The sequence below is a fragment of the Vibrio breoganii genome, from assembly GCF_001677275.1.
Lineage (GTDB): Bacteria > Pseudomonadota > Gammaproteobacteria > Enterobacterales > Vibrionaceae > Vibrio > Vibrio breoganii.
The window spans coordinates 57672-173014 of record NZ_CP016178.1 but is presented as its reverse complement, the minus strand read 5'-3'; the positions used below and the strand labels follow the sequence as shown (position 1 = coordinate 173014).

109 protein-coding genes, 1 pseudogene and 1 riboswitch (2 of these 111 cut by a window edge) are annotated in these 115343 nt (G+C 45.9%); of the genes and pseudogenes, 50 read left to right on the top strand and 60 right to left on the bottom strand.

Annotation, left to right across the window (positions count from 1 at the left end):
• The 5 genes from A6E01_RS13810 to A6E01_RS13790 form a co-directional block, all read left to right on the top strand.
• Positions 1-86: the 3' end of a c-type cytochrome gene (locus tag A6E01_RS13810; protein WP_017028590.1), read on the top strand. It extends 238 nt beyond the left edge of the window; 86 of the gene's 324 nt are visible here — the last part of the coding sequence; its start codon lies off the left edge, out of view; it ends in the stop codon at positions 84-86.
• An 11-nt stretch (positions 87-97) separates the two neighbouring features.
• Entirely contained in the window at positions 98-1510 is a 1413-nt protein-coding gene (ccoN, locus tag A6E01_RS13805; protein WP_065210472.1) for a cytochrome-c oxidase, cbb3-type subunit I, read from the top strand.
• Positions 1510-2121: a cbb3-type cytochrome c oxidase subunit II gene (locus A6E01_RS13800; protein WP_065210471.1), complete on the top strand. Its 612-nt coding sequence runs from the start codon at positions 1510-1512 to the stop codon at positions 2119-2121. The genes ccoN and A6E01_RS13800 overlap by 1 nt, the downstream gene beginning before the upstream one ends.
• Entirely contained in the window at positions 2118-4274 is a 2157-nt protein-coding gene (locus A6E01_RS13795; RefSeq protein WP_065210470.1) for a c-type cytochrome, read from the top strand. Before A6E01_RS13800 ends, A6E01_RS13795 begins: the two co-directional genes overlap by 4 nt.
• A gap of 129 nt (positions 4275-4403) precedes the next feature.
• A complete protein-coding gene (locus A6E01_RS13790) occupies positions 4404-5588 on the top strand; it encodes an MFS transporter (RefSeq protein ID WP_065210469.1) in 1185 nt (394 codons plus the stop codon).
• Positions 5589-5644: 56 nt separating this feature from the next.
• On the opposite strand, the gene A6E01_RS13785 is transcribed toward A6E01_RS13790, so the two are convergent.
• The 8 genes from A6E01_RS13785 to A6E01_RS13750 all read right to left on the bottom strand — a co-directional run bounded on the left by A6E01_RS13785 (position 5645) and on the right by A6E01_RS13750 (position 12392).
• Positions 5645-6271, bottom strand: coding sequence for a heme-binding beta-barrel domain-containing protein (locus tag A6E01_RS13785; RefSeq protein ID WP_065210468.1), 627 nt, complete (start codon positions 6269-6271; stop codon positions 5645-5647).
• A gap of 146 nt (positions 6272-6417) precedes the next feature.
• Positions 6418-6897 carry a hypothetical protein gene (locus A6E01_RS13780; protein WP_065210467.1) on the bottom strand — a complete coding sequence of 160 codons (480 nt, stop codon included), beginning with the start codon at positions 6895-6897 and terminating at the stop codon, positions 6418-6420.
• A gap of 13 nt (positions 6898-6910) precedes the next feature.
• Positions 6911-7576 (bottom strand): hypothetical protein, encoded by a 666-nt coding sequence (locus A6E01_RS13775; protein WP_237334539.1) that lies wholly within the window; start codon positions 7574-7576, stop codon positions 6911-6913.
• 252 nt (positions 7577-7828) lie between these two features.
• A complete protein-coding gene (locus A6E01_RS13770; RefSeq protein WP_065210466.1) occupies positions 7829-8275 on the bottom strand; it encodes a GNAT family N-acetyltransferase in 447 nt (148 codons plus the stop codon).
• A gap of 60 nt (positions 8276-8335) precedes the next feature.
• Positions 8336-8650, bottom strand: coding sequence for a hypothetical protein (locus A6E01_RS13765; RefSeq protein ID WP_017031873.1), 315 nt, complete (start codon positions 8648-8650; stop codon positions 8336-8338).
• Between the two features lie 520 nt (positions 8651-9170).
• Positions 9171-10448, bottom strand: a complete 1278-nt coding sequence (locus A6E01_RS13760) for a cytosine deaminase (protein WP_065210465.1) — start codon at positions 10446-10448, stop codon at positions 9171-9173.
• 9 nt (positions 10449-10457) lie between these two features.
• Positions 10458-11696 (bottom strand): cytosine permease, encoded by a 1239-nt coding sequence (gene codB / locus A6E01_RS13755; RefSeq protein WP_065210464.1) that lies wholly within the window; start codon positions 11694-11696, stop codon positions 10458-10460.
• A gap of 219 nt (positions 11697-11915) precedes the next feature.
• Positions 11916-12392 carry a hypothetical protein gene (locus tag A6E01_RS13750; protein ID WP_017028578.1) on the bottom strand — a complete coding sequence of 159 codons (477 nt, stop codon included), beginning with the start codon at positions 12390-12392 and terminating at the stop codon, positions 11916-11918.
• A gap of 181 nt (positions 12393-12573) precedes the next feature.
• On the opposite strand from A6E01_RS13750, the gene A6E01_RS13745 reads away from it, so the two are divergent.
• Positions 12574-13101, top strand: coding sequence for a pilus assembly FimT family protein (locus tag A6E01_RS13745; RefSeq protein ID WP_065210463.1), 528 nt, complete (start codon positions 12574-12576; stop codon positions 13099-13101).
• On the opposite strand, the gene A6E01_RS13740 is transcribed toward A6E01_RS13745, so the two are convergent.
• Positions 13085-13966, bottom strand: coding sequence for a LysR family transcriptional regulator (locus A6E01_RS13740; RefSeq protein ID WP_065210462.1), 882 nt, complete (start codon positions 13964-13966; stop codon positions 13085-13087). The two genes, A6E01_RS13745 and A6E01_RS13740, sit on opposite strands and share 17 nt — an antisense overlap.
• Positions 13967-14082: 116 nt before the next feature.
• Between A6E01_RS13740 and A6E01_RS13735 the strand changes: the two genes are divergently transcribed.
• The 3 genes from A6E01_RS13735 (at position 14083) to A6E01_RS13725 (ending at position 15931) form a co-directional block, all read left to right on the top strand.
• Positions 14083-15060, top strand: coding sequence for an aldo/keto reductase (locus A6E01_RS13735; RefSeq protein ID WP_017028575.1), 978 nt, complete (start codon positions 14083-14085; stop codon positions 15058-15060).
• 12 nt (positions 15061-15072) lie between these two features.
• Complete coding sequence (locus A6E01_RS13730; protein ID WP_065210461.1) at positions 15073-15477, top strand: GlcG/HbpS family heme-binding protein; 405 nt, start codon at positions 15073-15075, stop codon at positions 15475-15477.
• 73 nt (positions 15478-15550) lie between these two features.
• On the top strand, positions 15551-15931 hold the full coding sequence (locus A6E01_RS13725; protein ID WP_017028573.1) for a VOC family protein: 381 nt from the start codon (positions 15551-15553) through the stop codon (positions 15929-15931).
• A gap of 359 nt (positions 15932-16290) precedes the next feature.
• On the opposite strand, the gene A6E01_RS13720 is transcribed toward A6E01_RS13725, so the two are convergent.
• Complete coding sequence (locus tag A6E01_RS13720) at positions 16291-16659, bottom strand: hypothetical protein (protein WP_017031865.1); 369 nt, start codon at positions 16657-16659, stop codon at positions 16291-16293.
• Between the two features lie 358 nt (positions 16660-17017).
• Here A6E01_RS13720 and A6E01_RS13715 point away from each other — a divergent pair, with 358 nt between their 5' ends.
• Positions 17018-17266: a hypothetical protein gene (locus A6E01_RS13715; RefSeq protein ID WP_065210460.1), complete on the top strand. Its 249-nt coding sequence runs from the start codon at positions 17018-17020 to the stop codon at positions 17264-17266.
• 72 nt (positions 17267-17338) lie between these two features.
• Here the strand turns inward: A6E01_RS13715 and gabT are convergent, their stop codons facing one another.
• From gabT to A6E01_RS13675, 8 genes are read right to left on the bottom strand one after another with little or no spacing between them, the layout of a single operon-like run.
• Positions 17339-18616 (bottom strand): 4-aminobutyrate--2-oxoglutarate transaminase, encoded by a 1278-nt coding sequence (gene gabT, locus A6E01_RS13710; protein WP_065210459.1) that lies wholly within the window; start codon positions 18614-18616, stop codon positions 17339-17341.
• 15 nt (positions 18617-18631) lie between these two features.
• Entirely contained in the window at positions 18632-20059 is a 1428-nt protein-coding gene (locus A6E01_RS13705; RefSeq protein WP_017031862.1) for an NAD-dependent succinate-semialdehyde dehydrogenase, read from the bottom strand.
• A 45-nt stretch (positions 20060-20104) separates the two neighbouring features.
• Positions 20105-21187: an agmatine deiminase gene (aguA, locus tag A6E01_RS13700; protein WP_065210458.1), complete on the bottom strand. Its 1083-nt coding sequence runs from the start codon at positions 21185-21187 to the stop codon at positions 20105-20107.
• A 10-nt stretch (positions 21188-21197) separates the two neighbouring features.
• On the bottom strand, positions 21198-22064 hold the full coding sequence (gene aguB / locus A6E01_RS13695; protein ID WP_065210457.1) for an N-carbamoylputrescine amidase: 867 nt from the start codon (positions 22062-22064) through the stop codon (positions 21198-21200).
• Between the two features lie 16 nt (positions 22065-22080).
• A complete protein-coding gene (locus A6E01_RS13690; protein ID WP_065210456.1) occupies positions 22081-23358 on the bottom strand; it encodes an NAD(P)/FAD-dependent oxidoreductase in 1278 nt (425 codons plus the stop codon).
• A gap of 45 nt (positions 23359-23403) precedes the next feature.
• Positions 23404-24888 carry an aldehyde dehydrogenase gene (locus A6E01_RS13685; RefSeq protein WP_065210455.1) on the bottom strand — a complete coding sequence of 495 codons (1485 nt, stop codon included), beginning with the start codon at positions 24886-24888 and terminating at the stop codon, positions 23404-23406.
• Positions 24889-24923: 35 nt separating this feature from the next.
• Positions 24924-25481 carry an HTH-type transcriptional regulator PuuR gene (gene puuR / locus A6E01_RS13680; protein ID WP_017031857.1) on the bottom strand — a complete coding sequence of 186 codons (558 nt, stop codon included), beginning with the start codon at positions 25479-25481 and terminating at the stop codon, positions 24924-24926.
• Between the two features lie 13 nt (positions 25482-25494).
• Complete coding sequence (locus tag A6E01_RS13675) at positions 25495-26244, bottom strand: gamma-glutamyl-gamma-aminobutyrate hydrolase family protein (protein ID WP_065210454.1); 750 nt, start codon at positions 26242-26244, stop codon at positions 25495-25497.
• 333 nt (positions 26245-26577) lie between these two features.
• On the opposite strand from A6E01_RS13675, the gene A6E01_RS13670 reads away from it, so the two are divergent.
• Positions 26578-27921 carry a glutamine synthetase family protein gene (locus A6E01_RS13670; protein WP_065210453.1) on the top strand — a complete coding sequence of 448 codons (1344 nt, stop codon included), beginning with the start codon at positions 26578-26580 and terminating at the stop codon, positions 27919-27921.
• 15 nt (positions 27922-27936) lie between these two features.
• Positions 27937-29412 carry a Na+/H+ antiporter NhaC family protein gene (locus A6E01_RS13665; protein ID WP_065210452.1) on the top strand — a complete coding sequence of 492 codons (1476 nt, stop codon included), beginning with the start codon at positions 27937-27939 and terminating at the stop codon, positions 29410-29412.
• Positions 29413-29457: 45 nt separating this feature from the next.
• On the opposite strand, the gene A6E01_RS13660 is transcribed toward A6E01_RS13665, so the two are convergent.
• Entirely contained in the window at positions 29458-30039 is a 582-nt protein-coding gene (locus A6E01_RS13660; RefSeq protein ID WP_065210451.1) for a GNAT family N-acetyltransferase, read from the bottom strand.
• A 278-nt stretch (positions 30040-30317) separates the two neighbouring features.
• On the opposite strand from A6E01_RS13660, the gene A6E01_RS13655 reads away from it, so the two are divergent.
• The 6 genes from A6E01_RS13655 to A6E01_RS13630 are packed head-to-tail and all read left to right on the top strand — an operon-like array spanning position 30318 to position 37243.
• Positions 30318-31274, top strand: coding sequence for an AAA family ATPase (locus A6E01_RS13655; protein WP_017031852.1), 957 nt, complete (start codon positions 30318-30320; stop codon positions 31272-31274).
• A gap of 11 nt (positions 31275-31285) precedes the next feature.
• Complete coding sequence (locus tag A6E01_RS13650) at positions 31286-32287, top strand: DUF58 domain-containing protein (RefSeq protein WP_065210450.1); 1002 nt, start codon at positions 31286-31288, stop codon at positions 32285-32287.
• Positions 32288-32297: 10 nt separating this feature from the next.
• Positions 32298-32792, top strand: coding sequence for a DUF4381 domain-containing protein (locus tag A6E01_RS13645; protein ID WP_065210449.1), 495 nt, complete (start codon positions 32298-32300; stop codon positions 32790-32792).
• The gene (locus tag A6E01_RS13640) at positions 32789-33757 is read left to right on the top strand and encodes a vWA domain-containing protein (RefSeq protein ID WP_065210448.1); all 969 of its coding nucleotides are present in this window, start codon (positions 32789-32791) and stop codon (positions 33755-33757) included. Before A6E01_RS13645 ends, A6E01_RS13640 begins: the two co-directional genes overlap by 4 nt.
• On the top strand, positions 33747-35624 hold the full coding sequence (locus A6E01_RS13635) for a vWA domain-containing protein (RefSeq protein ID WP_237334538.1): 1878 nt from the start codon (positions 33747-33749) through the stop codon (positions 35622-35624). The genes A6E01_RS13640 and A6E01_RS13635 overlap by 11 nt, the downstream gene beginning before the upstream one ends.
• Before the next feature lie 5 nt (positions 35625-35629).
• Positions 35630-37243: a BatD family protein gene (locus tag A6E01_RS13630; RefSeq protein WP_065210446.1), complete on the top strand. Its 1614-nt coding sequence runs from the start codon at positions 35630-35632 to the stop codon at positions 37241-37243.
• Positions 37244-37360: 117 nt separating this feature from the next.
• On the opposite strand, the gene atzF is transcribed toward A6E01_RS13630, so the two are convergent.
• The 7 genes from atzF to A6E01_RS13595 all read right to left on the bottom strand — a co-directional run bounded on the left by atzF (position 37361) and on the right by A6E01_RS13595 (position 47008).
• Positions 37361-39175 (bottom strand): allophanate hydrolase, encoded by a 1815-nt coding sequence (gene atzF, locus A6E01_RS13625; protein WP_065210445.1) that lies wholly within the window; start codon positions 39173-39175, stop codon positions 37361-37363.
• A gap of 11 nt (positions 39176-39186) precedes the next feature.
• Positions 39187-42783, bottom strand: coding sequence for an urea carboxylase (uca, locus tag A6E01_RS13620; RefSeq protein WP_065210444.1), 3597 nt, complete (start codon positions 42781-42783; stop codon positions 39187-39189).
• Between the two features lie 92 nt (positions 42784-42875).
• Complete coding sequence (locus A6E01_RS13615) at positions 42876-43514, bottom strand: urea amidolyase associated protein UAAP2 (RefSeq protein ID WP_065210443.1); 639 nt, start codon at positions 43512-43514, stop codon at positions 42876-42878.
• 10 nt (positions 43515-43524) lie between these two features.
• Positions 43525-44265: an urea amidolyase associated protein UAAP1 gene (locus A6E01_RS13610; RefSeq protein ID WP_065210442.1), complete on the bottom strand. Its 741-nt coding sequence runs from the start codon at positions 44263-44265 to the stop codon at positions 43525-43527.
• Positions 44266-44274: 9 nt separating this feature from the next.
• Positions 44275-45078: an ABC transporter ATP-binding protein gene (locus tag A6E01_RS13605; RefSeq protein WP_065210441.1), complete on the bottom strand. Its 804-nt coding sequence runs from the start codon at positions 45076-45078 to the stop codon at positions 44275-44277.
• Positions 45071-45901, bottom strand: a complete 831-nt coding sequence (locus tag A6E01_RS13600; protein ID WP_065210440.1) for an ABC transporter permease — start codon at positions 45899-45901, stop codon at positions 45071-45073. Before A6E01_RS13600 ends, A6E01_RS13605 begins: the two co-directional genes overlap by 8 nt.
• A 33-nt stretch (positions 45902-45934) precedes the next feature.
• Positions 45935-47008: a putative urea ABC transporter substrate-binding protein gene (locus tag A6E01_RS13595; RefSeq protein WP_065210439.1), complete on the bottom strand. Its 1074-nt coding sequence runs from the start codon at positions 47006-47008 to the stop codon at positions 45935-45937.
• Positions 47009-47074: 66 nt separating this feature from the next.
• Positions 47075-47172, bottom strand: a riboswitch (guanidine-I (ykkC/yxkD leader).
• A 415-nt stretch (positions 47173-47587) separates the two neighbouring features.
• On the opposite strand from A6E01_RS13595, the gene A6E01_RS13590 reads away from it, so the two are divergent.
• The 6 genes from A6E01_RS13590 (at position 47588) to A6E01_RS21635 (ending at position 51833) form a co-directional block, all read left to right on the top strand.
• Positions 47588-48625 (top strand): acyltransferase, encoded by a 1038-nt coding sequence (locus tag A6E01_RS13590; RefSeq protein WP_065210438.1) that lies wholly within the window; start codon positions 47588-47590, stop codon positions 48623-48625.
• Positions 48626-48663: 38 nt separating this feature from the next.
• Complete coding sequence (locus A6E01_RS13585) at positions 48664-49629, top strand: phosphotransferase (RefSeq protein ID WP_065210437.1); 966 nt, start codon at positions 48664-48666, stop codon at positions 49627-49629.
• A 75-nt stretch (positions 49630-49704) separates the two neighbouring features.
• The gene (locus A6E01_RS13580; RefSeq protein ID WP_065210436.1) at positions 49705-50682 is read left to right on the top strand and encodes a permease; all 978 of its coding nucleotides are present in this window, start codon (positions 49705-49707) and stop codon (positions 50680-50682) included.
• Between the two features lie 15 nt (positions 50683-50697).
• Positions 50698-50931, top strand: coding sequence for a thioredoxin family protein (locus A6E01_RS13575; protein WP_017028550.1), 234 nt, complete (start codon positions 50698-50700; stop codon positions 50929-50931).
• 87 nt (positions 50932-51018) lie between these two features.
• On the top strand, positions 51019-51528 hold the full coding sequence (locus A6E01_RS13570; protein ID WP_371948676.1) for a sigma-70 family RNA polymerase sigma factor: 510 nt from the start codon (positions 51019-51021) through the stop codon (positions 51526-51528).
• 170 nt (positions 51529-51698) lie between these two features.
• Entirely contained in the window at positions 51699-51833 is a 135-nt protein-coding gene (locus A6E01_RS21635; RefSeq protein ID WP_257744375.1) for a hypothetical protein, read from the top strand.
• A gap of 20 nt (positions 51834-51853) precedes the next feature.
• Here A6E01_RS21635 and A6E01_RS13565 read toward each other — a convergent pair whose 3' ends face one another.
• Positions 51854-52741, bottom strand: a complete 888-nt coding sequence (locus A6E01_RS13565) for an AraC family transcriptional regulator (RefSeq protein ID WP_065210434.1) — start codon at positions 52739-52741, stop codon at positions 51854-51856.
• Positions 52742-52830: 89 nt separating this feature from the next.
• On the opposite strand from A6E01_RS13565, the gene A6E01_RS13560 reads away from it, so the two are divergent.
• On the top strand, positions 52831-55032 hold the full coding sequence (locus tag A6E01_RS13560) for a glycoside hydrolase family 3 N-terminal domain-containing protein (protein ID WP_017028546.1): 2202 nt from the start codon (positions 52831-52833) through the stop codon (positions 55030-55032).
• Between the two features lie 52 nt (positions 55033-55084).
• Here the strand turns inward: A6E01_RS13560 and A6E01_RS13555 are convergent, their stop codons facing one another.
• Positions 55085-55975, bottom strand: coding sequence for a PA4780 family RIO1-like protein kinase (locus A6E01_RS13555; RefSeq protein WP_026012820.1), 891 nt, complete (start codon positions 55973-55975; stop codon positions 55085-55087).
• Between the two features lie 499 nt (positions 55976-56474).
• Here A6E01_RS13555 and A6E01_RS13550 point away from each other — a divergent pair, with 499 nt between their 5' ends.
• Positions 56475-56780: a hypothetical protein gene (locus tag A6E01_RS13550; protein ID WP_065210433.1), complete on the top strand. Its 306-nt coding sequence runs from the start codon at positions 56475-56477 to the stop codon at positions 56778-56780.
• Between the two features lie 138 nt (positions 56781-56918).
• Complete coding sequence (locus tag A6E01_RS13545; protein WP_065210432.1) at positions 56919-58706, top strand: exodeoxyribonuclease VII large subunit; 1788 nt, start codon at positions 56919-56921, stop codon at positions 58704-58706.
• A 316-nt stretch (positions 58707-59022) separates the two neighbouring features.
• On the opposite strand, the gene A6E01_RS13540 is transcribed toward A6E01_RS13545, so the two are convergent.
• The 4 genes from A6E01_RS13540 to A6E01_RS13520 form a co-directional block, all read right to left on the bottom strand.
• Positions 59023-59328 (bottom strand): hypothetical protein, encoded by a 306-nt coding sequence (locus tag A6E01_RS13540; RefSeq protein ID WP_156744622.1) that lies wholly within the window; start codon positions 59326-59328, stop codon positions 59023-59025.
• Between the two features lie 189 nt (positions 59329-59517).
• Positions 59518-59703: a hypothetical protein gene (locus tag A6E01_RS13535; RefSeq protein WP_065210430.1), complete on the bottom strand. Its 186-nt coding sequence runs from the start codon at positions 59701-59703 to the stop codon at positions 59518-59520.
• Between the two features lie 15 nt (positions 59704-59718).
• Positions 59719-59922, bottom strand: a complete 204-nt coding sequence (locus A6E01_RS13530) for a hypothetical protein (RefSeq protein WP_065210429.1) — start codon at positions 59920-59922, stop codon at positions 59719-59721.
• A gap of 814 nt (positions 59923-60736) precedes the next feature.
• Positions 60737-62107: a serine hydrolase domain-containing protein gene (locus A6E01_RS13520; RefSeq protein ID WP_017026965.1), complete on the bottom strand. Its 1371-nt coding sequence runs from the start codon at positions 62105-62107 to the stop codon at positions 60737-60739.
• Between the two features lie 88 nt (positions 62108-62195).
• On the opposite strand from A6E01_RS13520, the gene A6E01_RS13515 reads away from it, so the two are divergent.
• A complete protein-coding gene (locus A6E01_RS13515; protein ID WP_065210427.1) occupies positions 62196-63167 on the top strand; it encodes a helix-turn-helix domain-containing protein in 972 nt (323 codons plus the stop codon).
• 22 nt (positions 63168-63189) lie between these two features.
• Here A6E01_RS13515 and A6E01_RS13510 read toward each other — a convergent pair whose 3' ends face one another.
• A complete protein-coding gene (locus A6E01_RS13510) occupies positions 63190-64071 on the bottom strand; it encodes a LysR substrate-binding domain-containing protein (RefSeq protein ID WP_065210426.1) in 882 nt (293 codons plus the stop codon).
• A gap of 153 nt (positions 64072-64224) precedes the next feature.
• Between A6E01_RS13510 and hisC the strand changes: the two genes are divergently transcribed.
• The 6 genes from hisC to A6E01_RS13480 all read left to right on the top strand — a co-directional run bounded on the left by hisC (position 64225) and on the right by A6E01_RS13480 (position 69378).
• Positions 64225-65301, top strand: coding sequence for a histidinol-phosphate transaminase (gene hisC / locus A6E01_RS13505; protein WP_017026968.1), 1077 nt, complete (start codon positions 64225-64227; stop codon positions 65299-65301).
• Between the two features lie 13 nt (positions 65302-65314).
• Entirely contained in the window at positions 65315-66091 is a 777-nt protein-coding gene (locus A6E01_RS13500) for an ABC transporter substrate-binding protein (protein ID WP_065210425.1), read from the top strand.
• Between the two features lie 176 nt (positions 66092-66267).
• Positions 66268-66738 carry an ASCH domain-containing protein gene (locus A6E01_RS13495; RefSeq protein WP_065210424.1) on the top strand — a complete coding sequence of 157 codons (471 nt, stop codon included), beginning with the start codon at positions 66268-66270 and terminating at the stop codon, positions 66736-66738.
• Positions 66739-66748: 10 nt separating this feature from the next.
• Complete coding sequence (locus A6E01_RS13490) at positions 66749-67384, top strand: HD domain-containing protein (protein WP_017026971.1); 636 nt, start codon at positions 66749-66751, stop codon at positions 67382-67384.
• A 183-nt stretch (positions 67385-67567) separates the two neighbouring features.
• Entirely contained in the window at positions 67568-68731 is a 1164-nt protein-coding gene (locus tag A6E01_RS13485) for a glycosyltransferase family 2 protein (RefSeq protein WP_017026972.1), read from the top strand.
• The gene (locus tag A6E01_RS13480) at positions 68728-69378 is read left to right on the top strand and encodes an START domain-containing protein (protein WP_017026973.1); all 651 of its coding nucleotides are present in this window, start codon (positions 68728-68730) and stop codon (positions 69376-69378) included. Before A6E01_RS13485 ends, A6E01_RS13480 begins: the two co-directional genes overlap by 4 nt.
• 39 nt (positions 69379-69417) lie before the next feature.
• Here the strand turns inward: A6E01_RS13480 and A6E01_RS13475 are convergent, their stop codons facing one another.
• From A6E01_RS13475 to A6E01_RS13465, 3 genes are all read right to left on the bottom strand, one after another.
• Positions 69418-69720 carry a DUF1330 domain-containing protein gene (locus A6E01_RS13475; protein ID WP_082961377.1) on the bottom strand — a complete coding sequence of 101 codons (303 nt, stop codon included), beginning with the start codon at positions 69718-69720 and terminating at the stop codon, positions 69418-69420.
• 97 nt (positions 69721-69817) lie between these two features.
• The gene (locus tag A6E01_RS21550; protein WP_065210423.1) at positions 69818-70090 is read right to left on the bottom strand and encodes a hypothetical protein; all 273 of its coding nucleotides are present in this window, start codon (positions 70088-70090) and stop codon (positions 69818-69820) included.
• Positions 70087-70980 carry a homocysteine S-methyltransferase family protein gene (locus tag A6E01_RS13465; protein WP_065210422.1) on the bottom strand — a complete coding sequence of 298 codons (894 nt, stop codon included), beginning with the start codon at positions 70978-70980 and terminating at the stop codon, positions 70087-70089. The genes A6E01_RS21550 and A6E01_RS13465 overlap by 4 nt, the downstream gene beginning before the upstream one ends.
• Before the next feature lie 182 nt (positions 70981-71162).
• On the opposite strand from A6E01_RS13465, the gene A6E01_RS13460 reads away from it, so the two are divergent.
• Positions 71163-72704 carry a glutamate synthase-related protein gene (locus A6E01_RS13460; RefSeq protein WP_065210421.1) on the top strand — a complete coding sequence of 514 codons (1542 nt, stop codon included), beginning with the start codon at positions 71163-71165 and terminating at the stop codon, positions 72702-72704.
• A gap of 1180 nt (positions 72705-73884) precedes the next feature.
• On the opposite strand, the gene A6E01_RS13455 is transcribed toward A6E01_RS13460, so the two are convergent.
• The 3 genes from A6E01_RS13455 to A6E01_RS13445 form a co-directional block, all read right to left on the bottom strand.
• Positions 73885-74112, bottom strand: a complete 228-nt coding sequence (locus A6E01_RS13455; protein ID WP_065210420.1) for a hypothetical protein — start codon at positions 74110-74112, stop codon at positions 73885-73887.
• On the bottom strand, positions 74109-75014 hold the full coding sequence (locus A6E01_RS13450; protein ID WP_065210419.1) for a LysR family transcriptional regulator: 906 nt from the start codon (positions 75012-75014) through the stop codon (positions 74109-74111). The genes A6E01_RS13455 and A6E01_RS13450 overlap by 4 nt, the downstream gene beginning before the upstream one ends.
• Before the next feature lie 128 nt (positions 75015-75142).
• Complete coding sequence (locus tag A6E01_RS13445; protein WP_065210418.1) at positions 75143-76132, bottom strand: zinc-dependent alcohol dehydrogenase family protein; 990 nt, start codon at positions 76130-76132, stop codon at positions 75143-75145.
• 560 nt (positions 76133-76692) lie between these two features.
• On the opposite strand from A6E01_RS13445, the gene A6E01_RS13440 reads away from it, so the two are divergent.
• The 5 genes from A6E01_RS13440 (at position 76693) to A6E01_RS13420 (ending at position 82368) form a co-directional block, all read left to right on the top strand.
• Entirely contained in the window at positions 76693-77538 is an 846-nt protein-coding gene (locus tag A6E01_RS13440; protein WP_017031813.1) for an enoyl-CoA hydratase/isomerase family protein, read from the top strand.
• A 178-nt stretch (positions 77539-77716) separates the two neighbouring features.
• Positions 77717-78592: a radical SAM protein gene (locus tag A6E01_RS13435; protein WP_065210417.1), complete on the top strand. Its 876-nt coding sequence runs from the start codon at positions 77717-77719 to the stop codon at positions 78590-78592.
• Positions 78593-78786: 194 nt separating this feature from the next.
• Positions 78787-80238, top strand: a complete 1452-nt coding sequence (locus A6E01_RS13430) for a catalase (protein WP_065210416.1) — start codon at positions 78787-78789, stop codon at positions 80236-80238.
• A gap of 217 nt (positions 80239-80455) precedes the next feature.
• Complete coding sequence (locus tag A6E01_RS13425; protein WP_065210415.1) at positions 80456-81772, top strand: ABC1 kinase family protein; 1317 nt, start codon at positions 80456-80458, stop codon at positions 81770-81772.
• A 62-nt stretch (positions 81773-81834) separates the two neighbouring features.
• A complete protein-coding gene (locus tag A6E01_RS13420; protein ID WP_065210414.1) occupies positions 81835-82368 on the top strand; it encodes a dihydrofolate reductase family protein in 534 nt (177 codons plus the stop codon).
• Positions 82369-82375: 7 nt separating this feature from the next.
• On the opposite strand, the gene A6E01_RS21665 is transcribed toward A6E01_RS13420, so the two are convergent.
• Entirely contained in the window at positions 82376-83386 is a 1011-nt protein-coding gene (locus tag A6E01_RS21665; protein WP_335673598.1) for a GNAT family N-acetyltransferase, read from the bottom strand.
• A gap of 177 nt (positions 83387-83563) precedes the next feature.
• Here A6E01_RS21665 and A6E01_RS13410 point away from each other — a divergent pair, with 177 nt between their 5' ends.
• Complete coding sequence (locus A6E01_RS13410; RefSeq protein ID WP_198589707.1) at positions 83564-83914, top strand: DUF4156 domain-containing protein; 351 nt, start codon at positions 83564-83566, stop codon at positions 83912-83914.
• Here the strand turns inward: A6E01_RS13410 and soxR are convergent.
• From soxR to A6E01_RS13395, 3 genes are all read right to left on the bottom strand, one after another.
• Positions 83905-84375, bottom strand: coding sequence for a redox-sensitive transcriptional activator SoxR (gene soxR, locus A6E01_RS13405; RefSeq protein ID WP_017028049.1), 471 nt, complete (start codon positions 84373-84375; stop codon positions 83905-83907). The two genes, A6E01_RS13410 and soxR, sit on opposite strands and share 10 nt — an antisense overlap.
• A gap of 69 nt (positions 84376-84444) precedes the next feature.
• Positions 84445-84675 (bottom strand): hypothetical protein, encoded by a 231-nt coding sequence (locus tag A6E01_RS13400; RefSeq protein ID WP_017028048.1) that lies wholly within the window; start codon positions 84673-84675, stop codon positions 84445-84447.
• Positions 84665-85867: an iron-containing alcohol dehydrogenase gene (locus tag A6E01_RS13395; protein ID WP_065210412.1), complete on the bottom strand. Its 1203-nt coding sequence runs from the start codon at positions 85865-85867 to the stop codon at positions 84665-84667. Before A6E01_RS13395 ends, A6E01_RS13400 begins: the two co-directional genes overlap by 11 nt.
• A gap of 214 nt (positions 85868-86081) precedes the next feature.
• Here A6E01_RS13395 and A6E01_RS13390 point away from each other — a divergent pair, with 214 nt between their 5' ends.
• Positions 86082-87110, top strand: coding sequence for an NADP-dependent oxidoreductase (locus A6E01_RS13390; RefSeq protein WP_065210411.1), 1029 nt, complete (start codon positions 86082-86084; stop codon positions 87108-87110).
• Between the two features lie 82 nt (positions 87111-87192).
• Here A6E01_RS13390 and A6E01_RS13385 read toward each other — a convergent pair whose 3' ends face one another.
• The 8 genes from A6E01_RS13385 to A6E01_RS13350 form a co-directional block, all read right to left on the bottom strand.
• The gene (locus tag A6E01_RS13385; protein ID WP_017028045.1) at positions 87193-87828 is read right to left on the bottom strand and encodes an RpiB/LacA/LacB family sugar-phosphate isomerase; all 636 of its coding nucleotides are present in this window, start codon (positions 87826-87828) and stop codon (positions 87193-87195) included.
• 142 nt (positions 87829-87970) lie between these two features.
• Entirely contained in the window at positions 87971-88732 is a 762-nt protein-coding gene (gene kduD / locus A6E01_RS13380) for a 2-dehydro-3-deoxy-D-gluconate 5-dehydrogenase KduD (RefSeq protein ID WP_017028044.1), read from the bottom strand.
• Positions 88733-89050: 318 nt separating this feature from the next.
• Entirely contained in the window at positions 89051-90511 is a 1461-nt protein-coding gene (locus A6E01_RS13375) for an alkaline phosphatase family protein (protein WP_065210410.1), read from the bottom strand.
• Between the two features lie 205 nt (positions 90512-90716).
• Positions 90717-91094 carry a VOC family protein gene (locus tag A6E01_RS13370; protein WP_017028041.1) on the bottom strand — a complete coding sequence of 126 codons (378 nt, stop codon included), beginning with the start codon at positions 91092-91094 and terminating at the stop codon, positions 90717-90719.
• A gap of 555 nt (positions 91095-91649) precedes the next feature.
• Complete coding sequence (cyoE, locus tag A6E01_RS13365; RefSeq protein WP_017028040.1) at positions 91650-92546, bottom strand: heme o synthase; 897 nt, start codon at positions 92544-92546, stop codon at positions 91650-91652.
• The gene (locus A6E01_RS13360; protein WP_017028039.1) at positions 92543-93592 is read right to left on the bottom strand and encodes a COX15/CtaA family protein; all 1050 of its coding nucleotides are present in this window, start codon (positions 93590-93592) and stop codon (positions 92543-92545) included. Before A6E01_RS13360 ends, cyoE begins: the two co-directional genes overlap by 4 nt.
• 24 nt (positions 93593-93616) lie before the next feature.
• The gene (locus A6E01_RS13355; protein WP_017028038.1) at positions 93617-94177 is read right to left on the bottom strand and encodes a hypothetical protein; all 561 of its coding nucleotides are present in this window, start codon (positions 94175-94177) and stop codon (positions 93617-93619) included.
• Between the two features lie 2 nt (positions 94178-94179).
• Positions 94180-94854 carry an SURF1 family protein gene (locus A6E01_RS13350; protein WP_237334537.1) on the bottom strand — a complete coding sequence of 225 codons (675 nt, stop codon included), beginning with the start codon at positions 94852-94854 and terminating at the stop codon, positions 94180-94182.
• Between the two features lie 67 nt (positions 94855-94921).
• Between A6E01_RS13350 and A6E01_RS13345 the strand changes: the two genes are divergently transcribed.
• Positions 94922-95143, top strand: a complete 222-nt coding sequence (locus A6E01_RS13345; RefSeq protein WP_017031797.1) for a DUF2909 domain-containing protein — start codon at positions 94922-94924, stop codon at positions 95141-95143.
• A gap of 100 nt (positions 95144-95243) precedes the next feature.
• On the opposite strand, the gene A6E01_RS13340 is transcribed toward A6E01_RS13345, so the two are convergent.
• From A6E01_RS13340 to coxB, 4 genes and pseudogenes are all read right to left on the bottom strand, one after another.
• Positions 95244-96119 carry a cytochrome c oxidase subunit 3 gene (locus A6E01_RS13340; protein WP_017031796.1) on the bottom strand — a complete coding sequence of 292 codons (876 nt, stop codon included), beginning with the start codon at positions 96117-96119 and terminating at the stop codon, positions 95244-95246.
• Complete coding sequence (locus A6E01_RS13335) at positions 96116-96736, bottom strand: cytochrome c oxidase assembly protein (RefSeq protein WP_017028034.1); 621 nt, start codon at positions 96734-96736, stop codon at positions 96116-96118. The genes A6E01_RS13340 and A6E01_RS13335 overlap by 4 nt, the downstream gene beginning before the upstream one ends.
• Before the next feature lie 17 nt (positions 96737-96753).
• Positions 96754-98310 (bottom strand): annotated as a pseudogene (ctaD, locus tag A6E01_RS13330) (cytochrome c oxidase subunit I); the annotation flags it as partial.
• 71 nt (positions 98311-98381) lie between these two features.
• The gene (coxB, locus tag A6E01_RS13325; RefSeq protein ID WP_418368975.1) at positions 98382-99560 is read right to left on the bottom strand and encodes a cytochrome c oxidase subunit II; all 1179 of its coding nucleotides are present in this window, start codon (positions 99558-99560) and stop codon (positions 98382-98384) included.
• A 353-nt stretch (positions 99561-99913) separates the two neighbouring features.
• On the opposite strand from coxB, the gene A6E01_RS13320 reads away from it, so the two are divergent.
• From A6E01_RS13320 to A6E01_RS13305, 4 genes are all read left to right on the top strand, one after another.
• Positions 99914-101515 (top strand): mechanosensitive ion channel family protein, encoded by a 1602-nt coding sequence (locus tag A6E01_RS13320; RefSeq protein ID WP_017031794.1) that lies wholly within the window; start codon positions 99914-99916, stop codon positions 101513-101515.
• A 516-nt stretch (positions 101516-102031) separates the two neighbouring features.
• On the top strand, positions 102032-103066 hold the full coding sequence (locus tag A6E01_RS13315) for an IS110 family RNA-guided transposase (RefSeq protein ID WP_065210145.1): 1035 nt from the start codon (positions 102032-102034) through the stop codon (positions 103064-103066).
• A gap of 1020 nt (positions 103067-104086) precedes the next feature.
• Positions 104087-104485: a GFA family protein gene (locus A6E01_RS13310; RefSeq protein ID WP_065210406.1), complete on the top strand. Its 399-nt coding sequence runs from the start codon at positions 104087-104089 to the stop codon at positions 104483-104485.
• Between the two features lie 220 nt (positions 104486-104705).
• On the top strand, positions 104706-106091 hold the full coding sequence (locus A6E01_RS13305) for a YjiH family protein (RefSeq protein WP_017028029.1): 1386 nt from the start codon (positions 104706-104708) through the stop codon (positions 106089-106091).
• A 76-nt stretch (positions 106092-106167) separates the two neighbouring features.
• Here the strand turns inward: A6E01_RS13305 and A6E01_RS13300 are convergent, their stop codons facing one another.
• Both A6E01_RS13300 and A6E01_RS13295 read right to left on the bottom strand, forming a co-directional pair.
• Positions 106168-106992, bottom strand: coding sequence for a methylated-DNA--[protein]-cysteine S-methyltransferase (locus A6E01_RS13300; protein ID WP_065210405.1), 825 nt, complete (start codon positions 106990-106992; stop codon positions 106168-106170).
• Positions 106982-107866 (bottom strand): DMT family transporter, encoded by an 885-nt coding sequence (locus tag A6E01_RS13295; RefSeq protein ID WP_065210404.1) that lies wholly within the window; start codon positions 107864-107866, stop codon positions 106982-106984. The genes A6E01_RS13300 and A6E01_RS13295 overlap by 11 nt, the downstream gene beginning before the upstream one ends.
• 330 nt (positions 107867-108196) lie before the next feature.
• On the opposite strand from A6E01_RS13295, the gene A6E01_RS13290 reads away from it, so the two are divergent.
• From A6E01_RS13290 to A6E01_RS13280, 3 genes are all read left to right on the top strand, one after another.
• A complete protein-coding gene (locus tag A6E01_RS13290) occupies positions 108197-108754 on the top strand; it encodes an outer membrane beta-barrel protein (protein ID WP_017028026.1) in 558 nt (185 codons plus the stop codon).
• A gap of 73 nt (positions 108755-108827) precedes the next feature.
• On the top strand, positions 108828-109742 hold the full coding sequence (locus tag A6E01_RS13285; RefSeq protein ID WP_065210403.1) for a hypothetical protein: 915 nt from the start codon (positions 108828-108830) through the stop codon (positions 109740-109742).
• 84 nt (positions 109743-109826) lie between these two features.
• Complete coding sequence (locus A6E01_RS13280) at positions 109827-111893, top strand: YjbH domain-containing protein (protein ID WP_065210402.1); 2067 nt, start codon at positions 109827-109829, stop codon at positions 111891-111893.
• 4 nt (positions 111894-111897) lie between these two features.
• On the opposite strand, the gene A6E01_RS13275 is transcribed toward A6E01_RS13280, so the two are convergent.
• The 3 genes in view from A6E01_RS13275 to A6E01_RS13265 are tightly spaced (at most 17 nt apart) and all read right to left on the bottom strand, a layout consistent with a single transcriptional unit that may run on beyond the window.
• Entirely contained in the window at positions 111898-114081 is a 2184-nt protein-coding gene (locus tag A6E01_RS13275; protein WP_065210401.1) for a YjbH domain-containing protein, read from the bottom strand.
• Entirely contained in the window at positions 114078-114857 is a 780-nt protein-coding gene (locus A6E01_RS13270) for a capsule biosynthesis GfcC family protein (protein WP_065210400.1), read from the bottom strand. Before A6E01_RS13270 ends, A6E01_RS13275 begins: the two co-directional genes overlap by 4 nt.
• 17 nt (positions 114858-114874) lie before the next feature.
• Positions 114875-115343, bottom strand: partial view of a YjbF family lipoprotein gene (locus A6E01_RS13265; RefSeq protein ID WP_017028021.1) — the 3' portion only. Its footprint extends 182 nt past the window's final position; only the last 469 of its 651 coding nucleotides appear in the window; the start codon falls outside the window, past its right edge — the gene reads right to left on this strand; its stop codon occupies positions 114875-114877.

Genomic DNA, 115343 nt, shown 5'->3' with positions numbered 1-115343 from the left:
AGCAACAAGCAGATTCCCTCACCGATCAAGATATTGAAGATATCTCTTACTACTTCTCCCAACTTGGTCAAGACACTCAGCAGTAAAGGACTCTCTGATGGAAAACGAAACCACGGTGTACAGCACCAAGGTCGTCAAATACTTCGTTGTGGCGTCCGTAATTTGGTCAGTAGTAGGCATGTTTATCGGCGTAGTACTCGCCGCTCAACTGTATTGGCCCATCCTTAATTTTGATTCGGAATACTTCCAATTTGGTCGACTGCGTCCACTGCACACCTCCGGCGTTATTTACGGCTTTGTCGTCAACGTATTAATGGGTGCATCTTTATATATCGCCCAGCGCACCGGACAATGTGGCTTATTCAATAAAAGCCTCGCATGGATGGTGTTTTGGGGATGGCAATTGGTGTTGTTGCTCGCGCTTTTATCGCTGCCTCTGGGTTACACCACATCAAAAGAGTATGCCGAATTAGAGTGGCCAATTGACCTACTTATCGTATTGGTTTGGGTCCTCTACGCCATCCTCTTCTTTGGCACGTTAGCGAAACGAAAGGTCAATCACATCTTCGTGGCCAACTGGTTCTTTGCCGCGTTTATTATTGTTATCGCCCTGATTTTTGTGGTCAATAATTTAGCGCTCCCTGCTTCAATGATGAAGTCTTATTCTGTCTTTGCGGGCGCTCAAGATGCCATAGTTCAGTGGTGGTGGGGTCATAATGCGGTGGGCTTCCTGCTGACTGCTGGTGTCATAGGCATGAACTACTACTTCATCCCAAAAGTAGCCGAGCGACCTATCTATTCTTACCGTCTTTCTGTCATTCACTTTTGGGGACTGGTTGGCTTCTATACCTGGGCAGGGACTCACCACCTTATCTACTCTTCTGTCCCAATATGGGTGCAAAACATCGGCATCGTGATGTCGCTGATCCTTTGGCTACCCTCTTGGGGTGGTGCATTCAACAGTGCTATGACACTGCTGCAAAACAAAGAGAAGCTGAAAAATGACTACATTATGCTGTTCTTCTTTTCGGCCATTCTTTACTACTGCTTAGCCACATTTGAAGGCCCATTGCTGGCGATTCGTTGGTTCAACATGCTTGCACACAACACTGAGTGGATTATCGGTCACGTACACTCTGGTGCACTTGGTTGGGTGGGAATGTCCGGTATTGCGGTTTTCTACTACTTCATTCCGAAGTTGTGGGGCAAAGATAAACTGTACTCTACACGACTGATTAAGTGGCACTTTTGGCTGGCACATGCCGGTGTCGCTATTTATGCCATCGCACTATGGGTGGCAGGTATCGGTGAAGGCTATATGTGGCTCGCACAAAGTGAAAATGGCGAACTGGTTTACAGCTTCGTTGAAGCCATGGACTTCAAAGCGCCTTGGTTATTCTTACGATTCTTTGGTGGGGCACTGTTTGTACTTGGCCTGCTACTGATGGTGTACAACCTGTATAAGACAGTCAAAATGCCCAAGCTAGTGCTTAAAAGGGAGGCGGCATAATGAGTAAAGACTTCACTCAATCGGTCGTTATTCTCATCATTGCGACCATAGTTGTCGCGTCCTTCTCAATATTGGTGCTGATTGTGCCAAATATTGTCCGAGGACCAGAGCTGGCAGCCAATAGCATGGCAAAACCACTCACTGCCGTAGAAGTTGCTGGCAGGGATATCTATATCAGTGAAGGCTGTCATGTGTGTCATACACAAATGGTACGCCCTTTAGAGCCTGAGGTTAAACGCAACGGCAGGGCCAACCAAGAGCCGGATGATATCTACGAATTTCCAAACCTTTGGGGTTCCAAGCGTACTGGTCCAGATCTCACTAACTTAGGAAGAAAATACTCGGATCAGTGGCACGTACTGCATCTAGTTAATCCAAGAGATGTGATACCTACCTCTATCATGCCGTCATATCCGTGGCTGTTTGAACAAAAACTCTCGGGCGATGACATCACTGACAAAATGCTCACCCTACGTACATTAGGTGTGCCATACAGTGAAGATGATATCGCAAATGCTCGCCTACAGGTGCGCGGAAAAACCAAGGGCGAGGTATTAATACGTTACCTTCAAAGCCTAGGGGTTGATACGGCAGAAGGAGTAACTCAATGAGTAATTTCTGGAATTTATGGGCCGTTATCTGCACAGTCGTTTTCTTTGTGTTAATGGTGGGGATTGTCGTCAAATATTGGCGCAAAAACCACGAAGCAGATGCAAACAAGTCTCTAGCGACCTTTGATGGCATCGATGAAAATGATGCACCGCCACCTAAACTACTGTTTATCAGCTACTTTATCGCCTTTTCTGTTTCCGTTGGTTATCTGGTTCTTTACCCAGGGCTTGGCAATTGGCAAGGTTTGGTAGACTGGGAGCAAAGTGACGACAAGCTAAGCGCGCCTAGCACAACATTAGACGAGCAATTCGCCACGGTCACCGACACCTCATTAATAAGCCTTGCTCAAAACGAGGCCATTACCACCTCAGGACGAATGCTGTTTCAAACCCATTGCGCGGCTTGTCACAGGGACAATGCTCAAGGTCAAAAGCACTTCCCTAACCTTATCGATAACGACTGGATGTACGGCGGAAGCGACGAGGCCATCATTCACTCCATTGAGAAAGGTCGCAATGGTGCGATGGCGGGCTATAACGAGGTTCTCAACGAAGACGAGATTGCCAAGCTCTCGTACTACTTGGCCTCTCTAAATCAGCGCCATTCCAATGTGCCAGCGGTTAAAGTCGAGCTGGGTAAACAGCTCTTCACTCAATACTGCTCTGCCTGTCATGGCGATGGATCAATCAGCAATCAAGAGCTGGGCGTACCCATCCTATCTGATGACACTTGGCTTCATGGCGGAAGTATCGAAGAGATCCAACATACCATTCGTTTTGGTCTCAATAACGTCATGCCAGCCTTTGAGGGGCAATTGTCGCGTAACCAAATCCTAGCGATCGGCGCCATGATGACCAAGTCGCGTTTAGATTGGGATGCGAAGATCGCAAACTTGGACGCTGATGCTATTGAACGTGGTGAATATCTGGCTCACGCGGGTGACTGTGTAGCTTGTCATAGTGCTGAGGGTGGTGAACCCTTTGCCGGTGGCCTACCCTTCGTGACCCCTTTTGGTACCGTCTACTCTACCAATATCACGCCTCATGCAAGCGAGGGTATAGGAGAGTACGACTTTGAAGACTTCAAGGCGGCTCTGGTTGATGGTAAAGGTCGTCATGGCTATCTCTACCCTGCTATGCCCTACACCTCGTATCAATACGTCACAGACCAGGACATGCTCGACATGTGGGAATACCTACAATCGATCACTGCAGTGCCAAGGCGTAACGATGACAACAGCATGATCTTCCCTTCGAATATTCGACTGGGACTGCTTAGCTGGAACATTGTGTTTATGGATACCAATCCACTCTCCTATGAAGTCCCAGCAGAAATCAAAGAAAGCGTGGACGATGTGGAAAAATGGCAGAAGGGTAAGTATTGGGTCGCAGGCCTTGGACACTGTTCAGAATGCCATTCTCCGCGAAACATTGCTCAGGCCATCATTGCTGACCGTATATTCCAAGGTAACCTCATCGATGGGTGGAATGCTCCGGATATTACCTCTAATGAGCTATACACCGACGGTTGGGATGTCGAGGTATTGACTGATTTTCTACATACCGGACATTCAGCGAAAGGTACGGCCTTTGCCGGAATGGCGGATGTAGTGAAAAACAGCCTCAGTCTGATGACCCGAGAAGACGTGGAATCTATGTCTTACTACCTCATAAAAGGGGATACGGATAACTTCATTAGCCCTGATGCAGTTGTGTTAAAGCCTAAAGGGTTTGATGACAGTGCCTACAACTCTGACATCTATCCTATTTATCAACAAACCTGTGGTGCTTGCCACGGCGAAGACGGTAAAGGGCGAGATCCAATAGCGCCGGCACTGCTAGATAACGGCATCATCATGCACCGTGACCCATTCAATACCATAGCGGTTACCGTGCGTGGCTTAGAGCCCACCTATTTGGTCGAAGACAAGAACTTCATGCCTATGGCAAGCTTTGAGGACGTGCTATCAGATCAGCAATTAGCGGAACTGATTACCTTCGTACGCTATCACTTAGGAGCAAGAGACGTGGTAGTCACCGCTGAGGATGTGAAAGACGTGCGAGAAACCCTTGAGAAAGCAGGTTATGCAGGTGGGGTGCACACCACGCCAGATATGTACGACCAGCGTGATAGAAACATCAACATCAAATAGGTTTCAAGGCAGCGAACAAGAGGTCTCGGCAATGTGTCGGGACCTCTTTTTTATAGTCAGTCCAACCCGCCCTTATTTCTCAACAATCTCTTCTATACTGAAAAGTCGCCCTCAAGAGTTGCCAAGTTAATGAATGCTCTGCAAAAAACGTGTTTTTATTCCGTCTTTGCACTCACCCTCACTCTCGGGTTTGCAGTGGATATCATGGTGCCTTCGCTGCCTGCGATTACTCAGTACTTTGGCGAGAGTGCCCATTCCGGTAGCCTAATCGTCTCTTCATATTTGATGGCCTATGCGGTCACTCAAATACTGTCTGGTTATATCTCTGACGTGCTTGGTCGAAAGTGGCTTTGCTCTGTTAGTGCCATTTTATTTAGTGTCTCGCTGTTTTTATGTGCGCATGCTTCTAGCCTGAATGAAATTATTATTCTTAGGGTCATACAAGGGTTCTGTGCGGGGTTTTTTGGCGTTATAGGGCGAGCAGTGTTTGCTGATGTATTTGAAGGAGAAGAACTAAGCAAACACTTTGCAACACTTGGCTTAGTCTGGGCTATGGGGCCTATTGTTGCGCCTTTTATAGGAGGGCACCTGCAGTCATGGTTTGGCTGGCAGTCAGTCTTTTATTTCTTGGCGGCTATGAGCGGTATTATCTCAATTTTTGTCACCATCGTGCTCACAGAAACTATCAAGAAACGCATTAGCTTTAACCTCAGCACCCTTATCGACAGCTACTCATATGTGTTGACCAAAGATCAATTTATCAGGCTGACCATAGCGGCAGGTATGGTGTATGCCATCATCTCATCCTTCAATGTCTTTGCTACTTATATCTTTCAAGAAGGCTTTAACAAGTCCGCAGATTTCTACGGTCAGGTGAGCTTACTTATGGGCCTTTTTTGGCTTGGCGGTCAGTTGTTCTACCGATGGTTGTTGGCAAAAGAACGATGGAATAAACGCTGGTTGATGCGGATTTATGCCCTAGGAATTGGCAGTGGAGTAGCGCTTGGGATTTGCTATCTCATCTTAGGTGCAAAGAGTTGGATGTTTATTGCCTTTCCTGCAGTCTGCTTCTTTACCGCCTCGATCATCTATATCCACACCTTTGTGTATGCCTTCTCTCTGGTGTCGAAAAAAGCCGGGACGGCCAGTTCAATGGTGGGGTGCATCTCAGCCTTTGTGGCAGGCGCAACACCGGCAATTACCGCCAAGCTACCTTTCGAACCCACCCAGATTCTAATCGCATCGATTGTAGTTCTGTTTATCGGCAACCTAGTTTTGAATTTGACGTCTATTAAGCAGCGCTATCCAAATTAAGTAACAACAAGGGCAGCAACGCTACTGCCCTTGAACACACTAAGACAAATCGATGACTACTTCACTCTCTCTAGTACCGATGAATCTGTATGAGCAAATGACTTATTGTAGATATCAAGAGCCGTTGTTTGCGAGTACGTCAAAGTATCGCCATCGACCTTAATGTTCATAGAGAAGTCCGTGGTAGAGGCATTGTTCAACATATAGTTTGATTCAGCGATGCCACGATCAGAGACCTTAAGCGTCATTTCATTGCCAGCTACACCCTCTGCCGTTACGCAGGTCGTTCTTGGCACACAGAAAGAGTTGTATACGATTTGGTTGTCCTTATCGTAAATAAAGTAGCCACGTTGGTCATGGAATTTTGAATCGTCAGCCTTTCTAAAGACTTCTTGCTTGTAGTACAAAGCAACCAAGGTTTGCTCACTGGCATTCACCGCATCTGCCGCAACTTCAAAGGTCATCACTTCATAAAAAGGCGTAATAGCAGGAGCCCCTTCACCTTGTGGAGTACCAGTTTGCGCAGGAGAGATATCTACCCCACCACTTTCAACCGATTTCCAAGTGCCCACTAGTTGAGCTAAAGGACCGAAGTCTAGCCCATCGATAATGGTGTGCTCATGATCTGCCATAACCCCAAAAGACGCCAAACATGAGAGTGCGACAATCGACTTAAATTTCATACTGCTTTCGTTCCTTGATTAATTAACACTCAAATCAGGTTACGGTAGCAAGCCTCTAATAAAGTTAATCCTTATCAACTCCCTGAACGATAATCACTATAATTTGCAACAAATAATTAATGAAAACAAATGGTTAGCTCACTAAGCTAATGGGTGGTTACACTATTAGGGAGCAAAGTATCTATTGCGATATATTCTTGCCAATTAAACAGCAGAAATCCAAAATAGCTAATACCGCTACACAGTAATATCGAAAGAAAAAGCAGTAGGAAAGTCGTTGCGAAGCGCTGTTTTAACTTGCGGGAAACCAAAGTAAATAGTGGAATACCAATGAGAATGGGGGCTAACAAAGCCATACTGACTTGCCCGTAGTTATTCCATGCCCTGAGGAACTTACGAAGTTTTGGGCGAAAACGAACCTGTTTGCGAAAGGGCAAAGGAAGATGCAATACCGTACCGAAGTACCAACCAAACCCACCAGCAACCATTGCAGGAAGCACATTAAACATGAACATCTCTGGATAGCTTAACGAGAGAAAGCCGGCCAATGCAGGGCCAGTATAGGTTTTCCACACACTCAGCCCAGCCATAGCAAGAGCAATCAACCAATAAGATTCTGCACCCACAATGTTATCTTCCCTATTTTGAGCAAAGCCTGATTAAGGCACTCTGAAAATGCAGAACCTTGTCTTCTACATTGGACTGAAACATGTTGTTGACCCATCCAGGAATGCCACTACTCACTCGATTGCTTGCACTAACATCCACCAGCATACTGCTTGCTGTGGTTGGCGAAAGCACAAAACTAAACCTCGCCTCTTCAACGAACATATTGTAGTTGTATAGACGCTGTTTAACAGAGAAATAAGCCGGTGTTTGTGTCAAAGAATCGGACTCTTCAATATCAGTATCAAAGGTGATGGTTAACAGTCCTGCAGGGCGCTCTCCTCTGAGTTGCCCATCTTCTTCGATAAATTTCGTTTTGCGGTTTATTTGATCAAGAACCTGTGGCGAAGAAAAATCAATTTTGGACAAGCAAGTGGTGCTCATCTGGGTAACAAAGCGGGCGCGATATAAGGTTTCTTTTCGCTCAGCGTCCTTGCTAGTGTATAGCCAAACTGTATTACCGCTAGGTATAGCATCTGTCTCCAACACCGATTTTTCTACATGCTTTACTACACTGTCATCACTAAAAACGGCCATAGGGTACGTTAGGATGCAGAGTAAAACGAATCGACTAATTAGACTGCTTTTCAAGCTCATTGGACTGACACACAACAACGCGAACAGTGCTTTCCTTAGCATGGCGTACCCTTTCATTCGAGGACAGATATTGGTCTCTCTTTAGACTAGAGTGGAGACTAAGTAATGTCACTGCTTATATGGTTAAAACTTCATGAATTACAGAAAGTTAGGAAACTGGCATTTAATGTAAAGCAGGCCACTTTGCGCAACACTAGTGCCACTATAAGCGGAGGGTGAACGGGTGCTATGTTTGAGCGAAAGCGAGTCGGCACGCGTTTACGAATCAGACTTTAGTTTTGTTAGCTTACTATCTCAACGCGTAATGTTTAATTCCATAGACACACAGTCTATGCCTTTCCCAAATCCATTTTTAACGACTTTGGTTTGCGTAAAGCCACGCTTTAAATAAAAACCCTGTGTATGCTGCGAAGTTTCTATCAGTACGACATTGATCTGTCCGATTTCTCGAATTTTGGATAGTCGAAAATCAGTGAGTTTAGTACCAAACCCACTACCATGGTGATTCCTGCGAACCATTCCCCAAGTTAAGCCCGCTTTGTCTGAGCTTTCGCTAAGTCCACCACAAGAAACAACTAAACCATCATGAATACCAATAAAATAAGAAGAATCCTTATTTAAAGAATCTAAATAGTCACTAAATTCCTGACGTTCTGATGCATCAAAGAAAACTCCCAAATTACTATCGAAAAGATCCAAACACATAGACTTAAATTCAGGATTATATTGTCGATGTTCCATATTTCCCCTTGTAAGCTAACGTCGCAATAACACGTGCTGACAACCAACTTTCCAAACCAATTATTTGGAATATTCCATTAATTCAACTGGAGCGCCGTTTACCTCAATAAAGGCGACAATTAAGCCTTCGCTTGGTGAATTAGGTTCAATTATGACTTTTTTACCTTTAATCTCATCCATCAAATTATCAACTTCAAAAGCGGCATGAGGAACTGTTTTTACCAACTCTGGATATGGAGCATCAGTCCAAAAACGCTGCCACTGGATCCCATAGGGATTATTTTGATGGTCAGACACTGTCATTTTTAAATGAGGTAAATCTATTTCACCATCGAACCGTTCTGTTGTTGGTATACCTAAATGATTGAACTTCATTGAATGTCCTTATTATTTCCACTTCAAGCACATAACATTTGAATATCGTGCCAGCACGAATTCATATATTCAGCATATCCCAAACATTTCACCTAACCAACTGAAACATAGCCATATCATATAGTATGGATCTAGTTTTTTAGTTGAAAGTCATGCAATTACACATTGCCTTCGATTCAAGGCACACTATGAATCAAAGCATTTCTTTTATTTCTTTATTATTCAATAGCTTAGAAATTTCGCACAACAGATTCGTGCGTAACCGTGATTGAAAGTCAGTCTTTTAAACCTTTGTTTCTCTCAATAATCTGTTTTTACACTGGCTTTAAGGGAGCAGATGACCAGCAAATTAGTTGTTATGCGTTTGCCATTACTTCAAGTACTTCAAAAACAGCATTCTTAAATATTAGAAAGGGTCGTGCTGGCTCATTTAGGGGGATAAAAGAAGTAAACTACAGTGGAATGTAAAAATCCCTCGATAAATCGAGGGATCTGGCTTTTAACTCAAGAGGTTTAGGGATTAACGCTTAAACGTTACCGCTTCTTCTTCGTCTAAGTGAATTGACGTTTGTGCAGGCTGTGTCTCGGCAATCACTTGGCCATGGCGCACTGAGTAACGTACGGGTACCTGACGGCGAACCGCGTCGAAGCCATTTTCAGCAGGTAAGATAAGAAGACTGCCTGGTTTGCCTTCTTCGATACCGTAGTGTTCTTGAATGTTTAGCGCTTTCGCTGAGTTAGTGCTGATCAAGTCCAGAGAGTGATTGATCTGGTCGTAACCCATTACCTGCGTAACATGCAGTCCCATATGCAGCACTTGAAGCATATTCGCAGTGCCTAGTGGGTACCATGGATCAAACACATCATCGTGACCGAAACAAACATTGATGTTCGCTTCAAGCATCTCTTTCACACGAGTCACACCGCGACGCTTTGGATAGTCGTCGAAGCGGCCTTGCAAGTGAGTGTTCACTAGCGGGTTAGCCACAAAGCTAATGCCTGACATCTTCAATAAACGGAACAAACGAGACGCATACGCGCCGTTGTACGAACCCATTGCAGTGGTATGGCTAGCGGTAACTTTATCGCCCATCTCATATTTATGAGCAAGCGCTGCCAGAGTTTCTACAAAGCGTGACTGCTCATCATCAATTTCATCACAATGCACATCAATCAAACAGTCATATTTGCGAGCCAACTCAAAGATGTAGTGCAGAGATTCAACCCCATATTCACGGGTAAACTCAAAGTGCGGGATAGCGCCAATGACATCTGCACCAAGCTGCACCGCTTCTTCAAGCAACTCTTTGCCGTTTGGATAAGAAAGGATGCCCTCTTGTGGGAAAGCCACAATCTGGATATCCACCCACTGTTTCATCTCTTCACGCACTTCTACCAGCGCGCGCAGAGCGAGCAGTGTCGGGTCTGAAACATCAACGTGAGTACGTACGTGTTGAATACCGTTGGCTATCTGCCATTTTAAGGTCTGCTTAGCACGAGACTTCACATCTTCCATGGTCAGGGTTTGCTTACGCTCTGCCCAACGCTCGATACCTTCAAACAAGGTACCCGAGATATTCCAGCTTGGTTCACCCGCCGTTTGAGTTGCATCTAAATGGATATGGGGCTCACAAAAAGGAGCAACCGCAATACCACCCTCGGCATCCAGAGTCTTGCCTTCAAAATCAACGATTGAAGTAGCGTTCACAATACGTGCGAATTTGCCATCTTCAATCAGGATTTGTTGCAGGCCTACTTTTCCTGGAAGTCGTGCATTATTGATTAATAATGAGCTCATAAATTACCTTTAAGCCGTTTGTTCCGTGAGGGATTTTTTATTAAGCAACGGGTTAAGAATCAAGTAACAAATCGCACCGCCCAATACCGCATTCAATGGCACGATACCTGGGATGAATTTGCCTGATGCAACACCGACTACCATAGCAATAATTGCTGCCCAGTTTACCGCAACAAACTCTACTTTAGCGAAGTCTTTATAACGTTTTTTGTTCATCATGAAGTCAGCAATGATAACGCCACCGATTGGTGGGATTGCTAGCGACAAGAAAGTCAGCCAGCCAACAAAGTTGTTGTACAGCCACAGCGCAAAGATAGTACCAACCAAGCCATTGATAATTGATAGCATGGTGCTTGAACGACCGGTAATGTTTGAGAAACCAAGACCTGATGCATACAGCGCATTTTCGTTGGTGGTCCAGATATTCAAGCCCAACACGATAATCGCAGGAAGCAATAAGCCTTGCGCCATCATCACATCAGAGATATCCGCTTGACCCGTTGCCGCAGCCCCCGCAGCACCAAAGATAAACATTAGCGAGTTGCCGATGAAGAATGCAACCATGGTAATAACAACCGCACCCGATGCTTTCTTGCCAAAACGGACAAAATCAGCAGTTAAGGTACCAGCACTAATAAACGAACCAACAACCATAGCCAAAGCAACTGAGAAATCGATAGGGGTTTCTGGTTGGATAAGTTGCAGCTGGTCAAGACCGCCAACACTGTCCACAGCGGTTAATACTGAATAACCGCCTAGCACCGCAATCGCAGGAACCGCAATGGCAGAGAGCACCATTAGCGCTTTGATACCGAAGTAAACTGTACCTGTCATCAGTAGACCAGATATGACGATAAGAACGTTGGTATCAATGCCTGTCGCTTTTTGCACTGGGATAGCAAACATTGCAACACCAACACCAAACCAACCTACTTGAGTACCGCCCAGCAGTGCTGACGGAAGCCAAGAGCCTTTAGTACCAAAAGAGAAACGCGCTAATAAGTGAGTAGATAGTCCGGTGGAAGCACCGATGTAGCCAAGAAAAGAAGTGTAGATACCGAGGATAAGGTTGCCGATGAGAACAGCGAGGAAGAAGTCGTTGAAGTTAAGCCCAGTGCCCAGTGAACCACCAGTCCACATACTCGCCGAGAAGAAAGTCAGTCCTAACATCACCATGGTTAATGATGCCATACCTTTTCTTGCCTCGGCTGGAACCGGCCCAAGACTATAGTTATTGTCGCCCGCCATTTTACTCTCCGTACTACACATTCAAAAAAATTATGTGTGCGCAATTTTCACGCAAACGGGCGGTATTATGTTGATATAAACCACAGAGTCAATGAGTTTTTAACTAGCTAAACGTTTGCTCAGAAATTATATATCACAAAAACATTAAGAAACAGCAAGTTACATATCTCGAAAACTTATTTTTAGTTTTGAGCGTAGAAGCGTTCGTGGCACTAAAAACTACGCTGATACCTCTGCATCAAACAATAGTCGCATAACGGACTTACCCATAACCAAATCAATCATCTCATGAGCGTCTTCATCCGGAAGGTGCTCTGAAATAATCTCGATGAGCTTCAAAACGCCTCTTTGGGTTGAAGGGTTAGACTCTGTTTTGGCTGCATTCGCCACAAACATTCTGATCACCATGGAGAACTGAGTTTCGGTTAGCCCCTTCTCCCAAGATTGAATGAATGCTTCTCGCGATGAGAAATCAAGACAGGACATGATGATAGGTAGAATCTTGCCTTGCAATGCCATCGAAAACTCACGATTTGAAGGATAGTAACCCTGCAAGGTACTCTTTCTTAGGCCCGTCTCTTTTGCTAGTCGGTCATAGGTAACGCTTTCCCAACCTTCTGCAAGGAAGACCTTAACAATCAGCGCGTTATATTTAGCTAGGTTTTCTTCTTTTTGTTTCTGGGTAATTCTCGCCATAATAATCCCGTCTAATACCTATCAAGTATGATGCTCAAGACTCTATCATATATTCGTACCCTACACGAATTACTGTTATCAAGATTTCGCAGAACATTTACACTGTAAATATATATGGGATGACATACGTATTGAGCGGTAGTATTCTACAATCGTTGGTAAGCGAGTCGTAGTAAACAGCATGAAATCATTATCTTTTAGGCACAAAGGTTTTACTTTAATTGAACTGGTAATCGTTTTGGTATTGCTTGCTATCCTTGGGCTCATCGCCTCTGCAAAATATTCTGATTATCGCGTCGACACTAAAATCGCCAGCCTACGAGAAGTAGCAGCAGCAATGACCAGTGCTATCGAGATAGTTCATACCAAAGCTGTACTCGCAGGGACTGACCAAGGAGAAAGCCAAATAACACTCAATGGCGTTAACGTCCTCTTGTTCGAAGGCTACCCTACCATTGACTCTACGGTGAGTTTTCCTGATCTCAACAAGCAAGTACAGGCCTGGCTAGACATTGACTCAGTGGATAGAGATACCGCAAGCAAAAATAGAAATGCAGCACCGCTATTCATTGATAAACGCAGCTCTTTAAAAGAGATAAATATCTTCTTTAGCCATGACTATGACCAAAAGAGTGCCACCTTTGGTTGTCAGGTGCAGTATAGGAATAGTGCGCCCCCAACTATCACCGTCCTCACTGACGAGTGCTGACGTTAAGTTTTACAAACTCAACAAAAGCCTTCAACTTAGCCGATGGATAAATCAGCTGCGGATACACCATATATAAAGAGTTGAACGCATCAGAGGTTTCTTCTGCCAGTACCTGTTCGAGTACCCCATTTTTCACATCGTTTTCAACAAAATAGCTGGCGATACGCACAATGCCCTCATCTTTTAATGCAAACTCTCGAAGCATACGATTGTCATTACTTGCCATCCAACCGCTCACTTCTACCTCTGTCGTTTTCAACGGCCAAGTTCGCTGATGTAACGTCGTTAAGCATTGGTGCTTATCAAGATCTTCAATTCGTTCAACAGCGCCAAAGCTTTGCAAATACTTAGGCGATGCCACCAGCCAGTGCTGATAATCAAACAGTCGATAGGCCACCATATCCTCAGGTGGAGATTGAGTGGCGCGAAACGCTAGATCGATATCCGTTTGGTTGAGATTAAATGACTGATAGCTGGAGTTGATTTCAAATGTTATCTCGGGATGCCGCTGTTTGAACGCTCGACAAAGTCCCATCAAGATGGATTCCGCAAACATTTTCGGCGCAGTAAGACGTAGCAGTCCTGAAATCTCACTGTGTTCGCTATTAAGGTTTCTCTCCAGATCAAGCACAGCGCTACGAATGCTCAACCCTTGCTGATACGCCCGCTCTCCTTCCGGAGTTAAACGTACGCTGCGTGTTGTCCTTATTACTAATGGCGCCTGAAGCTCACTCTCTAGCTTCTTTATTTGCTCCGAAAGATAACTTCTTGAAATACCAAGGGCTTCCGCTGCTCGAGAGAAGTTAAGCTGTTTACCTAGCTCAACAAAGAGCATCAAACGCTCTATTCGCTTATGTTCGTTCATTCGCCCTCCACCTATCACTTTATTCATTATAGCGAACAATGAGTTCGTAGATAGGCTCTTATCATTTTCGTTGCGAACAATAGAATGTATCCATCTAACGACTAAAAGAGCCAACAATGAACAATACAGCCCTGCCACTTGCTACCTATCTCCCTAACGTCAGTCAGCTATCTTATGGCTGTATGGGTTTGGGTGGTGGATGGAACGATGCACCAGTAAGCTCAAGCGATGTGACTCAAACTCGCACCATCATTGATACTGCCCTTGAAAGTGGCATTAACTTATTCGACCACGCTGATATCTATACCTTTGGTAAAGCAGAGCAAGCCTTTGGCGAGGCACTCAAACAAGACCCTAGTCTGCGTGACTCTCTCTATCTCCAATCAAAGTGTGGCATTCGATTTGCAGACCAAGATGCAGCCAAGCGCTATGACTTCTCATCACAATGGATCTTGGAATCGGTAGAGAATATCCTGCGCCGCCTTAACACTGAATACCTGGATACCTTGCTCCTTCACCGCCCAGATCCATTAATGGAAACCGACGAAGTAGCTCAAGCCTTTGCTCACCTGCATCAATCAGGCAAAGTGAAGCTCTTTGGCGTGTCTAACATGAACCAGCATCAAATGCTCTATCTTCAATCCGCGCTAGATCAGCCCTTGGTGATCAACCAACTGGAAATGAGCCTCGCAAAACTGGATTTTGTACAAGGTGGCATCATGGCTCAGAACCACCAAGGTCAGCATGCTGATTTTGACACTGGCACCATTGAATACTGCCAAGCCAATGGTGTTCAGTTGCAATCTTGGGGCTCTCTAGCTCAAGGGAAATTCAGCCAACGAGGTCTTAATGATGAGTGTGCAGTTGTGCGCAGTACCGCCCAATATGTTGCCCAACTTGCCGAAGAGTACGGTGTCAGCAGTGAAGCGATTGTTCTTTCGTTTCTAACGCGCCACCCAGCTAACATTCAACCTGTAATCGGCACAACGAACTTAGATAGAATCAAGGCGTGTGCACAGGTCAATCAAGTGAAGCTAACTCATGGCCAATGGTTCACCTTGCTTGAAAAGAGCTTAGGTAATGAGATCCCATAGAAGGAGCAACACATGTTAAGCCACAAGATAGCCCATCAACTGCTCAACAAGGCTGAGCAAATCGCCACACAGAAAGAGGTCACCATTGCTGTCAGTGTCTGCGACACCCATGGGGAGCTCGTGGCATTTTCACGCATGGATGGCGTTAGCGTACAAGCGGGCTTACTTGCTCAAAACAAGGCCTATACCTCAGCACGAGATAGACAGCCAAGTGGCAACCTAGGAGCATGGGCTCGAGAAACGGGTAAACAACTCAGCTACTGGACAGATCCTAAGATCACGGGCTTCATGGGCGGCCAGCCAATAGAACAAGACGGAGCGGTTATTGGTGGCATTGGCATCAGTGGGCTTTCTGAGGGTGACGATGAAGCCCTTGCAAAGCAAGTACTGAGCCAATTTTTGCTGACATCCGATTAAACCCGTTCAATACTGACAATCTCCCAACTTATGCATAAGCTTAATCGCAAACACAGTTATAGGAGATGGAGTCATGGTTAAAAATCCCGTTGCTTGGTTCGAAATCTATGTTGATGATATGCCGAGAGCTATCGCTTTTTACCAAAGCGTATTTAACGTTCAGTTAGAAAAAATGGATAACCCTGCTGCCAATGAAATCGAAATGTGGGGCTTTCCATCTAACATGGAGCAATACGGCGTCACAGGTGCGCTGGCTAAGATGAACGGCGTATCAGCCGGTGCTGGCGGAACCTTGGTATATTTCTCTTGTGAAGACTGTGCCATAGAGGAAGCGAGGGTTGTCAGTTCTGGTGGTAGCATCCAACAGTCAAAAATGGCCATTGGTGAATACGGCTTTATGACGCTAGCCACAGATACCGAAGGCAATATGTTTGGCTTACACTCCATGCACTAGCTACCAGCTACCAGCTACCAGCTACCAGCTACCAGCTACCAGAATACACAAAAAGCGTCGTCATCCTGATGAAAATCAGGATCTTGGAGAATACCTTAGTCAATAATGTGCGCCCCAAGATTCAGGATGAATACTTCGTATTCTCCAGAATGACGCCATTATTATGTTTCTAGTATGACTTACCAACAGCAAAAAAAGGTACCGTCATCCTGATGAAAATCAGGATCTTAGAGGATGCCTTAGTCAATTATGTGTACCCTAAGGTTCTGCCGGGCCGGTATACTGGACCACAACTCCGTATTCTCAAATATGACGTCAATTATCGGCTCCGGCGGAACCTTGCGTCATCCTGATGAAAATCAGGACCTTGGAGACTGCTTAAACTTTATTGCAACAGCTGTAGCTTTACCCTTTGTATACCCCGTACTGTTATCACCCACAAAGCCCCATGTGCTCTCATCAACCGATCGCACTATGATGGCATCTGCACCCATTTTATAAGCCTTTTCTTGTAGCTTAATCAACATGCCTTCATTGCTTCTGTCATGAAAAATGGTTTGTCCTGTTTGGGTTGAAACCAGCCCTAACTCTTCATATTGCTGCTGACTTGGCACCGTATACAGCACTTGTACCTTTGACGCTTGATCGCTGGTTACCACAGTGGTTTTGGCGCATCCCGTGAATACGAGCGTAAGCAAAAGCGACGCTAACATTGCCTTTAATTTCATAGAAAATACCTAAGATGTTTGTATGTCGCAGAGCGTTCAACTTATGAATCGCTCTAATTTCACTCAGACTACCCCATCTCTTCTACCGCTAATGAATACGTTTTGTAGGACTAAACCATGCAAAGCCGAGTTATATCAGATATTAATCTAAGTCATTATCTTGTGGCGGTAATTGCCATTAGGCTCAGTGCTTTTAAAAGCGTCGTAAAGCCAACCTCTAGATTTTTTGTGAGCGCAATCCGCAGATAGAGCGATGAAAATAAAAACGCAACACTAGTGCAATCAATGCCTCATAACATGCCTCACACACAATAAGAACGATAAGTTTCACCTTCTAATAACTTGATTCAATAACCCTATGATTAAGAAAAAACACCCATTAGATACGCAAATTATTCAACTACTTCAGCAGCAAGGTTTGATCAAAAGCGAAGCCAATGCGCGCCTTAAACAAGAGGTGTATCAGCTGAAATCGGAAGAGATAAGTAAGATCCACAACTATGCGAACCACTTTGGTATGAAGGCTAAAAGCACCATGATTGAAGAGATCTTAGAGGTACGCAGAGAGGCGATGATTTCGTCAATATCGAACTGCTCTGAAGTATAGGTAATAAAAAGCCCAGTGATGAACTGGGCTCTAATCAATAGTTTTATGCTACCGCTTTAAGCAAGAAACAATCTAAGACTGAGTCACTTCTAAGATAATATTCTCTAGCTTTTGTAGACCTTCAACCAACACTTCTGACTCTATGGTCAACGGTGGCAACAAGCGCACAACGTTTGCCTTCACGCCGCAAGATAGCAAGATAACGCCATTTTCTTGAGCCTTGCCAATGACCGCTTTGGTCACTTCTGGAAGAGGGGCGCCGGTTTGAGGGTCTGTAAACTCAACGGCCATCATCGCGCCAATAGTACGAACCTCACCGATAGAAGGAACTTGCTGCTGAAGCTTGGTCATATGAGCATTCACTATCTCACCAATACCCTTCGCCTTGTTGCACAAGTCTTCTTCTTCAATGATTTTCAGAACTTCTAAGCCAGCGACACACGCCAACGGTGAACCTGCATACGTGCCGCCTAAACCGCCTGGTTGCGCCGCGTCCATGATTTCAGACTTACCTACAACAGCAGAGATAGGGAAACCGCCTGCAATGCCCTTAGCTAAGGTCATCATATCCGGTTCAATGCCCAAGTGCTCTGTTGCGAACATCTTACCTGTACGCGCAAAGCCCGTTTGAATTTCATCGGCAATCAGTGCAATGCCGTGTTTGTCACATAGCTGACGCAGTGCCTGTGCAAACTCGGCCGGCGCTTTGTAAAAACCACCCTCGCCTTGCACTGGCTCAAAAATAATCGCAGCAACACGTGAAGGCTCGATATCGCAGCTAAACAAATCTTCCAGTGCCTGCATGCTTTGCTCAACGGTAATACCATGGAATGCATTAGGGTAAGGCGCATGGAAGATCTCACCAGGGAATGGACCAAAGCCTGCTTTGTAAGGTGCAATCTTACCTGTGAGTCCCATCGTCAGATTGGTTCTGCCGTGAAAGCCACCCTTGAATGCAATAACACCACTACGTCCAGTTTTTGCGCGAGCAATCTTCACCGCGTTCTCAACAGCCTCAGCACCTGTGGTTAAGAAGATCGCTTTCTTCTCAGAGTCGCCTGGAACCAATTGAGTCAGTTTTTCAGCAAGTTCAATAAAGGGAGCGTAAGGGGTCACCATTGCACAAGTATGAGAGAAATTGTCCAACTGATTTTTTACAGCTTCAGTAATTCGAGGGTGAGAGTGCCCTGTATTGGTTACTGCAATGCCAGCGGCAAAATCAATGTATTTATTTCCTTCTACATCCCACACATGTGCATTCTCAGCACGCTCTACATAGAGTGGGTATACAGCGCCCATGCCTTGGGCGATAACTTGGCTTCTTCTTTGGTGTAGCTGTTGATTGGTCATTGTTCTATCCCTTTATTAATTGCCGCCGAAACATAGGTATTTGATGTCCATGTATTCATCAATGCCTTGCTTAGCACCTTCACGTCCAATACCAGATTGTTTGACCCCGCCAAAAGGCGCGACCTCTGTAGAAATTATTCCATCGTTAATGCCGACCATGCCGTATTGCAGCGCTTCGGCTACTTTCCAAACACGGTGCACGTTTTGGCTATAGAAATAGGAAGCTAGGCCGTAGATCGTATCGTTGGCCATCTCGATAAGTTCTTCATCCGTATCAAAACTGATCACTGGAGCAATAGGCCCGAAGATCTCTTGAGAGACGATATCCATGTTGTGCTTAACATTTTTCAGCACCACAGGCTGTAGATATAAACCCGAAAGATCTTGTACAGGTGACGTTGGCTCTGCACCTTGTTCAATAGCCTTGTTTAATAGCGATTGAATGTTGTTTTTTGCTGCCTGATTAATGACAGGCCCAATATTGATGCCGTCTTCCAAACCATTGCCGACTTTGAGGCCGCGAACGGCTTCATCGAGCTTTTCAACAAACGCATCATAAACCTTGCTATGTACATAGAATCGGTTGGCACACACACAGGTTTGTCCCGCGTTTCTGAATTTAGACACCATAGCTCCAGCTACTGCGCTATCGATATCAGCATCGTCAAACACAATAAAAGGGGCATTACCGCCAAGTTCCATAGAAGTGCGCTTCACATCCTGAGCACTTTGCTGCATCAAGAGTCGACCAACACGGGTAGAGCCGGTAAAGGAAAGCTTGCGTATTGTTGGGTGAGTTGTGAAGATATCCCCTACTTCTGCCGCTTGTTTACCTAGCACTATGATGAGTAGATCTCTTGGTACGCCAGCCTCATAAGCGAGCTCTGCAATAGCAAACGCAGACAGTGGCGTATCCTCAGCAGGCTTGATCAACATGCTACATCCCGCAGCTAAAGCTGGGGCCGCTTTGCGCGTAATCATCGCAATAGGGAAGTTCCATGGCGTAATCGCCGTGGTTACACCTACGGGTTGTCGAATGGTAAGAAGGCGTTTGTCTCCACTTGGCGCAGGGATAGTCTCGCCATAGGTGCGTTTGGCTTCTTCAGCAAACCACTGGATAAAGCTAGCACCGTACATAACCTCACCCTTAGCCTCAGCTAACGGCTTACCCTGTTCAAGGGTCATTAGACGAGCAAGGTCATCTTGATTGTCGAGAAGCAATTGATACCACTGCTGCAGCACAGCAGAACGCGCTTTTGCTGATTGTTGAGCCCAAGACTGCTGAGCCAACTTAGAACGCTCAATAGCATCAAGGATCTCAGCTTTTGACGTGATTGGCGCATAACCAATGCACTCACCGGTCGCAGGGTTGTTAACGGCAATGCTATTGTCTGACTCTGAAACCATAAAAGAGAGCAGTTTTTTATTGTTAATAAGGTGCATAGAACTAACCTCTAAATCCTTTGTGTTTGCGCATTGAATCCATCGTTACGCGGGTATTTGCTGAGTAATACAGTGAATATTGCCACCGCCCAGTAGCACCTCTCTTGAGGGAATACCGACGATTCGATAATTTGGCAATGCACGCTGCAGAATGTCGATTGCTATCTCGTCTGTCGACTCATCAAGCAGTGGCAGAAAGATATGTTCATTTACCATCAGGAAGTTGGCGTACGAAGCACTCAGCCTCTCACCCGCTTCTCGAGTCATTCCTTCACTGGCTTCAATGCCAGACGCCTCTTCCTCTTTGTAGAACAAAGGGCCCGGTGTAGGAAGGCGAATGATTTCAATCTCTCTTCCCTTAGCGTCACGCTGAGAATGAAGACTTTTCTCTGCCTCACGGGATAAAGCATACTGCGGATCTTGCGGATCATCAGTCCAACTCAGTACAACCTTACCTGGTGCAATCACATGTAGCAGATTATCTACATGACCATCTGTCTCATCGTTGAACAAGCCATTTGGCACCCAGATCACTTTCTCAATGCTAAGGTACTGCTGTAGCTTGTCCTCGATTTGTTGGCGACTCAGTTCAGGATTGCGCCCTGGGCTAAGCAGGCACTCTTCAGTGGTATAGAGCGTACCTTCGCCATCGGTATGGATTGCGCCACCCTCTAAAACAAACGGCGCATTGTAATGATCGAGGCCAATAGCCTCACACACACTAGAAGCGACCAGATCGTCATGACTCCAGTCATCATATAAGCCGTTATACTCACCACCCCATGCATTAAATTTCCAGCTAATACCTCGGCGTTCTCCCTCAGCGTTAACAACGATTGTTGGACCAATATCTCGCATCCAAGCGTCATTGAATGGAATATCAAACAGCTTGATCTCTGGCTTAAGCAATTCACGAGCTTGTTGAAGCTGAGCCTGATTGACCGCCATTTTTACCGGTACGACCTCGGATATTGCATTAGCTATACGCGCAAAGGTCTTCTGCGCTGGCAAGGCATTATCACGCCAATTATCTCGACGATCTGGCCAAGCCAGCCATACTTCGCCAATGGCCTCAAATTCCGCCGGGAAGTAGTACCCATCATTACTAGGTGTGGTGGTGAGTTTCATTGTTACTCTCCTACACAGATAGTTTAGCGATGTCTGTGTATAGATCTGGGCGACGGTCTCGGAATAATCCCCATGCATGACGAGCTTGAGTGGCTTCTTGCAAATCAATCTCGGCATAAATAATGGCTTCGCTTTCACGTGGCGCTTCAGCTAACTTTCCACCCGTGTGGTCAGTGATGAATGAAGACCCATAAAAGGTGGTCTCGATGCCGTCGTCCAGTTCAACACCTACGCGGTTAGACGCAATTACAGGTACCAAGTTAGCCGCAGAATGCCCCTGCATTGTACGTTGCCAATGATCGCGAGAATCCAGAGTTGGGTCTTGAGGTTCACTGCCGATTGCTGTTGGATAGAAGATCGCTTCAGCACCTTTTAGTGCGAGGCTTCGTGCGAGTTCTGGGAACCATTGGTCCCAACAGATACCTGCGCCAAAACGACCAAACTGTGTATCCCATACCTTCATACCTGTATCACCAGGGCTAAAGTAATATTTCTCGCTGTAGCCTGGGCCATCAGGAATGTGTGATTTGCGGTAGTTCTCTAACACAGTACCGTCGGCATCAATCATCACTAGCGAATTAAAGAAGCAATTACCTGCTTTTTCAAAGTAGCTAACCGGGATAACAACACCGAGTTCTTTAGCAAGCTTGCTCATCTCTGCAATCAAAGGTGATTTGTCCGTTTCTTCAGCCAACTCAAAGTACTTCGCGGCTTGCACTTTACAGAAGTAAGGTGCGGCAAATAGCTCCTGAGGCACAATAACATTTGCGCCATTTTCAGCGGCTTCACGAATAGCGGCTTTTGCTTTCTCAAGGTTTGCCTCAAGATCCCAGCTTTTAGTCAATTGCAGTGCTGCAAACTTAACGATTCTGCTCATGTAATGTCCTTATTTCTTAGATAGCTAATTTGTCACGAAGGTTGTAATACGCTGCACCAACTGCAGTAAATGGGATCTGGAAGTGGCGCCCGCCAGGGAATGATGGGTGTCTTAAGGCAGCAAAAGCATCAAAACGCTCAGCGTGTCCGGTTAAAGCCTCTGCCAGTAACTTGCCCGCTAGGTGAGTACAGGTCACTCCATGGCCGCTATAGCCTTGAAGGTAAAAAACATTGTCGGCAAACGAGCCAAATTGTGGCATGCGTGAGTAGGTCAGTAGAAAGTTGCCCGTCCATTGATAGTCAATGCCAATACCCTTAAGTTGCGGGAAGATTGACTCCATTTTAGGACGTAGTAATGGTTCAATGTCTTTAGGATCTCTCGCGCCATACACAACACCACCACCGAACAACAGGCGCTTGTCAGCGCTCAAACGGAAGTAATCAAGCAGGTAGTTACAATCTTCTACACAGTAATCACTTGGCAGGATGGTTTTCAGTTGCTCATCCGTTAGCTGCTCTGTTGCAACGACCTGAGTACCACAAGGAATCGCTTTGTTGCTGATGTTAGGAGCAAGACCGCCAAGGTATGCATTACCCGCTAGAACTAGGTACTTAGACTTAACGCTACCTGTTGCTGTGCGAGCGATAGGGTTTGCACCCTTTTCAATGGAGGTTACTGCTGACTGTTCAAAGATTTGTCCGCCTAGGGAGACAAATGCAGCTGCTTCACCCAGTGCCAGCTTAAGCGGATGAATGTGACCACCGCGCATATCAAGCAAGCCACCTACGTAGGCATCGGTACCCACTGCAGACTCGACTTCTGAAGCATCTAGAATTGAAAGCTGGTCATTACCATAGCGTTCCCAGTTTTTCTTGTGATGCTCAAGGCCTTTGAACTGCTTTGCGTTCAGTGCCGTAAATAGTCCGCCCTGTTTCAGGTCGCAGTTAATTTGATATTTGTCCACAAGACCTCGGATGATATCGCCACCCTCAAAGATCATGTCGCACAATTGTTTCGCTTGCTTCTCACCGTAACGACTTTCGATGACGTCTACATCACGACTGTAGCTATTTACGATCTGGCCGCCATTGCGGCCCGTTGCGCCAAAGCCTACTTTGGCACTTTCTAAAACCACTACCTTGAAGCCTTTCTCTGCTAGGTGCAGTGCTGAAGATAAACCTGAGAAACCCGCGCCCACTACACACACATCGCATTCGATGTTGTCTTGCAGCTGAGGGTATTCAACGATGTTATCTATCGAATTAGCGTAAAACGAATCGGTATGTTTGTTCATTACAATATTCCTTATCTAATCAGTTACGACCCTACTCTTATGAGCTTAAGGTTGTAGACGAATCCATGTCGTTTTGGTTTCGGTGAATTTCTCCATTGCGTGTAGCGATTTATCTCGCCCATTACCACTCATCTTGAAGCCACCAAACGGAACCGTCATGTCCCCTTCGTTGTAGTTATTCACCCAAACTGAACCAGCCTGAAGCTTTTTCGCCACGCGATGAACGCGATTGATACTGTCACTCCAAAGCGCAGCGCCTAGGCCATATTGAGAGTCATTAGCTATCTCGATGGCTTCTTGCTCTGTGCTAAATGGAATGACGCACAGTACAGGGCCGAAGATCTCTTCCTGTGCCACTCGCATCTTGTTGTGGACGTTATCCAAGATCACAGGCTCAACAAATGCACCTTGGCCTTCAACATCACCACCGCAACGCAAGGTTGCGCCGGCTTCTTTGCCTAGCTCAACGTAACTCAACACCTTGGCTTTGTGCTCTTGGTCTATCAACGCTCCCATCGAAGAAGAAGGATCGAGAGGATCTTTTGGCTGGAAGCTTTTCGCTGCAGCAATGACTTTTTCTACAAACTCGTCTTTGATGCTTTCATGGACCAGCAAGCGAGTTGCGGCTACGCACACTTCACCTTGGTTATAGAAACATCCGCCTGCCGTTTCTGCAGCGGCTCGGTCTAAGTCGCCACAATCTTCAAAAACGATGTTGGCATTCTTGCCACCCGCTTCAGCCCAAACGCGTTTTAGGTTTGTTTCACCAGAAGCAATCATCAGTTGACCTGCAACTCTCGTAGAGCCTGTAAAGGTGATGCAATCGATGTCTGAATGGCGAGAAAGCGCGTCTCCCACTTCGTGGCCAAAGCCAGTCAACACTTGGAAAACACCATTAGGCAAGCCCGCTTCAGAGGCTAATTTGCCAAGGAAGATAGCGGTTAAAGATGATTTTTCTGAAGGTTTAAGAATGACGCTATTACCCGCTGCCAGTGCAGGGCCTAGCTTCCAGCACGCAATCCATAGAGGGAAGTTCCAAGGAACGACTGCCGCCACCACACCAATGGCTTGATGAGAAATAAAGGCGTGCACGTCTTTTTCGGTTGGGGCGACTTCCCCGTAGACCTTGTCAATGGCCTCTGCGTACCAACGCAGCGCATTGGCTGCACCTGGAATATCAGTAGAGGAGCTGTGGGCAATAGGTTTGCCCGTATCTAGGGTTTCAAGAAGGGCCAGTTCATCGTTGTGAGCGTCGATGAGATCCGCAAATTTGTTCAGAACCGCTTTTCTGTGGGAAGGAGCACTGTCGCTCCACTCTCCTTGTTTGAATGCGCGACGAGCACATCCTACTGCGAGTTCTACGTCGTCAGATTGACAGCGAGCGATGTCTGTAATGATATCATCTGTTGCTGGGTTGACTACCGCTAAACGTTCACCACAGATGGCTTCGGTAAACTCGCCATTAATGTAGGCTCGGCCTTCGATGTTTAGGCTTTGTTGCAGTTCAAGCCAATCAGATTTAAGTTTCATACACTCTCCTTGTTTATCACAACAAGGAAAGCCCACTAGAATGTGGTTGGCGTATGCGCACTTATCATTCTGCAAGCCTTGCCTGTGTGATTTATAAATTTATGAGGCACAGTGGTGTCTATGACGTAAGACTCACCGGCCTTGATGATGTAAGAGCTGCCTTGATACTCCAGCGTAATTTCGCCTTCTAGTATCGTGCCAACCTCTTCACCTTCATGTTTAATTTCATCCGTTCCTGTGGTGCTTTGCGGGGCATATTCTTCTATCAGAAAACCGATCACCTGTTTCTTCGAGCCGTTGGTGACAAGCTTCATTGATACTGTATCGCTGCCCATTTCAACCAGTTCATCTGGCTTAAATACCACTTTTTCTTCCGTTTTCCCTGCTTGGTCAAACGTAAAAAACTCTGATAAAGACAGTGAAAATACATTCACTATTTTTTGTAAAGAACTCACAGAAGGACTGACTTTGGCATTCTCGATGGATGAGATTGCGCTGTGTGTGATCCCTGCTTTTTCTGCTAATTCCCTTTGTGACAATCCATGCTGTTTTCGCAACTGAACAATATTTTGACCAATCAGTTGGTTGTCCATTGATAAAGCTCCTTTAAGAGTTAGAAGCCTCCATCATAAATTCTTTGAACAAGATCTTAGAGAATTGATTACTTGTTGCTTGCCATTCAGGGTGCCATTGCACCCCTACAAAGAACCTTTGATCTGGGAGGCTGAAGGCTTCGATGAGGCCGTCTGGGGCTGTCGCCTCTACCATTAAGGTAGGTGCCAACGTTTTGACCCCTTGATTATGAAGAGTATTCACATCGAAGCTTTGCGTATTTTGCCAATTGTATTGAGATAACCAGCGTTCAAACTTACTGTTTTCTTGCACCAATACAGGATGAGAAGGTGCGTATTTTTCAGAAAAATCATCAGTTTGGCTTTCTCTATGATCATTATAACCAGATTCATGTACCGCAGGGGTTAAAGTTCCACCAAGTGCAACATTCATTTCCTGAAATCCGCGGCATATGCCAAGACAAGGAATATCTCTATCTATCGCATGACGAAGTAAAGAGATTGAAATCTCATCTCTCGCTTCATCTGTTTTAAGTTCAACGTGCTCAGCACCATAGCGGTGTGGAGCGACGTTTGAATGACTGCCAGGAAACAGAAAACCATCACACACATCCAACATCACCTTAAGGTCATCCAAGGTGCTTCTTGGAGAAATTACGATAGGTAACCCGCCAAAATCAGTGACTGCATCTAAGTAGAACTCATTCACAGCTTGTATTTGATAGCCTCCAAGAGACTTGCTGCAACTGACAACACCGATGATTGGTTTACGAGAATCTGACATAGCCATTCCGTGTACAATTTATTTAACAAACACACTACATTTGCACACTCCAACCATCAACCTGTTTGCCCGATATATTTAACAAAATGTGATTAGTGTCGATTTTTTCTACCTAAAAGCATGTAATTCCGGTCGATATATTGAGCAAAATGCATTCAGGTGTTAAAAATAAGTTAATCAAAACAAACATCGATTTTCGATAAAACTGCTTTAATATGCATTTAAGTGACTGTTTTAAAACGCTTTATGCAAACAAGCAATTGCTGGGTGTGTTTTTAATTAACAATTTTAATATTTCACACACACAGCGAAACAAAACCTTGGAGAGTTCAAATGGAATGGTTTCGACAGGAAGTTAAAAATTTTCGACAAAATTGGCCAACAATAGAGTTTATTGACCTCATTTTTACCGACATCAACGGTACGCCAAGAGGAAAACGTATCCCTGCAGAAGCTTTGGATAAGGTAGGAAAAGGAATCGCACTGCCTCTATCTACTATTACGCTGGATACTAAAGGCAATGTGGTGGAATCAGCAGGGTTGGGTGAAGAGCTTGGTGAACCAGATAATATCTGTTTTCCTGTTCCAGCTTCTTTAACACCCACAGCAAGAGAGAATGTTGGGCAAGTTTTGCTCACCATGATGGACGATTCAGCTACTCAGCCTAGCCCACTCTTTATCCGCAACATCCTTGAAAGCCAACTTGAACAGCTTAAAGACAATAGCCAATACCCATGCATGGCGTTTGAGCTTGAATTCTACTTGATCGATAAACAGCGAACCCCATCAGGTGGGTTACTTAAGGCCATGAATCCGGCCAAGAATATCCGAGAAAAGAACACCGAAGTTTATGATGTCGATGGTCTAGATGACTATGACGGGTTTCTAACCGACCTAAATACCCTGGCTCAAGCACAAGGACTAAATACCTCAGGTGCACTATCCGAATCTGCACCAGGCCAATTTGAAATCAACTTCAACCACTCTCAAGATGTGCTTCGTTCATGTGATGAAATCATCATTGCCAAGCGCTTGATTCGCCAAGTCGCTAGTCAGCACAACTTCGATGCCACCTTTATGGCTAAACCCTTCGCGGATGAAGCAGGCAGCGGCATGCATGCACACATCAGCCTTCTTGATTCAGACAATAACAACCTGTTTAGTCAAGACAACGGCGAAGCAAGCCCACTTTTCTATCAAACAATGACGGCAATGCTGGCTCAATCTGCTGGTTCTATCGGTTTGATTTGCCCTAACGTAAATTCATACCGCCGTTTCGTACCCGGTGCCTATGTTCCAACTAAGGCAGACTGGGGAACAAATCACAGAGGCGTGTCTTTCCGCGTGCCACTGAGTGACCCTAAAAATCGTCGAATAGAGCACCGCATCGCTGGTGCTGACGTTAACCCTTATATCCTTGCTGCAGTAGTGCTGTCTTCAGTATTAGCGAGTGACCAATACACGCAAGAGCAATGTCCACCCGCTCTTAATGAAGAGGCTCCTGAACTGCCAAGACGTATGTTCGAAGCCTTGAATTTACTTGAAGTCAGTGAACTCTCTCAGTTTATTTCGAAAGAGTTCATCGGTTTGTATCTAGCCTGCAAGCATAGCGAGTTGGCCGAATTTGAGAGTGCTATTACCACGACCGAAATCGACTGGATGCTACATACGGCTTAATAAAGGAACTATTACATGAATACACAGACCAAGACGATGCCTGCATCGTTTAAAATCACCAGCAAACACACACTCATTACCGTCTTTTCGATAGCCGTGTTCCTACTGTTCACTTCTATCGGATTAAACCATGCTGAAGGCGAAGCCTACGGATGGATGGGCTTATTGCCGACCGGACTAGTGCTGTTATTTGCACTGACTACGCACCGTACTGTTGAAGCATTGTTTACCGGTGCTATCGCGGGTGTCCTATTGCTAAACCCTACCCAAGCGGTGGAAGAAATTGTTAGCATCTCAATGGATGTAATGATGGATGAAACCATTGCATGGATCATCCTTGTCTGTGGCTTGATGGGCGGATTAATCGCCATTCTTGAAAAGGGCGGCAGCATCCTGAGCTTCTCAGATATGCTGGTCACTAAGGTGAAAAGTCGTAAGCAATCAATGCTGATGACATTCGGTCTAGGTATCTTGATCTTCATCGATGACTATCTCAATGCGATTGCTATCTCTTCTTCGATGAAGAAAGTAACCGATGGCTACAATGTTTCTCGTGAAAAGCTCTCTTATCTTGTGGATTCAACGGCTGCACCGATCTGTATCCTAGTTCCTATCTCTACATGGGCAATATTCTTTAGTTCTCTCCTTGAAGCGAACGGTGTTGCAGAAGCAGGCGAAGGCATTAAAGCCTACATCCAAGCGATTCCTTACATGGCTTACGGCTGGGTGACATTGGCGATTGTACTGCTAGTCGCGATGGAGAAAATACCAGACCTAGGTCCAATGAAGGCCGCAGAGAAGCGTGCTAAGGGCGGACAAGTACAACCTGACGATTCAGTAGAGATGGACTTAGGTTCTGATATCGCTCCACACACAAATCCGACAATGGGTCTAATCAACTTCTTGCTTCCAATGGTTGTGCTAGTGGGCGCAAGCTGGTACTTCGGCATTGATTTATTAGCGGGTGTGTTCGTCGCCATTATCTTTACCGTGTGTTTCTACGGCGTACAAAACCTGATCTCAATGAACTCAATGTTCGATGCTATCTATGATGGTATTAAGGTGATGCTGCTACCACTCGCAACGGTTATTGGTGGCTTCATGCTGAAGAACGTCAATGATTCGTTGGGTGTTACTCAATTTGTCATCGAAACCGTGAGCCCAGTGCTATCTGCAAGCTACTTCCCAGCAATTATCTTTATGATTACCGGCGCGCTAGTATTTGCAACGGCGTCTTCTTGGGGTGTGTTTGCTGTGGCAATGCCTATCGTTCTGCCACTGGGCGAGCAACTAGGTGTGCCTCTACACCTAACAGTAGCCGCACTACTTTCTGCCTCTGCAGCAGGCAGCCACTCATGTTTCTTCAGTGACTCTACCGTATTATCGGCGCAAGGTTCAGGTGTGACAGCAATGCAGCATGCTAGAACTCAGTTCCCATACGCACTTATCGGTATTGTAGCGACTTGTATATTCTTCTTGATTGTCGCTTAATCATTCGAGCTAAATAAAAACAGAGGCGATATCGCCTCTGTTTTTTTATTTCTGCAGATACTGCTGCCGAGTCATGCCGTAGTGCAAGCGATCGTCAAAATCATTGTCCAACTTGTAGTAACTCTTTTGCACGCCTTCTCGCTCATAACCGTTTTTCTCCAAGGTGCGATACGAACCCACATTGGTCGCATAGCAATCAGCACACACTTTATGCGCCCCTAGAACATCAAACGCTATCTTGGTAAAGAACTGGCAAGCAGCCGTAGCAATGCCCTGCTTCCATGCGTGTTCTGAAAGCTGATAACCAATCTCATAATTACCTTCCATAAACATCACACTAGTGATTGCTGCCATTCCCATGTAACGACCGCTGTTATCACGAATAATGCCTATGATGTTGTCAGGATAGCTCTGATCTGCGATAGCTTGCTGGGTATTCTCAATCATTGGCCCAAAGTAGCGTTCATACATTTCGGCTGGGGCTGGGGCAAAAAACAAGTACTCTGCAACTTTGGGGTTGTCTAGCATTGTAATGATGTCTTGCAGATCTGGCTTTTGAATCAGTTGAATGTTTAACTCTGAGGTTAACGCAACACTCTCACCCTTGAGAAACGGTAGAATTGACATAATTTTGCTCACTGTTCTTGGATAAATAGAGTCTAAGTGAATTAGAAACGAACGTCATTATCCGATGCCTCAATACCATCGTCTTGGAACCAATTGAACTCATTGAATAGCATGGAGTTGCCCATTGAACATGATTCATAACGCCTTGAAGTTCCGATAAAAGAGACCCATTTCTTCTAAACCTAATATTTCAACAATACAATGATAAAGGTGGGGAACTTTCTGTTATTTTCTCCATCTATCTATTATTCAAATGCTCGCTTTAAGGAACATCACACATGCCAGCGCAGTCATTCCAACAACTACAACGCTACCTAGAATCTCAAGTTATTGGTCAAGACAACCTCGTTAAGCAACTGCTTGTTGCGCTGTTGGCCGATGGTCACATTTTAGTAGAAGGCCCCCCTGGTCTTGCTAAAACTCGTGCGGTTAAATCACTAGCAGACTGTATTGAAGGAAGCTTTCATCGAGTACAGTTCACACCCGATCTCCTGCCATCTGATCTAACGGGTACAGATGTGTACCGTCCAGAAACAGGGGAGTTCGAATTTAAACCCGGTCCTATTTTTCACTCTTTAGTACTCGCGGATGAGGTCAACCGAGCGCCCGCTAAGGTACAAGCGGCCATGCTCGAAGCCATGGCAGAGAAGCAAATCAGTGTGGGCCAGACCACCTACCCTCTGCCCGAGCTATTTCTGGTAATGGCGACTCAAAACCCAATTGAGCAAGAGGGTACCTATCCTCTGCCAGAGGCTCAGCTGGACCGTTTTCTGCTTCATCTTGAGGTCAATTACCCCAACGCAGAGAGTGAACTAGAGATCCTACGTCTAAATAGAGGCGAGGCTTTAGGGGAGATTCAACGTTTCGACACCCCACTATCACAGCACGATATTTTCGAGGCTCGTCGTCAGGTTTTGTCCATTCACATGGCCGAGACCATAGAGAAATACATCATCCGATTGATTATGGCGACGCGAGATCCGCGAGCTTACAGCGACGATCTCGCAAAATGGATTGAGATGGGTGTCAGCCCTCGTGCCACCATTGCCTTAGATAGAGCAGCGCGAGCGAATGCATGGCTATCGGGGCGCGATTTCGTCAGCCCAGAAGACATCCATGCCGTGATCTTCCCAGTGCTACGCCACCGCCTGCTGCTGACCTACCAAGCACAGGCCGAAGGGGTTACCGGTAATGCGGTTATTGAAGAGCTTCTGCGAACCGTTGCATCAGCTTAAGGCCGTCAAATATGTTTGAAGGCCTTAAACTACATCGCTTATTTTCTACAAAAGCCAATAGCGCCAATCTGCTAGAAGGTGCCATTGCTTCTGGTGAACTACCCAATGCCAGTAATGGCGTCACGGTCAGTGTTGAAGAGCTGAGTTTCTACCAGATCCACGGTAAACGCTGGCAACCACCAGCGAAAAGCCTCTGGTCACAGCTTAATGGGCAGCATACAAGTTCGCGCAAAGGGCGAGGGATGACCTTCTCAGAAGTGCGCCAGTATCAAGCGGGCGACGATGTACGCCAAATTGATTGGCGCGTCACTGCGCGAACAGGAAAAGTGCATACCAAGCTGTTCACTGAAGAGCGCGAGCGTCCAGTCGTACTGTTTATCGACCTTACTCCGAGTATGTTCTCCGGAACCCAGCTGCTCTTCAAGTCTGTACAACTGTGCCATCTAGCCGCGTTACTTTCTTGGATTGCTATTGGCAGTAAAGACCGAGTAGGGGCGATAATCCGCTGCGGTGATACGCTGACTGAAATACGTCCATCTAGCTCGAAAACCGCCGTGCTTCAGCTACTCAACCGCTTGTGCGAGATCCATAATCAAGGTTTAGCTATGGGAGGCACTACTCTCACCGATGAGCAGCGCGATCCCTTTCATGCCCTTGCTAATCTGTGCCGTAAGGGCAGCGAGCTAATTTGTATTAGCGACTTCTCGACGCTTTCTGAGCAAGACATTGCATCAATGACTCAAATTGCAGCACACAACCGAGTGAGAGCAATCCAGATCTACGACCCAATAGAGCTTGGTGACACACAGGCTAAAGGTATTCAAGCGCTGCAGGGTAGAGATCAGGTTTTCTCGGTGAATTTGTCCAGTAGCAAAGCCAAGGATTCCATAAAGCACGCCTTCACGCATCAACAACAGCAGTTAAGCGAGCAACTGAGCCAATATGGCATTACGCTCTCGCAGGTTTCCAGCGGCTCACCGCTATTACAACAATTGCTTCAGCATTCATTTTAAGTATTACGACATGAGTCAGATTGATCAGACACACACCTTGCCACTCAAACCCCTTCACTTACCCCTTGAGCCCAGCTTTTGGCCTCTACCTTGGGGGTATTGGAGTCTGTTTGCGCTCATCGCTATCGCTCTCATCTTGAGCCTTGTTATACAGCGCAAACTGCGCAATAAGAAACGAGCAAAAAAAGCGGCGTTACATATTCTAAAGCAAGGCTCAAACTGTCTAACGGTTTCAGAAGCACAAGAGCTAGTGCGACAGGCCGCGTTAAGTTACTTCCCACGTAACGATATTGCCAAGCTAACCGGAGAAAAGTGGCTGTCGTTTTTGGATTCACAGCTTGCTACACCTCGTTTCTCTCAAAACAAAGAGCAGTGGCAATCAATATTGTATTCATCAGGGGTCAAGGATCACGCCATCAACGCATCCTTAATTGAAGACTGTGGGTATTGGATAGAACATGCCCTGCCGCCAAAAAGAAAATACAAAGACTGGAATGCATCATGAGTGGCTTTACCTTTGAATGGTGGTGGATGCTGTTCGCTCTCCCCCTCCCCTATGTGGCATTTCGCCTGCTAAAAGAACAGAGATCTTCATCGCTGGTTGTGCTCCCTCACGTCACTCAGGCGACAGTCACTCGTGACAAATCAGAGAAGATTGCAAAGCTATTCGCTATCTTAGCGTGGATTTTGCTCGTCATTGCCAGTGCAAGACCGGTTTGGTACGGCGACCCTATCGAGATTCACCCTAAGCATAGAGATATGATGCTGGTAATCGACCTGTCTTACTCCATGAGTCAAGAAGACATGAGAGAAGGCAACGATTACATCGACAGGCTCACAGTAGTGAAACAAGTGGTCTCTGACTTTGTCGACAAGCGCTCTGGAGACAGACTAGGACTGGTGTACTTTGCGGATCATTCCTACCTACAAACGCCGCTCACCTTTGATCGCGAAACAGTAAAAACGCAGCTTGATCAGACGGTACTAAAACTTATCGGCACCCAAACCGCTATTGGTGACGGTATAGGTTTGGCGACCAAAACCTTTGTCGATAGTGATGCTCCGCAGCGCGTGATGATATTGCTCAGTGATGGTAGCAATAACTCAGGCGTACTCGACCCTATTCAAGCCGCTGAAATAGCCAAGAAGTTCAACACCACTATCTACACCATAGGTGTCGGTGCCGGCGAGATGCAGGTACAAAACTTCTTTATGACTCAAACAGTGAATACCGCAGAAGACCTTGACGAGAAAACCTTGATCAAGATAGCGGATATGACCGGAGGCCAATACTTTAGAGCTCGTGATGCGAAAGAATTAGCCACTATCTACGACACCATCAATGCCCTGCAACCTATCCAAAAGGCGACTCAATCTTGGAGACCCAGAACAGAGTGGTTCATGTGGCCCGCATTCATCGGATTACTATTGGTTGTCGTGACCGTGATGATAAGGAGAAATGATGTCTAATTTTGAATTTCTTTATCCCGAGGCCTTCTGGTTACTGATACCCCTGGCCGCAATCATAATGTGGCTAAAAAGCACGACTGCACACTCACAAGTGATCGCTTCTCATCTAGCAACAGCAATGGCAGATAAGCCCTCAAACAGCAGACGCCACTATGGATGGGTGGCATTGCTTGGCGTCATTCTCACTGTCTCGTTAGCCGGCCCTAGCTTTGAGAAACAAGCCATTCCTGTATCTCAATCTGAACACGCGCGAGTGCTGGTGTTGGATATGTCTCGCTCTGTGTATGCCAACGACATCAAGCCTAGCCGCCTTGCTCAGATCAAGTACAAGGCGCAAGATCTATTGCCATTATTAAACCAAGGCCAAACAGGCTTAGTGGCCTATGCCGGTGATGCTTACACGTTAAGCCCGTTAACCACCGACTCTGCAACCCTAGCCAACCTTGTTCAAAACCTATCGCCAGAGATCATGCCGATACAAGGGGCGCGAGCAGATCTAGCAGTGAAGCAAGCCATATCAATCATGAAACAGGCAGGCTTGAATCAGGGTGAAATTGTACTGTTTGCCGATGATCTCGATACGCAAGAGTTAGAGCAAATCAAGGCGCAATTAAGCGAGGGAAATTGGACGTTATCTGTGCTCGCCTTTGGCACTTCGGCAGGTGCGCCAATCCAGTTGTCTGATGGCTCACTATTGACCACCAACAGTGGCAAAACGGTTATAGCCAAAACCCAATTAGGAAACCTTCGCGCGGCCGCACGAGCAGGGAATGGTCAGTTCGAGAAATACCGTCATGACAATCAAGACATAGCGAACCTTGTCTCTGATTCAGCATTTGATGCTGTTAACACAAACGCCAAGGGTGAGGAGTTAGAAGCCAAAATCAACAATGGTTTTTGGTTGCTGCCATTAGCCCTGCTGTGCGCTCTTCCTTTATTCCGTAAGGGTGTCATTTTCTCATTCGTTGCGATGATGTTTAGCTTTGGTTTTACCCCTAACCATGCGCAAGCATCGGTCTTAGATAGTGCTTTTTCAAACGCTAACCAAAGAGGCTTGGCCGCGTTTCAAGAGAAGGACTATCAGCGAGCAAGCCAGGAGTTCAAAGATACTAAATGGCGCGCTGCTGCCCAGTATGAGAGTGGTGATTATGAAGGTGCGATCACTAGCCTTGAAGGCCATTCTGATACGGACTCGCTCTATAACCTTGGCAGTGCCTATGCGCAAAATGGCGAGCTAGACAAAGCCATTGCAAGCTATGAAATGGTGTTACAACAAGAACCTGACAATGCCGATGCCAAGTACAACCTTGATATTGTGCAACAGCAACAGCAACAGCAACAGCAACAGCAACAGCAACAGCAACAGCAACAGCAACAGCAACAGCAACAGCAACAGCAACAGCAAGATTCTGATAGCGACTCACAACAGGATCAACAGGACAAGTCACAGCAGTCCGAAAGTAATAACAGCAACCAAGACCAAACAGACTCAAGCCAAAGCCAGCAGTCTGAGCAGTCTGAGCAGTCTGAGCAGTCGCAAAATAATCCGCAATCTCAACCTTCACAACCCGAGGACTCTGACGCACAAGAGAAATCGGCGCGAGGTGAAGAGCCAGAACAACAACAGCCTCAACAGGAACAGCAGGCTCAAGCTGAGGCCACTGCGAATGAACAAGAATCAGACGACGAACAAGGCGAAGGCAAACAACAAACTGCATCCCTTTCACAGCAGCAAGAAGTAGACCCTGATATTAGAAAGCTAGAGCAAGTGGAAAGCGTGAGAGATCCTAGCTACCTGCTTCGCGCACAGATGCTCCTTCAAGCAAAAGATAAAGCAGCTCCCTCATCAACAGGGAAAGATTGGTAACCGTAATGATTAGATTTAAGCCCCTTATCACCACCATAACCCTAGTGACAGGCCTAGCCTGTAGCTTCTCGTCGTGGGCACTGAATATGACTGCCAGCGTGAGCAAAACCAATGTCAGCAAAGATGAGGTTATCCAGCTCAAAATAGTCGCTGACGAAAGACTCGATGGCGAAAAGGTCAACTTTGATGCCCTATCCAATGACTTCTATGTAGGCAGACCCAGCTTCAGTTCATCGGTCAATATCATAAACATGAAGCGCACCGACACCAGTGTGTGGACAGTATCTATCGCTCCACAAAAAACAGGAACAATCACTATTCCAAGTTTTAAAGTGGATGACGCAACCACCGACCCCATCACACTAAAAGTGACGGCTGGTGAGCAAGTGCCAACTACCGACGATATCATTGAAGTACGCTCAAAGATTGGCAAGAAAGAGCTTTACCCTAATGAGAGCACTAAGCTTGATGCTCGCATCATCGTTAAGGTTGACCCTCGCCGATTGCAAAATCCGAACCTAACCCAACCTCTTGCTCCGGGCTTAAAGATCGAGCCTCTATCTGAGCCTAAACAATATCAAGCGGTACTTGATGGTGTTGAAGTGCTGATCATCGACCAAGAGTTTCGAGTGACCGCTAGCAGCAGTGGTGATTTCTCAATAAAGGTTCCCACTTTGACCGGCGTGGTTCGTTACGGCAATAGCCGTTCGAGCACCCGTATCATTACGCTTGATGGTAAGTCTCCACAAGTCGATATGAAGGTATTGCCTGTACCAGAGAGCTACCAAGGTGCCTGGCTGCCTACGTCTAAGCTAGATCTATCGCAAAGTTGGCAACTGGATAACAACAAAGAGTTCTCGGGTGACTCGGTGACGATAGATGAGGGTGACTCCCTAACACGAACCATCACGCTCACCGCCGCTGGATTAAGTGCGTCGCAACTGCCTAATCTGACCATAAGCAACCCTGAGGCTTTTCGCGTATACAGCGAGAAGCCAGCGTTTAGCAATAATGATGATGGCTCAGTGACCATGACGACCAAGCAGGTGCTCATAGCAAAAAGAAGCGGTGAGTTCTCGCTGCCGAGTGTCCCCGTGCAATGGTGGGATTCTGTAAACAAAGAAGCCCAAACTAGCGAAGTAAAAGGGCTCAATGTGACAGTCAATGCGAACGCGTCATCAAGTAGTGCGCCTCTTCCACCACAAGCATCTGCAACCAATGCTCAGCCAGTGCAAGACAGCGGCTACTGGCCAATGCTAACCGCTCTGTTTGCCGGCTTATGGATATTCTCTACTGTGATGTGGGTGCGCGCCAGACAGCAAACCCCATCAACAGCGCCAACAGTGAGTAATGGTAAAGCGCTTCCTTTGAAATCAGAGCTAATTGAAGCCATACAGCAAGGGAACCCCATCAAGGCACAATCCCTGCTAGAGCAGTGGCTGACCACCCAAGATGTTGATCCTAAAGATGCCAAAGCCATTCGCAGTGAAATGAATTTGATGAGTCAAACGGTAATGGGTAAAGAGCCCTCTCAATGGAACGGAGCTAAGCTCGTTGGGATGATAAAACGAGCTGGGACGAGAAGTAAACGAAAGGTTGAACAATTGGCTCAGCTTTAACCCAAAGTGATGATCGAGTAAAAAAAGAAAAGCAGAGCTGTTTTCAATCAGAACAGCTCTGCTTATTTGTATTTGAACCAGCTAGGCTGACCAGTTATTTAGTACGATTGGTATTATTCAGCTCACCTCAGCTTCCCGTTCCAATGCCTCAAGAAAACCTCGCCAACCGCCATATCCGGTGACATCTTGAGCGCCTTTAATAGCGATGGGTTCACAAATGAAACCTTTTACCCATTCTCCATCACTCAGCTCTACACTGCCCAAGCCCAGTGGATGAGGAATTTGCAGTAGGAAGTCTCCTAAGTTAGCTCTCGGTAAAGTCCAGACTTCAACATCAATGTAGGTACCCTGCGCTTCATTTCGAACCATTCCAGGACGCATTGGCGGGCCACCAGCGAGCTTAAATAGCTGATAGTTATCGGAAGTTTTCGTTCGATCTCTCAAACTCCCCCCTAGTTCTAGCAACTGATGATTCAGCGGAAAACCTTGCATATGTGCCCCACACACCATGATGTCTATGGTTTCAAGGTTGTTCATCTGAGCCTCTGGCTCTTTAGATGGAACGAGTTGCAATACGCTGGCCAAGGATAGTAGTTTCTGATCGCTAAATGCAGGCGCAAATAAGGTTACGCCAAATGGCAATCCCTGATTTGTAAAGCCGGCAGGAATAGCTATCGCACTGTAATCCAATAAGTTCATAAAGTTTGTGTAGTAGCCTAGGTTACTATTAAGTCCTATGGGATCCGCGTTGACTTCATCAATGGTGTAAATCGTCCCCGCGGTTGGTGTCATTACCACATCGACACTGTTCATCAACTTGTCACACTCTACTTTGTAAGCCTGCAACTGATACATGGCTTTAAAGGTATCCGCAGCACTTATACCCGCTGCTCCGCCCACGATTTCTTTTATCACAGGCAGGCATTCTTCAACGTTAGCATCAAAGAAAGCTTCGATGGCAGCATAACGCTCGGCAACCCAAGGGCCGTTATAAAGTAATGATGCAGCCTCGAGAAAAGGTGAGAGATCAAAGGCAACCAACTTAGCGCCTTGTGCCTCGATATTCTGCACCGCTTGCTGATACAGCTTCATGTATTCATCGTTACCAAAGAAGGCTAACTGCTCTGCTGCCGGGATACCGACTCGAACGCCTTTCATAGAACCCAGTACTTCACTTGCAGGTTCTTGAGGTGCTATCCGTGCGTAACAATCCTCTTGGTCATACTTAGCCACAATCGATAAAAGCAAAGACAGATCATCCGCACTGTGACTAAATAGGGTTACACAATCTAGACTTCTGCAAGCAGGAACAACCCCTCGGCAACTGAGCAACCCTTTTGAGGGTTTGAGTCCATAGAGGTTATTAAACGCCGCAGGAACGCGACCAGAACCTGCGGTATCCGTTCCTAGGGAAAACATCACTTGTCCCTGAGCAACACTTACCGCACTGCCAGCACTAGAACCGCCAGAAATATACTTACTATCAAAACTATTCTGCGCTGCACCATAAGGGCTGCGAGTACCGACAAGCCCAGTTGCAAACTGATCGAGATTGGTTTTACCAAGTGGAACGGCTCCTGCTGCGATCAATAATTCCACCACGAACGCCGATGATTCCGGTTGATAAGTAAATGCCTTACAACCTGCAGTCGTGGGTAGCACATCCAGATCAATATTGTCTTTAATCGCAAAGGGCACACCAAACAGTGGCAGATCGTCAATATCATGCTCACTAAGGTTGGCTAGGTAGTTGTCTAATTGTCGCTGGTCAATGGTGCTGATCCATGCTTTGTTAGTGTCTTGTTGAGCGCTGACAAGTAGCTGTTGTAAATGCTCTGTTACCGAGCGCTGTCCACTCTTATATGAATCAATCAGCTCGGTAATCGTCAAAGCGGCTTGGCCTGTACTTAATAACTGCTTAGTATCTTGCATAACTTTATTCCCTATTGCTCTGCACATTCGACAATCATCAATGGCTGTCCCGCTTGTACCTGAGAGCCAGATGGTTTGCATATGGAATGGATCTTTCCAGAAACACTTGCGGTAACTTCAAGCTCCATCTTCATTGCTTCTAAGATCATCACCACATCTCCTTCCTTCACCCATTGACCTGGCTCTACTAAGGTCTGCCAAATATTGCCTGCCACATAGCTTTCGATGGCTTCCTGCCCTTCGCTCAAAGTAAATGTATCTTGCTCTAGCTCGGAGATGTCCTCAGCTACAAAATTGGCTTGCCCTGACGCTTCCCAGCGCTGGCGCTCCTCTTCAAAGGCCAGTTGCTGACGCTTACGGCACACAGCAATCTCCTCTGCATGCTCATCCACCAAGGCTTGATAATCCGCTAGAGAAAAACGTGTTTGCTCTATCTTCACTGGATACTCACCACGTGGATGCTGCTGGCGAATGGTCAATAACTCCTCAGGGGTGACCTCGTAGAAACGAATTTGATCAAAAAATCTCAGTAGCCAAGGCTTGCTAAAGGCTTCTGTGCGGCGGTATCGATTCCACATTTGCAAGGTTCGCCCAACAAACTGATAGCCGCCCGGCCCTTCCATGCCATAAACACACATATATGCGCCGCCAATACCTACCGCATTTTCAGGAGTCCATGTTCGCGCGGGGTTGTACTTAGTCGTGACTAATCTATGTCGTGGGTCCATTGGGGTCGCTACGGGAGCGCCCAAATAGACATCCCCTAACCCCATAACTAAGTAACTCGCATCAAACACAATTTTTTTCACATCCTCGACTGAATCTAAGCCATTAATGCGACGGATAAACTCAATGTTGTCGGGGCACCAAGGGGCGTCTTTACGCACTACTTCGTCATATTTTCTGATGGCAAGCTTGGTGGCTTCATCATCCCAAGAAAGCGGTAAATGCACGACGCGAGCAGGAACTTCAAGCTCGTCAATGTTCTCCATTTCCGCTTCTAATGACTCCAATAAAGTCATTAATCTATCTCTTGGCAATAGCAGATTGTCGAAGTGGATCTGTAAGGAGCGAATCCCTGGCGTTAATTCTTCAATACCTTCAATGGCAAGGCTTTCTAGCTTCAACATCAAAGCGTGAGCGCGAAAGCGAAGGCGTATATCAAGCATTTGCGGACCGTATTCCACCAGCAAGAAATCTTCTCCACTCGGGCGATACACTACCTGTTCTCCGAACTGTTCAGCGGGTAAGATTTTCAGGATTGACGAGGTGATATCAGCTTTAGCAAGGGGCATTGGTGAAATAGAAAGTGCTTTGATTTGCGAGAGCTGTTCTCTCTCTGCTTTTTCAGCGCAAGACAACGAAACAGGTGTAAATCGCACCTTATCGCCAGCTTTAAGCTGCCCCATCTTCCATAGATCAGCCTTAATGATGGTAGCCGGACACACAAATCCTCCTAGACTTGGACCATCAGGGCCCAGAATCACTGGCATGTCACCGGTGAAATCGATGGTTCCTACAGCATAAGCATTGTCGTGGATATTCGAGGGGTGCAATCCTGCTTCTCCACCGTCAGTGCGTGCCCAATCAGGTTTAGGCCCTATAAGTCGAACGCCCGTTCGGCTAGAGTTAAAGTGCACTTTCCACTGAGCGTCAAAGAAGGTTTGAATGTCTTGGTCAGTGAAAAAGTCTGGCGCTCCATGAGGGCCATAAATAACGCGAATATCCCACTCATCTTGGATCTCGGGAAGCTGTGCTGATTGCCCTTCTAGCTCAGAGCATAATGGTTCTGAGTGCAGATGCAGTACATCACCTGCCACTAAGGTACGCCCAGCATGTCCACCAAATTGTCCCAATGTGAAGGTTGATTTGCTGCCCAAGTAATCAGGGCAGTCGATTCCTCCTTCAATCGCTAGGTAGCTACGAGCGCCACTGCCGGTGATCTTGCCAAGCTTTAGCACCTGGCCTGCGGCTACTTTAACCACTTTTCCCATAGGAACTGGCTGGGTATCGAGCGTCGCTTGGATCTCAGCGCCAGTAACAACAATATGTTTATCTATGTTGAACCTTAGGGTTGGGCCTGAAATGACAATCTCTAGACCTGCATCTTGTTGAGTGTTGCCAAGAAGTTGGTTAGCCAGCTGAAAGCTCAAAGGATCCATTGGGCCCGAAGGTGGAACACCTATATGCCAGTATCCTGCTCGCCCTGGGTAATCTTGAATGCTGGTTTGCACACCGCCGTTGATAACATCCAGTGTATTGGGCTTATACTGAAAATCGTTGAGAGAGCGAGTGAGTACCTCGCCAGTTTGTACCAAAGAACTTGCCAGTAATTGTGCGAGATAGTGCTGATTGTGTTCAATACCATAGATCTCCGACTGCTCAAGCGCACTCATCAATTTCGCAATGGTCGTCGCCCTATCCTCTGAGTGAACAATGAGCTTAGCCAGCATAGGATCAAAATACGGAGAAACTTCGACACCGGCTTCAATCCAGTGTTCCACTCTAAGCTCAGGCATATCAGCCCATTTAACATGGCTCAAAAGCCCAGCGCATGGCTGAAAATTCTTATTGGCATCTTCGGCATATAAGCGCACTTGAATGGCATGACCTTTGGGCTCAAGTCCATTACTTACGTGTTGCAAATCCAGCGTGCCTTCGCCTTGTTTGACCATCCACTCCACCAGATCAACGCCAAAGATCTCTTCTGTGACGCCGTGCTCTACCTGAAGACGGGTATTCACCTCTAAGAAATAAAATTCTTGAGTCTGGTTGTCCAATACAAACTCTACAGTGCCTGCGTTGCGGTAGTTCACCTGCTCAGCCAGAGCAATAGCGGTATTTTGCAGTGCCAAACGAGTTTCAGGTAAAAGATTCGGCGCAGGGGTTTCTTCGATCACTTTTTGATTACGACGTTGCGCTGAGCAGTCTCGCTCTCCAAGTGCAACAACCTGCCCCTTACCATCGCCAAAGACCTGCACTTCGATATGACGAGCCTGCTGAATGAATTTTTCTAGGAATACACCGCTGTTACTAAAATTGTTCTCGCTGAGGCGTTTTACTGAGTCGAAGGCATCTTCTAGTTCGCCAGCGCTGTAACAGCACTCCATGCCGATACCACCGCCACCCGCCGTACTCTTAAGCATAACTGGGTAACCAATACTCTCAGCTGACAATAACGCTTGTCGTTTATCAGTAAGCAATCCTGTGCCCGGCAAAAGCGGTACTTGTGCATTTTCCGCGATCTCTCGAGCTGAGTGCTTCAAACCAAATGCATTGATTTGGTCCGTTGTCGGGCCAAGAAAAACCAAATTCTCTTGTTCGCAACGGGTAACAAAACCGGGATTTTCACTTAAGAATCCGTAGCCAGGATGGATAGCCTGCGCGCCCGATTGCTTAGCGATAGAGATAATTTTTTCGATATCAAGGTAGGTAGTTTTCGCGCCGCCCTCACCTAGAGAGAAAGCCGCATCGGCCTGTAAAACATGAAGGCTATCGGCATCAGCTTCGCTATATACAGCAACGCTGGTGATATTAAGACGATTTAACGTTCGGATTATGCGGCAAGCAATTGCACCGCGGTTGGCAATAAGCACCTTACTAAACATAGTTGAGTCCAACATTTCCGGGTCGTCCCGGCTTAAACTCGAGCAATGACTGGGGTCGTCCCCTGCTCATGATCCTATGGTCTATCTACGACCTAGTTCCAGACAATCACTTCTACTGGTGTCGGGTTGTATGCATTACATGGGTTGTTCAATTGCGGACAATTAGAGAGCAATACAATCACATCCATATGCGCTTTAAGTTCTACATATTTTCCTGGTGCGCTGATGCCGTCTTCGAAAGTCAAACCACCCTCTTCAGTAACAGGCACATTCATAAAGAAATTGATGTTATGGGTAATGTCACGCTTCGTTAGGCCATAGTGTTCATTTTCAGCCACAGCTAATAACCAGCTATCGCGACAAGCATGCATGCACTTCTTATCAATGGCATAACGCACCGTGTTGCTCTCTGTTGCACACGCACCACCTAAGGTGTCATGGCGACCACAGGTATCGGCAACAATCTCCAACATGACATTGCCCTGATCGGATAAAATCTTGCTACCCGCCGATAAGTAGACATTACCTTGTTCACGTATCGTATCTACCGCGCTATAACGCTCTGCAGGCTCATTGGCGTTGTAAAATAAGGTATCAGCCGCTTGGTTTCCTTCTAGATCAAGAATGCGCATCGTCTGCCCTTTCTTGACCACCTTCATAAAATAATCCCCAGCAGGCACTGCATTGCTATAGAGCGCAGATTCTGTTTTCAATGGGCTTTCTACTATCATCACTGACTCCTTAAACTGTGTATGATCCGTGCTGAACTAAATAGCGGCGATTGTTTTCAAATCCACGTTCATTTTCTGGGCGAGAATTTAGGCATGTGTCCTCTTGAGAGAGAGGTTCGGCCTCAAGCAAGCTCAACTCGACGGGCTTAAATGGGTAACTAGTTGCCGGATTCATAGGATGAGGGCAGGTCGTCATCACCACTAAGGTGTCCATTTCAAAGCGCAATTCAATGATATCCCCTGCTTTGCTGTGTTCCTCTTGATAGCAAAGGTCGCCACTGTCTTTGGTAAATACCTTACTAAACAGATTCAGATTGGCCGCTAGGTCACGCTTGCCAAGACCATATTTCGCCACTTCTACCAACAACGAATCGTATCCATTTTGTTTCCATTGGTTGCGATCGCTTTGGTAGTCGCGCGCGCCCCATTTAGCAGTGACCTTCTCTTTATTTGTCACCCCTGCCACTGAATCAATCCAAGCAGTATCATCACGAACAATAGAAGCAAACACTCGACCCATATCGGAATAGAGACAATTGCCCTTCGTGAGCTTGAAGGTATGCTGCCCCTTCAGTGTATCGGGCGCGTTATAGCGCTCGAGCAGGTTATCTGGGTTGTACATCAGTAGACTAAGGTTGGCGCCCCCTTCCAGGTCTTTAAAACGTAATACATGCCCCTTGGGCACTTTCATCGACCAATGTGCTGCTCCCGGTAATACATCCGTGAACAGGGCCTGTTTATTTATTTGCATATCAACTCCTTATGCGATTTTTTGTTGTGTTATTTCAGGCAGGGCATCTGACACCAGTTTCGGCACTACTTGTTTATCGATATCAATATCAAAGGTGATTTGGGCACCAAATCGCTCTGGTGCTTGCTCGTCTTTGCGCACGTGGTCAAATACCCACAAACGATTACCCAAGTGAAAGCCCTCGCTCAGATCGTGAGTGATCATAAATACCGTCAAGCTCTGCTCAGCACACAAGGATTGGATCAATTGGTGCATGTCTTTACGAATGCCCGGGTCCAGTGCTCCAAAGGGTTCATCTAACAGCAAGATTCGTGGCTTTTTGACCAAGGATTGAGCAATAGACAATCTTTGACGCATTCCCCCTGATAACTCATGTGGGTACTTGTCTTTCGCTGCATGTAAGCCAACTTGTTCGAGCATCGCTAGAGCGACCTGCTGTGCTTTCGCTTTCTCACCACCCGTAAGTCGACCCAGCAAACTACTGCTTACGCCCCCGGCATCAAATTCAACACCCAACATGACATTTTGTAGAGCGGTCAAATGTGGGAACACTGAGTACTTTTGAAACACAATCCCCCTCTCTACACTAGGCTCATTTTTAAGGGGCTCACCATCTAGCATTATCTCGCCTCGAGAGTGACTCTCAGTGCCCAGCAACATATTCAAAAACGTTGTCTTGCCACATCCTGAGGCACCAACAATGCTAACGAAGTCTCCCTCTTGCACCTCGAGATTCAACTTCTCCAGTACTATGTTGTCGCCATACTCTTTCCACAGATTTTTGATCTTGATGATCGGCTGAGCGCTATCCATTATCGTCTCCTTGTGCCTGATGATGCCAAGGGCTAATTCGCTTGGACAAACTCTTCAGCAACCAATCCATACAAAACGCCAGTAAAGTGATCCACAAAACGTAAGGCAAAATCACGTCCATCGATAGGTAGCGCCGCACTAAGAAGATGCGGTAGCCTAAGCCTTCGGTAGCAACGATGGCTTCTGCAGCAATTAAGAACAGCCAAGCACTGCCTAACGTTAGACGAACCGCATCAATCAGTTTTGGAATGATCTGTGGCAACACGACTCTAAGAATGATCTGCCAACTGCTGCCCCCTAAGGTTTGTGCCTTAATCAACTGCTCGTCCGGTAAGCTCTGCACTCGCAGCTGAATATCGCGAATAATAATCGGACAGATGCCCACCACGATAAGCACGACCTTAGACAGCTCCCCCAGCCCAAAGGTAATAAACAATATTGGCAACACTGCCATTGGTGGGATCAAAGAAACGGCAGTAACAACAGGTGAGAAGGTTGAGCGCACCAAGGGCACCATGCCCGTCGCTATGCCTACTGACAAGCCAACCAGAGCACTGATGCCAACCCCCATAAGTAAACGGGTCAAACTCGCTAGAGTATCTACCCACAAAAGATACTCTCCAGTGCGTCTACTTGGGGTGAACGCCATTCGGTCGATGGCATCCACGAAACTGCCAAACGCAGGCAGTAGCTTGTCTGCAGAGTTAGCTGCCAATCTCGCATCTGAGGCTGTGATATACAGCATGACGAGAATGATAAATGGCAACAATCCCAGCACTAGCTGCCCAGTTCGAGTAGGATAGCGGTTTATTACTTTTGTCATTTAAACTTCCTCAAAACGAGCCTGTCTATGTGGTTACAGCTGACCTTTTGCGGCCATTTCCATATATTCAGGAGAGAAGCGAAGTTTGATGTTGGCAGGGTCACCAATCACCGTGGAAGGTGTTTGAATACCGATAAATCCAGCATCAGGAGCCCCTTCACCTAGTAACCCATGTTCAAATGAAAACTCGCTGACCTTTTTCATCGTTGCCGCTAGTGTCGTGCTCTTAGTAAAATCGACTGCATCACTAGGGGAATAGAACATATTGGTTGCTGACAGTTGTGCTTTGTATCCTGACAGGTCAGTACCTGAGGCTTGTGCCATATATGACTTGGCATCATCACCATTTTCAGACTGCATAATGGCCATGATTTCATACCATGCGCCCGTCAATGCTTTACCTAACTTAGGATTCTCGGAGAGGGTATCAGTATTAACCACCAACAAGTCGATGATCTCTCCAGGAATATCTGCGGAGCTAAACACAAGAGAGGTTTCTGGTTGTTGGGTGATCTCACTTAGAAGAGGGTTCCAAGTAACAACAGAGGTAACATCTTTGGTAGTAAACGCTGCAACAAGGTCTGCATCAGAGGTATTCACCACCTTCACGTCACGCTCAGAGAGGCCGACACTTTCAAGACCGCGAGCCATTAAATAGTGCGAGACACTCAGTTCAACAAGGTTGACGTTTTGACCTTTCAAATCATTTAATCCTTTTGCCCCCTTTAGTACGATTCCATCGTTACCATTAGAAAAGTCACCGACTATTAACGCGGTAGAGTCAACACCACTCGCTGCTGGAATGGTTAGAGCATCCATGTTGGTCATCACAGTGGCATCAAACTGGCCCGCAGTGTACTGATTAATTGATTCGACGTAGTCGTTTACCTGAACAATATCGATGTCGATGTCATACTTATCTGCCCATTTATCAACAATGCCTGAATAGTCTGCGTAATCCCAAGGCATCCAGCCTACGTAAATAGACCAAGCAAGAGTGAATTTCTCTTTTTCTTGAGCCAGTGCAGCGGATGAAATAAACGGTGAGGCTGTCACACATACAGTGGCAGCAAGGGTGATCAAGCGCTTTTTAAGGGAATGTTTCATAGGTTACCTCCTCCATGGGGCACATTGAGATTGGCACAAGAGACATAACCAAATATTCATTGGTTGGCCTCCCGGGCTTTTATCCCTCCGTGTGACCTCTGGTGAGGTTGACAACTCTCGGACCAGACACTGCAAATACAGTCGGAACCCTAGATGTCTATTTTTCAACAATGTCGTTGCTAGGTAACCGAAATACCTAGTTATGCTCTTATACTAAAACTGTAATCTGTATTGCAATCGGCATGCCAACACAACTAAGCCCTTGTATTTAAAGAAAACGTGAGAAATATGGTTTGATTTATCATTTAAATTTCACCAATGTTGTGCACGCTCTCCCTCATTTAATGCAGATGCACTGCATTGGGTACAATGCATTGAACCCCGACTCACTAATTACTCAAAAACGAGGGTCTGTTGAGCGACTTTTGCTTAGATGACTAGGCGGCAAGTCCCTCGCCTTGATTAAATGACTTCTGGTCGAGCAAAATTTAATCGCAAAAGGTCAACAGACCCTAGTAATCAAAGCAAAGGGTGCGCTAGATTAGAGGCTCTTCCCCTTTGCTCTCTAGGTAACTCACTTTGACCCAAGCAGATAAAGTTCCTCTATACTGGGCTGACAACCTACGCGTATTCGCCGTATTTGCGGTGATCGTTCTGCATGTGGCGTCTGACTTTATTAGTGGTATTGATATCACAAGCTCTGTTTATGGTAGTCGTGAATGGTGGGCAGGAAACTTATACGCTTCTTTGACTCTGTGGTGCATTCCCCTATTTATCATGCTCAGTGGCTACTTACTGTTGGATAAGCAAGAATCCAACAAAGAATTCTTCAAGAAAAGAATCCGCAAGATACTGATCCCAATGATATTTTGGTCTCTGTTTTATTCTCTGTGGGTGTTACTCAAACATCATTTAAAGGGCGATGTCACCACCGCTTATTTTACCGTTGCAAAGGGCTGGGCATTAGGAGAGCCCTACTACCATCTGTGGTATCTGTTTATGATCCCGTTCTTGTACTTAGTTGCGCCCATTCTAAGAGTAATATTGAGATCGATAAGCCAAAAAGAATTCCTGCTGTTCACTGTGGTGTGTTTTGCACTAGCGGCGCTCTCAGCACTCACTAATGTTGTGCTTTTGTACTTTGAGCTCAGTGCTAAGGTGAGCTTGTTTACCAATGATTTTTTGAGCTACTTAGGCTACTTCTGCTTGGGTGGGTATGTGGCTAAATATGGTTTCAAGGCTAACGATAAATGGTGCGTTGCTATTATCATTGCCTCGCTTGCAGTTACCCTTTTCGGTAGCTACTACCTAACTCACCTATATTTTTACTCTTACTTAAGCCTGAATATCATTGCCCTGTCTTTAGCGCTGTTTTTTATCCTGAAAACGCATGCCAGCGCCAATCTTAGGCTCCATCATTTTGCAGGATTAAGCTTTGGGATCTATCTCATTCACCCGCTGTTTATTAAGCTTATTACTTCCTATGCCGATGAGTGGTTGCTGTCATTATTCGATATCTATTTGTACATTCCGATTGTGGCGTGCATGACTTTTTCGCTGTCCTATCTGACCGCTTTAGCTATGAGTAAAACTCGCTTTTTAAACCGATGCATTTAATCTAGCAACCCTCTAATAGAAGGCTCTCTAACATCATCATGGACTACTTACCTTTAATTCAACAGCTAGGTTACAAGGAACTTCATAGCACTCAGTTAATTCAATCGCTATGGGGAGGCTACGGTGAACTGGTGCGTGTGTTTGCAGACAAGACGAGTATCATCGTTAAGCATATCGCTTTACCCGAAACACAAAACCACCCTAGAGGTTGGAATACAACACTATCCCACCAAAGAAAGATTAACTCTTATCAAGTTGAGCTTCACTGGTATCAAAACTTTGTCCCTCACCTTCATAAAAACTGTTCTGCTCCGTTACCTTTAAAGATCGTTGAGCAAGAGCATACATGTCTATTAGCAATGCAAGACCTGCATCAGTTGGGTTACGTCGACACGGTTAAAGAAGCAAATCCAATACACCTCAGCGCGTGCTTAAAATGGTTAGCATGGTTTCACGCAACTCATATTCAAAACCCAGGCGACAAACTATGGGAAAGTGGCACCTATTGGCATCTCGAAACACGACCAGATGAACTGGAAGCATTGCTTGATCCTGTGCTAAAAAAGCATGCCAAACAGATAGATCTGAAGCTTAAAGACGCACCTTTTCAAACCTTGGTTCATGGTGATGCAAAGCTGGCGAACTTCTGCTTTACAGCCGATGGTAAGCAAGCGGCGGCCGTTGATTTTCAATACGTTGGAAAGGGTTGTGCAATGAAAGATGTTGCTCTATTCATGAGTAGCGCAGTTGCTCCACAGCAATGTACCGAAAAAGAACAATGGATATTGGATACCTACTTCGGTCATCTAAGAGAAGCCATTGATAGCACTCAACCAAAGCTAAGTTACTCTGAAGTGGAAAAAGCATGGCGACCATTATTTTGCATTGCATGGGCCGATTTTCAACGCTTTGTCAAAGGATGGAGCCCAAGCCATTGGAAGATAAATGACTATACGGAGGCGTTAACAAAGCAAGCTATTGAGGCGATCAACAAACGAGCTTAAAAAGTCACAAATAAAGCATCCTTTTCCGATCTCATACGTGTTGTTACTAACAGACACTTATAAGGAAAAGAAACATTGCACGTTTTCACTCTACTCGCCAGTTGGCTAACCTATGACATCTTTGGTCTAGATCCCTCGACCTCAGCTGGCATAGGGCTGCATTTCTTCATCGAGGATACCAGTAAGATCCTCGTCTTACTGGTCGTGCTCATCTATATGATTTCGTACCTTCGCGCCAGTTTAAGCGTGGAGAAGGTTCGCGATTATCTACAAGGCAAGAACAAAGCCTTAGGCTATGTTCTCGGTTCGATGTTTGGTGCCGTCACGCCTTTTTGTTCTTGCAGTTCTATCCCTTTATTTATGGGGTTCGTTTCCGCGCGAATTCCAATAGGTGTCACTATCGCCTTTCTGATCACCTCGCCACTGATTAATGAAGTTGTGATCATCATGCTCGGCAGTATTCTGGGGCTCAAGTTCACCATCATGTATGTGGCTATTGGTATGTTGCTAGGCATCTTTGCAGGCGTTGTACTTGATGCGTTAAAAGCTCATCGTTGGCTACAACCTTTCCTCGCCAAGGCGTACCTAGAAGAAGAAAGCACCACTATAACCAGCTCTTCAGAGCCGGTTTCAATGAACCATCAGCAGCGCCATGAGTTTGCCAAGAACGAAACCGGTGACATTGTTAAACGCATTTGGAAGTGGGTGATCATCGGCGTTGGCATCGGTGCCTTCATACATGGCTTTGTGCCCGCACAGTGGTTTGAAGAAAACCTCGCCAATGGGCAATGGTGGACAGTACCACTTGCCACACTCAGTGCTATCCCTATCTATACCAATGCCTCCGGCGTGGTCCCTATCATGGCTTCTTTGATTGATAAGGGAATGCCTTTGGGTACGACGCTGGCCTTTTGTATGGGCGCGGTAGCGGTCAGCCTTCCTGAATTTATGATGCTTAAGCAGGTCATGCAGTATCGCTTGCTTGGGGCTATCGCCATTTATCTACTTGTCGCCATCTCTATTACTGGGTGGCTATTCAATGCTTTTTATTAAACTACGGAGTTCGTTATGAAACATATTCAAGTCTACGGTACAGGATGCAAGGGCTGCACTGTGACCGCTGAGCGAATAGAGCAGGTCGCACAAGAACTGGGCCAAAACATCACGTTAGAAAAAGTCACCAGCTTAGAAGATATAATGCAAGCCGGCGTTTTAAGTACCCCAGGAATCGGTATTGATGGTGTCATAAAACATACTGGCTCTGTCCCTAGCGTGGAACAAATTCGTGATCTATTCGCCTGATTAATCTCGCCATAAAGGTCGCTATGCCACACTTGAGGTATAGTGACTTTAGCGATTGAAAATAGGAATTCAGCAATGAAGTGCTTGATGAAAGCATGGGGCGAAACAGAGCACCAACTGTATGGCTGGCTGATCAAACAGACACACAGTCAGCAAGAAACAGAAGACATCATGCAAGAAGTGTTTCTCAAGGCGATGAAGAACAGTGAACGTTTTTGTACTCTCGAAGACGGAAAGTCGTGGCTGTTTCGCGTAACTAAAAACCATTTTATCGACCGCCTGCGTAAAGAAATAGACCGTGAAGATATAGCCGAGTACGTCGCACCTAGTGAGATCCCTCCTGTGATGACGCAGCTGCAAACTTGCCTACCTAGGCTATTACCCAAACTAGCCGATAGTGATCGGGACATCATAGAGCAATGCGACCTCTATGGTTTAACCCAACTCGAATATGCTAAGCGCAACAACCTCAGTCTTCCGGCCACCAAGACTCGCCTTCGTAGGGCTCGCAAAGAACTTAAACACAGGCTCATTGTGGAATGTAAGGTGGAACAAGATGGCAGCGGTGTATGTTGCTTTAAACGAGTTGAAGGATAGCAAAAACAAGAACGCCAAACCCCTCCCCCCTACAAAGGGTGATCCAGTTAACGCTTTTGGGTGGCGCGTAATGATAAGTAACTCTTTGATTTATCCATTAATATACCCGCAATGAATATCACCACTGCAAATAACACCGCATAGGCGGCGTTGCATTCGAGGTTACACCATTGCTTAAAAAATTAATCGCCATCTCTGCGTTATGTATCTCTTCAATTACCTTCAGTATGGACGATGACCAGACCGTCCAACTCGATAGAGAGAATGTGCGCCCTTCAATAACCGATATTGCCTCACAGAAATAACGGCAAAACTTACTATCTGATCAGCCCAATCTATTATTCACAAATTCCTGCTTACGATAGTCCCTCGGAGAGATATCAACTTGCTTGCGAAATACTCGAGAAAAATAGTTACTGTCACTAAAGCCACAGCTATGGGCAATTTGATTAATACTCAAGTTAATGTCACTGACCAATAATTCTTTGGCTCGAGAAATCCGTTTATCACTTAGGTATTGACTGGGCGTAGTCTGGAAGAATTGATGAAATAGTCGCTCTAGTTGGCGCGTGCTGAGGAAGCTATTGGTCGCGATATCACTGGCCCGTAGATCCGATTCAGAATAGTTTTGCTCCATATAAGACAAGGCACGCGCCAAAGCTAAGGTATTCTTTTGCTTAGGGTTTGCTTGCTCTGGGTAGTTGCGCACTAAAAGCACGGCAAGATGCTGGAGCAAGGCCATTAATACTGGCTCAAACCCGAGAGCAGCGTCAGTGTATTCCTCCTCTATCTCTCTTAACAGCAGCTCTACCTTTGCCAAAACATTCGTTTTCAAATTGAGATACGGCACTTCGGATTCTTGTTCACGAGCGAGCGGGTCAATATTAAACAGGGCTTGATAGCCAGGCAGAACACGAATCCCCGAGGTCTCAAAGTAAGGCTTTTGTCCATCGAACATCAGGTTGTAGATGACCAACCCATTAGCATGACTAAAACCGTGCTCGACAGTTCCATTCATAACAAATACATCGCCCGTTTTAATGGTCGAACGCTGATTACCCACAATGTGCTCAGCTTGACCCGATAACACTATCATCAGCTCGGAAAAATCATGCCGATGCAAATGAAATGCCCCATCGTGTATCGCAGGCTGAATACAAAAGGGAATATGCGGGTGAAGAAGGTGAGAGCTAAGTCTATAAGTCGTTATCATGTCGGAATAATGCTAATAATTGTCGCTTTTAGCAAGGTTAATAGGGCATTAAGCGCTTAAGGTAAACCAAAATTATTGGAGAACAAAAGATGACTTACCCTTACCAGAATCCAAAACTTAGCATTCAAGAGCGCACAGACGACCTTCTTTCTCGCATGACGGTTGAAGAAAAAGTTGGCCAAATGCTACAGCTTCCTGCACATGATCAAATCCATGTCGACAACCTAGAAGCCATGAATGTGGGTAGTTACCTGCACTGTACCGGAGAGCAGCCTCAGCAGCTTCAAGACCGCGCTGCTAGCACACGTCTTGGTATTCCCCTGATCTTTGGTATTGATGCCATTCACGGCCATTGCTTTGAAGACGATGCGACCGTATTCCCTACTCAGCTAAGCGCTTCTTGCTCGTGGGACAAAAGCTTAATGGAGAGAATGGCGCAAGTCACTGCATTTGAAACTCGCGCTTCTGGCCAGCACTGGACTTTTTCTCCTGTGCTTTGCGTGGGTAGAGACCCACGCTGGGGTCGTGTAGATGAGACCTATGGTGAAGACCCATGGTTAATTGGTGAGCTTGCGGCATCCACCATCGTCGGTTACCAAGGCAACGACTTTACCAGTGAAAATTCCATCCTAGCGTGTGCAAAGCACTATGTTGGCTATGGGGAAACCCTCGGAGGCCGTGACTCCTACGAAGCCGATACCTCAAGACGAAAACTGCTTTCATTGTTCTTACCACCCTTTGAAAAAGCGGTCAAACAAGCCAACTGCGCAACATTAATGACTGGCTACCAGTCGATTGATGGCGAGCCATGCACCACCAACTCTTGGTTATTGAAAACCGTCGCTAAGGAACAATGGGGACTTGATGGATTTATTGTCACCGATTGGAACAACGTGGGTTCTCTGCATGACAAGCAAGGCGTCGCCGCTACCCTAAAAGAGGCAAGCTACAAGGCACTACTTGGTGGCAATGACATGATGATGACCACACCTGAGTTCTACCAATCGGCCATCGAATTGGTAGAAGAAGGCCTTGTGGACATCTCACTCATCGATGACTCCGTGCGCAGAATTCTAGAGGCTAAGTTTAAGCTTGGCTTGTTTGACGAGAACCGTTACACCTCCCTAGAGCGCAAGAAGTTACTGGGCAGCGATGAGTCATGGGAGATATCCCTTGAAGCCAGTCGTAAGAGCTTAGTGCTTCTGAAAAATGAAGATGTATTGCCACTTTCAGCAAACAACATCAAAAAAGTGCTGGTTGTGGGACCGAATGCAGACGACATTATTGCTCAGCTAGGTGATTGGTCTTTTGGCTCCATGCAAGCAGAAGCCACTCACGAAAACTACCACCGCGGCCATACCATCACACCTTTAGCTGCCCTGCAAAAGATGGGGCAAGAGCAAGGCTTTGAAGTGGAATACATTAAAGGTGCTGACTGCTTAGATTCCAACTTTGAGGAAATCGATAAAGCTCGTTTTGCTGCAGAGTCGGCGGATGTGGTAATTGCTTGCGTTGGCGATACGCTAAAACAAAATGGCGAGTTTCATGACCGCGCAAATCTTGATTTAAGTGGCTATCAAAATGAGCTAATCGAAGCGGTTAGCCAAACTGGAACCCCTGTAGTTGGCGTTCTGGTTGCATCCAAACCACTGACCATTCCTAAGATGGTTGAGCAATGTAATGCTGTTATCTCTGCATTCAACCCAGGTTGTAAAGGCGGGCAAGCCTTGGCTGAGCTTCTATTTGGGCAGTATAACCCAAGCGGAAAACTGACCATCTCTTTCCCACACCATGTGGGACAGGTGCCAGTCTATTACAACAAGTTTAAAGGTTGGCATGCGCTACTTGAGGCAGATTTAGACAATCAAGAGCGCTATATCGACATGCCTGAAACGCCGTTGTTTGCATTTGGTGAAGGTATTTCATACACCCAATACAAATACTCAGACCTGAAGATCGAAAACCCAGCGTTGTCAGCAGGTGAAGACCTTAGATTCAGCATCAAGGTGTCTAACGTAGGCGAGCAAGATGGCGTGGAGATTGTTCAGGCTTATTTCAACGATCTGTTCAGTTCAGTGACCACTGAGGTTAAGAACTTACGCGCATTCGAGCGTATCACTCTTAAAGCCGGTGAGAGCAAAGTGGTTAACATGACGATCGTATTTGATGACCTAGCCCTGATTAACTCCGCACTAGAGCGAGTAGTAGAGCCGGGTGATTTTGAATTGATGGTTGGCGCTAGCTCGAAAGACTCTGATTTAATCAAAGCCAACTTTAAGGTTGTTGCTTAACACCACCCATAAATGAATGCCAAATCACCGAGTGTGGTGATTTGGCATTTCCTTATTGAGGTTCAGCCCAATTGAATTTACTGTCGTCAACACCTTCAGTGGCCTCCTTAAGGCGCTCTCGACGATTCAGCTCTTCGGCTCGTGCTGATTCTATTTCTAGAATAATAGAATCAAGATCAGCCGCAGTTTCATCTTCCTTGAATTCGCCCGTCAACTTACTGTCAGGCTTTAAATCGCCTTTTTCGTACAATGCCCACATTTCCTTGGCATACTCAGTAGAAAGGAGCTCAGGCGCAAACTGTGCATAGTAATCACGTATGTTATTCACATCACGGGTTAACATCCACTCAGCATTATTATTCGCAGCCGCATCTACCGCCTGTGGCAAATCGATAATCACTGGGCCAGTTTCATCGACAAGTACATTGAACTCAGATAAATCACCGTGAATCAAACCGACGCAAAGCATTTTAACCACATAGCTCATCATAACCTGATGATCTTGAACGGCTTGTTCAGGTGAAATCACGACATCATTTAGCCTCGGAGCCACATAACCTTCGTCATCAGTGACTAACTCCATAAGCAAAACACCATCAAAGCAACCATAAGGTTCCGGCACTCTCACACCAGCAGCCGCCAGCTTATATAAGGCATCAACCTCAGCGCTTTGCCAGACTTTTTCTTGTTGATCGCGACCAAAGCCAGAGCCTTTTTCCATCGCTCGAGCGCGGCGGCTATTACGTACCTTGCGGCCTTCCCGATATGCAGTAGCCTTCTTGAAACTGCGTTGGCTTATTTCTTTATAAACTTTGGCACAACGGATAGTTTCGCCGCAGCGTACTACATACACTGAAGCCTCTTTGCCACTCATTAATTGGCTTTTCACCTCGTCGACTAAACCATCGTCAACTAAGGGCTGTATTCTTTTAGGTATTTTCATCGGGACGTTATACATGAATTAGCTTGCAGATGAAATGTTAACCAACGAGATAGAGGATGATTGTTTCCAACTTTTCTCATTGTTCTGCTTTTGGGATTAAGAAAGCACGGGTTTTCAAATGCTTTTGAAGAGGAAGTGATAGGAGGGTGTCTATTGATCTGGTAACTGAAGAAGGGTAACAACAGCCTGTTCTTCGACACAGCTATGCGTGAATATGATCTTTTATGTCAAAACAGTAAGAATGCGCTAACTCACTTATGCCCCAAAACAAGCTAGAGCAGAGTTGAGGCTAAATTCAAAACTAGCAATTAGACTTACTTTTCCTTATGTCGATAGCTTCGCAATCACCGAAATACGCAACCGGCTTTACTTGACCACTACACATACATGCTGCAGCATGGTATCTAGAAAACAGACAGTGCCGCGAGGAGGCAAGCGAAGCTGCCCTGCGTGATTACCTCATAAGGAAGACGGAAAACAAGGAAGACGGAAACAGAAAATGACTCTAAAAGGATTTTTCAGAGTACTTTCCGGGCAAGTGGAACGGCCGAAAGTGATCAGCTGCTTCGATACCGAGTTTGATGCCCTTTACCATATTTTCGGACAGGGGCCACTGCTGCTGGGTGAACTCGACAAGCATGTCGAGCTCTACTGTGCCACTCAGATACTGCGTAACGGTATCCCCTCTGAGGATGTTAAGGCCGAAGCGATGGTCTACCTATACACCAAGGAGCGTGATCACAGCCTGACCGAAGTCGAGCAGGAGGAATACGATCGCTATTGCGAACAATATCCTGAGTGGTAGTTATTCTGTTCATACAACACATCGAAGTTACTGGCGATATAGAAAAAGTATAAGCTGCTGATGGTAGATTCACAGGTTGCCTCAATCGCATGCCTAACTCCCGGAGCTGAGAAATGAAAAAAGGCATTTATTTATAATATGTACAACAATCGCAACAACCTTACTAATATTCAAAAACTCCATTCAGCACAGTACTACCATATGCTTCGCTATCAAGTTGAACGTAGCGATGTATCTTTAACTGAAAAGATAGGGGAGCAATATAAAGATCTATTAGAAGAGCATTGGAATACCGGTGGCGGAACGACTCATTTTGCCGCTAATTACAGGCAGGGTGATTGTTTCACTATCCATTACAACCCTTCTGCTCAAAGGGTAGAACTAAGAGCCCAAGAATACTTCAACTACCATCTAATTGATGATAACTGTGATAATGAAACAGACCTAATATTAAATTTAGAACTATACCATCTCATTGACTCACCAACGCTACCACTGCATTTTGATTTGCATCTGTATGATTCATCGAAAAACTATCAAGAATGGGTGGATAAAAACACCTCTGTCATGAGAGGCGTTCGCGTGATAAATAATAGCAATATCGATTGGATATCCGCAATCAAGGGAGCCTTGACTGATCAAGTAGATAACCCTTATCACTTCATGCATTCGTTTACTGAACCGACTGTTATTTATTGCCCAATCTGCGGGCACGGTAACTTTTCCAGCATAGATTTGCTTCAGCACCCTAAACTCACTTGGGGTGAATGTAGTCACTGCGGAATAGGAGAAAACGAAGTTGAGCTTCCACAAAAAGTAAACCCTAAGGGTAAAACCTACAAAAGTTATGAAGATATAATAAGATGCAATTCAGATATCAACATTGAAAAACCTCATGATATTTTCAAGTCATATAGACACGATATCCTATCCTGTTTGTCTGAGTGGTTAGTCACGTCTGACACGGCCTTTGATTTCAAAGAATTCGAACAAACAACTAATAGCCATCGTTATATCCTTTCGGAAAAACAATTCCTCCGCGAAAAGCTAATTGACATCGAAAGGAACCACGACACAAACATCAATAATGCTTTCGCAAACATCGAAGCTCATTGCCACCTACAATCAGCATACCTAGTGATGGGAGAGGCAATGTGCCTTGGTTTCGATGTCAAATACGACAGTAACAATGAACATTATAACTTTATTGACTATTTAATCGGGCGAAAGGAACCATGGCTGAGTGGGTATGATACTGATGTTCAGTATGCCTTCCCACGTGATATCAAAAGTCATTTCGAAAGGCTATTCAAACAGTTGGTAGTTGGCGTGGAGGATTATGAAAGACAAGCCCATATAAATTTTATTGTCGAATATGAAGGCTACTGGATCAGCCTACCGTCAATAATTACCCGCTATATGTACGAGCACCACATTCATTACACTAATGCAAAAGGCAAAAAAAACCTGTTTGTATTGAGTACTCACAGCTCAAGTGGAAGGGATGACTTCCTCCATACATTAAACAATCACCTTGGTACTGATATTGATCTCTCAGTGACAAACCTATCACTTGGTTATCTGACAAAAAGAAAGTCAGGTATAAGACAAGCCCTGGAAAGAATCATGTTTGAGCCTGGTGATATCCTCGCCATTGTCAGGGGAGGTGGGGATATTGGCAATGAAACTTTTAACGCTTTCAAATCCGATGATAGCAACAGCTATCTTCAAAAACTGATTAATAACGGTGTAACGATTGTTTCTGGTGTCGGGCATTCGTGTGACCACTTCCCGATTGATGAGATTGTTAGCTATTGCGAAATAACGCCAACTGCAGCAGCGAATAGAGTGCTTGAAATCGTCTCGAAATCTGACCAAGCACGACTGCTTGCAGTGCCACTGGTAGATGGTGGAACGGCGAACTGAAATCCCACGTTGGCCTTGTTGCTGAATTCAAGCACAGGGCGAACGCTTGTTAAATCGTTCGTATTTTAAACTCAGTATATTGTTTAAAATGCAGTTGTTTTAGAAGGGTTGCGCCTTGAATTCGATTTAAGCAACAGAGCCGAGCTAAAGTGCAATTTACCCCGTTCTTCGAATTGTTAATCTTTAATGAAGTTTCTAACGTGACTGAAGCAGCTTTTGTTCCCAAGATACTGGCAAGGAAGGAATGTGGGTGGAATCAGTCTAAGCGATGAGTTGAATTGAAACCACAGTCTATTCGAGATTGGCTAGTTGATGGTTAATACAGGTATGGATAACGTAGCTCGAGGTGTTTAAGCTCAAGCTCTTCGACTTCTAATAAGCTATGCTGATCCTGCAGTTTTTCATAGAGATGATCGATTGCACTCCCTAATAGATACTCTTGGGTTAGCCCACCAACCAAAATATGTGTATCACAATAGTGTTGCACCCTGACTTCGATTTCACCTACATAGGTAATAGGCCTCGGAAACAAGCAGTACAGTGCCTCAAAGTCACATGGAGACACAATGATTGGGCGCTCAACTTCACCCAGTAAAACGCTGATTAGTCCTTTCAATGTCATACAAAGCTCCCCTTTTGCACCATCAAACTGATAAAGTGCTGCATAGCTAAAGATTTCTATTTCAGCCGTTAGCCCCACTTTGCTTGCATGCAAAATTATATAATATGGATTGCAATAAATTGCTGCAACACATGATTAATGCCTATTGCCACCCTCTATCTGCATGGCTCAAGCCGTTCAGAAGTTCGGTTAAAGGGCGCGGATACGGCTCAATAGTTGAAGGGTAACCCCTTTCTCGGTCGGTGACTTTAAATATCGATTTTTTTGATGTGCCAGTTGCCAATTTAATTTACTGCCACCACAGCACCACCATTGCTTTACCCCTAAATTTTCTGCATGCATCAGCGTTCTAGCTGAAGCACCGCCATTACCCATTCTCAGCTTTCCTCGTCAATCGATATCAGGAGCCAAAGAGGCTTCCGTCGCCGATTTTTCAAGCAACCGTGCAGATACCTCGTCATGAGGTAGGTTGTCTATGATATTCATCGGTCGATAACTCATAGTAAACGTCATGTCATCAAAAGAGATTTCGTTACGTTCAAGGTAGCGTTTTGAATAAAGAAGCCCAATCACGTCGATATACAATACTCTCACATCAATTCCTTATCCTCAGTCCTCTCCAAATATTGCTTCAATGCATGTTGACTCCCAGAGCCTCGGTACAGATGATTATCTAGGAAAAACTCCACGGCATTTAGACTGGGTTTCTCTACGCAAAATGTTTCATATAGGATTTTGTAAAACAACCAACTCTTGCACTCTACGATGACCCAGAAAAAGGATAAAGAGGCCGCAAACCCAATAAACCATTTGAGTTCGACATTTAGTGATACGGCACTTAAAGTAAGTTGAGTAAAACAGTATAAGCCGAACGAGGCGCTCGCAATAAACCCGAGGTTACATAATCGATTCAACCATGCTGGGATCTCAGCTTGTTCGATGATCATATGAAGGTGCTTCACTTCAACTCTCACCATTACCCATCGCTCCAACCGTTAACCACCCTAAAGACACCAAACCCATTGATTTATAGGCCAAGTCTATCAATTAATCCTTGAAAGGGCACAAAGCAAACATATTACCCCGATATAGGTTCGCCCTGATTTACAAAGGGTTGTTAGGTTTGTCAAAGCATCGAGGTGGTGCTGATTTAGTAAAAGGTATCAACGCTTAGCCATTTAATTTGTGATGGTGATAAATAGCAGATTTGGTTGGGACTAGGTGATGTGTAGTAGCTGAGTGAATTTGGCCACTACATGCGAGGTTTAGCAATACCTAAGGTAATCTTTAAAACGCTAATTTAGCAAAACCACTGACTCATTCTTGTCCAGAAACAAGCTTGCACTTCATCCACATGAAAAAAATGAGGCCCGCAGCGGAGCCTCATTGCATCTATCAATATCTACCTCTAATCCGCCAACAGCTTAGCCGCAGAACGCATCAGCGCCGGTCCTTTGTTCTCGCCAAACCCTGAATGGTATGGATTGGTTGAGAACATCACGCCCACAAAGTCACGTGCTGGATCGATGTAGATGAGTTGGCCTAGATTACCGCTTTTTGCCATGGCGCCATCATCAAAGATAAAGTCGAACTGATAGGCGTTGTAGTCGGCTTTCTCGCCAAAGGCGTGGATGGAGCTGTTTTCTTTCTCTGTTCCAACGAACGCTTTACGGTCGCCACTATTGCGGATTCGGTCGATGACAGCTTCAGACACAACGGGCTCATCCGCTACTGCTTTCCAGCTTGGTGTAAACAATGTTCCCCAGCGTGCCATGTCTTCGACTGTGCTTGATACTAAGCCTACCGGCAGTGCGGTTCCGTCTGGGGTTAGGTTGAAGTCCATTGACTGTCTTGCATGAACCTTTGACCACACGCGATCTTCAAACACTTGTGTCCAGCTCTTGTTCTCTATATTTTCCACCAGCTTAGTCAGCACTATGGTGTTGATAGACGCATATCTAAAGTGATCTCCTGGCTTTTCGCCCTTTAGCTTTTGCGCACCCTGTGCAACCTGTATCCAAGTCTCGACTTCGCCGGTTGTTGCTCGTGGTGAGTTAAACGCTGATGCAAAAAAGCGCACAACATCTGAATCTGGATTTAAAATCGAAGCGAGCGTTTCTTCATTGTCTAGAGCCGTAGACATATTCAATGTATTCAACACTGTCACGCTATCCCAGTTAGTGCCTTTTAGTTCAGGAACATAAGTGGAGATCGGTGCATTTTGGTCGACTTTCCCTTCCTCGACGAGCATTGCGATAACGGTGCCAACGGTGGTTTTCGCAGAAGATGCCCATACGTGCTTATCCATCGGCTTCATTCCCGGATACGCCTCATAAACTATCTTGCCTTTATGTATCAACATAAAGCCCTGAGTTCGAAACTGTTCATCCGCTAAGTAATCAGCCATCGACATTTCACCCTTTGTCTCTGTTTTCACAGTGAGCGTGTCTAGGCGTGAGTCTATCGCTTCCTCTAGTGGTCTGAAGTCTGCATTGGGCGCTGCCATGGCAGTCGGTAGGAATTCGCTCATATGCATGTTGTAATACAAAGAGTGATCCCCTCCCATTTGCCAATGAAAGTTGTTGAACTCTTTACGCGCCGCTGAGATGAACTCAGGTTCAAAAGTTTGTTTGGCGGCTTTTACAGGAATTGTCACCTGCGCACCTTCAACCTGAAGCGCCGCTTCCACTGGGTTTAATTGAACTGAGCTATTAGCAAAAGCTTGTGAACTGATTAGAACCCAAGGGGCAATAATTAGGGTTGTTAGATCAAGTTTCATTGTTCGTCTCCACATTTTGTATGTGACGAACTATAGTGATACTAGCCGCGCTTAAATAGGTCATTTACCGCCAAGCAAGAGATCCGCGATGAGTCAGCTCAATGCCAACATCAGCCATTCAAGTAATTTGAAGCCATTTTTAGATTACTTTAAAAGGCACAACATAGAATGGAAGGTCACTGCAGAAAAGCACGATATTCCACTTAACATTGCCACGTGCTCTGTGTGGCTACCCTCACTAAATGTGATGGCATTCTTGATGTCGATGATGCGCCAAAGCAATCGAAATATTGGCTTAGAGGTGGGACAACTGATCTCGCTGGCACAGATTTCACCAGTGCTCGACCGCGCGATTCATAAATGTCACAACATGGAGGAGGCCGTTCATACGTTGATGGAGCTGATGCCTTCGTTAAACAGTCATATCTCTATATGGGCGGAGCAAATAGACGGAGATTGGTACCTTTGCCATCGCGGTGCTTATCGTCCATCAACTCCTGGTTACGAGCAAGCTGAGTGGTTTAGAACCTTCGCATTGCTATCAGTGTGCCGACACTTCCTTGGTGAATCTTGGCAACCTGCAAAGGTATTAATGACTATCTCGCCTCATCTAGGCAAACCACATGAGTCGAGTTTAGAGCACTCGCACATTCGTTTCGCACACTCTTTTGGCGGGATTCAGATTCCCGTTTCAGCCGATTTCCTGCCAATCGAAGGCATCAACCACGACATCGATTGGACGAATCATATGGCAAGGCTGTGTCATACTTATTGCATTCTGCCCTGGTTTAACATCCGCTGGTTAGCAAAGCTATTAGGTATGTCTGAAAGAACACTGCACCGACGGTTTGTCGAACATGGCACCACATTCAGGCTTCTACGGGATAACGCAAGACGTGATATAGCCACCTCACTGCTTGCCAATGAACACCTGCTACCTGAAGCCGTCGCCTGGCACTGCGGTTACAGTGACCTTTCAAACTTCAACCGAGCCTTTAAAGTGTGGCAAGGCTGTACTCCGTCGCAATATCGAAAGAAAGCGATGCAGCAATCGACGTAGATCTAGTCGCTTGCCTAATAAATTACTGAGGCAACAACCACGCCAAAAAGTCATCAATAGCAGCGCTCTGTGCCTCTGCAGGTCTCAACAAGTAATAGCTTTGTCCAGAAGTCACATAGTCGGTGTAAGGCTGCATCAATCGATTTAGCTTCAAGTCCTCTTCGGCAAGAGTGATATCTCCGATCGCAATACCAAAGCCCTGCTGCGCGGCATTCATCGCTTGGTCTAAGGTTGAGAACGTCTGATTGCGTCTGCCCTTTCGCGCAATACTACCCGACTTTTCTAGCCACAGGTTCCAATCACTTTGCATTGGGTTTGCGTGAAGCCATGTGAACCTTGCAAGGTCTTTGTCGTTCCATTGTCCCTCTTCACCAATGACCTGCTTCCATAGTTCTGGAGAACAGATAGGTGTGAGTTTTTCTTCAAACAGTACGTGCTCACTCACCGATAGCGAACGAGGGGGTCTGCCGTATACGATGACCAAGTCGAACGATTCAAAATTTGGCAGCAATTGATGCTTAATACTAGAGGTGAGTTCTACTTCTATATCGGGGTGTTCTTGCTGGAAAGACATCAATCTTGGCAATAACCAAGAGGTGACACAGCTTGGGGCATTGAGTTTGATTTTGTTGGAGCGGTCGGCCACATCGATAACCGCCTTTCGAAGGCGCACCAAGATATCTTCGGCCATAGGAATCAATTTGCTTCCTTCAGGTGTAAGTGCCAACCCCCTCGCCTGTCTATAAAACAGCGCGACTCCCACCAACTCCTCTAATGACTGTATCTGGCGACTGATCGCCCCCTGCGTCATATTCATAGCTTGAGCCGCATGAGTAAAATTTAGATGCTCTGCGGTAGCCAGAAACGCTTGTAGGTTCTTAGTTGAGGGCAATCGGGTGTTCATTTGATGTTCTATCCATGAGTTATTTGCATGGCTAGTATGTCTTTATTTCGATTCTTACTCAAAACCTTTTTGATTAGATTAGTCACATAGACAGTCAAATAATAAATCATTAAGCAAATAAAATGATTTGGCATTCAAAAAGAGATAATACTAATGACGTCACTGGCTTCAAAACTAGCGCCTGAGAGCATAAAAAAATTAATACCATATCAATCAGCGCGCCGCATTGGCGGATCAGGCCGCCTTTGGCTTAATGCCAATGAATTAGAGCACGGAGTTCATTACAGTGAACACGCCTCTGATTACAATCGATACCCTGATTTTCTGCCTCATGACATCGCTGCAGCGTATCAAGAATACTGCCAAACCCAGGTGCCTGCTGTGGCTGTGCGTGGCGCCGACGAAGCGATTGATCTTCTTATTAGAACCTTTTGCCAGCCAGGCAAAGATAAGATTTTAATTAGCTCTCCCACTTACGCCATGTATGAATTTTGCGCTGATGCATTGGCGATAGAGACGATAGATATTCCACTCAAAGGAGAGTCATTTGATCTCGACGTTGAGGGCGTGATCAAACAGGCTCCTCAAGCCAAGATTGTTTTCCTGTGTTCACCGAACAACCCAACGGGTAACCTGCTTTCTCGAAGCGACATCATTGCCGTTCTCGAGGGTACTCAGCAAGATGCAATTGTGGTGGTCGATGAGGCCTACATTGAATTTGAACTAGCAGAAACGGTGGCAAACCTAATAGGGCAATACCCTAATCTGGTTGTCATTCGCACCTTATCAAAGGCCTTTGGCTTAGCGGCAGTACGTTGCGGCTTTATTTTGGCGGCAGAAGAGGTCATGGAATACGTGATGAAGCTTATTCCTCCGTACCCTATGCCAGATTGTTCAGCCAAGATTGTGCTTGATGCCCTATCTCCGCAAGGGATTGATATTGCAATGAGCAATACACACAGCATTATTCAAACGAGGCAACACTTTGTTGAAGCCATCCAAGATTTACAATGGATAGAACACATCTATCCATCATCTACTAATTTTGTGCTCATTCGCACACATCAAGATGCAGAACTCTTTAGCTATTTGAAGGAACAGGGAGTCGTTACTCGTAACCAATCTCATGAGCCTGCATTAAAGAACTGTGTCAGAATCACGATAGGTTCACCAGAGTCGATGCAAGAAGTCGCCGAACTTATCAACCAATACTCATTTTCATCGCTCTAAAAGGGAATTAAGAATGAAAAAACTTCTACTTGCGCTTACGTTCGTTGCTTCACTTGGATCAGTTACAGCAATGGCAAAAGAGGTGCGCTTAGCATCAGACTTTACCTATCCGCCTTTTAACTACAAAAACGCGGAAGGCACACCTGTTGGCTTTGACATTGAGATTGCAGATGCATTGTGTGCAGAAGCTGAGCTTAAGTGTACTTGGGTTTCTCAAGGCTGGGATTCGTTAATTCCGAGTCTATTAGCGCGTAAGTCAGACGTTATCATGGCGTCTATGCGTATCACTGAAGAGCGTAAAAAACGTATCCTGTTTACTGACAAGTACTACCAAACGCCTGCACGATTTGTTGCCAATGAAGAGAGCAACTTTGCTATCGACCAGAGTGGCCTAAAGGATAAGGTGATCGGTGTACAGCAAGGGACAATCCACGACCGCTACGTCACCGACAAGTTTGGTAAGATCGCGACCATCAAGCGCTATAGCGGCCAAGATGAAGTGTACATCGACATGAAAAATGGTCGTCTAGACGCTACGTTTGGCAATGCTGACCAATTGGCATTAGCATTCTTAGATAAAGAGATTGGCCAAGGTTTCGAGTTTAAAGGCGAAGCAGTCACGGACAAATCTTACATCGGTGAAGGCACCGCACTGGCATTGAGACAGCAGGATAAAGAGCTGGCTGAGAAGTTTAACAAAGCGATTGCAGAGATCCGTGCCAACGGTACATACGACAAGATTGCTGCCAAATACTTTACTTTTGATATTTATGGTGAAGAGATAAAGTAACCAACTCACACTACTAAATGTCTGATATTTATATAAATATCAGACATTTAACACATCAGCAGTTACATATTGTTACTCACTAAACGCCCTCTGGCTCACCATTCCTGAACCCTACTCTTTCGAACTCCATTACCTATGGATAATCTATTGTTATCCGTTTTAATGGTGACTCTCCTATGGCGACTAAACATGAACAACTTCTAGAAAGCTATCTTTCTACGCTCAGCGAGACTGAGCGAAAAAACATCGCAACAATCAATGCCGACCATTTTTGTGCTGACGAATTTAACGCCAACGAATGCGCCAAGCTCGTCAACGAAGGTAAAAAGCGTGCAACGTGTAGCCTAAAGGTTGGGTACGAAAAAGAGAACGCTCCTCTTCCCAAGCAAAGTGACCTTACTATTGTGCTGGATTGGTCTCAAAACCCTGTCTGTATTATCAAAACCCATAAAGTTGAGACCAAGCCTTTCAAAGAGATCGACGCAGAGTTTGCGGCAATGGAGGGAGAAGGTGATGGCAGTTTTAAATGGTGGCAACGAGAACACGCTCACTTTTTCTCTGAATACGCCAAGGAGATCAGTGTTAGTTTCAATGAAGATTCCGAAATAGTGCTAGAGTATTTTGAGAAGGTTTATCCTATTGAATAGAGCAGGTTAAATGAAACTACCGACGGACTTTGAGGAACAATTCGAAGCCTTCATCCAAAAAGAGATGAAGACTGATGCTGCCCATGACCTGAGCCATGTGCAGCGAGTAGTGGCTATCGCAAAGCGCCTCGCTCAGCAAGAAAAAGCGAACCTGTGGGTCGTATTACCTGCAGCCTACCTTCATGACTGTTTCGCTTATCCTAAAGATCATCCAGACAGACACCTCAGCTCCCAGTTAGCGGCAGATAAAGCCCTGCAGTTTCTCGCCTCAATCAAATATCCAACCTATACCTATCAAGATATCTATCACGCTATCAGCGCGCATAGTTATAGCGCCAATATCCCACCGGAAACCATAGAAGCCGAAGTCGTGCAGGACGCAGACCGACTCGACTCACTTGGTGCTATTGGCATTGCCCGTTGCATTCAAGTAAGCAGTAGCTTTAACGCCGAACTTTACTCTCCAGAAGACCCATTCGCCGAAGAACGCGCATTAGATGACAAGGCTTACGCGGTTGATCACTTCTTTGAAAAACTGTTTAAGCTACCTGAAACCATGAATACCAAGTCGGCAGCCAAAGAAGCCAATAAACGCGTTATCTTCATGCGTCAGTATTTAAACCAACTTCGACAAGAGATTGGTTAAACCTGCATTCCACCAGCAAAAAAACTGTAAGCAAATGAAAATAACCACCAGTAAAAGTTAGAACCTCATCACATAACTTGATAGCGTATCTGCACCGTCTTTTTCGTTGCATGGATGCCAAGATTAGCGACTGATTTTCACTGTACGAGTCGCTGATATTTTAGGGTGCTAAAAGGTTATTCCATGTTACTACTTATACTGTCAGTCTTATGTTTACTGACGGTTGCGGTGTTTATCTTCAGGTTACTTCGACTGGCTAAACAACGCATCCACATCCCCGACTCTACGCAAGATAGAAGTGATTGGCCGAAGGTTTCGATCATTATTCCCGCGCGCAATGAAGCTGAAAATATCACAGGGTCACTAGGCAGCGTACTTGAGCAAGACTATCCAACCGACAAACTAGAAATCATTGTTATTGATGATTTTTCTGAGGATGCTACTAAAGATATTGCCGAAAGCTTGATGGCTAAATCTGAGTTCTCAGCGCAGTGCATTCAAGGAAGAGCATTACCAAAAGGTTGGCTTGGAAAGAGTAATGCCTGCATGTGGGGTGCGACTCACGCGACGGGTGATTACCTATTTTTCATTGACGCCGATACGCATTCTTCACCGCATATGCTCAAGAGTGTTATCGACTTCACGCAGACTCGAGACATCGAGATGTTGTCGTTTAACCCTCAGCAAGTGATGGTATCAAAGGGCGAAAAGTCCTTACTGCCTGGCATCTTTCTCTCTACCGCCAACTCTATGGATTTTGTTGCTTCTAACGATCCAACACAGCAAGAAGCCATCGCTAACGGTCAAGCTATGCTGTTTAAAGCAGAGAGCTACCGCGCTGTGAATGGACACGAATTGGTTAGAAGCGATGTTTCTGAAGACTTGGCCTTTGCCAAGAAAATGAAGCAGCGCGGCTTTCGCATTTTTTGGGCATTTGCAGACTCTTTAATGCGCACTCGCATGTACACCAGTGCCAATGATATTTGGCAGGGTTTCTCAAAAAACATGAACCGTATTGTTAAAGCGGAAACCCTACCCCTAGCAACTTGGTATTGGGTTAAATGCCAATGGATCGCATGGATGTCGCCGATCTTGCTGGTTGTGTCATTCCTGCAATATCAACAATCAGCATCACAGATAAGCATTTTGGCGCTAGGTATTAACCTGATTACCAGCATCGTATTGCTTGGCACTTTCTCTGGGTTAGTTCGAGAACTATCGGTCCCTATCCGTCATGCGATATTCGTGCCCTTCGGCATCAGCATGAACGGTTTTCTCGCGCTCAATGCTTGGCGATTACAAAAATTAAACCGTGTGGTTTGGAAAAATAGGAGTTTGCCACAATGAACATCAAACACATGATTGCAGCTCTTGTTGCAACACTCTCCTTTAACTCTTTTGCTGACACAGTGAATTGGAAAGAAGTGAAAAACAATCATGGGATCACGGTTTACAATCGCAGTATCGAGGGCAGTAGCTTTAAGGCTTTTCGAGCTGAGATGACCGTTGAGTCTGATTTAACAACGCTAATGGCCGTTTTTAACGATGTTGATGTAGGCACTACTTGGGTTGAAAATGTCGATGAGATGCGCCTTGTAAAAGCGAACTCAAACATGGACAACGTGACTTACGCGATGACCAAAGCGCCATGGCCAGTAGCTGACAGGGACTCTGTGGTTCATAACCACATTAGCCAAGACCCTAAAACGCTAGCGGTGACCATCAAACAAGAAGCGGTTCCAGATGAATTGCCTCGCACCAAAAACAAGGTGCGCATTGAGACCTTGCACAGTACTTGGGTGTTCACTCCTATCAACGAAAAGGAAACGCGAGTCACTTATCAAGTGTTCACTGAACCGGGTGGCAGTTTACCTGCGTGGCTAGTTAATAAAGTCGCTATTTCTCAGCCTTATAAAACCTTCCAAGGCCTACGTGAAATGTCGCAAAAGCCTAGCTATCAAAAAACAGACGTAGAAGGTATCTACAACCTTTAACCCAATGAAACAAAGCCCCTTAAAAAGGGGCTTTGTTGCTTAGGCTAGGTCATCCGTTCCTTCAATCAAGAAATGATGACTAATAGACCCTGCTGATCGCGCTTTAAAGTGAGGAACGTAGTCAGGATCAGCCATAAATGCCTGTGCCGCTTGTTTAGAGGGCCACTCGATAATTACCCTCAGTGCAACGTCTTCTCTCTCGCCTTCTAGCCGTTCATGACTGCCCGTTCGAGCCAAATATTTACCACCGTGTTTTGCCACAGCAGCATTGGTAGGTGGAATATAGTCCGCTACCCAAGCATCAGTAGTGGGTGTCACTTCAAGTACAGAGTAATAAGCCATAATGTTGTCCTTTGACATGAGTTTGATGAGTTACCTTTTATAAGAGACGGCGCTTCTTTAACAGCGACCGCTTGGCATTGATAACACTCACAAAACTTTAGGGACAATCAGTAACTACTTCCTGCAATGGCAACGTTTGTTCTTGCTCTTTTGCCACCTGAATTGCACCAAGCTCATGCATCAAATGCTTCACAAGTATGGCATAGATGAACATCATCGGTAGTCCTGCTACTACGCATAGGGATTTGATGGTATTAATTCCGCCCCCTGCCAAAGCTTGCGACTGCGCGGGAAACAAAGACGAGACAAACAGCAGGGCAATAACCATCACCACCGCAGGAATGGCTAACCCATAGTTTAGGTTTCTCATTTACTGTCTCTCCACTCAGCCAAGGCTTTGATGTGTGAAGGGTAGATCCCACAACAGCCACCAATAATGGTTGCCCCAGCGCGATGCCACTGTTTAGCAAATTCGAGATAATCTTCAGGAGAAAGCTCACGCATAGATTGGATGGTGTCATTGGCTTCATGGGTTACACCAATCGGCGTAAAGCTATTGGCAAAGACGCCGATGGCAACATCAATGCCTTGCTCGCCAATGATAGCTTTGGCTTCGGCGATGGCTTGCTCCATGACTTCAGGAATAGAGCAGTTAAAGAAGATACCATCAGCCCCAGATTCGCACAGTTTTAGGATTGCTTCTTTAACCGTTTCTCCAGAGCGTAACTTCGGAATATCCGACAGATCATCTTGCAGGGTAAACGCGTAGTGACAAGGTTTATCCGTTTGAGAGAGCACTTGGCTAATGGCTTCAAACTCAGCAATGCTAGCGACGGTTTCAGCAAGCCAAAGGTCAACATACGCTTCTTGGGCTTCAAACAGGGTTTGAGTGATCTCTTTTACCTGCACGGGTTCAAAGAGATCGGGGCGGTAGCTGCCTAATGCTGGAGGGATAGAGCCTGCGACAGCAACCTTTTGATTGCTTTTATTGACCGCTTCTCGTGCAAGCAGCGCAGCGGTGCGAGCCAGTTCTGCACCTCGCTGTTGGTACAAGGTCTCACCGAGATGAAATGGCACACAAGCATAGCTATTTACCGTGATAATTTCGGCACCTGCCTCAATGAAACCACGATGAGCCTGCTCAACATGCTGAGGAGATTCGATAAGTGCTTGTGCACTCCATTGTGGCTGAGTAAACGGCGCGCCAATACGTTTCAGTTCGCGCCCCATGCCACCGTCAAGGATGATTACGTCTGTCATCTTAATTGCTTCCATACAACTCTACTTGGATACCTCACATTGAATACGAGCAGCAGGTCAATTGATAGTGAAAGCTGTTCAACAGCTATATGAAGAAATTTCAGGTTCATTAAATATAGTCCTGAGTTGCTAGTCGAACTACAGTTATTGAACACTCTTCACTCAATCCTCAGGTGGACAATATGAACAAACCTATCGTGGCCGACAACAAACCCAAGAAAGTCGAACTCACAAAAGGCGAGGAGTATTATTTCTGCACCTGTGGACGGTCTAAGAACCAACCCTTCTGTGATGGCTCACATGCGGGTACCGGGTTTAAACCAAAGAGCTTTACTGCCGAAGAAACCGCTGACGGATACTTATGTCAGTGCAAGCACACCGCGAATGCGCCATTTTGCGACGGCTCTCATAAGCAATTCTCAGCAGAGCAAGTGGGTCAAGAAGGCCCAGGTGTTCAAGTGCAGCAAGCGGAGATCCCTATCGCCGTAGCAACGACCGAAGAGCCTACCGTAGAATTCATTCATCAATTGGCTCGAGATGGTCTCTCTAAGCTTGGGCACCACGGCCCAATGACCTCTATGGGTGTGCCTCGTCACTTACTGCCACATTGGGATGACTTGCAGATCATGGTCGCGCAGATGGCGACTAAGCCACTGATGGAGGATGTTCCTGTGGGTACAGAGCTCGTCATTGGTCCAAATGCCAAGAAACCTCTTAAACTTAAAATCCCGCTGTTTGTCTCAGACATGAGCTTTGGCGCCTTATCCGAAGAAGCAAAGATTGCCTTAGCCACTGGGGCAGAACTGGCAGGAACAGGGATCTGCTCTGGTGAGGGCGGAATGCTACCTGAGGAGAAAGCGGCCAATTCTAGATACTTTTATGAGTTAGCCAGTGCTGGATTTGGCTACAAAGAACAGCTATTAAAAGGCGTGCAAGCCTTTCACTTTAAAGGCGGGCAAGGGGCAAAAACCGGCACCGGTGGTCACCTTCCCGGCAATAAAAACACAGGAAAAATCTCTATGGTTCGCGGTATACCTGAGGGCGAACCTGCCATCTCACCACCCACCTTTAAAAACCTAAATACCGCAGAGGACTTTAAGGCCTTTGCCAACCGAGTGCGAGAGGTCACAGGTGGTATCCCTATAGGCTTTAAGCTCAGTGCCAACCATATTGAAGAGGACATACAATTTGCCCTCGATGCCAGCGCCGACTACATCATTTTAGACGGCCGAGGCGGCGGTACTGGTGCGGCTCCTGAAATGTTCCGCGATCATATTAGTGTGCCGACAATTCCGGCGCTGGCTCGTGCTCGTCGCTATTTGGACGAACAAGGGATGAGTGGCAAGGTCACCCTCATTATCACAGGGGGTATCCGAGTACCTATGGATTTTGTCAAAGCGATGGCCCTTGGCGCCGATGGGGTTGCTATCTCGAACAGCGCCATGCAATCCATAGGCTGTGTTGCCGCGCGAATGTGTAACACCAACAACTGCCCAGCAGGGATTGCCACACAAAAAGCGGACCTTAGACAAAGACTCAACGTGGATAAATCTTCCAAGCAGTTACATAACTTCTTCAATGCTTCAGTGGAACTCATGCAAGTAATGGCAAGAGCTTGTGGTCATCATAGTCTGAGTGAGTTCAATAAAAAGGACCTCGCGACTTGGCATAGGGAGATGGCTTTGTTGTCTGGAGTTAGGTATTCGGGGTATGGGGAGCCGTAAAATCAGCTTTCAGCTATCCGCTGTCAGTTATCAGACGGTCTCTTGTTCACAAGTCGGACTTTTGGGTAGACGTCATCCTGAACTTGGTTCAGGATCTTAGGGTGCACTTAGCTGAGTTTTGCACTCCCCAAGATACTGGATAAATACTCCGTATTTTCCAGTATGACGGGACTTTATAGGGTGCTGTTCAAGAGGAATTGAATCGTTAGGTCCCCGATAAAAACGCTCGGGGACGACCGTTGTCTTGGAATAGTGCTCAGTGACGTCATCCTGAACTTGATTCAGGATCTTAGTGCGCACATAGCTGAGTTTTGTACTCTCCAAGGTACTGGATAAATACTCCGTATTTTCCAGTATGACGTGACTTTATTGGGTGCTGTTCAAGAGGAATTGAATCGTTAGGTCGCCGATAAAAACGCTCGGGGAAGACCGTTGTCTTGGAATAATGCTCAGTGACGTCATCCTGAACTTGATTCAGGATCTTAGTGCGCACATAGCTGAATTTTGCACTCTCCAAGATACTGGATAAATACTCCGTATTTTCCAGTATGACGTGACTTTATTGGGTGCTATTCAAGAGGCATTGAATCGTTAGGTCCCCGATAAAACCGCTCGGGGACGACCGTTGTCTTGGAATAGTGCTCAGTGACGTCATCCTGAACTTGATTCAGGATCTTAGTGCGCACATAGCTGAGCTTTGCACTCTCCAAGATACTGGATAAATACTCCGTATTTTCCAGTATGACGTGACTTTATTGGATGCTGTTCAAGAGGAATTGAATCGTTAGGTCGCCGATAAAAACGCTCGGGGACGACGGCTGTGTTGGAATGGTTTTGTTTACTATCAATCTAGGACCCAGAACCTCAAGCTCAGTGACGTCATCCTGAACTTGATTCAGGATCTTAGTGCGCACATAGCTGAATTTTGCACTCTCCAAGATACTGGATAAATACTCCGTATTTTCCAGTATGACGTGACTTTATTGGATGCTGTTCAAGAGGAATTGAATCGTTAGGTCCCCTATAAAAACCCTCGGGGACGACGGTTGTTTTGGAATAGTGCTCAGTGACGTCATCCTGAACTTGATTCAGGATCTTAGGGTGCACATAGCTGAGTTTTGCACTCTCCAAGATACTGGATAAATACTCCGTATTTTCCAGTATGACGTGACTTTATAGACTACTTATCCGAGCCTGTTAGCTTAGACTTCATGTCCATGATGAACATTGGCCCAATAACGATAACGCAGGTTAGCAGGAGTACCTCTTCTGCTATTAATAGGTATGAAGTATAGAGGTCGCTTTGTTGCGGAGTAAAACCCATAGTGGGCACTAAGATGACCAACACCCACGACAGCACGTAGGCCACAAGCAATGCAATACTCACCCCTAGTTTGGCTTTACTCATTGGTTTACCTCAAGTGACCAATATGGGGGCTGTCCATAATATTGAGAGAAGTAATCAACAAATGCTCTCACCTTCGGCGCAAGCAAGCGGGCACTGGGGTAAACAACCCATATTGCCGCGCCGTCCACCAAGGGATAATCTTCTAGCACCTGCACAAGCTCACCGCGCTTGAGGTTTTCATGCACCAGCCATGTGGAACACTTGGCGATACCTAATCCATCCAGACAGGCATCTCTTACAGCCTCACCGTGATTGACTCGAATACTGCCAGTTCCCTTAATATTGACCTGTCCTTTCGGGGTATCAAAGGTCCATATCTTAAGACCTGATTGACCTATGCACTGATGTTCACGCAATGACTCAGGATTATCAGGCAAGCCATACTTTTCAATGTACTCAGGTGAGGCGCACATGATGCGCTCATCAACCGCAAGCTTCTTGGCGATTAGGCTAGAGTCCTGCAATTCTGCATCACGGATTGCCACATCAAAGCCACCGTCGATAAGATCAATCATAGAGTCGGTCAGCTGAATATCGACAGATAAGTCAGGATTCTCGCTAAGGAATCCTTTTAAAGCAGGCATAAGGTGCATGCGCCCAAACGAAGCAGGGGCAGTGACTCGCAGCGTACCTTGTGGTCTTTCAGCTCCCTTGCCCACTGATGCAAGCGCCGCATCAACCCCTAACAATAACTCTTCAGCATGAGGCAAAAATGCCTCACCTTCTTCAGTCAAAGAGACCTTACGAGTGGTACGATGAATCAAGCGAGCACCGACGCTCTCTTCTAAGCGGCTAATATGCATGCTAGCAACGGGGGCAGACAAGCCAAGTTCTTGACCTGCTTGACTTATATTATGAGTGGACGCCACACGGACGAATAACTTGAGGTGCTCTATATTCACTTAGTTCGGCCTGCTTTGATTCAGCATCAGCTTCTAGATAAAAGTAAATATACGCTAATTTTGGACATAAATAAGGCCCACTTAGAAAAGTGAGCCTTATTAAAGAGAAGTTGAGCTTGTCGCTTGCCTTAAATAACGTTGACCACAACCTTACCAATCGCCTTACCAGAGGCTAAGTGCGCGTGTGCATCGCCCGTTTGGCTAAGATCAAAGGTCTTAGGATCAACAACCGGAACCAATGCACCCGCTTCTGCAATCTTCGCAAGCTCTGCCAAGATGTGGCCATGCTCTTCGCGCTTAAAGTTGTGGATCATTGGGATCAGCATAAACACCACATGCAATGACAAGCCTTTGAAGTGCGCAGTGCTCAAATCTAGCTCCAACAGAGAAACCGTTGTTGCAATCTGACCATTCAGCGCCGCTGCGTCCATGGAGTTTTTCAGGTTCTCACCGCCAACCGAATCATAGACAACGTCAAAGCCTGCACCTTGAGTATATTTAGCAACATAGTCCTCAACAGATTCAGAGGTGAAATCAATCGCGGTTGCACCGAGTTTCTCCATCAATTGCGCCTGCTCACCTGCGCGACCGGTAGCAAAAACGTCTGCGCCCATGTGGTTTGCGATTTGCAGAGCTAAGTGCCCAACACCGCCAGAGCCGCCGTGTACTAATACTTTCTGACCTGCACTCGTTCCTGCACGTACCAAGCCTTCGTAGGCGGTAATGCCAGCAAGAGGAATAGCCGCCGCTTCACGCATTGAAAGATTTTTAGGTTTATGGGCAATCAATTTTGCATCTGCAGGCATGAACTCGGCAAGTGTACCTTGCAACTCACCCAGACCACCAGCGCAACCATACACCTCATCACCCGCAGCAAAGCCAGATACACCCTCGCCTATTGCTTCAATCGTACCGGCAAAATCCATACCCAAGATAGCGGGTGTTTTTGGAGAGAAAGGAAGCCCCTCGCCCATCTCGCGTATCATCATATCGACGGTATTGACACTCGTAGCGGCTACACGAACCAATACCTCACCCGCTTTGATTTCTGGTTTAGATACTTCTGCTACTTCAAATGCATCCACACCACCATATTCACGTACGATTGTTGCTTTCATCCAATTTCACCCTTTGTGTATTTTTATCATTGGTCAGCTAGGTGCTGATTTCTGTGCTTAGCCGTAGAGTCTAGACAAATTCCCACCATTCATCTTCAAGCATTACATGAAAGAGAATTAAGCATTCTTTAATAATCTACTAGGGTCTGTTGATCTTTTGAGGTTATTTTTGTAGCGATTTGTTGGGTATTAATACAAGGCAGTCGCTTTTAGGTGTGGTGGTTCCACATGAAAAGTGACTAACGCGGTAGAAATGCCCAACAAAGCGCTACCCGAAGGGCTCGGCAAGAAGGGCTCGTCCAGAACCCATTTACTCATCGTTGAGCGACTTTTGCTTAGATGACTAGGCGGCAAGTCCCTCGCCTTGATTAAATGACTTCTGGTCGAGCAAAATTTAATCGCAAAAGGTCAACAGACCCTAAGCACAAATCTCAAGATTTATTATTTAGTTTCCTTTAATACTGTTTTGAGAAAGTACACATTGTTGTCTGAAGTTCCCCTGCATAGAGTTGTGTTGAGCGTTCATTTTTCGCTCAGCCCCAATTTTAAGGAGTAACAATATGGCTTACGACGGATACACAACCTTTAGCGCAGAACAAGAAGAAGGGATTCTTACCGTCACTTTCGACTTTGGCCCTGTGAATGTACAAGGTCAGGAAATGCTTGCCGACCTCAATGGCTTGGCCCTTAGGCTTGAACGAGATAGGGATGTAAAAGTAGTCGTATTCCAATCGGCTAATCCTGAGATTTGGGTCTGCCACTACGACACAAACCTATTGAAGGACATGTCTACAGAAGCGGTTTCGCGGGAAGAGGCGAAGCTATTGGATCTTCAGTCTGTGCTGGAGCGCATCAGTAAACTTCCACAAGCGACCATTGCCAAACTAGAAGGCTTCGCTCGAGGCGGTGGCCATGAATTTGCCCTAGCCTGCGATATGCGATTTGCTGCCCGTGGCAAGTTTAAGTTCATGCAAATGGAGGTAGGCATGGGAATTCTACCATGCGGCGGAGGTGCCTCACGGATGGCTAGGCAGGTGGGTTTAGGGCGAGCCCTAGAGATCATCTTGAGCGCACGAGACTTTGATGCCGATGAGGCCGAAGCCTATGGCACCATTAATAAAGCACTAGAGCCCGATGAAATTGGTGAGTACGTCGATACCTTAGCGAAACGTATTTCCAAGTTCCCTGCCGAGTCTATTAATGCGTGTAAGCAAATGGTGTACGAATCTATCGACAAGCCTATTGATGAAGCCCTTAAAGCTGAGGCTTATTGGCTCTATCAGGCCACCAGCAAAACCGCTGCAATAAAACGCTTCACCATTGCTGATGAACAAGGTTTGGAACACGATATTGAAAACCAGCGCAACTGGAATACCTTGGTCATGAATGTGCAAGACATCAACTGATCAAGCCTATTCCCGTTTTACATCTGCAAGCGGCTCCTTAAACAGTAAGTAGAGGGGCCGCTTTTTATTGTCTTAAGGCGATTATTAATATTTTCTTAAAACTGATTTGGTTGGCAGCTCATTTATCTCTCGCCTTGGCAACAGTAGACTTCTTCGCTCCAACACTAAGGAGTTTTCTATGCATTACGAAGGTAAAATTTATCGTCCATGGATGGAAGCTGAGAGCGTACTGATTCAAGCCACTCTTGGTTGCAGTAATAATCAATGTACATTCTGTACCATGTTTGATGATAAACGCTTCAAAATCAGAGATATTGAAGGCATCTTTCAAGATATTGAAGAAGCGCGCAGACTGTACCCGCACGTTGAATCTATCTTTTTAACCGATGGCAATGTGATGGCGATGCGAACTGAAATGCTGGTTAAGATCTTAGACAAAATCAAAACCACCTTCCCAGAGATCAAGAACATTGCGCTCTACTCAGGGTTTAACGATTTTCGTCGCAAGAGTGTTGCTGAACTTAAAGAGATTAAATCAGCAGGCCTGAGTATGGCCTATTCTGGCTTAGAGTCTGGTGACCCTGTAGTACTTGAAAGAATTAAGAAACGCATGACTCGAGAGCACGCAATCGAGGGTATGGAGATGGCACGTGAAGCAAAGATTGGCGTCTTAGCCTCGTTTATCTTTGGCTTAGGTGGCAAAGAGCGCTCTATGGAGCACGCTATCAATACCACCAGCTTGCTCAACATCATGAAGCCAGACGCGATTGCACCAATGGCTCTTGCCATTCAACCTGGCTCTGAGCTTGAAAAAGAACTGCATCGCGGCGAGTTTACTTTGCCAACCCCTTTGCAGATCCTAGAAGAAGAGAAATACCTTCTAGAGAATATGGATGATTTCCATTGCTACTACTGGGGCGATCATGGCAATAACATCTCGCCAATGCGAGGCGTAATGCCAGCGGCAAGGCCCGCATTTCTAGAGCGTATCAATGCCAATATTGCTCACAACCCAATCACCAAAGAGAATGTAATCCAAACATTCGCATGGTAAAAATCCTAATATAAAGCCTTGTTTATCAAGGCTTTAATTTTCTGTGAAATTACACAAAAACTTGTAGGATGTCACAAAAATAAGACAATACTACAAGCATTCTTCACATCCACGTCAAACATTTGATTTACATCAATACAACACTTTATTGGCGATTGATAATCGTTCTCAGATATAAACAAATGGAAGTGATTATGACTAAGAAACTCACCACTGCTGGCGGCTGTCCTGTCGCACATAACCAAAATGTTCTTACTGCGGGTAAGCGCGGACCACAACTTCTACAAGATGTTTGGTTCCTTGAAAAATTAGCTCACTTTGATCGTGAGGTTATCCCAGAGCGTCGCATGCACGCTAAAGGTTCAGGCGCCTACGGTACCTTCACTGTAACCCACGACATCACTCAGTTCACCAAGGCTAAGATCTTCTCCGACGTAGGTAAAAAAACCGACCTATTCGCTCGCTTTACCACAGTAGCAGGCGAGCGCGGCGCGGCAGATGCCGAGCGTGATATTCGCGGGTTTGCTGTTAAGTTCTATACCGAAGAAGGCAACTGGGATCTAGTCGGCAACAACACACCAGTGTTCTTCCTGCGCGATCCACTTAAGTTCCCTGACCTAAACCACGCGGTTAAACGCGACCCAAGAACCAATATGCGCAGTGCAGAAAACAATTGGGATTTCTGGACTTCTTTACCTGAAGCACTTCACCAAATCACCATTGTAATGAGTGATCGCGGTATTCCAGCCAGCTACCGCACCATGAACGGTTACGGCAGTCATACCTTTAGCTTTATTAACTCAGACAATGAAAGATTCTGGGTGAAATTCCATTTCAAGAGTCAGCAAGGCATTAAAAACCTAACGGATCAGGAAGCGGAAGCTTTAGTCGGTAAGGATCGCGAAAGTCATCAAAAAGACCTGTATGAAAACATTGAAAATGGTGCGTATCCGAAGTGGGACCTGAAGGTCCAGGTAATGCCAGAAAAAGATTCGGAAACAGTGTCATACAACCCATTCGACCTGACAAAAGTGTGGCCGCATGAGGACTACCCTCTGCATGATGTAGGTGTGCTGGAACTGAACAAAAACCCAGAAAACTTCTTTGCCGAGGTAGAACAATCGGCGTTCAACCCTGCTGCTGTAGTACCAGGGATTGGTTTCTCTCCTGATCGCATGTTGCAAGGTCGATTGTTTTCTTATGGTGATGCTCAGCGCTATCGCTTGGGTGTTAACCACCATCAGATCCCTGTAAATGCACCTCGTTGTCCTGTGCACAGCTACCACAGAGACGGCGCAATGCGCACCGATGGTAACTATGGTTCAACCATCGGATATGAGCCAAATCAACACCAAGAGTGGGCTCAGCAGTCTGAGTTCTCAGAGCCACCACTAGAGCTGCAAGGTGTTGCAACTCATTGGGATCATCGTGAAGACGACGATTACTTCACTCAGGCCGGTAACCTGTTCCGCATCATGCCAGAGGATGAAAAGCAGCGCTTGTTCGACAATACCGCTCGAGCTATGGATGGAGTTTCAACCCCTATTAAGCACAAGCATATTACTCATGCACTACACGCCGACGTCGCATACGGCGAAGGACTTGCAAAGGCAATGGGGATCGATATAGAAGACGTCACCAAGTAGAGGAGCCTGATTATGCTTGAAGGTATCTTTCAAATTCTCTCCCTAGAAGAGCGCTATTTGATAATGTGGTAACCAGCCTCAACCAAATGCTCTAGCTATAACCCTTAAAAGCCCTGTCGCATTTATGCCGCAGGGCTTTTAATTACTGATCTTAAGCTTGTCAGCTCTGGTATAAGTCTCTAATTTAGAAAGCATCTGATACAGGGACAAAACCTACATGGCTTCTCAAGAAAGCAAAGTACCCACTCACCGACTCTCCCGCTTTGGCAAGTTTGCATCACTCGCAACGAGAGTGGGTGGCGCTATGGTTACCGAAGGAGCAAAACAGCTTGCGCAGGGTAAAAAGCCCAAAGCCAAAGACCTTCTTTTAACCCCTAACAATATTAAAAGAGTGGCCGACCAACTCGCACACCTTAGAGGCGCGGCAATGAAGGTAGGGCAATTGATGTCCATGGATGCGGGGGATCTCATCAGCCCAGAGCTTGCCGACATATTATCAAGGCTTCGCTCTGACGCCTCTCCTATGCCCACCAAACAGTTAGCGACAGTGCTTTGTGATGAGCTTGGACAAGATTGGCAACAAAACTTCATTGAGTTTAATTTCAAGCCGATAGCCAGCGCCTCCATTGGACAGGTACATCAAGCCCATGCCGACGACGGAACCAAGCTAGCAATTAAGGTTCAGTATCCCGGCATCAAGCAAAGTATCGATAGTGACGTAGATAATGTAGGCACCCTGCTCAACGTTGTCGGGTTAATTCCAAAGGGCGTGGACTACAAAGACCTGCTCGAAGAAGCAAAAAAGCAACTGCACGCAGAGGCCGATTATCTTCTAGAAGCGGACCTGCTCAATCGCTACAAGTTGTTATTAACAGATAGCCCTGACTTTGTGATTCCTGAGGTTCTTAGCGACATTACCACCGACAGTGTCCTAGCTATGACTCACGTGAACGGCGAGCCCATAGAGTCGCTCCAACACGCGGATCAGCACACCCGAGACAGAGTGATGACACTGCTATTGGAATTGCTTTTCAAAGAGATCTTTAGCTTTAAGTTGGTGCAAACAGACCCCAACTTTGCCAACTTCCTCTATGATGAGAGTCAGCAGAAAGTCGTACTTCTAGACTTTGGCGCAACCCGTGCCTACAACGAAAATATTAGCGATGGCTATCGCCTCGCCTTTACCTCTGTCATCAATAACGACGATAAGGGTCTCGACCAAGCCCTGACTCAAATAGGCTTCTTCAGCAAACAGATAATACCAGAGCAAAAGCAAGCCATCTTCAACCTCGTCAAGCTCGCCTGTGAGCCACTAAAATTTGATGGTAATTATGACTTCGGCTCAAGCAACCTAGCCCAAAGGCTCAGCCAAGCCGGCACTGTGCTCAGTATGGAACAAGACTACTGGCACACACCACCAGCAGATGCCCTTTTCTTGCATCGCAAGATCGGTGGGCTATACCTTCTCGCTGCAAGACTCAATGCTAAGGTGGATGTAGCGAAGCTGTTTGAATCATACCGCTTGGACTCTTAGTCGGTACTCTTTTGTCATCGATGGGATATTCTTATTAAATTGCAATCTAATCGGAGTATTCCATGCCAAACATCGTTTACATCGCCACCAGCCTTGATGGCTTCATCGCCGACAAAAATAACAACATTGATTGGCTATATGATGTGCCAAACCCTGAGGGTTCAGATTTTGGGTTTGCTGCGCTTATGGATCGCGTTGATGCACTGATAATGGGGCGAAATACTCTAGATATAGTGATCAGTTTTGGTGTGGATTGGCCGTATTCAAAGCCGGTCTTTGTGCTAAGTAACACACTTACTAAGGTACCGGAAGGGTTAGACGGCAAGGTATTTTTAGTTAATGGTGAGCTACCTGATATTGTTCAATCCCTCAATCAAAAAGGCTTTGAAAAGCTCTATATTGATGGCGGCAAGACTATACAAAGCTTCCTGCGACACGATCTTATAGATGAACTCATTATCACCACCATCCCTATACTTCTTGGAGGAGGTATCCCTTTGTTTTCCGAATTATCCGCACCCTTGAAGTTTAAGCACCTAGGCTGCGAAAGGTTAGCGGATCATATGGTGAAGAACACCTTTATCCGCACTCGGTAACTCTAACTTACTGCAATTTCTTCACTGCATCGGGTAGCTCATATAGGGTGTCAATCTGAGGAATATCTTGATCCCCTTCCACAAGCGTATGTTGTGGATTAAGCCAAACCACCTTCAATCCTGCTTCGATAGCAGGGTTGATGTCTTTATCTAGCGTATCTCCAACCATCAACATCGACTCAGTGGACTCACCTAAATCTTGCGCTATCTTGCAAAAGAACTCGGCACTCCCCTTACCTATACCAAGATTCGCTTTGCAGAAGTATCCAGAGATGAACGTGGCTAAACCCGCTCTGTGAAAGGCTTTGTGGATGTCACTTTCGGTTGAGTCTTCTGCATTGGTCGCTACGTAAATTTGATAACGTTTGGAAAGTTCTTGAAGCGCCTCGATAGCGCCTTCTACCGTAAAGACCTCAGGCCAGTCGCACATCTTTCCTTGTTGATCAGGCAAATCAACCATCAAGGTATCGCCCCAATCAAATAAAATCGTATTCACTGCAGAGGGAGTCTGAATGGAACGCTGATATATGTGGTCGGTATGAGAGATACCCTTTATCACATAAGCATCAGGGATAATTTTAGCTAGGGTAAAACCAGCTTTTTCCAGCACTCGCTCAGAGCCAAGATTGCCTTGGGTTACCGTCGCGGAAAACTGCTCAATGCCATGGGTGTGCCTTGCCCAGTCGATCAAGTATTGCAATGATTCTGTCGCATAGCCCTTCCCATGAAACTCAGGCAGTAGCATGTAGCCGACTTCTGCAACCTCATCTTGCATACAAAACCCTGTCAGCCCAACTGGTTGCCCTGAGACACGTTCGGTTATTACCAAACACAACCAGTGAAGAGAGTTCTTACTCCAAGGCTGGATTCTCGCTTGAAAGCGTAACTTAATATCCTGAAGGCTGGGCTTGTCAAAACACAGTTCAATTACACGCTCATCCACATGCAAACTATGAAACAGTGTCCAGTCGTGTTCAGATAAAGATGTGAGGGATAGTCTCGCCGTGCACAGTTCCATTTAGGGGTCTCAAGTCCTCAACTCACCTTCAGTGATGAGTCTTGTTGTTCAGTACTTTAATAAATCACAAAACTAATGCAAAAGAAAACGGTTAAACAATTGAATTTAAATAGTTCTTCGCTAACAATTCATTAAGTGTGTTGTATTTGAGCCGATACTATCGGCAGATTAAGGGAAATGATGAAACATTGGCTAGCATTGGGGTTTTCAATAGTTTTGGTGGGGTGTACTTCGCCAGAAATAGCGCTGATGCCAGAAGCAAAACACGTACAAGTTCGCACTAACAATGCACCCTTGGTAAGAAACTGTAAATGGGTTGGGGAAGTCACGGGCAGTGAAGGGCATTGGTATTCTTATCTTTTTTACCCCAATGATGTGCTTATTCAAGGGGCAATTAACGAGATAAAAAACAATGCGTACTTAACCAATGCGAATACTGTGGTTTTACTTAGCCCTCACTACTTCAAAACCTCAGCAACCTTTGTGGGTACCGCGTACAAGTGCCCACCAAAGCCACCTCAAGACTGATCTTCCGCCGTTGGCGAGCCATCGATTAGATATCTAGCACCTGTTCCTTGCGCAGATGCGGTATCTTCTGGATTGAATAACTTGCAGCTTTTTAGCGACAGACATCCGCAGCCAATACAACCGTCTAGGTTGTCTCTGAGTCGTTGCATCTCGAGTATCTTTTGATCCAAAGATGCTGCCCACTGCTTGGACATTCGAGCCCAGTCTTTTTTGGTTGGCTGTTTATGATTAGGCAGGGTTTTCAGTGCAAGTTTGATCTCTTCTAAACTCACCCCTATTTGTTGCGCTGCCTTGATAACGGAAATAACCCTAATGGTACTAGCTGGATAGCGCCTTTGATTGCCTTCTGTCCTGATGCTTTCTATCAGCCCTTTACTCTCGTAAAAACGCAAGGTCGACGTCGCAACCCCACAACGCTTGGCCGCCTCACCTACCGTGAAAAAACGTGTATTCAAAGCCACAACTAAATCCCTTAAACCTTAAGTTAACTTTAGCTTTCAATTAAAGTAATAACAACCGTGACTATAGACTCAAGAAGGGTCGCTGTCTTCATTCTCAGCATCCAATGCCTTTGCCGCATCACGCACTGCCCACACGCAAAGTCCCATCATGGTAAATGGGATGGCAGCAGCAACATATTCAACCCACCCCATTTTTGCCAATACTGGGGTAAGAATGACGTGACCAAAAATGGACAGAAAGGCCACAACTAGCATTGCGATAATGATTCTGATCTGACTCTTGTGGCTCTTACTGGTCATTCGTCATTCTCTTTACTAGCCCTTTCAAAATGTTCTGACACTGCTCTTCACTCATTTCGACAGGCACGGGATAATCGCCAAACGCCTCATCAATCGCCTGTTTCGCTATTAGCGAGATATCGGCAATTTTCAGCTCAGCAACACAATCAGGAATACCTAATTGCGTCAGTAACTCTTCGACTTTCTCTATAAACGCCACCGCGTTTGTCTTATCAGTATCTCCCGAGGTATAGCCTGCAGCCTTAGCCAATGACGCTATTGATTTAGGGTCTGCTGTGGCAATAAACCTTAGTACCGAAGGCAATACAATTGCGTTCGCACGACCATGAGGAACGTGATAGAAGGCGCCGAGTTGATGAGCGATGGCATGCACATAACCAATGTAGGTTCGGGTAAATGCAAGACCCGCCTCATAACTGGCCTGCGCCATTTCCTGTCGAGCATCGAGATTGCTACCGTCCTGCATTGCTACCGGCAACCATCTGAAGATTCGTTGAATTGCTGAAATAGAAAGCTGCTGCGAATACTCGTTCGCATAGCCACTGATATACGACTCTACAGCGTGGGTAAGCGCATCCGCTCCGGTTTCTGCTGTAATTTTAGGGGGTAAACCTACCATCAAGTTCGGGTCTAATAGGGCGACCTTGGGCACAATAAAAGGGTCGGTAATCGCCCGTTTCTTTCGAGCTTGGTGATCACTAATTACCGCAGCCACCGTACCTTCTGATCCTGTTCCAGAAGTCGTCGGTACCGCAATGACAGGGTAAACGGGTCTATGCACCCGCATAAGGCCGAGCAACTTACTCACATCCTTGTTCGTTTTGGCACTCGCCGAAATGGCTTTAGCGCAGTCCATCGGCGAACCACCGCCTACCGCTATGATTCCGTCACATCGGTTATCGATAAACAGACGTACTCCGTTTCTCACCTCATCAAAGCCTGGATCAGGCGCAACCTCGTCAAACAAGGTAAAGGGTAAGCCTGCTTGCTGAAGAGTGCTGAGTACTGGCTCGATTATCCGTAGTTCAACCAGCACCTTGTCTGTAACGATTAATGGATGAGTAATGCCTAATTCCCTGCAAAGCTCAGTAATTTGACTGACTGTACCTGCTCCTGAAACCAATTTTGGCTCTGGGATCGGTAGCATCTTCAAAAACGGCTTTTTTACTCCAACTAAAATCTTATGAAACATGCCCTATCCTTGGTCGCTCAGTGCAGCACTGCATCCGAATGCATTTCACTCCATACTAAGTTAACGATAATAGGGCTCAACAGAAACAGGCTTAACTTGTTATCTAGCTTCGATAAATAAACTTTATTGAGACGGTTCGCCCGCACTGCCATGAAATGACGTAGACTGGTCAGACTAGATAACGAATCTATATCACTAAAAGGGAATTGAACTCATGACCACCATCAACCGCCAACTTGTTTTGGCCTCCCGCCCTGTCGGCGCTCCCACTTCAGGTAACTTTCGATTAAATACTGCTGACTTGCCCATTATCAAAGAGGGTGAAGTACTGCTTCGCAGCGTCTATCTATCTCTCGACCCTTATATGCGTGGCAGAATGAGTGACGCAAAATCATATGCTGATCCTGTCGCAATTGGTGAGGTGATGGTGGGCGGCACCGTTTGTCAGGTCACGGAATCGAAAAACAGTGATTTTGCTGTGGGTGAGTGGGTACTCGCTTATACCGGATGGCAAGATTATGGGGTCTCTAATGGTGAAGGCTTGATCAAGCTTGGTATGAATCCAGAACACCCTTCTTATGCCCTTGGCGTGATGGGAATGCCTGGCTTTACGGCTTATATGGGACTACTGGATATTGGTCAGCCTAAAGCCGGTGAAACCGTGGTAGTCGCAGCAGCAACAGGCGCGGTCGGCTCTATGGTTGGCCAGATTGCCAAGATCAAGGGTTGCCGAGTTGTCGGGATCGCAGGCGGCGAAGAAAAGTGCCGCTTCGCTGTGGATACTCTTGGATTTGATGCCTGTATTGATCACAAAGCTGATGACCTTGCTGAGCAATTAGCCAATGCCTGTAACGACGGTATCGATGTCTACTTTGAAAACGTTGGCGGCAAGGTATTTGATGCGGTAATGCCCCTGTTAAATACTTCAGCACGCATTCCTTTGTGCGGCCTGATCTCGCAATACAATGCAACGTCACTCCCAGAAGGCCCAGACAGAATGTCGATGCTGATGGGGCAACTGCTAGTGAAACGCATCAAGATGCAAGGCTTCATCATCTTTGATGATTACGGTCACCGCTACCCTGAATTTGCACAGCAAATGATGACCTGGCTCAGTGAGGGAAAAATCACCTACAAAGAGCATCTTGTTGAAGGGCTTGAGAACGCACCTGAGTCTTTTATTGGTCTACTTGAAGGCAAGAACTTCGGCAAATTAGTAGTGCAAACCAACCAGCCAGTTTAACCGCCTAATTTTTATTCCACCCAGAAACAACAAAGGCCAGCTGTAGAAAACAGCTGGCCTTAATTTTTTGTAACTCGAAGATTTAGTCGATTAGAGAGCGAACGTACTCTGCAATCTCTGAATCTTGGCAGTTAGAGAAGAAGCACTCTTGGAACTGTGCGCTACCTACTGCTTGCTTCACTAGTTCTTGGTCGATTGCACGTAGAGAAGAGACAACGTCTTTACATACTGCAGATTTCACTTCGCTTAGGATAGCGGCGTTTGCTTGTTGAGGTGCAGCACGCTCAATTGGGTAACCTTCACCGCGAGCACCCGTAAATGCTTTTTCGAAGATGTAGCGAACGTTCAGTTCACCTGCCCAACCAAAGCCTTTAGCAAATGCTAGTGAGATAGCGTTGCCGTTGTTGATTTGGTTGAATAGGAATGCATCAGATGGTTCTAGGCAGTAACCACAAACCACACCTGGGTGTAGGTTGCTTGCCATCAATGCGCCTTGACCTGTACCACAACCCGTTACAACGAAGTCTACAGCCTTAGAGTTAAGAAGGATGCTAGCCATGATGCCAAGGTGGATGTACGTTAGGTGATGATCGTTCTCGTCAGTCATACCAACGTTGAATACGTCATGGCCAAGACCGCCAGCAACATTGTTAAGCTCTGTAGCAACCATTGCATTTTTAGGTGCTTGGCTGTTTTCCATCATAAGTGCGATTTTCATTGAATACTCCTGCAGTAGACTGCAATAAATTAATCTAATTATAAGTCTTGGGCTGAAGATACGCTGTAATGAGCACATCCTCTCGACACACGGCTATTTATCTTTGAACTATAGCGTGGCCCGAATTTGTCCTGTGTTCTCGTTAGCGAGATAACCAACCGCCATCGACGGCAATGGTGTATCCGTTAACATAATCTGATGCGGCTGAAGCCAAGAATACGCAAGGCCCTGCCAGGTCTTCCGGTTTGCCCCAACGGCCCGCAGGAATGCGGTCAACAATTTCTTTGTTGCGCTTTTCGTCAGCGCGCAATGCGTCTGTGTTATTGGTTGCCATGTACCCCGGAGCAATCGCATTCACATTGATATTGTGGCTCGCCCACTCGTTGGCCATTAAGCGTGTTACACCCATTACACCACTCTTCGACGCAGTGTAAGAAGGCACGCGGATGCCCCCTTGGAATGAAAGCATAGAAGCAATATTGATAATCTTGCCGCCTTCCCCTTGAGCGATCATTTGCTTAGCAACGGCTTGAGAAAGGAAGAACACTGATTTGACGTTGACGTTCATCACGTCATCCCAGTCTTGCTCTGAGAAGTCGATAGCGTCGTTGCGGCGAATAATGCCTGCGTTGTTAACCAATACGTCAATACGACCAAGTTCAGTCACTGCGCGATCAACAATGTTAGGAATATCATCTGTTTTAGAAAGATCGGCGCGGACATCGATAAACTTGCGACCCAACTCTTCAATCTTTTGCTTTGTTTCCGCAGGTTCGGATTGATTCACACCAACAATGTCACAGCCTGCACTCGCAAGACCAACAGCCATTCCTTGACCAAGACCCGTGTTGCAACCGGTAACGATGGCAACCTTGCCTTGTAGGCTAAAAGAATCAAGAATCATGTAGGTTCCTCAAAAGGTATAGGGTTTCAAAAGCGATCATCTCTCTGATGCAGAGTACTATAACAATTTTTGAAACTGCATTTCAAATAAAATTAAAACATAATTTTAATTAATTATGACGAGTGTCTTGTTTTGACGTTCTCGAACGGTTCTCGAACGGTTCCCGAACGATTCCCAAACTGTGCACAACAGGGCTTCCTAGCTCGTTGATCACTAAAGATTAGAGTGTTTCAAGTATAGATAAGGGGAGTAACGTAGGCATTGAAAAGAATGAGAGAAGAAGAAAGGGGCTACCTAAGTAACCCCCTTTTGAATAGATTATTTAAACTTCAGAGCATCTGCAATTACATGATAGATATAGTTTTGTTCAACCACACCTTGGAACAGCCATGCTTGTGGGCCACGAGCAAAAATAGCAACATCTTCACCAGAATGTGTTTCTGAACCCAATTTAATCAATGCTTGTTGCATGTAGTCAGGGTCCGCAGCTTCTTCTGCGGTAACGTCTGGACGATCACCAACAATACCGCCAGGGCCGTTACCGTAGATTAGCGTAGTGTAAGCCTTGCCTGACGCATCTTTATTTGGCTGACCGCCGCTCATCGATAGACCCAAGATGTCATTTCCGCGCTCAGCATAGCCATTAGCGACAAAGCTGTGTGCATGGTCCGCTGTTACAATCACCAAGGTATCTTTAGGATTAGTCTTCTCTAATGCAATTTGAATTGCTTTATCGAAGGCCAGAGTATCTTCTAACGCTCGCTTTGCGTTACCAGCATGGTGCGCATGGTCAATACGACCACCTTCAACCATAAGCACATAACCCTTTTTATTGTTCTCAAGAATATTGAGTGCTTTTTCAGTCATCTCTGCAATTGAAGGCTCTTTATTCTCTTCAACGCGATCTAGCTCGTATTCCATGTGAGAGCTATTGAACAGCCCCATCACGCGAGACTTATCATCTAATTGTTCAAACCCATCTTTATCGAATACATAGCTCGCATTGGGATAGCGCTGTTGCCACTCTTCAATTAGGTTTTTGCCATCACTACGTCGACCCGAGAAGCCTTGCTCATCTTGCGCGTCAGCAGGTAAGAATTCTCTGCGACCGCCAGCAAACACAACTTGCACGCCATCACCATGTTCAAAGTTCACCAATTGATGAGCGATGTCAGTACAGCCATTAGACTTGTTGTAGTTTGAGATAGCTGAATCGTTTTCCCAATCTCTATCAGGGCTATGGGCATAAGCGGCCGCTGGAGTGGCGTGAGTAATACGAGTCGTCGTTACTAAGCCAACAGATAGTCCATTATCCGCGGCCGATTGAAAGGCACTTTTTACTTTATTATCTGCAACATCGTTACAGAAGCCACGCTTAACATTCTCGTTCACGCCTAGCACGCCTGAACTGGTTTTCACTCCAGATACCATCGCGGTTGCTGTGCCAGCAGAGTCCGGTGTTTGCATGTCAGTGTTGTAGGTTTTCGCCAGTGCGGCATGAGGTAAAGACTCCATGCTTAGCTTAAACTCTTCACCATCTAAGCCTTTCTGTTGACCTGCGTAGATACGCGCCGCAGTGATTGTGCCGACACTCATTCCATCACCCACAAATAGAATCACATTCTTTGCAGGACCATTGATTGGCTTAACCTTCTTTGCTTGTTCTAGGGCTACCTGCCCTTCTTTAAACCACTGATCTGATTGTTGTGGCAACTGAGCATAGGCTGATAAAGATACACACCCTGCGATCACTGATAAAACTAATCCACTGCGTTTCATTCTCATTTCTCCATGTTTTTGAGACTGTTATTAGGATTGATTTACGACTGCTATCTCTTAGAGATACCCATAAATTACACAGCCCACATGACAGAGACATGCTCAAGGATTAAGCATTTTTGAATATTTAATTAACGAAGGATGACAATACGCCCCATCAAGAAGCTTAGTGGGGCGTCATAGTAGAAAGAGCGATTGGAGCGAATCACATAAAGTGCGTGGCGCAGATTTTATTGCCTGCAGGGTCACGCAAGTACGCCATATAAAGCTTGGTCTCTGAATTACCGCGAACTCCTGGTGGCTCTTCACATTCAGAGCCACCATTGGCGAGACCAACTTGATGCCATGTATCAACTAGCTCTGCATCAGCAGCCTTAAAGCCAATGGTCATGCCATTGCCGTGGGTAGCGGGTTCACCGTTAATAGGATTTGTGAGACAGAAAACTCCACTGTCCGAAAAATAAAAACAGCGCCCTTTCTCATCGATTTTTCCTGTCGGGTACCCTAAGGTCGCGAGTAGCGCATCATAAAATTGCTTTGATGCTTGCATATCATTGGTACCGATCATTACGTGACTGAACATACACTTCCCTTTCTGTTTGGTGAGTCTTCAATGTGCAGTAATGAGTAACTATTGTCTACATAAGAGCCTTATTTTTCTAGGTGGAGAATCTTTTAGCTTTAGTGGGTGAAGAGATCCCCGATTAAACCATTCGGGGATGACTCGTTTTGGTACTTTTAGGGGGCTATTTTGGCACTTATGAAGTTCTGTTTTGACACTGTGCGAACTCAAATCTTAGTGAAAACAAAACCATCAAAAAAAACGTCGTCTCCGAGGTCTTTTCTGGGCCAGCACACTGGTCGGAGACCTCTTCAGCTTCCGGACTACTTAGATCCCCGATAAAAGCACTCGGGGATGACTCGTTTGGCATTCTTTATGGATCCTTTGCACTAGCCGCCACCAATCGCCGTCATACTGGAAAACGCGCAGTGTTTATCCAGTATCTTGGATTGTGCGAAAGCCAACCTTGGGCACTTTCTAAGATCCTGACTCAAGTTCAGGATGACGCACTATACAAGCCATAGAACCTAGGGCCTTAGAGCCCAGAGCCCAGAGCCCAGAGCCCAGCATCGCAGCTTAGAAATAATGATCCACCAGCAAAGCCACAAACAGCAGCATCAAATGATAGATAGAGAACTTAAACGTCTCCATAGCCTGTTTGCTGTCAGCTTTGTATTTCAGTTTCCAAGCGTGGTAGATAAAGCCGGCACTCAGAATGGTTGAGCTAGCAAGGTAGATTTGACCGCTCATGCCCACCAGAACCGGCATAGCACACACTAGAGCTAACAAGATGGTATATAGCAAGATGCTGGTTTTGGTGTATTCCACACCATGTGTAACCGGCAACATTGGGATATCGGCTTTGGCGTAGTCATCTTTACGATGGATAGCCAGTGCCCAGAAGTGGGGTGGTGTCCAGATGAAGATAATCATGACCAGTAACCATGCATTGGCATGTAGCTCACCTGTTACCGCTACCCAGCCAAGAAGAGGTGGCATAGCACCTGCAATGCCGGCAATCACTATATTCTGCGGTGTAGCACGCTTGAGGTACATGGTGTAGATCACCGCATAACCTAACAAGCTCGCAAAAGTAAGCACTGCGGTTAACGTATTCACCCAAGCAACCAAGACTACAAAACCAACCACACCAATAGAAGCAGCAAACAGGAACACCTTGGCAGAGGATAAGTCTCCAGACGGTAGCGGACGCTTATAAGTGCGCGCCATGATGGCATCGATACGCTGATCAATAAGATGGTTAAACGCTGCCGCAGAGCCGGCCATCAAACCAATACCTAGCAAGCCAAACAGAGATTGTTGCAATGGCAACGCACCGGGCATCGCAAGACACATACCCACTACGGCGGTAAGTAGCATTAAGGCGACTACCTTAGGTTTGGTCAATTGATAGTAGCTTTGAAGGGTGCTTCTGGTTCTAACTAGTGTCTGCGAACCTGCAAGATTACTCATACTGAATACTCCCTTTCAGAATCATGAGCCAACGAATTTGAGGCAGCTATTCTCGCCCATACGAAGTGATTAGTTGCGACTAGGGTGACCAACAGCAGGGCGGCCCCTAGGTTATGCATTACCGCGTTGATAAGCGGAAGATGAAAGATAACGTTGGCAATACCCAACCAAACCTGAACTGCAAGGCCAAAGCCAATAGCTCTTACATAGATTCTTGCTGAGGGTAGCGAACTGCGCCACAGTAATACCATCAATGATAGCAAGGCAGAGGTCGTGATCAGCGCCCCTACCCTGTGTGTCACATGTATCGTCATTCTCGCCCCATAATCCAGCACTCCGAACTCATAGTTATCAAAACCGGTTTGAATAAAATTAAAGGCATTGCCAAAGTCGAGATGACTTTGCCACTCACCCTGACATATAGGTAAAGAGGTACACATCAGGGCGGCATAGTTAGACGATGTCCAACCTCCAAGCATGATCTGAAGGAGTAAGACCACCGTCGCAAATACGGTAAACCCACGTAGCGTGGACAATGATGAATGAGGCAAATTTATCAAAGGTTGCGGAGCGTTTCTTAACCGGCACATAAGCAAGGCAAGCAAGCTAAACAGCGTAAACCCGCCGAGCAAATGCAACATCACAATCACAGGCATAAGCTTAAGCGTCACCGTCCACATGCCAAGAGCGGCTTGGGCGATAATCACTGTGCTTAAAACGATAGGGAAGGCTTTGCCAGTGACAGAGCTTTTCCAAAGAAGAAAAGAGAGGGCAAAGACCACTAGGCCTAACGTGCCCGCAAAATAGCGATGTATCATTTCTAGCCAAGCTTTATGGGTTTCCACGGCTCGCTCAGGAAACAGTTGCTCTGCCTTAGCGATCTCTTCGGCTTGCATTGGCACTGCTATTTTCCCATAACACCCTGGCCAGTCAGGGCAGCCAAGCCCTGCATCGGCCAGTCGAGTGTAAGCGCCTAGTGCAATCACAACAAAAGTCATGGCCAAGGCTAGCCAGGTCAGTCTTTGTATTGAAATGCGTCCTTGCATATCGTTTCCTCGCATATTTAGTCGCTATCCGACTCGTGAAAGCTTAAGGATTTTTCGTACGTCGGCGATCAGCCCCTTATTTTGTGCCACCAGCGTATTCGCTTCAGCTTGCGGATAACGCATTACCCACTGTCCTAGTGGGTCGACGAGCAAATAATCTTGAGACTCAACGGGGACGGGATGTGCATTCAACTGCAAAATCGGATAGTTGGATTGATTTTTCGCAAGCCAAGATGTATCCGCAGTTTCTGACACATACAAAGTAACTACCACTCGCTCGCTGTACGCCCCAAGAGCAATATAACTCTGGTTCAATAAGTGCCATCTTTGCTCACACACTTGATCGCACTTGTCCGGAACAATAAAGGCCAATTGCCAAGTATCAGAAACTGGGCTCACAAGGCCCGCGGATTCAAAAGTGAACCTAGGTTCAATAAGCACGCCTTTATTCGTGACCCCTGACTGATACCACCCTTGATTCAATATCAAGTGAGCGGCAACCACAGGTAAAGCAAATATCAGGATCAAAGCCAGTAGCTTAAGCCGTCCCTGTTTTTGCTGAGGATAAATCGCTTGGCTTTGCATAGTCATTCCTTCACTTTTCTCTTTCTTACCACAAACAGGACAACGAGCAGGGCATAAACCGTGGCCATACCAAACCATTGAAATGCATATCCAAAATGCTTCTGTGAGGTCATTGGGTAGGGTGACCAAATCTTCGGCAGATCACTATTGGGCAAGGCGTACGGCTGAAGAACAAAATCAAACAAGAGAGTATCTAACACCATAGATAACTGGTTTAGATTAAGGTTTTGAATACGAATGCCCCCTAGCATTTGTTCTTGCATCACATCACTGCTTAATGGGTTGAGGCTTCGCTGATACACCCGCCCGACTACATTCTGCGCTGTCTCAATACTATTGACTCTGGGTAGTCGATCTCGAGTAGAAGTCGCCACAGCAAAGCCTAACTCAACCAGCAATATTTGTTTTTCACCCTGAAAATAGATCGCCATGGGTTGCAAAACGGTATACCCAACCCTTCCCTCAACCGTCACGTTATCAATGTAAACAAGAGGGATAGCTTCAGGTTCTACATCTACCTGCAAAGGGAAACCAGTAAGGGTGAATTCACTGTCTATCTCTGCTAACTGCTCAATCACCATAGGTGTCATCTGCTCCCTATCTTGCAGCTGTTGCTCAAGGAGTAGCTTTTCTTCTCCACGAGACAGTTGCCAGAAGCCCAATTTGACCAGAACCAAAAACAGAACCACAGTTAAGACAGTCGCTACTATCCAAAGCGCTTTTTTTGAAGACCTAGGAGACCTGATGTCACCACTGCTGTTCAAATTAATAATCATCCTGTTACTGCTATTTATTGTCTTCAATCTTGCTCTTGCGATGGTACACATGGTGCGAGAAGAGCCTGATTCTAAGGTACCTATGAGCCGTTATCTTGGCCGCCGTGTTGCGTTATCTGCTGTTGTTATCCTGTTTTTGATCCTAGCGTTGAAGCTGGGTTGGGTTGTGCCTAATCAGCGGCCTTATTAGGGTTTTTCCCAAAATTTAAGTCTGCCCTTGTGGCAAAGTAGATCCTCGATAGGAGCACTCGAGGATGACGGGGCCGCAAGCGCTCGAGGATGACGTCGCGTCAAATCACATACACAAAGATGAATAGGCATAGCCATACCACATCGACGAAATGCCAGTACCAGCTTCCTGCTTGAAAGCCAAAATGGTCTTTAGGGGTAAAGTGGTCTTTGCTGATTCTAAACAGCAGCACGATCAAAAATACCGTGCCTATGAATACATGCATCCCGTGGAAACCGGTTAGCAAAAAGAAGGTATTGCCATAGATGCCTGATTGTAAGGTGAGTCCCATATCTTGATAGGCGTGGATATACTCTTCGGCTTGGAAGAATAAGAAGAATCCAGCCAATACTATGGTTAACTCCAGCCACACCACTAACGCCATGCGCTTGTTCTGCTCAAGGCTAACGTGCGCCATATGCAGCGTCACAGAAGAGAGCAATAAGATAACCGTGTTCTTTAGCGGAAGACCTTGCCAGCCCATGGCTTGCGTTGTATCGCCGCCAGGAGTCAAGGTCAGCGGCCACATGGCCTCAAAGGTCGGCCACAGCACTTCGTTGGTCATTACGTTGTTGTCTGCCCCTCCTAGCCAAGGCACAGAGAACATTCGTGCGTAGAAGAGCGCGCCAAAGAAAGCCCCAAAGAACATCACCTCAGAAAAGATGAACCAACTCATACCTTGTCTAAAAGAGCGGGCTATTTGTGCGCTGTAATAGCCAGACAATGACTCTTGAACCACATTGGTGAACCAACCGGCCAACACCACCAGCAAACCAACAAAGCCAATGGCTAATAACCAAGGGCCTAATAAACCACCATCATTCATGGTCTGAACGGTCAGTCCTGCTCCAACGGCAACAAAAAACAATGCGAAAGCAGCCACTAAAGGCCACTGGCTTTGGGCTGGAACGTAATAAGTTTCGTGTTTGTCACTCATAACGCATCTCCTTGCGTGTCATGTGTCTGCGCCAATTGCTCCGATACAGCCAATTTTTCTGGCACAGCCAAGGAAGCGAGTTTCTGGTCACTATCGTCAACGCTGTCACTGATGTCATACAACGTATAAGACAAAGTTAGCGTATGGATGGAATCTGGTAAGTCATGCTCTACATAAAAAATCAACGGCAGCTCCGCCTCTTGCTTGGCGTTGAGCGGTTGCTGATTAAAACAGAAGCATTCAATTTTATTAAAGTGTGTTGCCCCCAACCCTGGAGACACAGAAGGTACAGCCTGAGCCACTAGTGCCGTTTTTGATTCGTTCGTTGCTATATAGGCTGTGCGAATTATCTGTCCAGGATGAACCTTCATCACCTTAGACTGAGGTTCAAACGTGATAGGCAAGCCCGGAGGAATGTGCGAAACAAACTCGACCTTTATGGTTCGCGACTCGTCCACTTGCATAGACTCTGGCTCTTGCACTGCTACGGTAGAGGTTTTGCCGTTAATACCCAGCTGCTCGCAAAGAATGTCGTACAAAGGTACAAGAGCAAAGCCAAAGCCAAACATAGCGACGGTGGCTCCACACAGTACCAGTGTGAGTTTCTTATTCGACATTCCCTTGCTCATAATTCTTAATCCACTTTAGGGGGCGTTGAGAAGGTATGATGCGGTGCAGGGCTTGGCACGGTCCATTCAAGACCCTCAGCCCTTTCCCAAGGCTTGGCCGGAGCCTTTTCTCCACCTCGGATGCACTTGATGACCACCCACAAGAAGATCAACTGGGAAAGCCCAAATGCAAATCCCCCAATGGAAACGATCTGATTCACATCTGCAAATTGGATAGCGTAATCAGGGATCCTGCGTGGCATACCCGCCAATCCTAAGAAGTGCATAGGGAAGAACAACACGTTCACCGAGACAATCGATGTCCAGAAATGGAGTAAGCTCAATTTCTGGTTGTACATATTGCCAGTCCATTTGGGTAGCCAGTAGTAGGCTGCCGCCATAATGGAGAATACCGCTCCAGACACTAATACATAGTGGAAGTGTGCCACCACGAAATAGGTGTCATGGTATTGGAAGTCAGCTGGGACTATCGCCAGCATCAGTCCAGAGAAACCGCCGATGGTAAACAGCACGATAAAGGCGATGGCAAATAACATTGGCGTCTCAAAGGTGAGCGCCCCTCGCCACATGGTGGCCACCCAGTTAAATACCTTCACCCCCGTGGGTACCGCTATCAGCATGGTGCAATACATAAAGAATATTTCGGCAAAAACCGGCATCCCTGTGGTAAACATGTGGTGAGCCCACACTAAGAATGACAGAAGTGCGATCGAACAGGTTGCATATACCATTGAATGGTAGCCAAACAACTTCTTGCCACTGAATGCCGGTACGATTGCTGAAACAATACCGAAGGATGGCAAGATCATGATGTACACCTCAGGGTGTCCGAAGAACCAGAAGATATGCTGGAACATCACAGGGTCGCCACCACCGGCTGCATCAAAAAAGCTAGTGCCAAAGTATTTATCAGTGAGAACCATGGTCACTGCACCTGCGAGCACCGGCATTACCGCTATCAATAAGAATGCGGTGATTAACCAAGTCCACACAAACAAAGGCATCTTCATCAGTGTCATGCCAGGGGCGCGCATATTGAAGATAGTCACGATGACGTTAATCGCCCCCATGATGGAGCTGATACCCATAATGTGAACCGAGAACACAAACAGTGCGGTGCTATCAGGCCCGTAGGTCGTAGAAAGAGGTGCGTAGAAGGTCCAACCAAAATCAGGACCACCACCAGGCATGAACAGCGAGCTTAATAAGATTAAGAAGGCAAAGGGCAGGATCCAAAAGCTCAGGTTGTTCATTCGTGGAAGAGCCATATCTGGCGCCCCTATCATCATAGGGATCATCCAGTTAGCAAGGCCAGTAAAGGCAGGCATGACTGCACCAAATACCATCACTAAGCCATGTACTGTGGTCATCTGATTGAAGAATTGAGGATCAACCAGCTGCAAACCCGGTTGGAATAATTCTGCGCGAATAATCATCGCCATTGCGCCGCCGGTAAAGAACATGATCAAACTAAACCATAGATACAGTGTTCCTATATCTTTGTGGTTAGTTGAGTAGATCCAGCGCGCCAATCCTTTTGCAGGTCCATGATGATCGTGATCGGCACTGCCACCCGCATGAAGATCATCGGCAGCAGTACTCTCATAGGTAGAGGTTTTATCGAACTCTTTCATCACTCACCCTCCGCATTCATTTGTGTACTCACATCGGAAGCTTGCACTACATCACCAGTATTGTTGTCCCATGCATTACGCTCATAGGTGACCACGGCCGCGATCTCTTCAGCGGTCAGCTGAGTGCCAAATGCCTGCATCGCGGTTCCACTCACACCGTTGGCGATAATATCGATATGACCATTCACATCCCCAAGCACTACTGCGCTGCCTTTCATTGCAGGGAACACATTAGCGACACCTAAGCCGTTACTCTGATGACAGACCGCACAGCGGCCTTCGTAAACGTCTTTACCCAGCGCCATCAGTTCATCCATACCCAAGGTTTTTTCTAGTGCTTTCTGCTCTTCTAATTTGGCAGCCGCTAGCTCTTGTTCTTTATTGGCTATCCACTCATCAAATTCTGCAGCCTCAACGGCTTGGACTACGATAGGCATAAAGCCATGATTGCGCCCACACAGCTCTGCACATTGCCCGCGATAGATTCCCGGTTTATCAATCTTGGTCCACGCCTCGTTGATAAACCCTGGGATAGTGTCCTTTTTCACCGCAAAATCAGGCACCCACCAAGAGTGAATCACATCATCAGAGGTCATTAAGAAACGGATTTTTTTACCGATAGGAAGCACCAACGCATTGTCTACCTCTAGTAGGTAGTGCTCACCCTTCTCATCCGTACCCTCAATTTGTTCATTACTGGTGGAGAGATAACTGAAAAACTCAACGTCATGGTCAAAGTAGCTGTAGTGCCACTTCCACTGTGAACCGGTGATCTTAACCGTGATATCAGACTCACTGGTGTCTTCCATCTCAATAAGCGTCTTGGTCGCAGGAATGGCCATGCCGATAAGAATAAGGATTGGAATAACGGTCCAGATGATCTCGACCTTGGTACTTTCATGGAAATTAGCGGCGACTGCGCCTTTGGATTTACGATGCTTGATGATGGAGTAGAACATCACTCCAAATACCACGACCGCTATCGCGACGCAGATATAGAAAATAAGCATGTGCAGGTGATACACCTTGCCACTTATCTCTGTTACACCTTGGGTCATATTGAAGGAAGACTCAGTATTTTCAGCCGAGACTGTGCTGGGCGCGCTTACAACCACCCCAAAACACAAGCTGAAAAACCACGCGCGTAGCCGATCGACTACTCTCACGAATGATCGCATTACTTTATGGTCTCGCATTAGGCGTATCACCCTCCTGGTGAGCCAATGTTGAGGCCGGAATCTACCCAGCTCATCAGAACATTTGAACGTCAATGCATATCTGAACGACAGAGGTCAGGTATGCGCACCCTAAAAGATTCTTCACACACTCGTTAGGTTGTCTGTGCAACCCTACGATACAACCATGTTATATTTATGTTAATAAATGCTAGTTTAGATTGGATAACAATCAAGAAATCAGTGAAATTCGCTGTTATTGCTCAGCGAACAGATCAAAGTTTAACTATACTCCCAGCTAAGGTAGCTCATCTGTAACCTCATATTTTTTATAACAATTCCAAAGAGATCTCATCATGCGTAAAGGATTACTACTGCTCGTTTTTCTGTGCAATATCTTTGCCAGTATTGCCATAGCAGCTGATACCAGCCATTTGTTAAAGCAACAACAACAGTTTACTGCTCAGTTAGAAAAGATTGAGGCAGCAAAGGGAGAGCAAGCCCTGTTTCTTGAAGACGTATTGCGACGCAAGAACGCAGTACTTAGGGATAGTATTTCAAACCTAATCGCGCAGTCTCCCGACTCAAAAGAGTTAAAGACTCTTGTCCCGGCTCAAGCTAGCATGCTCCAAGCGCTAATTGTTCATGCGGATAAACAAGCGGAAACCCTGTTTAGTAACACTCGAGATGCGGATGCTGCTGAAAAGGCGGAATACCAGTTTTTGACTCAGCAAAGGATCAGTAGTGTTGATGTCTATTACACTGAGCTTGCAACGACCTTTGGTTGGGCTAAAACTCTAGAAATAGAGTTGGATGAAACCGGCTTCAAGCAAGATCTTCAAAAACGTAGTGAGGTGCTGTACGACATCGTTATTTATCTAGATAGCCGCAAAAGGGCGCTCGATGAGCGGATGAACTACACCATTGAGGCGGATAAAGCGGATCTAGAAAAACAAATTTTTGCCCTGGAGCAACTACAACGTTTCTTGCTCTCAAGCATGAACAACACAGTAGCTCTTATGTCAGACTTTGGGTTGGATGTGACCGAATATAAGCAAACCTTATTTGCCATGACTGGTGACATCAATGCAGACGTGCTTGATGTGAATGTGGCATTTGGATTACTCAGTGAATGGCTCGACTCATTTAAAGATTGGGCGCTAGATAACTCACCGTCACTGCTGGTTAAGCTACTGGTGTTCTTGGCAATACTCTGGGTCACTCGCATTTTGTCTAGGCTGGTGGCTAATCTTGTGAAGAAAAGCGTATCGCACTCAAAAATGGATTTTAGTGTGTTGATGCAAGACTTCTTTATCTCCATCGTGGCGAAAGCCGTTACCTTTATTGGCTTGTTAATCGCCTTGTCTCAGGTAGGTATCAACCTTGGTCCACTGCTTACCGGTTTCGGTGTTGCCGGTGTCATCATTGGTTTTGCATTGCAAGACACCCTGTCTAATTTTGCATCAGGATTGATGATCCTTATCTACCGCCCATTTGATGTGAAGGACTTGGTTCAGGTTGCGGGGATTCAAGGTAACGTGAGTCACATGAGCTTGGTATCAACCACAATCCGTACTTTAGATAACCAAACCCTTGTCATTCCAAACAACAAAATATGGGGTGACGTCATTAACAATATGACCTCTGAACGCGTCCGTCGTGTCGATATGGTATTTGGCATTGCCTATTCCGATGACTTTGATTTTGCGAAAGAAATTGCGATTAAGGTTCTAGAAAACCACGATAGAGTTCTTAAAAACCCAGAGATGAATGTACGTGTCCACACGCTAAACGAATCATCCGTTGACCTAATTGTCCGCCCTTGGGTAAGAACCGACGACTACTGGGATGTGTACTGGGACGTAACCGAAGAGGTCAAACGCCAGTTTGATGCGAACGGCATTACTATCCCGTTCCCTCAAAGAGATGTGCATATTTTTAAGACTGATAATTCGTAAAGGTAGGTCACTCTCATGATAATCAGTACCTTAGAGATTGCCATTGGTTAGCTATGGCACTTTCTAGGATGACGAGTGCGCTGTAGTAAATATATACGCACAGTGGAGTAACAATTGTCATTCTGGAAAGCTCGAATGAGCTTATCCAGAATCTTAAAGTGCACATTATTCAATTAAGCACTCTCTAAGATCCCAGATAAATTCCTATGGAATTTTCAGGGATGACGTCCAATTAATCGTCGCAACGTATATCTACTTCAACGCGTCATTCTGGAAAGCTCGAATGAGCTTATCCAGAACCTTAGACTGCACATTGTTCAATTAAGCACTCTCTAAGATCCCAGATAAATTCCTATGGAATTTTCAGGGATGACGTCCAATTAATCGTCGCAACGTATATCTACTTCAGCGCGTCATTCTGGAAAGCTCGAATGAGCTTATCCAGATGTATGGACTCCCTCTCCTTGAGGAGCTACGGTCTTAATCCGACTAAAGATTAGCCAAAGGAGCCCATACATGACTAAGCCTAATCTATTAGCTATTGATTTAGCAAAGAATGTATTCCAAGTTTGCAAACTCTGCCCTAACGGAAAAGTCATTTACAACCGCGAAGTCAGTCGAGCAAAACTCAAAGAAATTCTGATAAATGAAAAACAAGCCCTCGTGGCTATGGAAGCCTGTGGCAGTGCACACTACTGGGCTCGATTCGCAATTAGCGCAGGCCACATTGTAAAAGTCATCAACGCCAGAGCCGTAAAAGCATTTCAAACCAAGCAAAAGACAGATAGGAATGATGCTTTAGCCATTGGTGTTGCAGCACAGCAAGAGCACATCCATGGTACTCATATTCACTCAACTGAGGAGCAGGCACTTCAATCGTTAGAGCGTATGCGACACTTGGCTAAGGTTCAACTAGTCGCACAAAGTAACCAGATGCGAGGAGTATTAGCTGAGTTCGGAGTTATTCTACCGCAAGGCCTATCTAAGTTAAGAAAGGAAATCCCTTTCATCCTAGAAGATGCTGATAACTCTTTACCTGATAGTTTTAGAACGGCGCTACACAGGTCATGGTCACATTTATTGTGCCAAATTGAACACTTGCAAGAACTAGATAGGCAGCTCGAATCTTTGGTTAAGTCGCATCATATTTGCAAAAAGCTGATGAAGCTAGAAGGGGTCGGTCCGTTAGGGGCGCTAGGGTTAGCGTTACGATTAGGGCGAGGTGAAAACTTTTCTAATGGCCGAGAAGCATCCGCTAATATAGGGCTAACACCTAAACAGAACAGTTCCGGCGGGAAAGAGCGTATTGGACATATATCTAAGTACAGTGCGGATAAGCGACTTCGTTCAATTTTATTTCAAGGAGCGCTTTCCGTTATCACTCATGTATTAAACCGTCCAGCGACAACAAACAAAGAGCAGTGGTTACAAGCGCTAGTCGAACGGCGAGGAAAAAAGATCGCTGCAATTGCTTTAGCGAACAAAACCGTTCGAACCGCTTATGCTTTATTAAAGAATGATTCGGACTATCAGCCAATTAAATTGTCATGATAGACCGAGCATAGTCAACGAAGAGCGATGTAAGACAGGTAAGACCGACCAGTATGAGCTAGATAAGATTCGAGGCAGTAGACTTGCCGATATCGAGAAATAGCCTACTGGTGCGACTACATTTTAGGGCGAGGTAGCTCCTCAATAAAGCCCGTATATAAGTGCGCATCTATACTTGTTTTCCAAATTCTTTGTTGATTTACCGAGGGGGTCCATATAAGAATCTTAGAGTGCACATTGTTCTCTCAAGGCATAATTTAAGGTTTACTGAAATGAACCTATAGTCATAGTTGCCTCAAAACAAAAAACACAAACTCCAGACAAAGAAAAACCCCGAGGGCTTGCGCCCATCGGGGTTATAGTCTTACTCGCAGCAGTCCGGCTACTAAAAGTGCTCCATGCATCTAAATCCATGATAGTGTGCTTATCCTAAGCTTAATCCTTTCTCGCCTTCCTAGCGGTGTCCAATGCCTTATCCTGGCTGACCAATATCCTTACTGGTATCACTCACTTGTTCCTTGAGCGGTGTCCTTTACATCATCCTGATGTTTGTTCCTTTCCTCTATCCTAGAGGTGTCCATTGCCTTCCGTTGCAAGCTACCATCCTAGTAACTTCTGTATCCGTACAATGTCCTTAATCCTTTTTCAACGACAATCCTAGTCGTTGCTCTTCATCCTGAAGATTCCATAATGCCTGCTTCCTGCTGACAACTTAAGTTTCGTTGTTTTTGGCCTTACTAACAATAGGTGTGAGACTTTCACTCAACACCAAAATTATTGAAATATACGTCAATCATAATAAATTCAACAGGTTAAGTGGTGACAGCCGTTGTTTTCTGGTTGAGATAATCCTATTCTCCTACGACTTTGTAAGAGATCTCGCACAAGCAGAGTAGAAGATCTCACCCTTATACCCTTAAAGGCCGCCTGCTTGTTGTCACATTTTCCTGATTTCTTGGCTTAGCTGAGCCAAATTTCATTGCTATGATTAGTATTGTCAGCGTCATGGAGGGAACAAAAATGCAGAAAGTTCGTACGGCATCGTGTAGCTGTGGTCAAGTTGAGATCATAGCTAAAGGCGCTCCTATCCGTTCAGCTTTATGCCACTGTGTCTCTTGTCAGAAGCGCACAGGAAGTGTTTTCGGTGTCCAAGTTCGTTTTCTGTTAGAACAAGTCACCATTAATGGAGACCTCAATCAATTCACTCGAATTGCCGACAGCAATAACTCTGTCAATCACAGCTTTTGCCCTGCATGCGGCACAACTATGTTGCTTTCATTATCAGTAGCAAGAGAGTACGCCATCATCCCTATGGGCGTCTTCAACGTACAAGACTTTCCACCACCCAGTTTTTCCGTTTACGAAGAGCGCAAACATGACTGGGTGCAGTTTTCTCAACAAATGGAACATTTCTTGTGACCGCAACAAAATACCAACAAAGCACACTTTATCGTTACAAAACATGGCAGAGATCATAAATTTCAGAATCTCACCCTGAATAATTAGACATTTTTAATGAATAGTATTGCTATCAAACACGAAGATGCTTATCCTTGCGCGCAATTTGATAGATTCATAAATGAGCTATCTGACATAACAATTCTAGTGTCCTTATTTAGACGTTAAGCACGAGTTAAAAATGCAAACTAACACAACAAACAAATCAGCACCGAACGATGCAGAGCAGCCTGTAAAAGGCAATTTCTGGATGTTCTTCATCCCTTCTATCATCGGGTTGTTCTTATTCATGGCTCCAATCAGCTATGACGGTAACCTAACGATTCCTGTTGCTGTATTAGCCAAAACCCTTCAAGGTGCGCTAGATGGTAGCTTGATTGGCATCATCACGTTGATCATTTCGGGTATGGCACTAGCGTCACTATTGTGCGCTATCAAAACGCCGCGCTTTATCGAAGATAACGACTTCTTGAATGGACTGTTCAAGCCATCACCTCTTTGGCTTACTGTGCGTATTATCGGTGGTCTTGCTGTTGCGTTAACCTACTTTCAGGTTGGCCCAGAAGCCATCTGGGAAGAAAACACGGGCGGGTTGGTTCTAGACGGATTGTTGCCAACGCTGTTCTCTGTATTCATTTTTGCAGGCTTGCTGCTTCCTTTCCTACTTAACTTTGGCCTGCTAGAGCTATTTGGCACCCTATTAAGCAAGATCATGCGCCCGTTATTTAACCTCCCAGGACGTTCTGCTATCGACTGTATGGCATCTTGGTTGGGTGACGGTAGTGTTGGCATCTTAATGACCAGCAAGCAGTACGAAAGCAAGTTTTACACTCAGCGTGAAGCTGCTGTTGTGGGCACGACATTCTCAGCTGTATCTATTACCTTTAGTTTGGTTGTTATTGCTCAGGTTGAATTAGAGCACCTATTCCTGCCTTTCTATGGCGCTATCTGCTTAGCGGGTTTTGTAGCGGCTGTGATTATTCCTCGCCTGCCTCCATTGAGTCGTAAGAAAGACGTATTCATTGATGGCTCTAAACCACACCATGATGCGAACGCTATTCCTGCAGGCCATTCGACCTTCTCTTGGGGTATGGACTTGGCACTACGAAAAGCAGGTCAGGTTACTTCAGTTGGCGCAGTGGCTAAAGAAGGCGTTAAAAACGCAGTCGATATGGTTTTTGGTGTGCTACCTGTGGTTATGGGCCTAGGTACTATCGCATTGGTTATCGCTGAGTACACCTCTGTATTTGCGATTATGGGTAAACCGTTTGTCCCTTATCTTGAGCTTCTGGCTATCCCTGAAGCAGTAGCGGCATCGCAAACCATCGTAGTTGGTTTTGCTGATATGTTCATTCCATCTATTCTGGCGGCTTCTATCGATAGCGAACTAACGCGCTTCGTTATTGCAGCAATGTCAGTAACACAGCTTATCTACATGTCAGAAGTGGGGGCTCTACTACTAGGTAGTAAGATTCCAGTGAATATTGGTGAACTGTTCATCATCTTCATTCTAAGAACCTTAATCACCCTGCCAGTTATCGCAGGTGTGGCGCACCTAATCTTCTAAGGCTAGGCACTCAACGTTATAAAGCCCGAGCATCGCAAGATGCTCGGGCTTTTTCATATCAGAATAATGTAGACAATTACCCCAGTTGAGCCGCTTCCCAACCTTGAATGGCAACCTTACGGTCACTACCCCAGCGGAATTGCCCGACATCGCCATCACCGCGAATAACGCGATGACAAGGTATTAGAAAGCCAATGGTGTTGGACGCTACAGCACTGCCTACGGCACGTGAAGCCTTGGGTGAACCAATGCGTTCAGCAATCTGAGAATAAGAGAACAGTTCTCCAGAATGGCTTTTCATCAGCGCTTCCCACACCTTAATCTGAAAATTAGTGCCTTTAACGATAAGGTGCACCTTATTACCAGATCCAGAAAAGATACTATTCGCGATACCTTGGGCGTCCCCTTGCTTGAATGTCGCCAATGGCCATTGCTCCTTCAGTATCGCTAGCGTCTCAAATGCATTGCTGTCTGCAAACTGTAGAAAGCATACGCCTCGCTTGGTCCAACCAATCACTGCTGTTCCAAACGGTGTATATGCTTCACCAAAATAGATAATTAACTGCGCGCCTAAGCTTTTCACTTCGCCAGGCGTCATCGCCTCACAAGACACGATGAGATCATGCAACCGTCCCGTACCTGACAAACCCACATTGTCGGCTGCATCAATAAGGTTCGAGGAGCTCTTTAACACCTCAAGCGCACGCTCTTTAGTCAGCGACTGCATAAAACGTTTTGGAGAAATGCCTGCCCATTCAGTGAAAATACGCTGTAAGTGGGATTCGCTCAGATGAACATGCTCTGCTACTTCGGTGAGGTTTGGCTGACGATTCAGATGCCCCCGGATAAACACTATCGCTTTTTCGACAGTATCGTAGTGACGCTGCTGACTAGTATTCATGTTTCACCTTTCGATTTGATGCGAGCATTTTCTTTATAGAAAACCCTGTTACTAGCATGGTTCCGCCAATGACAAACAGAGCACCTAAAGCGGTATTCCACCCCACTTGTTCATCAAGAAATAGGTTACCCCATAGAATGCCAAAGAGAGGAATTAGAAAGGTCACAGACAGTGCTGATGGCGGACCAAGATCTTCAATAAGCCTAAAGTAAAGAAGATAGGCAAGTCCCGTACACACAACCCCTAGCAATATCACTGAAATAGAAATCTGTACGTCAGGCATTTCTCTAATTGGCATAAAGGGCAATAGAGGCAGCACGATCAAACACGCTGCCCACATACTCCCATGGGCATTATCAAACGACGAAATTTTGGGGGCATTTTTGGCATAGTTACTGGCGATACCATAACAACAAGCGGCCATAACACCTGCAATCATCGCTACACCAGAATTCGCAGGCAGAAGAGCATTATCCAGCCCAACCAAAATGTATACGCCTATAACACCAGAAATTAGACCCACGATAACCCTTAGCGTTGGCAGACTTCTTGACCAAACAATCGCGATTGCTGCACCCCATATGGCGGCAGTTGAGTTCAATATCGATAGAATAGATGCCGGCAAGGTTTGTGCTGCATAGGCAAACAATAAAAAAGGCAACGCCGTATTCAACAATCCAATAATAAAGAAGTGCTTAGTGTGTGCAGTGAAATCCAGTTTCTTCTTCATATACCAAGCTACAACCAGCAAGCTCACCGCAGCAAATAGCACCCTTGCTTCAATAAGATAAGCGGGGCCTAGTGCATTAGCGGAAATGCGCATGAAGAGAAATGAACCTCCCCAGATCGCAGCTAGACAGATCAGACGTAGCATGCTCGATAGAGTCAAAATAGAGAACCTAGTGTCATTTAATCAATAAAGTTAAATCAGTGTGATAGTTAACGCACCGATACTCAACCCGATTCTTGCGCAATTCACTAGAAATCACCTCTAGAACAGTGCTTATCCCTGCAACAAAATGCTTACAATAAAACCACAGATGTGATCCTACTCACAAATTATTACAATTCATTCACAAGCATCACAAATAGTTCAATTTAGTGAAACTTTACTATTAAACAATAAGTTAAGATAAATTGTAGTGTGGTCTTGATGCCTATTCGGTATTCAAGAATTGATTTTTACTGATAGGGATTTCAGCCAATGAAAAAAATCAGCTTAGCTGTCTCACTTCTGCTTGCGGTGTCCTCGGCGTCAATAGCCGAAGAAACCAAAAGTCATCAACATCATTATTATGGTGGTATCAACCTAGGTACAACCAGCTGGGGGAGTTTGGGTTCTGGCGTAACTGACGTCACTCGCGTTGACGACCCAGATTTTTCTTGGGGTGTATTTATAGGCATGCAAACGCTGCCATGGCTTGCCTTTGAACTGGGTTATCAAGACCTAGGAGAAGCTGACCTCAAAGATGTTTCGGGTAGCTACGATGCTCAAACCATAAACCTTTCCGCGAAACTCTCATACGATATTGTCGAGCGCCTAGCCATCTACGGAAAAGTCGGTACTCAGTGGTATGACTGGAGCGCCAATGGTTCGGGTGTATATGAGGATGATAGCGGTTGGACACCTCACCTTGGTGTGGGTCTCGAATTAGCATTCGACAAAAACTGGTCTGGCGCGCTGGACTACACTTGGTATAACGATATTGGTGGTCCAGACATCAACTATTTCGGCATCTCAGCGGCCTACCACTGGCGCTAAACGCAACACAAACTGAATTTAATTTGCTCTCCAGCATGGATGGATAGCACTTATTTCACTCAGGAGGATTATTGTGAAATATAAAGTAATCGCATTAGCTGTTAGTGGTGCCCTTTTAGCGGCATGTGGCAGTGACAATGATAACTACGTAACCCCGGCCAACGTTACCGTTCAAGCATATGATGGCGGTGTTCGAGGCATTGAAGCTTTCTACGATTGTGGTGATGGCGATATGTTAATGGGTACGACTGGCGGCGGTGGCTTCCTAGAGATTGGTCTAGGCAACTTCCCTGAGTTTACTGAAAACCCAGATCAGTGTGTTGTCAGCTTTGGACCTACTCAAGGTGCTATTGATGAAACTAACAGTAAAGATATGAGCGATGTTCAGTACATTGTTCCACTTGAGCTGTATGAAGCAAACACCGTTATAGCTGCTACGCCATACACGACTCTGATTAACAAGCGTATAGAAGAGCTTGAAGCGGCAGGAGAAGATGTCATCATCGATGACATTATCGATGATGTTTTTGAAGACTCTTTGCCTGATGGCGCAGATCTTACTGATGCTCAAAAACGCCAACTTCTAAGCGATCCTGATGCTGCTTTAGCTTCAATGAGCGACGATGTAGCCGCAAAAGTTCAAGCATCAACAATCGTTTTGTCTGACGCATTGGTAGCTCAGCCAGACAAGTCAACTGATGAACTAACAAACGTCACCAAGACTATTGCAACTTCATTGGCTGAGGATCCTAACTTCCCTGTAAATCAAGATACTGGTGCACCAACCTATATTGACGTGTCTGAAGATTTGAAAGATGACACTGCATTTGAGGATGTTGTTGCTCGAGACCCTGATCCAGAAGAGCCGTTACCGGATGACACTCTTCAAGATGGTGAAGAGCTTCCAGAGGAACCACCAGCGGTAATTCCTCCTCCGGGCGAGGAAACCCCACCACCGACAGGTGGTACTGGTGGCACTGCAGGATAAACAACTGCCCAATGACGCCTCTTTGATAGAGGCGTCAATTTTTACAGCTCGACAATATCTACCCCCTAGGATATGGATGTTCCTATGCGCACGACTGCCTCTCGCACCCTTGCTCTCTCTCTGGTAACTGGATTTAGTTACCCTGTTCTCGCTCAAGTTGATATCTTGCCTTCTCAACAAGGCTTCAGCGGGCTTATTTTTACACCCAATGCGCAAACCATAGAAGCAGGGCGAGGAAGCGCCTTATTTAGCCAAGGCGTGCCCTATCGCGGAAGCATCGCCGAATTAGACAACTGGTATGTCAATGCTGGTGTATTCCCGCATCTTGAAGTGGGTGGGCGCATCGTTACAACAGACTACAACTCGAATTGTTTTACAGAAGGTTGTGGCATTAGAGATCTCTCTGCTACCGCTAAATTTCAGCTTCCGTATCTCGAAGACCTTACTGGCTTTAACCTTGCCTTTGGTGCACAAGATATTGGTGGCGCTGCAAGTAACTTCGATGCGTATTTTGTGGTTGCCGATACCGAGATAGAGTCGTTTAACTTGCGCCTCAGTGGTGGTTACGGTCAGTCGGATCTCAGCTTAGGTGTGCTCGATGGACCTTTTGCTGGTGCAGAATGGCAGCCGTTTGATTTTGTTCAACTGGCTGGTGAGTACGACGCGCAGGAATTTAACGCTGCTGTTCGCTTAATGACGCCACGAGATATGCTGCCTTACGGGGCACAACTGGCCGCTCAATATCAGCTTTACTCCGGCCACGAAAACCAAGACCAAACCCTATGGGGCGTAAGTGCCTCAGTGCCCTTCTTTGGTGATACCTTCACCCGTAACAAGTACTCAGATGTTAAGCCTGATTCACAAACACAGGTTGAAACTCAGCTCGCTAAGGGTGATGCCAGCAGCCTAACTCAGCTTATCGGCAAACTCGAGCAAGAAGGGTTCGTGAACATCCGTGTTGGTGCGAACCTAGATACCTTAGTTATTGCACTAGAAAGCAAACGCTATCAGCACAACACCATGGATGGCGCGGGTGTGGCCCTAGGTATCATCTCTGCAAACTCAGGTGAAGGATTATTTGCTGACTTACCTAGAGGCTCAAGCAAGGCTCAAAAAGTAGAGCTAGTGCTTTTGCAGAATAAAGTTCCAATGCTCTCTATCAATACAGAGCTGAACTGCTATCGCGACTTTTTGAAAAGTGGCGCTGAATGTGAGCAGATGCAGTTCTCTAATCAGGACTTAACTGCAAAATTAGACCAAACACAATGGCGCTATGAAACCGTCAACGACGGCTTTGGCTACAGCGAAATTATCTTCTCGCCTGTAATGAACTATGCCGTTGCAACCGAATACGGCTTCTTTGATTATTCCATTGGACTAGGTACCAATCTTTATACTCCGCTATGGAAAGGCGCTGCTGTTGATGTTCGTCATATCCTACCTATCGCCAATAGTGATGATTACGATGATGGGTACTATGAATCTGATGCTTTGGAAAGCGAAATTGATCGCGCCTTAGTGCATCAAGCATTTCGTCTACCTGCTAACACCATGACGCTATTTAGCGCTGGTCTAATCAGGAGCGATTACTATGGCGGGCAAAATGAAACCCAGTGGTACAGCACCAGCGGTATGCATAATCTAGGCTTTGAGGCGGGCTATTTCACCGCTAAAGACAGCATTGATACTGAAGATCGAACCCCGCTTCTTGCTCACTATCGACTCTCCGTTGCACAGTGGAACTGGCAAATGCAGGTGCAAGGGGGTGAGTTTTGGGGTGGCGACCAAGGGGTGAAAGCCACGTCTAGCCATTGGCTTGGTGACACACGCCTAGACGCTTCTTATTTAAACAGTGAAAGCGAACAATTTGTCACCTTGAATGTATCGATTCCTCTTACCTTCTGGCGCGGTATGAAACCAGATTATCTGACCGTGCGCGGTGTTAGCGAATGGAACTTTAGCGTACAAACTCGAGTTGGCGAGAGCCATAACCAGCTAAACACTGGGCTAGGCAAAACAGCGAATAATTACCACAACCTCGACAGACAGTACTTCAACAGAGCAAGGCTCAACCCGAATTACTTTGAAAACAACCCAATCCGTCTAAGAAACGCTTATCTGCGTTACCTAGATGAAGTGGTATACGAGTAATAAGCTAACGATTCGCAGGAGGTCTTTGATACCAAGGATTTCTTGCGTCCGTCACCTCAAATAATTGATATTTACGCATTAGCATCTGTCCGCCATCTCGAGTGATGGGTTGCCAATTAAAGTTGGCTCTGTTTTGGCTAGGCTTCACTGTCATTACATCAAAGGGAATAGATACGTAAAATCCCTTAGTAAAACTACCCTCACCATATTCTTCTGGTGTTAAATCAGAGATGCTTGCAAAAACCCCTGCAATCACACCCGAGTCAAATTGCTTGGAGAAATCAAAGCGCGCACCGTAGTCACCCGCTAAAAATTCACCAACTCCGACCTTAAACAAGGTATCGTCCAGCAAAGACCACTTAGGGGCATAGTAAGCAGTCACAAATCCTGTAGTACCTTGAACGATAACGTTGTAGTAGCGCTGATCTACCTCACTATATTGAGTAGGACTATCAAACACCCCAAACCATGATTCAGGGTCGCGTTGATAAATGAGATTCACATCAACACCAAACGCCCAGCTGCTGTTTAAGGGGCGGTACAAGACCTCTCCGCCCACTCCTGCAAACATCATTTCTAAATACCCGCCATACAATTGCGTGTACCAGTTTGAGCCAAAATCTTCAAACCAAGTGAGCTGGAGATTCTTCATGCGTAGACGATTCTCATCCACATATGCCCTAAATAGGGTTCGTACCCTAGGCACGTCAGTACCATCTGGCGGTGCTATGTAATTAAACTTGTCGTAGTTATCGAATAGGTTGAGATACAGCGAGCCACTCATCTGCAAATTAGAGGTGAGCCAATATCCGGCATCTGCATTAATACCAATACTGTACAGGTAGAAGCTCTCCGCAGAACCAAAAGACTGTATAAGCTGCGGTGAAAATGCATAATCGAATCGTTCGAAGTCTTCATACTGCGGGCTAGAATCAACCTCATCGACATTGCTCACAGAGACCGCATCATCATAGTTAACATCGAGATACTGCTGTTCATGTGCCGCCACGAAAGTCTGACTATCAATATCCGTCTCGGTCAATAATAGAGCTTTATTGGTTTCGACAATAGATATGGTATTTACAGAAGGGGGCGTATGGTTGAGCGTAATGACTGCAGCCCTATTTCGGGCTAGGTCTCTATCTCGGTATTTTTCTTGCTCTGCAGAAATGAGTATTCGCTGCTCGTCCTGCCTGATGCTGTGCACCTTATATCCCGCTACATCATAGAGCTCTTGGGACAATTTTTCATAATCGGTAGTAGAAGAGGAGTCTCTTTGTTGAGCAAGATGCGGTGGACGCTCATCAACCCAGGTGGCGTATAGATCATTAAAATTAGTGGATAAGGTGACACCTAACGCCAGCGTATCGCCTCGCTCATAACTGACTCGAATTTGCGCCCAATCATCCACGCGATATACCATTCCAAAGTTAACAGGAATATGCTGAGTCATATCGGCAGTGCCTCTTACTACTGGGGCATCTTGTGAATAATCATTGGTATCGTATTCAACCTTAAACGAGAGCGGTTCATAGGGTGTCTGATATTCTAATCCCGCATAAATTGAAGCAGGCCCAGAAAACCATCGGTCCACATCAAACTGACCACCGTTGCCACTATAATCATTCGCCCTTTCACAAAATCGATCCGCCACTGAGCACATAGGGTTAGAGATGTTGCCACTCTGACCTAAATACCCCCATGCAATGCCGACCGTTGCATCAAAAGGACCAAAGCGCTTGCTGGCCGCAATAAACTCCCCATCAAATAACCCCGTACCACCAAAGTCTCTGAAGCCAATGGATAGCTCAGGAATATAACGACTCTCTTGCAATAAGCGGATCTTAAAATCAATCGCCTTATCGGCCAGTTCGTTATCGCCACTAAACTCGGGATCTCCACTGTAGAGCAAATCTTGAACTAGCGTGTAGCGAACCGTGGTCTCCAGCCACGGGAGCACCTGTAAGCTAATGCTGTAGAAATGGTATTCGTTATTCCAAGTGCCGTTTAGGCTAAATTCTCCCTCTCTCGCCATTCTGCCTGTAGGCATTTGCATTAGGCCAACGCCACCAAAGTCAGATTGGGAAGGGGTTGCTTGCGCGCTATAAAAGAGATCGTCGGCCAAGCTCTCGCTGCTTATAAAACCCAACAATGTCAGTCCAATAACGACGCCATACTGCAACCTCATAGCCCCACCTTATGAGTGAGCAATTCGACTATCTGAAGGTTGAGCTCCTCGTTTTCCCAAGCAAGGCTCCTTAGACCAATAAAAATTGTCGCACCTGGGGCAAAGTAGACCTCTTTTCCGTTCCACCAGCCATAAGGCAGTTGTGTCATCTCGCCATCTGGCTGTATAACAAAAGCGAGGCTTTTCTGAGCTCCCGATAGCAGGTTTACATGATGATTTTCTATATAGTCTGACAGCTTCCAGTGAGGCTTAAATGGCACTAGGGTGGGTTTTTCTATGGCTCCCATCAAACGAATTTGTGTGGGTCTTTTTGATTGTAATAGCCGAAAACGAAGCCCTGCATTTTCATTTTGAAAGGCTAATACAGGGTCAGTTGATATTTGGCTGCGAGCCCAGTCAGCATCAAGCCTGTACGGCAACCGTCTAAGATAAGTAAACTGCTTAAGCTGATCTAAAATCGCTCGGGAGGATTGATTTAAACTCTCGTGGTTGGGCTTACTGGCTCGCTGCTCAAGCTGACCGAAGATATCTTTTTTCTCGGCAGTCATGTCCGATTTATTGTCTAATAGAGCAAAGTGATTTGCCAACACAAACCTTTCAGGCTCAACCCTTTGCGCATCTATCAGCACTTGACTTAACCGCACAGCCTCAGAGTAATAAAGCTCTGTCCCTTGATTAGGCAATTCTACGGTTATCGGCGCAGCCAGAGCCTTACCGATACAAAGCATCGATAAAAAGACCACATAAATGGATGCTATCGAACGAGGGCTAATCATTGGTCACTTTCAGACCATTAGCCAAAGTCGCGGATTAACAAGAGCTCAATACGGCTCATGTCTGGGCCTATATGTTGAATGGTTTTAATCACCCTCCCATCACTATCTACCCAAAAATGATTTTCAAAACCTGTATCAAGAACTTGGAAATACACTGTCTCGATGTAATGATTCGTTGTGAATTGTTGTAGGGGGGTATCAACGCTTTCAGACCCTATTAGCCTCCGAGTAATTGTGGCCTGATAACCATAGCGATAACCAGGTTGCCAATCGTATGTTGCTTGCCATGAGACTGGAGTATCTGACCCAAAAGGATATTGCTGTGTAGTGGCCTCCGCTAAATTGTTAACGGGCATAGCCAAAGTCTTTATGATTCGCCCACCTTCTGTGACAATCATAGCCCTATCTTGAGCTACCCATTTCAATGCAGCAGAAGACTGACCCGAGAGGGTATCAGCATAAGCCAATACCATGTGTATCTGAGGG

Bases quoted from the DNA above. Each gene is read 5' to 3' on its own strand.
- ccoN (WP_065210472.1), top strand. From the start codon at position 98: ATGGAAAACGAAACCACGGTGTACAGCACCAAGGTCGTCAAATACTTC.
- A6E01_RS13800 (WP_065210471.1), top strand. From the start codon at position 1,510: ATGAGTAAAGACTTCACTCAATCGGTCGTTATTCTCATCATTGCGACC.
- A6E01_RS13795 (WP_065210470.1), top strand. From the start codon at position 2,118: ATGAGTAATTTCTGGAATTTATGGGCCGTTATCTGCACAGTCGTTTTC.
- A6E01_RS13790 (WP_065210469.1), top strand. From the start codon at position 4,404: ATGAATGCTCTGCAAAAAACGTGTTTTTATTCCGTCTTTGCACTCACC.
- A6E01_RS13785 (WP_065210468.1), bottom strand. From the start codon at position 6,271: ATGAAATTTAAGTCGATTGTCGCACTCTCATGTTTGGCGTCTTTTGGG.
- A6E01_RS13775 (WP_237334539.1), bottom strand. From the start codon at position 7,576: ATGCTAAGGAAAGCACTGTTCGCGTTGTTGTGTGTCAGTCCAATGAGC.
- A6E01_RS13770 (WP_065210466.1), bottom strand. From the start codon at position 8,275: ATGGAACATCGACAATATAATCCTGAATTTAAGTCTATGTGTTTGGAT.
- A6E01_RS13765 (WP_017031873.1), bottom strand. From the start codon at position 8,650: ATGAAGTTCAATCATTTAGGTATACCAACAACAGAACGGTTCGATGGT.
- A6E01_RS13760 (WP_065210465.1), bottom strand. From the start codon at position 10,448: ATGAGCTCATTATTAATCAATAATGCACGACTTCCAGGAAAAGTAGGC.
- codB (WP_065210464.1), bottom strand. From the start codon at position 11,696: ATGGCGGGCGACAATAACTATAGTCTTGGGCCGGTTCCAGCCGAGGCA.
- A6E01_RS13750 (WP_017028578.1), bottom strand. From the start codon at position 12,392: ATGGCGAGAATTACCCAGAAACAAAAAGAAGAAAACCTAGCTAAATAT.
- A6E01_RS13745 (WP_065210463.1), top strand. From the start codon at position 12,574: ATGAAATCATTATCTTTTAGGCACAAAGGTTTTACTTTAATTGAACTG.
- A6E01_RS13740 (WP_065210462.1), bottom strand. From the start codon at position 13,966: ATGAACGAACATAAGCGAATAGAGCGTTTGATGCTCTTTGTTGAGCTA.
- A6E01_RS13735 (WP_017028575.1), top strand. From the start codon at position 14,083: ATGAACAATACAGCCCTGCCACTTGCTACCTATCTCCCTAACGTCAGT.
- A6E01_RS13730 (WP_065210461.1), top strand. From the start codon at position 15,073: ATGTTAAGCCACAAGATAGCCCATCAACTGCTCAACAAGGCTGAGCAA.
- A6E01_RS13725 (WP_017028573.1), top strand. From the start codon at position 15,551: ATGGTTAAAAATCCCGTTGCTTGGTTCGAAATCTATGTTGATGATATG.
- A6E01_RS13720 (WP_017031865.1), bottom strand. From the start codon at position 16,659: ATGAAATTAAAGGCAATGTTAGCGTCGCTTTTGCTTACGCTCGTATTC.
- A6E01_RS13715 (WP_065210460.1), top strand. From the start codon at position 17,018: ATGATTAAGAAAAAACACCCATTAGATACGCAAATTATTCAACTACTT.
- gabT (WP_065210459.1), bottom strand. From the start codon at position 18,616: ATGACCAATCAACAGCTACACCAAAGAAGAAGCCAAGTTATCGCCCAA.
- A6E01_RS13705 (WP_017031862.1), bottom strand. From the start codon at position 20,059: ATGCACCTTATTAACAATAAAAAACTGCTCTCTTTTATGGTTTCAGAG.
- aguA (WP_065210458.1), bottom strand. From the start codon at position 21,187: ATGAAACTCACCACCACACCTAGTAATGATGGGTACTACTTCCCGGCG.
- aguB (WP_065210457.1), bottom strand. From the start codon at position 22,064: ATGAGCAGAATCGTTAAGTTTGCAGCACTGCAATTGACTAAAAGCTGG.
- A6E01_RS13690 (WP_065210456.1), bottom strand. From the start codon at position 23,358: ATGAACAAACATACCGATTCGTTTTACGCTAATTCGATAGATAACATC.
- A6E01_RS13685 (WP_065210455.1), bottom strand. From the start codon at position 24,888: ATGAAACTTAAATCTGATTGGCTTGAACTGCAACAAAGCCTAAACATC.
- puuR (WP_017031857.1), bottom strand. From the start codon at position 25,481: ATGGACAACCAACTGATTGGTCAAAATATTGTTCAGTTGCGAAAACAG.
- A6E01_RS13675 (WP_065210454.1), bottom strand. From the start codon at position 26,244: ATGTCAGATTCTCGTAAACCAATCATCGGTGTTGTCAGTTGCAGCAAG.
- A6E01_RS13670 (WP_065210453.1), top strand. From the start codon at position 26,578: ATGGAATGGTTTCGACAGGAAGTTAAAAATTTTCGACAAAATTGGCCA.
- A6E01_RS13665 (WP_065210452.1), top strand. From the start codon at position 27,937: ATGAATACACAGACCAAGACGATGCCTGCATCGTTTAAAATCACCAGC.
- A6E01_RS13660 (WP_065210451.1), bottom strand. From the start codon at position 30,039: ATGTCAATTCTACCGTTTCTCAAGGGTGAGAGTGTTGCGTTAACCTCA.
- A6E01_RS13655 (WP_017031852.1), top strand. From the start codon at position 30,318: ATGCCAGCGCAGTCATTCCAACAACTACAACGCTACCTAGAATCTCAA.
- A6E01_RS13650 (WP_065210450.1), top strand. From the start codon at position 31,286: ATGTTTGAAGGCCTTAAACTACATCGCTTATTTTCTACAAAAGCCAAT.
- A6E01_RS13645 (WP_065210449.1), top strand. From the start codon at position 32,298: ATGAGTCAGATTGATCAGACACACACCTTGCCACTCAAACCCCTTCAC.
- A6E01_RS13640 (WP_065210448.1), top strand. From the start codon at position 32,789: ATGAGTGGCTTTACCTTTGAATGGTGGTGGATGCTGTTCGCTCTCCCC.
- A6E01_RS13635 (WP_237334538.1), top strand. From the start codon at position 33,747: ATGATGTCTAATTTTGAATTTCTTTATCCCGAGGCCTTCTGGTTACTG.
- A6E01_RS13630 (WP_065210446.1), top strand. From the start codon at position 35,630: ATGATTAGATTTAAGCCCCTTATCACCACCATAACCCTAGTGACAGGC.
- atzF (WP_065210445.1), bottom strand. From the start codon at position 39,175: ATGCAAGATACTAAGCAGTTATTAAGTACAGGCCAAGCCGCTTTGACG.
- uca (WP_065210444.1), bottom strand. From the start codon at position 42,783: ATGTTTAGTAAGGTGCTTATTGCCAACCGCGGTGCAATTGCTTGCCGC.
- A6E01_RS13615 (WP_065210443.1), bottom strand. From the start codon at position 43,514: ATGATAGTAGAAAGCCCATTGAAAACAGAATCTGCGCTCTATAGCAAT.
- A6E01_RS13610 (WP_065210442.1), bottom strand. From the start codon at position 44,265: ATGCAAATAAATAAACAGGCCCTGTTCACGGATGTATTACCGGGAGCA.
- A6E01_RS13605 (WP_065210441.1), bottom strand. From the start codon at position 45,078: ATGGATAGCGCTCAGCCGATCATCAAGATCAAAAATCTGTGGAAAGAG.
- A6E01_RS13600 (WP_065210440.1), bottom strand. From the start codon at position 45,901: ATGACAAAAGTAATAAACCGCTATCCTACTCGAACTGGGCAGCTAGTG.
- A6E01_RS13595 (WP_065210439.1), bottom strand. From the start codon at position 47,008: ATGAAACATTCCCTTAAAAAGCGCTTGATCACCCTTGCTGCCACTGTA.
- A6E01_RS13585 (WP_065210437.1), top strand. From the start codon at position 48,664: ATGGACTACTTACCTTTAATTCAACAGCTAGGTTACAAGGAACTTCAT.
- A6E01_RS13575 (WP_017028550.1), top strand. From the start codon at position 50,698: ATGAAACATATTCAAGTCTACGGTACAGGATGCAAGGGCTGCACTGTG.
- A6E01_RS13570 (WP_371948676.1), top strand. From the start codon at position 51,019: ATGAAAGCATGGGGCGAAACAGAGCACCAACTGTATGGCTGGCTGATC.
- A6E01_RS13565 (WP_065210434.1), bottom strand. From the start codon at position 52,741: ATGATAACGACTTATAGACTTAGCTCTCACCTTCTTCACCCGCATATT.
- A6E01_RS13560 (WP_017028546.1), top strand. From the start codon at position 52,831: ATGACTTACCCTTACCAGAATCCAAAACTTAGCATTCAAGAGCGCACA.
- A6E01_RS13555 (WP_026012820.1), bottom strand. From the start codon at position 55,975: ATGAAAATACCTAAAAGAATACAGCCCTTAGTTGACGATGGTTTAGTC.
- A6E01_RS13550 (WP_065210433.1), top strand. From the start codon at position 56,475: ATGACTCTAAAAGGATTTTTCAGAGTACTTTCCGGGCAAGTGGAACGG.
- A6E01_RS13545 (WP_065210432.1), top strand. From the start codon at position 56,919: ATGTACAACAATCGCAACAACCTTACTAATATTCAAAAACTCCATTCA.
- A6E01_RS13540 (WP_156744622.1), bottom strand. From the start codon at position 59,328: ATGACATTGAAAGGACTAATCAGCGTTTTACTGGGTGAAGTTGAGCGC.
- A6E01_RS13535 (WP_065210430.1), bottom strand. From the start codon at position 59,703: ATGGGTAATGGCGGTGCTTCAGCTAGAACGCTGATGCATGCAGAAAAT.
- A6E01_RS13520 (WP_017026965.1), bottom strand. From the start codon at position 62,107: ATGAAACTTGATCTAACAACCCTAATTATTGCCCCTTGGGTTCTAATC.
- A6E01_RS13515 (WP_065210427.1), top strand. From the start codon at position 62,196: ATGAGTCAGCTCAATGCCAACATCAGCCATTCAAGTAATTTGAAGCCA.
- A6E01_RS13510 (WP_065210426.1), bottom strand. From the start codon at position 64,071: ATGAACACCCGATTGCCCTCAACTAAGAACCTACAAGCGTTTCTGGCT.
- hisC (WP_017026968.1), top strand. From the start codon at position 64,225: ATGACGTCACTGGCTTCAAAACTAGCGCCTGAGAGCATAAAAAAATTA.
- A6E01_RS13500 (WP_065210425.1), top strand. From the start codon at position 65,315: ATGAAAAAACTTCTACTTGCGCTTACGTTCGTTGCTTCACTTGGATCA.
- A6E01_RS13495 (WP_065210424.1), top strand. From the start codon at position 66,268: ATGGCGACTAAACATGAACAACTTCTAGAAAGCTATCTTTCTACGCTC.
- A6E01_RS13490 (WP_017026971.1), top strand. From the start codon at position 66,749: ATGAAACTACCGACGGACTTTGAGGAACAATTCGAAGCCTTCATCCAA.
- A6E01_RS13485 (WP_017026972.1), top strand. From the start codon at position 67,568: ATGTTACTACTTATACTGTCAGTCTTATGTTTACTGACGGTTGCGGTG.
- A6E01_RS13480 (WP_017026973.1), top strand. From the start codon at position 68,728: ATGAACATCAAACACATGATTGCAGCTCTTGTTGCAACACTCTCCTTT.
- A6E01_RS13475 (WP_082961377.1), bottom strand. From the start codon at position 69,720: ATGGCTTATTACTCTGTACTTGAAGTGACACCCACTACTGATGCTTGG.
- A6E01_RS21550 (WP_065210423.1), bottom strand. From the start codon at position 70,090: ATGAGAAACCTAAACTATGGGTTAGCCATTCCTGCGGTGGTGATGGTT.
- A6E01_RS13465 (WP_065210422.1), bottom strand. From the start codon at position 70,980: ATGACAGACGTAATCATCCTTGACGGTGGCATGGGGCGCGAACTGAAA.
- A6E01_RS13460 (WP_065210421.1), top strand. From the start codon at position 71,163: ATGAACAAACCTATCGTGGCCGACAACAAACCCAAGAAAGTCGAACTC.
- A6E01_RS13455 (WP_065210420.1), bottom strand. From the start codon at position 74,112: ATGAGTAAAGCCAAACTAGGGGTGAGTATTGCATTGCTTGTGGCCTAC.
- A6E01_RS13445 (WP_065210418.1), bottom strand. From the start codon at position 76,132: ATGAAAGCAACAATCGTACGTGAATATGGTGGTGTGGATGCATTTGAA.
- A6E01_RS13440 (WP_017031813.1), top strand. From the start codon at position 76,693: ATGGCTTACGACGGATACACAACCTTTAGCGCAGAACAAGAAGAAGGG.
- A6E01_RS13435 (WP_065210417.1), top strand. From the start codon at position 77,717: ATGCATTACGAAGGTAAAATTTATCGTCCATGGATGGAAGCTGAGAGC.
- A6E01_RS13430 (WP_065210416.1), top strand. From the start codon at position 78,787: ATGACTAAGAAACTCACCACTGCTGGCGGCTGTCCTGTCGCACATAAC.
- A6E01_RS13425 (WP_065210415.1), top strand. From the start codon at position 80,456: ATGGCTTCTCAAGAAAGCAAAGTACCCACTCACCGACTCTCCCGCTTT.
- A6E01_RS13420 (WP_065210414.1), top strand. From the start codon at position 81,835: ATGCCAAACATCGTTTACATCGCCACCAGCCTTGATGGCTTCATCGCC.
- A6E01_RS21665 (WP_335673598.1), bottom strand. From the start codon at position 83,386: ATGGAACTGTGCACGGCGAGACTATCCCTCACATCTTTATCTGAACAC.
- A6E01_RS13410 (WP_198589707.1), top strand. From the start codon at position 83,564: ATGATGAAACATTGGCTAGCATTGGGGTTTTCAATAGTTTTGGTGGGG.
- A6E01_RS13400 (WP_017028048.1), bottom strand. From the start codon at position 84,675: ATGACCAGTAAGAGCCACAAGAGTCAGATCAGAATCATTATCGCAATG.
- A6E01_RS13395 (WP_065210412.1), bottom strand. From the start codon at position 85,867: ATGTTTCATAAGATTTTAGTTGGAGTAAAAAAGCCGTTTTTGAAGATG.
- A6E01_RS13390 (WP_065210411.1), top strand. From the start codon at position 86,082: ATGACCACCATCAACCGCCAACTTGTTTTGGCCTCCCGCCCTGTCGGC.
- A6E01_RS13385 (WP_017028045.1), bottom strand. From the start codon at position 87,828: ATGAAAATCGCACTTATGATGGAAAACAGCCAAGCACCTAAAAATGCA.
- kduD (WP_017028044.1), bottom strand. From the start codon at position 88,732: ATGATTCTTGATTCTTTTAGCCTACAAGGCAAGGTTGCCATCGTTACC.
- A6E01_RS13375 (WP_065210410.1), bottom strand. From the start codon at position 90,511: ATGAAACGCAGTGGATTAGTTTTATCAGTGATCGCAGGGTGTGTATCT.
- A6E01_RS13370 (WP_017028041.1), bottom strand. From the start codon at position 91,094: ATGTTCAGTCACGTAATGATCGGTACCAATGATATGCAAGCATCAAAG.
- cyoE (WP_017028040.1), bottom strand. From the start codon at position 92,546: ATGAGTAATCTTGCAGGTTCGCAGACACTAGTTAGAACCAGAAGCACC.
- A6E01_RS13360 (WP_017028039.1), bottom strand. From the start codon at position 93,592: ATGCAAGGACGCATTTCAATACAAAGACTGACCTGGCTAGCCTTGGCC.
- A6E01_RS13355 (WP_017028038.1), bottom strand. From the start codon at position 94,177: ATGCAAAGCCAAGCGATTTATCCTCAGCAAAAACAGGGACGGCTTAAG.
- A6E01_RS13345 (WP_017031797.1), top strand. From the start codon at position 94,922: ATGTCACCACTGCTGTTCAAATTAATAATCATCCTGTTACTGCTATTT.
- A6E01_RS13340 (WP_017031796.1), bottom strand. From the start codon at position 96,119: ATGAGTGACAAACACGAAACTTATTACGTTCCAGCCCAAAGCCAGTGG.
- A6E01_RS13335 (WP_017028034.1), bottom strand. From the start codon at position 96,736: ATGTCGAATAAGAAACTCACACTGGTACTGTGTGGAGCCACCGTCGCT.
- coxB (WP_418368975.1), bottom strand. From the start codon at position 99,560: ATGCGATCATTCGTGAGAGTAGTCGATCGGCTACGCGCGTGGTTTTTC.
- A6E01_RS13320 (WP_017031794.1), top strand. From the start codon at position 99,914: ATGCGTAAAGGATTACTACTGCTCGTTTTTCTGTGCAATATCTTTGCC.
- A6E01_RS13315 (WP_065210145.1), top strand. From the start codon at position 102,032: ATGACTAAGCCTAATCTATTAGCTATTGATTTAGCAAAGAATGTATTC.
- A6E01_RS13310 (WP_065210406.1), top strand. From the start codon at position 104,087: ATGCAGAAAGTTCGTACGGCATCGTGTAGCTGTGGTCAAGTTGAGATC.
- A6E01_RS13305 (WP_017028029.1), top strand. From the start codon at position 104,706: ATGCAAACTAACACAACAAACAAATCAGCACCGAACGATGCAGAGCAG.
- A6E01_RS13300 (WP_065210405.1), bottom strand. From the start codon at position 106,992: ATGAATACTAGTCAGCAGCGTCACTACGATACTGTCGAAAAAGCGATA.
- A6E01_RS13295 (WP_065210404.1), bottom strand. From the start codon at position 107,866: ATGCTACGTCTGATCTGTCTAGCTGCGATCTGGGGAGGTTCATTTCTC.
- A6E01_RS13290 (WP_017028026.1), top strand. From the start codon at position 108,197: ATGAAAAAAATCAGCTTAGCTGTCTCACTTCTGCTTGCGGTGTCCTCG.
- A6E01_RS13280 (WP_065210402.1), top strand. From the start codon at position 109,827: ATGCGCACGACTGCCTCTCGCACCCTTGCTCTCTCTCTGGTAACTGGA.
- A6E01_RS13275 (WP_065210401.1), bottom strand. From the start codon at position 114,081: ATGAGGTTGCAGTATGGCGTCGTTATTGGACTGACATTGTTGGGTTTT.
- A6E01_RS13270 (WP_065210400.1), bottom strand. From the start codon at position 114,857: ATGATTAGCCCTCGTTCGATAGCATCCATTTATGTGGTCTTTTTATCG.